General features: G+C 35.6%; 99 protein-coding genes and 2 CRISPR repeat arrays (2 of these 101 running past the window's edge). Of the genes, 69 read left to right on the plus strand and 30 right to left on the minus strand.

Annotation, left to right across the window (positions count from 1 at the left end; translation table 11 throughout):
• Both FcAc13_RS02210 and ppdD read right to left on the minus strand, forming a co-directional pair.
• Positions 1 to 1,103, minus strand: the 5' portion of a protein-coding gene (locus tag FcAc13_RS02210) for a GspE/PulE family protein (protein ID WP_187754562.1). 64 nt of this gene lie to the left of the window's left edge; 1,103 of the gene's 1,167 nt are visible here — the first part of the coding sequence; the start codon lies at positions 1,101 to 1,103; the stop codon falls past the left edge of the window.
• A gap of 2 nt (positions 1,104 to 1,105) precedes the next feature.
• Positions 1,106 to 1,561 (minus strand): prepilin peptidase-dependent pilin, encoded by a 456-nt coding sequence (ppdD, locus tag FcAc13_RS02215; protein ID WP_187754563.1) that lies wholly within the window; start codon positions 1,559 to 1,561, stop codon positions 1,106 to 1,108.
• A 180-nt stretch (positions 1,562 to 1,741) separates the two neighbouring features.
• On the opposite strand from ppdD, the gene ampD reads away from it, so the two are divergent.
• The gene (ampD, locus tag FcAc13_RS02220; RefSeq protein WP_187754564.1) at positions 1,742 to 2,281 is read left to right on the plus strand and encodes a 1,6-anhydro-N-acetylmuramyl-L-alanine amidase AmpD; all 540 of its coding nucleotides are present in this window, start codon (positions 1,742 to 1,744) and stop codon (positions 2,279 to 2,281) included.
• Positions 2,282 to 2,334: 53 nt separating this feature from the next.
• The gene (locus tag FcAc13_RS02225) at positions 2,335 to 2,655 is read left to right on the plus strand and encodes a YqcC family protein (protein WP_187754565.1); all 321 of its coding nucleotides are present in this window, start codon (positions 2,335 to 2,337) and stop codon (positions 2,653 to 2,655) included.
• On the opposite strand, the gene FcAc13_RS02230 is transcribed toward FcAc13_RS02225, so the two are convergent.
• The 4 genes from FcAc13_RS02230 to purM form a co-directional block, all read right to left on the minus strand.
• The gene (locus FcAc13_RS02230; RefSeq protein WP_187754566.1) at positions 2,645 to 4,045 is read right to left on the minus strand and encodes a sodium:proton antiporter; all 1,401 of its coding nucleotides are present in this window, start codon (positions 4,043 to 4,045) and stop codon (positions 2,645 to 2,647) included. The genes FcAc13_RS02225 and FcAc13_RS02230 overlap by 11 nt on opposite strands.
• 426 nt (positions 4,046 to 4,471) lie before the next feature.
• The gene (gene raiA / locus FcAc13_RS02235) at positions 4,472 to 4,795 is read right to left on the minus strand and encodes a ribosome-associated translation inhibitor RaiA (RefSeq protein WP_187754567.1); all 324 of its coding nucleotides are present in this window, start codon (positions 4,793 to 4,795) and stop codon (positions 4,472 to 4,474) included.
• 194 nt (positions 4,796 to 4,989) lie between these two features.
• Positions 4,990 to 5,631, minus strand: a complete 642-nt coding sequence (gene purN / locus FcAc13_RS02240; RefSeq protein WP_187754568.1) for a phosphoribosylglycinamide formyltransferase — start codon at positions 5,629 to 5,631, stop codon at positions 4,990 to 4,992.
• Positions 5,632 to 5,678: 47 nt separating this feature from the next.
• Entirely contained in the window at positions 5,679 to 6,716 is a 1,038-nt protein-coding gene (purM, locus tag FcAc13_RS02245; protein WP_187754569.1) for a phosphoribosylformylglycinamidine cyclo-ligase, read from the minus strand.
• A gap of 341 nt (positions 6,717 to 7,057) precedes the next feature.
• On the opposite strand from purM, the gene rpsO reads away from it, so the two are divergent.
• Entirely contained in the window at positions 7,058 to 7,327 is a 270-nt protein-coding gene (rpsO, locus tag FcAc13_RS02250; protein WP_187754570.1) for a 30S ribosomal protein S15, read from the plus strand.
• A 616-nt stretch (positions 7,328 to 7,943) separates the two neighbouring features.
• On the opposite strand, the gene tkt is transcribed toward rpsO, so the two are convergent.
• The 4 genes from tkt to FcAc13_RS02270 all read right to left on the minus strand — a co-directional run bounded on the left by tkt (position 7,944) and on the right by FcAc13_RS02270 (position 15,140).
• Positions 7,944 to 9,950 carry a transketolase gene (gene tkt, locus FcAc13_RS02255; RefSeq protein WP_187754571.1) on the minus strand — a complete coding sequence of 669 codons (2,007 nt, stop codon included), beginning with the start codon at positions 9,948 to 9,950 and terminating at the stop codon, positions 7,944 to 7,946.
• Positions 9,951 to 10,027: 77 nt separating this feature from the next.
• The gene (gene tal, locus FcAc13_RS02260; RefSeq protein ID WP_187754572.1) at positions 10,028 to 10,978 is read right to left on the minus strand and encodes a transaldolase; all 951 of its coding nucleotides are present in this window, start codon (positions 10,976 to 10,978) and stop codon (positions 10,028 to 10,030) included.
• A gap of 568 nt (positions 10,979 to 11,546) precedes the next feature.
• Positions 11,547 to 12,074 (minus strand): inorganic diphosphatase, encoded by a 528-nt coding sequence (gene ppa, locus FcAc13_RS02265; RefSeq protein ID WP_187754573.1) that lies wholly within the window; start codon positions 12,072 to 12,074, stop codon positions 11,547 to 11,549.
• Positions 12,075 to 13,106: 1,032 nt separating this feature from the next.
• Complete coding sequence (locus FcAc13_RS02270; protein ID WP_187754574.1) at positions 13,107 to 15,140, minus strand: OPT family oligopeptide transporter; 2,034 nt, start codon at positions 15,138 to 15,140, stop codon at positions 13,107 to 13,109.
• A 311-nt stretch (positions 15,141 to 15,451) separates the two neighbouring features.
• Here FcAc13_RS02270 and mazG point away from each other — a divergent pair, with 311 nt between their 5' ends.
• The 5 genes from mazG to eno all read left to right on the plus strand — a co-directional run bounded on the left by mazG (position 15,452) and on the right by eno (position 21,635).
• Positions 15,452 to 16,234, plus strand: coding sequence for a nucleoside triphosphate pyrophosphohydrolase (gene mazG, locus FcAc13_RS02275; RefSeq protein ID WP_187754833.1), 783 nt, complete (start codon positions 15,452 to 15,454; stop codon positions 16,232 to 16,234).
• A gap of 10 nt (positions 16,235 to 16,244) precedes the next feature.
• A complete protein-coding gene (locus FcAc13_RS02280) occupies positions 16,245 to 16,685 on the plus strand; it encodes a hypothetical protein (RefSeq protein WP_187754575.1) in 441 nt (146 codons plus the stop codon).
• A gap of 176 nt (positions 16,686 to 16,861) precedes the next feature.
• On the plus strand, positions 16,862 to 18,484 hold the full coding sequence (locus FcAc13_RS02285) for a DUF2813 domain-containing protein (RefSeq protein WP_187754576.1): 1,623 nt from the start codon (positions 16,862 to 16,864) through the stop codon (positions 18,482 to 18,484).
• Between the two features lie 165 nt (positions 18,485 to 18,649).
• Complete coding sequence (gene pyrG / locus FcAc13_RS02290; RefSeq protein ID WP_187754577.1) at positions 18,650 to 20,278, plus strand: glutamine hydrolyzing CTP synthase; 1,629 nt, start codon at positions 18,650 to 18,652, stop codon at positions 20,276 to 20,278.
• Between the two features lie 49 nt (positions 20,279 to 20,327).
• Positions 20,328 to 21,635, plus strand: coding sequence for a phosphopyruvate hydratase (eno, locus tag FcAc13_RS02295; protein WP_187754578.1), 1,308 nt, complete (start codon positions 20,328 to 20,330; stop codon positions 21,633 to 21,635).
• Positions 21,636 to 21,714: 79 nt separating this feature from the next.
• On the opposite strand, the gene pagP is transcribed toward eno, so the two are convergent.
• Complete coding sequence (pagP, locus tag FcAc13_RS02300) at positions 21,715 to 22,260, minus strand: lipid IV(A) palmitoyltransferase PagP (protein ID WP_187754579.1); 546 nt, start codon at positions 22,258 to 22,260, stop codon at positions 21,715 to 21,717.
• Positions 22,261 to 22,539: 279 nt separating this feature from the next.
• Here pagP and citG point away from each other — a divergent pair, with 279 nt between their 5' ends.
• Positions 22,540 to 23,433, plus strand: a complete 894-nt coding sequence (gene citG, locus FcAc13_RS02305; RefSeq protein ID WP_187754580.1) for a triphosphoribosyl-dephospho-CoA synthase CitG — start codon at positions 22,540 to 22,542, stop codon at positions 23,431 to 23,433.
• Positions 23,434 to 23,446: 13 nt separating this feature from the next.
• On the opposite strand, the gene FcAc13_RS02310 is transcribed toward citG, so the two are convergent.
• Together FcAc13_RS02310 and FcAc13_RS02315 are read right to left on the minus strand one after the other, a co-directional pair.
• Positions 23,447 to 24,148 carry a response regulator gene (locus FcAc13_RS02310; RefSeq protein ID WP_187754581.1) on the minus strand — a complete coding sequence of 234 codons (702 nt, stop codon included), beginning with the start codon at positions 24,146 to 24,148 and terminating at the stop codon, positions 23,447 to 23,449.
• A 9-nt stretch (positions 24,149 to 24,157) separates the two neighbouring features.
• Positions 24,158 to 25,744, minus strand: a complete 1,587-nt coding sequence (locus tag FcAc13_RS02315) for an ATP-binding protein (protein ID WP_187754582.1) — start codon at positions 25,742 to 25,744, stop codon at positions 24,158 to 24,160.
• A 194-nt stretch (positions 25,745 to 25,938) separates the two neighbouring features.
• Between FcAc13_RS02315 and FcAc13_RS02320 the strand changes: the two genes are divergently transcribed.
• The 8 genes from FcAc13_RS02320 to clpB all read left to right on the plus strand — a co-directional run bounded on the left by FcAc13_RS02320 (position 25,939) and on the right by clpB (position 35,487).
• On the plus strand, positions 25,939 to 27,291 hold the full coding sequence (locus FcAc13_RS02320; RefSeq protein WP_187754583.1) for a 2-hydroxycarboxylate transporter family protein: 1,353 nt from the start codon (positions 25,939 to 25,941) through the stop codon (positions 27,289 to 27,291).
• Between the two features lie 92 nt (positions 27,292 to 27,383).
• Positions 27,384 to 28,226, plus strand: a complete 843-nt coding sequence (locus tag FcAc13_RS02325; protein WP_187754584.1) for a fumarylacetoacetate hydrolase family protein — start codon at positions 27,384 to 27,386, stop codon at positions 28,224 to 28,226.
• Positions 28,227 to 28,234: 8 nt separating this feature from the next.
• Positions 28,235 to 29,290 carry a [citrate (pro-3S)-lyase] ligase gene (citC, locus tag FcAc13_RS02330; protein WP_187754585.1) on the plus strand — a complete coding sequence of 352 codons (1,056 nt, stop codon included), beginning with the start codon at positions 28,235 to 28,237 and terminating at the stop codon, positions 29,288 to 29,290.
• A complete protein-coding gene (citD, locus tag FcAc13_RS02335) occupies positions 29,291 to 29,581 on the plus strand; it encodes a citrate lyase acyl carrier protein (protein WP_187754586.1) in 291 nt (96 codons plus the stop codon).
• Positions 29,578 to 30,465: a citrate (pro-3S)-lyase subunit beta gene (gene citE / locus FcAc13_RS02340; RefSeq protein WP_187754587.1), complete on the plus strand. Its 888-nt coding sequence runs from the start codon at positions 29,578 to 29,580 to the stop codon at positions 30,463 to 30,465. The genes citD and citE overlap by 4 nt, the downstream gene beginning before the upstream one ends.
• A gap of 12 nt (positions 30,466 to 30,477) precedes the next feature.
• Positions 30,478 to 32,007 carry a citrate lyase subunit alpha gene (gene citF / locus FcAc13_RS02345; RefSeq protein WP_187754588.1) on the plus strand — a complete coding sequence of 510 codons (1,530 nt, stop codon included), beginning with the start codon at positions 30,478 to 30,480 and terminating at the stop codon, positions 32,005 to 32,007.
• An 80-nt stretch (positions 32,008 to 32,087) separates the two neighbouring features.
• Complete coding sequence (gene citX, locus FcAc13_RS02350) at positions 32,088 to 32,633, plus strand: citrate lyase holo-[acyl-carrier protein] synthase (protein WP_187754589.1); 546 nt, start codon at positions 32,088 to 32,090, stop codon at positions 32,631 to 32,633.
• A gap of 283 nt (positions 32,634 to 32,916) precedes the next feature.
• Positions 32,917 to 35,487, plus strand: a complete 2,571-nt coding sequence (gene clpB, locus FcAc13_RS02355) for an ATP-dependent chaperone ClpB (protein ID WP_187754590.1) — start codon at positions 32,917 to 32,919, stop codon at positions 35,485 to 35,487.
• Between the two features lie 99 nt (positions 35,488 to 35,586).
• Here clpB and FcAc13_RS02360 read toward each other — a convergent pair whose 3' ends face one another.
• Positions 35,587 to 36,189, minus strand: a complete 603-nt coding sequence (locus FcAc13_RS02360; RefSeq protein ID WP_187754591.1) for a hypothetical protein — start codon at positions 36,187 to 36,189, stop codon at positions 35,587 to 35,589.
• A 381-nt stretch (positions 36,190 to 36,570) separates the two neighbouring features.
• On the opposite strand from FcAc13_RS02360, the gene FcAc13_RS02365 reads away from it, so the two are divergent.
• Positions 36,571 to 37,389 (plus strand): Cof-type HAD-IIB family hydrolase, encoded by an 819-nt coding sequence (locus FcAc13_RS02365; protein WP_187754592.1) that lies wholly within the window; start codon positions 36,571 to 36,573, stop codon positions 37,387 to 37,389.
• A gap of 17 nt (positions 37,390 to 37,406) precedes the next feature.
• Here the strand turns inward: FcAc13_RS02365 and FcAc13_RS02370 are convergent, their stop codons facing one another.
• The gene (locus FcAc13_RS02370; protein ID WP_187754593.1) at positions 37,407 to 38,168 is read right to left on the minus strand and encodes a DeoR/GlpR family DNA-binding transcription regulator; all 762 of its coding nucleotides are present in this window, start codon (positions 38,166 to 38,168) and stop codon (positions 37,407 to 37,409) included.
• Positions 38,169 to 38,996: 828 nt separating this feature from the next.
• Positions 38,997 to 40,052, minus strand: coding sequence for a DUF1176 domain-containing protein (locus FcAc13_RS02375; RefSeq protein ID WP_187754594.1), 1,056 nt, complete (start codon positions 40,050 to 40,052; stop codon positions 38,997 to 38,999).
• 385 nt (positions 40,053 to 40,437) lie between these two features.
• Between FcAc13_RS02375 and cas1f the strand changes: the two genes are divergently transcribed.
• From cas1f to FcAc13_RS02460, 17 genes are all read left to right on the plus strand, one after another.
• Positions 40,438 to 41,391: a type I-F CRISPR-associated endonuclease Cas1f gene (gene cas1f / locus FcAc13_RS02380; protein WP_187754595.1), complete on the plus strand. Its 954-nt coding sequence runs from the start codon at positions 40,438 to 40,440 to the stop codon at positions 41,389 to 41,391.
• The gene (gene cas3f / locus FcAc13_RS02385; protein ID WP_187754596.1) at positions 41,388 to 44,744 is read left to right on the plus strand and encodes a type I-F CRISPR-associated helicase Cas3f; all 3,357 of its coding nucleotides are present in this window, start codon (positions 41,388 to 41,390) and stop codon (positions 44,742 to 44,744) included. Before cas1f ends, cas3f begins: the two co-directional genes overlap by 4 nt.
• 363 nt (positions 44,745 to 45,107) lie before the next feature.
• Positions 45,108 to 45,431 carry a hypothetical protein gene (locus tag FcAc13_RS02390; protein ID WP_187754597.1) on the plus strand — a complete coding sequence of 108 codons (324 nt, stop codon included), beginning with the start codon at positions 45,108 to 45,110 and terminating at the stop codon, positions 45,429 to 45,431.
• A 69-nt stretch (positions 45,432 to 45,500) separates the two neighbouring features.
• A complete protein-coding gene (gene csy1 / locus FcAc13_RS02395) occupies positions 45,501 to 46,880 on the plus strand; it encodes a type I-F CRISPR-associated protein Csy1 (protein WP_187754598.1) in 1,380 nt (459 codons plus the stop codon).
• Positions 46,880 to 47,803 carry a type I-F CRISPR-associated protein Csy2 gene (gene csy2 / locus FcAc13_RS02400; protein ID WP_187754599.1) on the plus strand — a complete coding sequence of 308 codons (924 nt, stop codon included), beginning with the start codon at positions 46,880 to 46,882 and terminating at the stop codon, positions 47,801 to 47,803. The genes csy1 and csy2 overlap by 1 nt, the downstream gene beginning before the upstream one ends.
• 33 nt (positions 47,804 to 47,836) lie before the next feature.
• Complete coding sequence (gene csy3, locus FcAc13_RS02405) at positions 47,837 to 48,865, plus strand: type I-F CRISPR-associated protein Csy3 (protein WP_187754600.1); 1,029 nt, start codon at positions 47,837 to 47,839, stop codon at positions 48,863 to 48,865.
• Positions 48,866 to 48,870: 5 nt separating this feature from the next.
• Positions 48,871 to 49,440, plus strand: coding sequence for a type I-F CRISPR-associated endoribonuclease Cas6/Csy4 (gene cas6f / locus FcAc13_RS02410; RefSeq protein ID WP_187754601.1), 570 nt, complete (start codon positions 48,871 to 48,873; stop codon positions 49,438 to 49,440).
• Between the two features lie 140 nt (positions 49,441 to 49,580).
• Positions 49,581 to 50,087: a CRISPR direct-repeat array (repeat unit 27 nt; unit sequence CTCAATACCGTATAGGTAGTTTAGAAA).
• A gap of 332 nt (positions 50,088 to 50,419) precedes the next feature.
• Entirely contained in the window at positions 50,420 to 53,206 is a 2,787-nt protein-coding gene (locus FcAc13_RS12355) for a DNA translocase FtsK 4TM domain-containing protein (RefSeq protein WP_343066764.1), read from the plus strand.
• 156 nt (positions 53,207 to 53,362) lie between these two features.
• On the plus strand, positions 53,363 to 53,962 hold the full coding sequence (gene lolA / locus FcAc13_RS02420; protein ID WP_187754603.1) for an outer membrane lipoprotein periplasmic chaperone LolA: 600 nt from the start codon (positions 53,363 to 53,365) through the stop codon (positions 53,960 to 53,962).
• A gap of 57 nt (positions 53,963 to 54,019) precedes the next feature.
• A complete protein-coding gene (locus FcAc13_RS02425) occupies positions 54,020 to 55,354 on the plus strand; it encodes a replication-associated recombination protein A (protein WP_187754604.1) in 1,335 nt (444 codons plus the stop codon).
• Between the two features lie 849 nt (positions 55,355 to 56,203).
• Positions 56,204 to 57,191: direct repeats of the CRISPR family, unit length 28 nt; unit sequence GTTCACTGCCGTATAGGCAGTTTAGAAA.
• A 219-nt stretch (positions 57,192 to 57,410) separates the two neighbouring features.
• Positions 57,411 to 57,659: a 30S ribosomal protein S16 gene (rpsP, locus tag FcAc13_RS02430; RefSeq protein WP_187754605.1), complete on the plus strand. Its 249-nt coding sequence runs from the start codon at positions 57,411 to 57,413 to the stop codon at positions 57,657 to 57,659.
• A 33-nt stretch (positions 57,660 to 57,692) separates the two neighbouring features.
• Positions 57,693 to 58,220, plus strand: a complete 528-nt coding sequence (rimM, locus tag FcAc13_RS02435; RefSeq protein ID WP_187754606.1) for a ribosome maturation factor RimM — start codon at positions 57,693 to 57,695, stop codon at positions 58,218 to 58,220.
• Positions 58,221 to 58,284: 64 nt separating this feature from the next.
• Complete coding sequence (gene trmD, locus FcAc13_RS02440; RefSeq protein WP_187754607.1) at positions 58,285 to 59,037, plus strand: tRNA (guanosine(37)-N1)-methyltransferase TrmD; 753 nt, start codon at positions 58,285 to 58,287, stop codon at positions 59,035 to 59,037.
• A 31-nt stretch (positions 59,038 to 59,068) separates the two neighbouring features.
• Complete coding sequence (gene rplS, locus FcAc13_RS02445; RefSeq protein WP_039103800.1) at positions 59,069 to 59,419, plus strand: 50S ribosomal protein L19; 351 nt, start codon at positions 59,069 to 59,071, stop codon at positions 59,417 to 59,419.
• A gap of 342 nt (positions 59,420 to 59,761) precedes the next feature.
• Positions 59,762 to 61,168 (plus strand): aspartate aminotransferase family protein, encoded by a 1,407-nt coding sequence (locus FcAc13_RS02450; protein WP_187754608.1) that lies wholly within the window; start codon positions 59,762 to 59,764, stop codon positions 61,166 to 61,168.
• Between the two features lie 52 nt (positions 61,169 to 61,220).
• Positions 61,221 to 62,273, plus strand: coding sequence for a GNAT family N-acetyltransferase (locus FcAc13_RS02455; protein WP_187754609.1), 1,053 nt, complete (start codon positions 61,221 to 61,223; stop codon positions 62,271 to 62,273).
• Positions 62,274 to 62,323: 50 nt separating this feature from the next.
• Entirely contained in the window at positions 62,324 to 63,205 is an 882-nt protein-coding gene (locus FcAc13_RS02460; RefSeq protein ID WP_187754610.1) for an arginase family protein, read from the plus strand.
• 380 nt (positions 63,206 to 63,585) lie between these two features.
• On the opposite strand, the gene FcAc13_RS02465 is transcribed toward FcAc13_RS02460, so the two are convergent.
• The 5 genes from FcAc13_RS02465 to FcAc13_RS02485 are packed head-to-tail and all read right to left on the minus strand — an operon-like array spanning position 63,586 to position 67,207.
• The gene (locus FcAc13_RS02465; RefSeq protein ID WP_223064504.1) at positions 63,586 to 64,770 is read right to left on the minus strand and encodes a DegT/DnrJ/EryC1/StrS family aminotransferase; all 1,185 of its coding nucleotides are present in this window, start codon (positions 64,768 to 64,770) and stop codon (positions 63,586 to 63,588) included.
• Between the two features lie 34 nt (positions 64,771 to 64,804).
• Entirely contained in the window at positions 64,805 to 65,194 is a 390-nt protein-coding gene (locus FcAc13_RS02470) for a DMT family transporter (protein WP_187754611.1), read from the minus strand.
• Complete coding sequence (locus FcAc13_RS02475) at positions 65,194 to 65,556, minus strand: DMT family transporter (protein WP_187754835.1); 363 nt, start codon at positions 65,554 to 65,556, stop codon at positions 65,194 to 65,196. Before FcAc13_RS02475 ends, FcAc13_RS02470 begins: the two co-directional genes overlap by 1 nt.
• Positions 65,557 to 65,586: 30 nt before the next feature.
• Positions 65,587 to 66,426 carry an alpha/beta hydrolase gene (locus FcAc13_RS02480; protein ID WP_187754612.1) on the minus strand — a complete coding sequence of 280 codons (840 nt, stop codon included), beginning with the start codon at positions 66,424 to 66,426 and terminating at the stop codon, positions 65,587 to 65,589.
• A 7-nt stretch (positions 66,427 to 66,433) separates the two neighbouring features.
• Entirely contained in the window at positions 66,434 to 67,207 is a 774-nt protein-coding gene (locus tag FcAc13_RS02485) for an MtnX-like HAD-IB family phosphatase (protein WP_187754613.1), read from the minus strand.
• Positions 67,208 to 67,473: 266 nt separating this feature from the next.
• Here FcAc13_RS02485 and FcAc13_RS02490 point away from each other — a divergent pair, with 266 nt between their 5' ends.
• Complete coding sequence (locus tag FcAc13_RS02490; protein ID WP_187754614.1) at positions 67,474 to 68,211, plus strand: response regulator; 738 nt, start codon at positions 67,474 to 67,476, stop codon at positions 68,209 to 68,211.
• The gene (locus tag FcAc13_RS02495) at positions 68,204 to 69,562 is read left to right on the plus strand and encodes an ATP-binding protein (RefSeq protein WP_187754615.1); all 1,359 of its coding nucleotides are present in this window, start codon (positions 68,204 to 68,206) and stop codon (positions 69,560 to 69,562) included. Before FcAc13_RS02490 ends, FcAc13_RS02495 begins: the two co-directional genes overlap by 8 nt.
• A gap of 89 nt (positions 69,563 to 69,651) precedes the next feature.
• On the opposite strand, the gene FcAc13_RS02500 is transcribed toward FcAc13_RS02495, so the two are convergent.
• The 4 genes from FcAc13_RS02500 to FcAc13_RS02515 all read right to left on the minus strand — a co-directional run bounded on the left by FcAc13_RS02500 (position 69,652) and on the right by FcAc13_RS02515 (position 73,972).
• Entirely contained in the window at positions 69,652 to 70,869 is a 1,218-nt protein-coding gene (locus FcAc13_RS02500; RefSeq protein WP_187754616.1) for a BaiN/RdsA family NAD(P)/FAD-dependent oxidoreductase, read from the minus strand.
• An 11-nt stretch (positions 70,870 to 70,880) separates the two neighbouring features.
• On the minus strand, positions 70,881 to 71,741 hold the full coding sequence (gene pdxY, locus FcAc13_RS02505) for a pyridoxal kinase PdxY (protein WP_187754617.1): 861 nt from the start codon (positions 71,739 to 71,741) through the stop codon (positions 70,881 to 70,883).
• A gap of 12 nt (positions 71,742 to 71,753) precedes the next feature.
• Positions 71,754 to 73,034, minus strand: a complete 1,281-nt coding sequence (locus tag FcAc13_RS02510; RefSeq protein WP_187754618.1) for an MFS transporter — start codon at positions 73,032 to 73,034, stop codon at positions 71,754 to 71,756.
• A 233-nt stretch (positions 73,035 to 73,267) separates the two neighbouring features.
• Positions 73,268 to 73,972, minus strand: a complete 705-nt coding sequence (locus FcAc13_RS02515) for a GntR family transcriptional regulator (protein WP_187754619.1) — start codon at positions 73,970 to 73,972, stop codon at positions 73,268 to 73,270.
• 180 nt (positions 73,973 to 74,152) lie between these two features.
• On the opposite strand from FcAc13_RS02515, the gene FcAc13_RS02520 reads away from it, so the two are divergent.
• The 8 genes from FcAc13_RS02520 to fabR all read left to right on the plus strand — a co-directional run bounded on the left by FcAc13_RS02520 (position 74,153) and on the right by fabR (position 85,166).
• On the plus strand, positions 74,153 to 76,024 hold the full coding sequence (locus FcAc13_RS02520; RefSeq protein WP_187754620.1) for a glucose PTS transporter subunit IIA: 1,872 nt from the start codon (positions 74,153 to 74,155) through the stop codon (positions 76,022 to 76,024).
• 14 nt (positions 76,025 to 76,038) lie between these two features.
• Complete coding sequence (locus tag FcAc13_RS02525) at positions 76,039 to 77,481, plus strand: 6-phospho-beta-glucosidase (protein WP_187754621.1); 1,443 nt, start codon at positions 76,039 to 76,041, stop codon at positions 77,479 to 77,481.
• A gap of 1,048 nt (positions 77,482 to 78,529) precedes the next feature.
• Positions 78,530 to 79,540, plus strand: a complete 1,011-nt coding sequence (gene argC / locus FcAc13_RS02530) for an N-acetyl-gamma-glutamyl-phosphate reductase (RefSeq protein WP_187754622.1) — start codon at positions 78,530 to 78,532, stop codon at positions 79,538 to 79,540.
• Between the two features lie 16 nt (positions 79,541 to 79,556).
• The gene (argB, locus tag FcAc13_RS02535) at positions 79,557 to 80,333 is read left to right on the plus strand and encodes an acetylglutamate kinase (RefSeq protein ID WP_343066768.1); all 777 of its coding nucleotides are present in this window, start codon (positions 79,557 to 79,559) and stop codon (positions 80,331 to 80,333) included.
• 255 nt (positions 80,334 to 80,588) lie between these two features.
• Positions 80,589 to 81,806: an argininosuccinate synthase gene (locus FcAc13_RS02540; RefSeq protein WP_187754624.1), complete on the plus strand. Its 1,218-nt coding sequence runs from the start codon at positions 80,589 to 80,591 to the stop codon at positions 81,804 to 81,806.
• 222 nt (positions 81,807 to 82,028) lie between these two features.
• Positions 82,029 to 83,405 (plus strand): argininosuccinate lyase, encoded by a 1,377-nt coding sequence (gene argH, locus FcAc13_RS02545; RefSeq protein WP_187754625.1) that lies wholly within the window; start codon positions 82,029 to 82,031, stop codon positions 83,403 to 83,405.
• 174 nt (positions 83,406 to 83,579) lie between these two features.
• Positions 83,580 to 84,506 (plus strand): DNA-binding transcriptional regulator OxyR, encoded by a 927-nt coding sequence (oxyR, locus tag FcAc13_RS02550; RefSeq protein WP_187754626.1) that lies wholly within the window; start codon positions 83,580 to 83,582, stop codon positions 84,504 to 84,506.
• Between the two features lie 12 nt (positions 84,507 to 84,518).
• Positions 84,519 to 85,166 (plus strand): HTH-type transcriptional repressor FabR, encoded by a 648-nt coding sequence (gene fabR / locus FcAc13_RS02555; RefSeq protein WP_187754627.1) that lies wholly within the window; start codon positions 84,519 to 84,521, stop codon positions 85,164 to 85,166.
• A gap of 100 nt (positions 85,167 to 85,266) precedes the next feature.
• On the opposite strand, the gene bamD is transcribed toward fabR, so the two are convergent.
• The gene (gene bamD / locus FcAc13_RS02560; protein ID WP_187754628.1) at positions 85,267 to 86,043 is read right to left on the minus strand and encodes an outer membrane protein assembly factor BamD; all 777 of its coding nucleotides are present in this window, start codon (positions 86,041 to 86,043) and stop codon (positions 85,267 to 85,269) included.
• A gap of 160 nt (positions 86,044 to 86,203) precedes the next feature.
• Here bamD and rluD point away from each other — a divergent pair, with 160 nt between their 5' ends.
• Complete coding sequence (gene rluD / locus FcAc13_RS02565) at positions 86,204 to 87,193, plus strand: 23S rRNA pseudouridine(1911/1915/1917) synthase RluD (RefSeq protein WP_187754629.1); 990 nt, start codon at positions 86,204 to 86,206, stop codon at positions 87,191 to 87,193.
• Positions 87,194 to 87,197: 4 nt separating this feature from the next.
• Positions 87,198 to 87,941, plus strand: coding sequence for a peptidoglycan editing factor PgeF (gene pgeF, locus FcAc13_RS02570; RefSeq protein WP_187754630.1), 744 nt, complete (start codon positions 87,198 to 87,200; stop codon positions 87,939 to 87,941).
• Positions 87,942 to 88,558: 617 nt separating this feature from the next.
• Here pgeF and hemW read toward each other — a convergent pair.
• The gene (gene hemW, locus FcAc13_RS02575) at positions 88,559 to 89,686 is read right to left on the minus strand and encodes a radical SAM family heme chaperone HemW (protein WP_187754631.1); all 1,128 of its coding nucleotides are present in this window, start codon (positions 89,684 to 89,686) and stop codon (positions 88,559 to 88,561) included.
• 958 nt (positions 89,687 to 90,644) lie between these two features.
• Here hemW and FcAc13_RS02580 point away from each other — a divergent pair.
• From FcAc13_RS02580 to yfbR, 19 genes are all read left to right on the plus strand, one after another.
• Positions 90,645 to 90,815 (plus strand): hypothetical protein, encoded by a 171-nt coding sequence (locus FcAc13_RS02580; protein ID WP_187754632.1) that lies wholly within the window; start codon positions 90,645 to 90,647, stop codon positions 90,813 to 90,815.
• Between the two features lie 420 nt (positions 90,816 to 91,235).
• Positions 91,236 to 91,937 (plus strand): 16S rRNA pseudouridine(516) synthase RsuA, encoded by a 702-nt coding sequence (gene rsuA / locus FcAc13_RS02585; protein WP_187754633.1) that lies wholly within the window; start codon positions 91,236 to 91,238, stop codon positions 91,935 to 91,937.
• 276 nt (positions 91,938 to 92,213) lie between these two features.
• Positions 92,214 to 92,660, plus strand: coding sequence for a division/cell wall cluster transcriptional repressor MraZ (gene mraZ, locus FcAc13_RS02590; RefSeq protein ID WP_187754836.1), 447 nt, complete (start codon positions 92,214 to 92,216; stop codon positions 92,658 to 92,660).
• 20 nt (positions 92,661 to 92,680) lie between these two features.
• Positions 92,681 to 93,616 (plus strand): 16S rRNA (cytosine(1402)-N(4))-methyltransferase RsmH, encoded by a 936-nt coding sequence (rsmH, locus tag FcAc13_RS02595; RefSeq protein ID WP_370633726.1) that lies wholly within the window; start codon positions 92,681 to 92,683, stop codon positions 93,614 to 93,616.
• Positions 93,613 to 93,945 (plus strand): cell division protein FtsL, encoded by a 333-nt coding sequence (ftsL, locus tag FcAc13_RS02600; RefSeq protein ID WP_187754635.1) that lies wholly within the window; start codon positions 93,613 to 93,615, stop codon positions 93,943 to 93,945. The genes rsmH and ftsL overlap by 4 nt, the downstream gene beginning before the upstream one ends.
• Positions 93,945 to 95,669, plus strand: coding sequence for a peptidoglycan glycosyltransferase FtsI (ftsI, locus tag FcAc13_RS02605; protein WP_187754636.1), 1,725 nt, complete (start codon positions 93,945 to 93,947; stop codon positions 95,667 to 95,669). Before ftsL ends, ftsI begins: the two co-directional genes overlap by 1 nt.
• A 273-nt stretch (positions 95,670 to 95,942) precedes the next feature.
• Positions 95,943 to 97,499: a UDP-N-acetylmuramoyl-L-alanyl-D-glutamate--2,6-diaminopimelate ligase gene (gene murE, locus FcAc13_RS02610; protein WP_187754637.1), complete on the plus strand. Its 1,557-nt coding sequence runs from the start codon at positions 95,943 to 95,945 to the stop codon at positions 97,497 to 97,499.
• A gap of 2 nt (positions 97,500 to 97,501) precedes the next feature.
• The gene (gene murF, locus FcAc13_RS02615) at positions 97,502 to 98,860 is read left to right on the plus strand and encodes a UDP-N-acetylmuramoyl-tripeptide--D-alanyl-D-alanine ligase (RefSeq protein WP_187754638.1); all 1,359 of its coding nucleotides are present in this window, start codon (positions 97,502 to 97,504) and stop codon (positions 98,858 to 98,860) included.
• Positions 98,861 to 98,863: 3 nt separating this feature from the next.
• Positions 98,864 to 99,946, plus strand: coding sequence for a phospho-N-acetylmuramoyl-pentapeptide-transferase (gene mraY, locus FcAc13_RS02620; RefSeq protein WP_187754639.1), 1,083 nt, complete (start codon positions 98,864 to 98,866; stop codon positions 99,944 to 99,946).
• A 101-nt stretch (positions 99,947 to 100,047) separates the two neighbouring features.
• The gene (gene murD, locus FcAc13_RS02625) at positions 100,048 to 101,373 is read left to right on the plus strand and encodes a UDP-N-acetylmuramoyl-L-alanine--D-glutamate ligase (RefSeq protein ID WP_187754640.1); all 1,326 of its coding nucleotides are present in this window, start codon (positions 100,048 to 100,050) and stop codon (positions 101,371 to 101,373) included.
• Positions 101,374 to 102,528, plus strand: a complete 1,155-nt coding sequence (gene ftsW / locus FcAc13_RS02630; RefSeq protein ID WP_187754641.1) for a cell division protein FtsW — start codon at positions 101,374 to 101,376, stop codon at positions 102,526 to 102,528. It begins immediately after the preceding gene.
• The gene (gene murG, locus FcAc13_RS02635) at positions 102,525 to 103,580 is read left to right on the plus strand and encodes an undecaprenyldiphospho-muramoylpentapeptide beta-N-acetylglucosaminyltransferase (RefSeq protein WP_187754642.1); all 1,056 of its coding nucleotides are present in this window, start codon (positions 102,525 to 102,527) and stop codon (positions 103,578 to 103,580) included. Before ftsW ends, murG begins: the two co-directional genes overlap by 4 nt.
• 76 nt (positions 103,581 to 103,656) lie before the next feature.
• On the plus strand, positions 103,657 to 105,120 hold the full coding sequence (gene murC / locus FcAc13_RS02640; RefSeq protein WP_187754837.1) for a UDP-N-acetylmuramate--L-alanine ligase: 1,464 nt from the start codon (positions 103,657 to 103,659) through the stop codon (positions 105,118 to 105,120).
• Positions 105,120 to 106,028 carry a D-alanine--D-alanine ligase gene (locus tag FcAc13_RS02645; protein ID WP_187754643.1) on the plus strand — a complete coding sequence of 303 codons (909 nt, stop codon included), beginning with the start codon at positions 105,120 to 105,122 and terminating at the stop codon, positions 106,026 to 106,028. Before murC ends, FcAc13_RS02645 begins: the two co-directional genes overlap by 1 nt.
• A 223-nt stretch (positions 106,029 to 106,251) precedes the next feature.
• Positions 106,252 to 107,079, plus strand: coding sequence for a cell division protein FtsQ/DivIB (locus FcAc13_RS02650; RefSeq protein ID WP_187754644.1), 828 nt, complete (start codon positions 106,252 to 106,254; stop codon positions 107,077 to 107,079).
• Positions 107,080 to 107,095: 16 nt separating this feature from the next.
• A complete protein-coding gene (gene ftsA, locus FcAc13_RS02655; protein WP_187754645.1) occupies positions 107,096 to 108,349 on the plus strand; it encodes a cell division protein FtsA in 1,254 nt (417 codons plus the stop codon).
• A 117-nt stretch (positions 108,350 to 108,466) separates the two neighbouring features.
• Positions 108,467 to 109,606: a cell division protein FtsZ gene (ftsZ, locus tag FcAc13_RS02660; RefSeq protein ID WP_187754646.1), complete on the plus strand. Its 1,140-nt coding sequence runs from the start codon at positions 108,467 to 108,469 to the stop codon at positions 109,604 to 109,606.
• Positions 109,607 to 109,675: 69 nt separating this feature from the next.
• Positions 109,676 to 110,590, plus strand: coding sequence for a UDP-3-O-acyl-N-acetylglucosamine deacetylase (lpxC, locus tag FcAc13_RS02665; protein ID WP_187754647.1), 915 nt, complete (start codon positions 109,676 to 109,678; stop codon positions 110,588 to 110,590).
• A gap of 81 nt (positions 110,591 to 110,671) precedes the next feature.
• Positions 110,672 to 111,268 (plus strand): 5'-deoxynucleotidase, encoded by a 597-nt coding sequence (gene yfbR / locus FcAc13_RS02670; protein WP_187754648.1) that lies wholly within the window; start codon positions 110,672 to 110,674, stop codon positions 111,266 to 111,268.
• A 135-nt stretch (positions 111,269 to 111,403) separates the two neighbouring features.
• Here yfbR and FcAc13_RS02675 read toward each other — a convergent pair whose 3' ends face one another.
• The 3 genes from FcAc13_RS02675 to yaaA all read right to left on the minus strand — a co-directional run bounded on the left by FcAc13_RS02675 (position 111,404) and on the right by yaaA (position 113,552).
• Complete coding sequence (locus tag FcAc13_RS02675; RefSeq protein WP_187754649.1) at positions 111,404 to 111,598, minus strand: hypothetical protein; 195 nt, start codon at positions 111,596 to 111,598, stop codon at positions 111,404 to 111,406.
• A 206-nt stretch (positions 111,599 to 111,804) separates the two neighbouring features.
• On the minus strand, positions 111,805 to 112,596 hold the full coding sequence (gene map / locus FcAc13_RS02680; protein ID WP_187754650.1) for a type I methionyl aminopeptidase: 792 nt from the start codon (positions 112,594 to 112,596) through the stop codon (positions 111,805 to 111,807).
• Positions 112,597 to 112,766: 170 nt separating this feature from the next.
• Complete coding sequence (yaaA, locus tag FcAc13_RS02685; protein WP_187754651.1) at positions 112,767 to 113,552, minus strand: peroxide stress protein YaaA; 786 nt, start codon at positions 113,550 to 113,552, stop codon at positions 112,767 to 112,769.
• A gap of 151 nt (positions 113,553 to 113,703) precedes the next feature.
• Here yaaA and FcAc13_RS02690 point away from each other — a divergent pair, with 151 nt between their 5' ends.
• The 3 genes from FcAc13_RS02690 to ilvG form a co-directional block, all read left to right on the plus strand.
• Positions 113,704 to 113,931 carry a YccJ family protein gene (locus tag FcAc13_RS02690; RefSeq protein WP_187754652.1) on the plus strand — a complete coding sequence of 76 codons (228 nt, stop codon included), beginning with the start codon at positions 113,704 to 113,706 and terminating at the stop codon, positions 113,929 to 113,931.
• A complete protein-coding gene (gene rnz / locus FcAc13_RS02695; RefSeq protein WP_187754653.1) occupies positions 113,931 to 114,851 on the plus strand; it encodes a ribonuclease Z in 921 nt (306 codons plus the stop codon). Before FcAc13_RS02690 ends, rnz begins: the two co-directional genes overlap by 1 nt.
• Positions 114,852 to 115,224: 373 nt before the next feature.
• Positions 115,225 to 115,343 carry the 5' end (the start) of an acetolactate synthase 2 catalytic subunit gene (gene ilvG, locus FcAc13_RS02700; RefSeq protein WP_187754838.1) on the plus strand. Its footprint extends 1,597 nt past the window's final position, so only the first 119 of its 1,716 coding nucleotides appear in the window; the start codon lies at positions 115,225 to 115,227; the stop codon falls past the right edge of the window.

Here is a 115,343-nt window from a genome sequence, read left to right on the forward strand (position 1 = left end):
TTTAATGCAGATGTAGATAACGTGATAATTTGCTGTTGCTGCATTAGTTGCTGTATTTGGTCTAACGTGAATTGATTGTGCGCCAGGAGTAAGGAACGAATCGCCGGTGTAATCAATAGAAATTCATAAATACCCGTGCGGCCACAATAGCCACCAAGGCAATATTGGCAACCTTTAGCAAGGTAATGAGAATAATGTTTGGGCTGGTCATTTTCTTCTACAATCAAAGTATTTTCGGCTAAAACTTTACAATTAGGGCATAACTTCCTGATTAAGCGTTGTGCTATGATGAGTTTTAAACTCGAAGCGATGAGATATGTTTTAATCCCCATTTGATTAAGCCGGAATAGTGCTTCAGCACTTGAATTAGTGTGGAGTGTTGAAAGTACTAAGTGCCCAGTTTGTGAAGCTTGAATTGCGATTTCGGCAGTAATTGTGTCACGTATTTCCCCAATCATAATAATATCTGGATCTTGTCTTAATAACGCTCTTAAGATCGGAGCAAAATCTAATCCTGCCTTTAGATTGATTTGTGTTTGATTAATCCCTTCTAATGGGATTTCGATTGGATCTTCAACACAACAAACATTACGTTGTGAACTGTCAATATAATTCAATCCACTATATAAGGTGACAGTTTTGCCACTACCGGTAGGTCCGGTGACTAAAATTAATCCCTGAGGATTATCAAGTACAGTTTGATAATCTAATTGTTGTTCAGCGGTTAAACCAATCTGGTTAATTAATAAACTATGTTGAGCACTATCCATAATGCGTAATACAATTTTCTCACCATCAATCACTGGTAACGTCGAAATTCGCATATTTAGTTTTCCTAAACATAATAGCCCATCTTGTGGTAAACGTTGTTCGGCGATATTTAGATTAGCCATAATTTTAATGCGCACTGTAATTTGTTTAGCTAATTGAGTCGGTAAGGTATTAAAGAGCTGTAATATTCCATCAATGCGTATTCGAATACGGTAAACATTCTGATAAGGTTCAAGATGAATATCTGAAGCTCTTTTCATTACTGAATCTTGAATAATTTGGTTAGTCAATTCAATGACTTCATATTCGGCATATTGTTTAGAATTGTTCATTATTAAAACCTAAATACGTCGTTACAAGCTTGAGTCAACCCATTATTCAAAGGATTGGTTTGACAGTTCTTTGACCAACTTATATCACCATTTGTCGTATTAATTGTGGGGGTTAATACCACCGTTAGACCCGATAGAGTATTACGTCCTATTATGGTAATGAGACCGGATGCAACTTTTATGGACGCAACATAATTAGTTGTTTTAGTATCGGCAATACCATTACTTCCACTATGACAAGCCGAGAGTTTCCCTTGTTCAAATGCACAGATTTCAACAGCAGATTTATAATGACTCATGGTCTGTAACATATCGGTCATTGCTGCTTTTTGAACATAGCCTTGATAAGTCGGTAAACCGATGGCGGTTAAAATCGCAATTACTGCTATGGCGATCATTAATTCAATTAATGTAAATCCTGATTGGTGAGCAGTTAAGTGTAAAGAGTGTTTGAACATAAATGTCTCGGTAAATTTTCAAATTAATCTGAGTGATAAAACTATATTCTTTTTTGAATTTGATTTGACTTAGGAAACTAAAATATGGTGGGTAAAAAGCAAATCATTAACCAAGATTCCAACACATGATATAATTTTGCGACATGAAGTACAAAATGCTGATACTAAAATAGGATTAAAATGTTTAGCAAAATACAAAATGGTCGTTTAAGCGGAGCCGAATTTATTGCTTCGCCATTTTTTGATGAGCGACCAGTTGGCGAAATGATTACATTATTGGTAATTCATAATATTAGTTTGCCTCCTCAACAGTATGGTGGGCCATATGTTGAGCAGTTATTTACTGGCCAACTTAGCCCCAATGAGCATGAATATTTTCAATCCATTTATCAATTAAAAGTATCAAGTCATTTATTTATTCGGCGTAATGGCGAAGTTTTGCAATTTGTTTCTTTTGATAAACGAGCTTGGCACGCGGGGGTATCATGTTTTGAAGGCAAAGAAAAGTGTAATGATTATTCAATCGGTATTGAATTAGAAGGAAGTGATTTTGATGCATTTACTGACATTCAATATCAACAATTGACTATGATAACCCAATGTTTAAAAAAGTATTATCCGATTAAAGCCTTAGTTGGACATAGTGATATTGCACCGAATCGTAAAACAGATCCAGGACCTTATTTTGATTGGGAACATTACCATAATTTATTAAAATAATCGTGTAGTTATGATTAATTTAGATAAACGATAACCTTATAGTGTGAACGAACATGGATAATTTTAAACAACAGTTAAATCAGCTACTCAATGACATTGAGTTAGAGATGCAACGCATTGCGTTATGGCAAGCGCTACCTCCCGAGCCAAATGCTTTTTTAAGTGAGCAACCTTTTGCTATTGATACGATGCAATCCAATGAATGGCTTCAATGGGTATTCTTACCCAGAATGCGTGCCATTATCGATGCTAACAGTGATATTCCACGTAATTTTGCTTTACATCCCTATTTTGAAGAAAGTTTGAAAGAAGAGGAGGAGGTTTTAAACCTACTCCAGCTAATCAAAACCCTCGATGAGTTAGTTAAAGAATAAAAAACAGAAGGCTATCAATTAAAAAAATAGGCATTAATAGGCCAATTGACCAACGCATATAACCAAAAAAGCTGGGCATATCAAAACCAGATTGTTCGGCAATACTTTTCACCATAAAATTAGGTGCATTACCAATATAGGTAAGCGCTCCCATAAAAACAGATCCCATTGATATTGCTAATAAAGTTGTTGGTAAACTTTGCATAAGAAAATTCGCCGAACCAGAGGCAAGATTAAAAAAGACTAAATAAGTGGGTGCATTATCCAAAAATCCAGATAGCAAGCCACTCAACCAAAAATACATTAGATTTATTGGCTCACCATAATCGTTAGTTACTAACGATATGATATTGGATAAACTGCCTTCTTTGCCCATTTTTAAAATAGCAATCACAGGTGAAATGGTGATAAATATACCTATAAACAATTTGGCCACTTCAATGATGGGTTGCCAATTAAATTGATTTTGCTCGCGAATGGATTTGCTGGTCATGAGTGATAATAAGGTAAGAATGACTAATATCATATCACGAATTATATTGGGTAATGTGAGCGTTGTTCCTAATATGTTGATTGATATATCTGACTGCCATACACTTGTAGCCAATATGGTAACAATGATGGCAAATAAGATAATAAAATTGGTTTTTCCTTTGATGGTTAATGACAACGTTGGCTTACTTAACAATCGTTGACAGTCTTTTCGGTAATAATAACCATCAATATTATAAAATAAAATAAGTAATAATGCTGTATTGATTAATACTGGTAAACTCATGTGCTTTAATGTCCAAATAAAATCGACACCATTTAGAAAACCGATAAATAACGGAGGATCGCCCAATGGGGTTAATCCTCCTCCAATATTTGCTACCAAAAAAATAAAAAAGATGATGGTATGTACTCGGTATTGACGTTGTTTATTGGCACTTATGATAGGGCGAATCATTAACATTGCCGCGCCAGTAGTTCCCATGACAGATGCTAAAAACGTACCAATGGCGAGTAACAGCATATTATGTTTTGGGCTACCATTAAAATTTCCTTCAATTAAAATTCCCCCAGCTACGGTAAATAATGCGGCTAATAGGATAATAAATGGGATATATTCGATTAGAACAGTATGGCAAATGAGATGAGTTATCGCTAATAGACCAAATTGCCAACCATAAGCTATGATAAATAATAAGCTACAACCGCCAATGATTTTGCCGTAATGTCGATGCCATATAGTGCTAATCAATATAGGTAATAGGGCAATAGCAAATATGATTACGATAAAAGGAATCGTCCAATACAGTGAAAGAGGGGGAATGCTATGATCATTCGCATATGTGAATGGTGAAATAAAACAGAATAAACCAGTGATAATAAGCGATTTTAATGACATTTTTATTCAATATAGTTTCGATTTTGAACCGACTATTCTAACAATCATTTTTGTAAAGAAAAAATAAAACTTTCTCATTTTGTTTTAAAAATGTTCTATGTTAATTGTTTGATATATAGCGTATCTTTTGTTGTATTAGTATTTTAAATCGCGGCTATCTTCTTCTGAAATATTGTTTTATTAATTTACAGGCGATCTTTCAATGAAAAAAGTCTATATAAAACATTGTCATTTCTTTTCAAAAAATAACATTATAAATTTAATGTAGATTATCTTGTTACAGTTTATAAAATAGTTAAATATTGTCGGTAAACAATAGCTTATAAATTGAGTTGTTGAAAATAAAGTTACTAAGTAAACATTTTTATGCTGTTAGATAATATTAAGGCATCTTTTGATGCCTTATAAATATCAATGAGAAATGTTTTATTCAGGAACGTAGTTTTTAATACTTTCGGATGCACGTCGAGATTCTGCTTTATGTTGCAGTTTATTGAGCTGTTTTTCAAGTTTGCTAATTAATTCGTTGACAGCAGTATACATATCATCATGTTTTGCCGAAGCTACAAGTGGAGATCCTTTGGTAGTGATAGTGGCATCAACCATGAAACCATCAGGTTCCTTAGATAATATGAAGTGAGGATTAATCAGTTGCGCTCGCCATTTATTGAGTTTAGACATTTTATCTTCAATATAACTTCTGATCGCTGGTGTAATATCCATTTGTTTACTTGTAATATTTAAAGTCATGATTGACCTCCCTTTTTATTATTTAGGAACAAATAACCCTGATTAGATTTACTTATTACATTGGCAAATAATTGACAAAAGGTCAACTGTTCTTTGCCAAATATTTGAATATGCACCTAACATTAATTTTTATAGTACTAAATTTATACAATAATAAAATTATTTAGTTATCAGAACGAAGCAGTTAGCTTAAATTAATCTTCACCATAACCGGCTGATGAGATAAGTTTACCGTCTAAGTAAGCTTTGCCATCTTGCATATTTAAGCGATTATCACAAAACCATTTGACAACTAATGGATAGATTCGATGTTCCTGAGTTAAAACGCGTTCAGTAACATCTTGTTCTGTATCATTATCAAAAATAGGTACTTTAGCTTGCAAAATTATTGGTCCACCATCTAAGTCTTCGGTAACGAAGTGAACGGTGGTACCATGTTCTTTATCTCCTGCTTCGATGGCTCGGCGGTGAGTATGTAATCCAGGATATTTCGGTAATAATGAAGGATGAATATTTAACATCTTACCAGCATAATGTTGAACAAAATCTGTTGTTAGAATACGCATATAACCAGCGAGAACAATCAAATCGGGCTGATAGCAGTCAATTTGTTGTTGTACTTTATCATCAAATTCTTCACGTGAAATAAATGCCTTATGATTGATGACATGACTAGGAATATTTGCCTGTTTAGCGCGAATTAAGCTATAAACATTGGGTTGATTACTTATTACTGCAACCACTTTACCATTTATTTGATTTGATTGGCACGCATCAATAATCGCTTGGAGATTTGAGCCGTTACCAGACACTAATACCACAATTTTTTTTTTCATTTTTTATCCAAAAATAAAGGGCAGGAATTTGCCCCTTACCCATTTTGTTATTCAATAAGCACGCGTTCTGCAGATTGGGATGCTGTTATGTGACCTAATAACCAGGCGGTTTCGCCACTGTTATTAAGTATTGTCAAAGCTTGTTTTACTGATGATTCGGGTAATACAATGATTAAACCTACGCCACAGTTAAAAGTACGATACATTTCATGTGTATCTACATTACCGGCTTGTTGTAACCATTTAAAAATAGCAGGCCATTGCCAACTCTTAGCGTTAATCACTGCTTGGGTATTATTAGGCAGGATGCGTGGGATATTTTCCCAAAATCCACCGCCTGTAATATGTGCAATGGCATGAACGTCAATTTGTGTGAGTAAATTCAGTACAGATTTGACATAGATTTTGGTTGGCGCTAATAGATGATCGGCAAGTGGTTTATTAGTTAGCTGTTCTGTATTGGGATCAACGCCACTCACTTCAAGAATTTTACGCACTAAAGAATAGCCATTGGAATGTGGTCCACTAGATGCTAATGCAATGATAGCATCACCATCTTGAACCTTAGTGCCATCAATGATGTCAGCTTTTTCGACTACACCGACACAAAAACCGGCAATATCATAATCGTTTTTATGATACATACCAGGCATTTCAGCCGTTTCTCCGCCGACTAAGGCACATCCTGCTTGTTGACATCCTTCGGCGATCCCCGTTACCACAGTGGTAGCAACTTCAACATCTAATTTGCCTGTGGCATAATAATCTAAAAAGAATAGCGGTTCAGCGCCCTGAACAATTAAATCATTTACACACATAGCAACCAGATCGATCCCGATAGAATCATGGCGATTTAAGTCCATAGCCAAGCGTAATTTGGTGCCGACACCATCTGTACCAGAAACTAAAATAGGCTGTTTATACTTTTGTGGAATTGCGCACAACGCCCCAAATCCACCTAAACCTCCCATTACTTCTGGGCGAACAGTTTTTTTTACAACGGGTTTAATACGATTAACTAATTCATTGCCGGCATCAATATCAACACCAGCATCTTTATAACTTAGCGGAGTTTTGTGTGACACGGTGAATTTCCTTTCTGGTTAGAGTAAAAAAATTGCCACTATTCTAGCAATGTTATGAATAATAGGCGATAGGTTATTTAGATAATCAGTAAGCGAGCGATTATTGTTAACTATAAAATGTAAACAAGGTGATATCAATAAATTGAAATTTGACCAGCGTAGTCAGTTTTATTGATTGGCTGATTAAAGTCATGGTCGTTTAACTTGCTATTTCACTAAATCAAAGTATAATTAGCAGCCATTCATGAGCAGGTATTTTTATTTGTTGTGAATTTTGTTGGAGTCACTGAATTAGAGATCGGGGCTTCTGTTTTTTTATTAATCTAATATTGAGGTTTTTTATGTCTCTAACTGCTGCAGATAAAGCAAAAATTGTTGCTGATTTTGGTCGTGGAACTAACGATACTGGTTCTACAGAAGTACAAGTTGCTCTTTTAACCGCTCGTATTAATGACTTACAAGGTCACTTTTCTGAGCATAAAAAAGATCACCATAGTCGTCGTGGTTTATTACGTATGGTGTCTAGCCGTCGTAAATTACTTGACTACTTAAAACGTACTGATGTTGAACGTTATAATCAGTTAATTCAAAAATTAGGTTTACGTCGCTAATTTTAAAAAACGCAAGAAGAAAGCCACTTATGAAAAGTGGCTTTTTTTATCACTGGAAATACGTTTATATATTTCTTAATAGTGCATTCGAATATTAAATATTTAATCACCAGAATAAGTCCTTTTCCTTTTGTTGTCTCGATCATATCATTTCTTTTTGTAGATGGAGTAAACATCTATGACGGTGAGTTAGCTGATAAGCTAATACTCTTAAAATAAGGAGGATCATGATAACAAGCCATCAACATTTTATAGCATAATTTGAACATGATATAACTGTACTGATGGTTATGAGAAGATATACAGAAACAAAATGTTAGTATCAATTTTTTATAAAGCGATCATTTACTCGCTGTCATGTTTAATTTTAGCGTCTTTGTTTACATTTATCAGATAGAATTTGTCACTTTGAGGGAGTAAGATTTATTGGATTGTTGCAAGATTATCACTCTGATATTTACCGCATCATAGCTAATGGCTTTATTGACTCAGTAAATTCATTGATTTGGTTACTGACTTCATTTTTTACAAAATCTAAAAAAATGTTCAGTCTATTGACTGAACATTTTGGATATTTTCTTTTTACAAAGAAGTCAGAAATATCTGTAATTAAAATTTACTTCAACAAAGTTTTAGCTTGTGCTAAAACATTATCAACGGTAAAACCAAATTCCTTGAAGAGTAGATCTGCCGGTGCAGATTCCCCAAATGTGGTCATACCAATCACTTTTCCAGTTAGACCGACATATTTATACCAATAGTCTGCAATGCCCGCTTCTATTGCAATACGCTTGGTGACAGCGCTTGGTAGTACTGTTTCTTTATAAACAGAATCTTGTTTATCAAATACATCCGTTGCCGGCATAGAAACAACGCGTACGTTTTTACCTTGCTCAGTTAACTGTTCATAAGCTTCAACGGCAAGTTCAACTTCTGAACCCGTTGCGATCAAGATTAGCTCTGGTGTACCGTTACAATCTTTCAGAATATAACCGCCACGATAGACATTTGCGAGTTGTTCTGCGCTACGATCTTGTTGTTTTAGATTTTGACGGGAGAAAATCAATGCGGTTGGTCCATCTTGTCGTTCAATAGCATATTGCCATGCGATAGCTGATTCTACCTGATCACAAGGACGCCATGTACTCATATTTGGTGTTAAACGTAAACTTGCTGTTTGTTCAACAGGTTGGTGGGTTGGCCCATCTTCTCCTAAGCCAATTGAGTCATGGGTGTAAACAAAAATTGAACGGATTTTCATTAATGCCGCCATTCTTAAAGCATTACGTGCGTACTCCATGAACATTAAGAATGTTGCACCATAAGGCACAAATCCACCATGTAAAGCAATACCATTCATGATAGCAGACATACCAAATTCACGTACACCATAGTGAATATAATTACCATTAGGGTGGGCTAAAATTTCTTTAGAACCAGACCACATGGTTAAGTTACTTGGAGCAAGGTCGGCACTACCGCCTAAGAAGTCTGGTAAAATTTTGCCAAATGCTTCAATGGCATTTTGCGAAGCTTTACGAGTAGCAATAGTTGCTGGATTAGCCTGTAAATGTTCGACAAATGCTTTAGCTTCTTGTTGCCAATTCTGTGGTAATTGATTAGCTGTACGACGTTTAAATTCTTTGGCTAGTTCAGGATATACTTTTTCATAAGATGCAAAACGAGCATTCCATTCATCTTCTGACTTTTGACCTTTTGATTTTGCATCCCATGCCGCGTAATATTGTTCAGGGATTTCAAATGGTGCATATTGCCAACCTAGATTTTTACGTGTTGCTTCAATTTCCGCGTCACCCAATGGTGAACCATGGCAATCGTGTCCACCCGCTTTATTTGGAGAACCAAAACCAATCACGGTTTTACACATTAATAATGATGGTTTATCAGTGACTGCTTGTGCTTGTTCAATTGCTAATTTAATTGCATTGGCATCATGGCCGTCAATATCTCGGACGACATGCCAACCATAGGCTTCAAAACGCTTAGCTGTATCATCAGCAAACCAACCTTCGATATGACCATCAATAGAAATACCATTTTCATCATACAATGCGATAAGTTTACCTAATTTTAAAGTACCAGCCAGTGAACACGCTTCGTGAGAAATACCTTCCATTAAACAACCATCACCGACAAACGTATAGGTAAAGTGGTCTACGATTTCATGCCCTGGTTGATTAAATTGTGCTGCTAAGGTTTTTTCTGCTATCGCCATACCGACCGCATTAGTAATACCTTGTCCCAGTGGACCAGTTGTTGTTTCGACACCAACAGTATAACCATATTCAGGGTGTCCTGGCGTTTTGGAGTGTAATTGGCGGAAGTTTTTAATATCATCAATTGTTAAATCATAACCGCTTAAATGCAATAAGCTATAGATCAACATTGAACCATGCCCATTGGATAAAACAAAACGGTCACGGTCGACCCAATTAGGATTACCAGGATTATGTTTCAGAAAACCTCGCCACAAAACTTCAGCAATATCTGCCATACCCATAGGGGCGCCGGGATGTCCTGATTTGGCTTTTTGTACGCCATCCATACTCAATGCGCGAATAGCATTAGCTAACTCACGATGAGATAACGTGGTTGTATTCATGTTCTATTATCTCCAACAATATCAATTTTATAAGGGATAGAATTATCTATAAATTAATCAATGTCATATGAGATTGATTACAGTAATTTTGCTAGCATATCTTCCAGTTTTCCTTGATCAACGGCAAAAGCACGAATACCTTCAGCCAATTTTTCAACCGCCATTGCATCAAGGTTATGTTGCCATCTAAATTCTGCTTCAGTCATTGCCGCTGGTCGACTAGCTTGTGGTTGATTTGGATTCAATTTACGCTCAACTGGTGCTGTAGAATTTTGCATTTCCGTTAGTAAATTAGGTGCAATCGTTAAACGGTCACAACCAGCTAATGCTAAAATTTGTTCCACTTTACGGAAACTTGCTCCCATCACAATGGTTTTATAATCATGCTGTTTGTAGTAATCGTAAATGTTACGTACTGAAATGACACCGGGATCTTGATCGGCATTGTAGTTGGCAATAGGTTGTTTGGCTTGATACCAATCATAAATACGTCCTACAAATGGCGAGATTAAAAAGACATTTGCTTCAGCACAAGCGCGTGCTTGGGCAAACGAAAATAATAACGTTAGATTACAATTGATCCCTTCTTTTTCAAGCTCTTCAGCAGCACGAATACCTTCCCAGGTAGAGGCTAATTTAATTAAAATTCGCGATTTATCAATGCCTTTTTGTTGATATAGCTGAATTAATTTACGTGCTTTTTCAATACATTTTTGGCGGTCAAAAGAGAGTCTGGCATCGACTTCCGTGGAAATGCGTCCTGGTACATATTTTAATATTTCGACACCAATATTGACGGCGACTTGATCACTGGCATTAATCAATTGCTCTTCTTTTGAACCTCCAAGTTGTTTTGCTGTTTGTATAGCTGATTCAATTAAATGCTTATATTGTGGTAATTGTGCGGCTTTAAGCACTAATGATGGGTTAGTTGTGGCATCTTCCGGGGAAAATTGCTTGATTGAATCGATATCGCCAGTATCGGCTACAACAACAGTAAACTTTTTGAATTCTTCTAATTGACTCATATGCCTGTCCTCAAAATAAATGTATGTTTTAACATTATAAGCGAGCTTATTATAGTGATGTCGTATTTGAATAATACTATAATAATTGTTAATGATGTTTTATTATTAAACCAATATTTATTGATTTTATTTGTAAAATGAAACGATAATATTTTTCGTTAAGGATTAGATTTTTCATTAGATATTGATTTTATTCTACTAATAAAACTGTCATGCCATTATTATTTCATAATTAAAAATTATAGTGTCAGTAACTCAATCTGAACAGTTTTCATCCCTATTCTATGATGTTTTTACTTTTTATTTACTTATTGCTAATAAAAAAGGTAACAAACATTAATTTCAAAAGAAAATGTTATCGTTATATTTATCTTATATAGTCGTATTCTACTCTTAATTTATATTTAATAACGTTGCATCTATCACATAATTGTTAACTTTTTGTGTAATATTGGGTTGAATTACTAAATGTTTTATTTAATAGCTTAATAAATGTCTAAGAAGAGTTTAAAATAAAAAGCCTTGCTATTTAGCTAAATAGCAAGGTGATAAAATCTAAACAAGTTAATTATTTTTTCGCGCGTTCGAATGATTCTAAAATTTCTTTACGAGCGGCATCGGCATTATCCCAACCATCTACTTTAACCCATTTTCCTGATTCAAGATCCTTGTAATGTTCAAAGAAATGTTTAATCTGTGCTTTTAATAATTCAGGTAAATCATTAACATCTTTGATATGATCATATTCTTTAGAAAGTTTAGTATGTGGAACGGCAATTAATTTTGCATCCTGACCGGCTTCATCCGTCATTTTTAATACGCCAACTGGGCGACAACGAATTACTGAACCTGGTTGTAAAGGATATGGTGTCGGTACAAGTACATCAACTGGATCACCGTCAAGAGATAAAGTATGGTTAATGTAACCATAGTTACAAGGGTAAAACATAGCCGTAGACATAAAGCGATCAACAAAAACCGCACCACTTTCTTTATCAACTTCATATTTGATTGGATCAGCATTAGCTGGAATTTCAATTACTACATAAATATCATCAGGTAGAGATTTACCTGCAGGCACATTTAAAAGACCCATTTTATTATCCTTAGATTTGCTTGGTAAAAGTTGGCATATTATATACTGATTCTGGTTAAGTTTGTACTTTTTGATTGTTAGTGAAGATGAGTTTAAGGGAATGTTTTTGTCATGAATATTATTGGATTATGTGATCATTACTTGGTTAGCTTTTTTTAAAAAAGATGATGTTTATATGGGCATTAATGGCTGAAGTGTAGTACTTAATATCTTACTAGTCGCCGAGTCAAGAATAGGCAAGCTCTCAATGTTCCTTGTTAGCGGCGGGGGCAAATTGGTCTCTAGGTGATTACTTTTCGCTATTGTCTGGTTCAAACGTGCTAACCTTCCGCTGTTGACAATACTTTGTAAGTCGTAGAACCATATCAAAATTTTTATCTTGACGTATTAATATACTTTAATTATATAAAATAATTACTATATATAAAATCAATTAGTTATATAGTGTTAATTAACCTCATATCGACACAGCAGAATGACGTATCCAAAAGGTATTCGTATAAAAAATTACCAATTACATAAGCATCGAAAGCAATATATTGTGCCGTTATAATAAGGACGAAAAAAATAGCAGGTAAAGTTAGAAAGCAATCAGTGCATGTTAGTTAAATTACAAGGTATCCAAAAATTCTATTACTAATGTGTTTATTGAGATAAATTTAAATAATAATATAATCAATAAATTATAACCCTTTCAAAAAAGGGTTTTTAATTCCCAAATTGCAGTTTGCCTCTTTATGCATAAAGTTTATGTTTTGTTCACTGTCGTATAGCAATAACAGTAAAATACATCATAATTTATGATGTGTTTTTTGTTTTTATTTATCTGGTTGAAACATCAGAATCTGAAGTTTTCTTTAAAAACTTGAGCGAAGTAATTGAGGCACTATATTTTAGTGCCTTATTTTGATATAAAAATTAATAAATATACAATTTCCTTAAGTAAATATTACTAATGGTTTGACTAGATTTTATAAGACCATAAAAATACCTTAAGCTAAAATGATCTGAAAAGTTGCTTTATTAATAATCTTATATCACTCGATTTTTTATTGCCGATAAAGCACGACGAATAAATGCGATGCATATCACAATAAAGATCGTTAATCCCAAAAATTGTTCAACCACACTCGTATGATTACCGAAAATAGCCTGCATAAAATGCGTTAAAGCTAATGGTGAACTATCGTTATCACTTGAGCTACTAATAACAATCACAATAGCTAAAATAACGCCAACTAGGGTTTCACCGACAATTAATCCTGAGGCGATGAGCGCACCTTTTTGTTCAACCTTGCGTTCATGTTGTGGATTATGGCTGATTTTGTTGGCTTGACGACGCACAAACCATGAAATTAAGGCGCCTATAAAAATAGGGGTAATAATTAATGGTGGTAAATAAATTCCCATCCCAACGGCAAGTGCTGGTAGGCGAAATTTACTTTTAGTTAATCCAAGGCATAAATCAATAACAATAATCACTGCACCAATTGCAATGCCAATTAAGATCATGGTCCATTCCATTTGATCAGTAAAAATTCCTTTGGCGATGGTAGCAACTAGAGTGGCTTGCGGGGCAGCTAAAATTTGTTTTGGATCCATATTTGCTCGTGGAGTAGCGCCACTGAATCCATAAGCATGGTAGAGAATATCTAACACTGGGGCTATGACAATTGCGCCAATGACGACACCAATTAACAATGCAATTTGTTGGCGCCATGGTGTAGCTTTGACGAGGTATCCAGTTTTTAAATCTTGTAAATTATCATTAGATATGGTGGCAACAGCTAATACTGCACTAGTAGTGAACAGTGCTAAAGCGGTAATAAAGTGTGAACCTTCTACGGTATTTAACATGCCATTGATTTCGCCTAAGCCAAGAAATAATAAAGCTATGACGGTAATCGCAATAATACTAATTCCCGAAATTGGGCTAGCAGAAGAACCAACTAACCCCGCCATATAACCACAAGCTGCGGCAATCAAAAAACCCATAAAAAAAGCAAATAACACTGAGCTGATGACTAATGTCCAGGCAATACCGGCTGATAATCCACTATCAGCAATAAAGGAATAAAAGGTAAAAAACAAAATCACCAACATACTAGCCATAATGATTAAAATCGTTTTTGGCGACAAATCTTGTTCTGTCCGTTCGATTTTTTGATGGTGTTTTTCAGATTTTAGTGAAGTTAACGAACTTTTTAATCCTTGATATACTGGTTTGATTAAGGTTAATAACGTCCAGATCGCAGCAATCGAAATGGTACCAGCACCGATAAATCGCAGATCTTTTGACCATAAATCCATTGCAACATTCATTAATGAGGCATCAGTTGGATAATCTGTTAAGGAACTTAAAATTGGAATGGCAAAACACCATGAAATGATATTACCGATTAAAATAGCAATTCCTGACATAATACCAACTAAATAGCCAGCACTTAATAATGCTAAAGAAAAACCAAGAGGGATTTGAAAAATTGATTTTCCGTAACTAAACCAATAAGCTGTACCATCAGCAATCACTTTAAAACCGTTGGTTAATAAACTAACGCCAGCAGCAATGGTTCCACCAAATATTATATCTTTCAAACCTTCATTATCCGCTTTAGCAACTTGATGATTATCGACATCACTGCCGGCTTTTAAGATTTCTGCGGCAGCCACACCTTCCGGAAAAGGGAGATCACTTTGTACTACCATGACTTGTCGTAACGGGATTGTAAATAAAACGCCAAGCATACCGCCAGAAGCACAAATAGCAAAGGTCAGCCAAAAAGGAAAGCTCTGCCAGTAACCGACCATTAATAATGCCGGTAAAATAAAAATCATGGATGATAGAGTACCTGCCGCAGAAGCTTGCGTTTGTACCATATTATTTTCAAGAATCGAGGAACCAGGGAAAAAGCGTAATACCGCCATTGAAATTACCGCAGCCGGAATAGCAGAAGAGATGGTTAAACCCACCTTCAGCCCCAAATAAATATTTGATGCAGTAAAAATGACTGTAATAAAAGCTCCTAAGATCATGCCTCTTAGGGTAAGTTCTCGTAAATTATGCATAAGTTTATATCAATATCAATAAGTTAAGTTAATTAGTATACTATAATTTTTTCTTCGTGAAAAACAACATGAGTTCGTGTATTTCTGTTGTGAAATTAGATTTAATATAATTATTGATTAATAATCAATATATTACAATTTATTGTTGTTACTGTTGAGGGAGTATTATTTTTATATTTAGTGAGAAATTTGTCTTTTAAACATTAATCATGTTACAAAATAATGATATTTGTTGATCGAGAATTCGGTTAATCTCGAATTTTTAGTCGCTATCAGTATAATAGCTTTTTAACAGCCATTTTTGAGAGGCTATTGTGCAATCCATTGAAAAATTAATTGCAATAATGAAGCAATTGCGTGACCCTGCGACGGGATGTGAATGGGATCGGATTCAGACATTTGATTCGATCAAATCTTGTACTTTGGAGGAAACTTACGAGGTTTTGGATGCGATTGAACATAAAAATTATGCCGAACTTAAAAAAGAGTTAGGGGATTTACTGTTCCAAATAGTCTTTTATTCTGAATTAGCTGATGAACAAAACTTATTTAATTTTAATGATGTATGTCAGGCAATCAGTCACAAATTAATTCAACGTCACCCTCATATTTTTACGGATAATAAACAAAAAATTGCCTGGGAAACATTGAAACAGCAAGAACGTAATCATAAACAACAGTTTTCAATTCTCGATGATATTCCGGCGTCAATGCCAGCATTAATGCGAGCTGAAAAAGTGCAAAAACGCTGTGCTGCGGTGGGTTTCGATTGGGATAACTTAGCACCAGTAATTGAAAAGGTGCAAGAGGAGTTAGATGAAGTTATCACTGAAGTACAACGCACGCCACCAATACAGCAAAATATTGAGGAAGAAGTTGGTGATTTATTATTTGCAACTGTTAATCTAGCTCGTCATTTAGGTTTGCGTTCGGAATTCACATTACAACGAGCAATCGGTAAATTCACGCAGCGCTTTAAACAGGTTGAAGCGCATATACAAAATCGTCATCAATCATTAAGTGATGTTTCACTTGAAGAGATGGAACAGATTTGGCAACAAATTAAGCAACGAGAAAAGCAGAATATAACTTAAGAGGTATTTTATGTCGTTAGAAAATAATGAACTTTATCAGGAAATTCAAGCATGGGCGCAAAATGCCGTATTTAATAGTCCCACCTGGAGTATCAATCAATTAGATTACTCGGAAAAAAGTATCAGTGTCATTGAAGTGATTTTAAGTGAATTAGCAGAAAAAAATTTAATATTATCTGAAGAACAGGTCACAATGATTACGCAAGAGTATGGCTGCTATTTATTGTTAACGGCGTATAAATTATACGGTGGAGAATTTTTTTGGAATAGCGATAATGATCAGCCAATGTTGATTGTTGGTGAACCTGAAGCGACGATTGTATTATTGACATGGCAAAAGGTTCGAGGCCGATTATTGGGAGATAAAGCTGATCATATTGCTTATTTTATGGAACAGTTTGGTAAAGAAGCAACGCATCCTGAGGCAGGTAAGCAATTAATCTTTATGTAATGGCTGAAAATTCATTATGCAGTATTACGTTACGCAGTATTTGATTAAATACATTATTGTTTCGTTTTAATTACATGTAGTTATACACTTAAATACATATTAAAAGGTATTTGTACAATTTCCATTAAGTTAGCTATGATATAGGCTTATATTATATTGAAAATAAGGCAACTTTAATGTATTTATCTGAAGTTTATATAAATGGTTTTAAAGGTATAAAACAGTTGACCTTAGCGTTGAATAAAGATGCGAATGTCATGATTGGTGAAAATCAATGGGGGCGTTCAAGTTTAATTAGTGCTTTAATGTTATTATCATTGGATAATTTATTTTATCAGTTTACCGAAAGTGATTTTTTCGATGATGAGCATTATCAGCCAAATACTGCAACTGTACGTTTTATTTTTACCGAATTGGCTGATCATGAATTAGATACGCCAGCTTATCAAGCATTAAATGCTATTGCCTATCAAACAATGGATAAGCATAAATCTATTACTTATCTTATTGAAGCAACTAAGGTAGAAAATGCCATTGTTACCAAACATGAATTATTAGATCAATATGGTAAGGTAATGACTCATGTTAATCAGCAAGATTTGATTACACAATTAATTAATCTTCATCCAGTGATGCGATTAAAAAATCCAGTTGATGATAGCTGTTTACCTGTTACCAATCAGCCACTTTCTGATTATTATGTTAAGCAATTAGCAATGCAATTATCAGAGCGTGCTCAGCAGTTTTCTGCTGATGATTTAACCAAAAGTTTAGCAGCAGCAAAAGCATTGTTTGAATATTATTTAGCTTATGATCCTTCACGCTTACGTTACAAGAAGCAATTTTGCCAATCACCAGCTAGTAATCAAGCTTGGGATTCTTTAGCTCGGCTAAATAATATACTTGATGATCTCGATGATCATTATACCCGAACAATGTTACTCGGCATTTTTGGATCTTTATTTCTGGCGCAAGAAGGGAAGCAATTAAACCAACAAGCTACACCAATAATGATCCTTGAGGAACCAGAAAGTCAATTACACCCGATTATTTTATCGGTTGGATTTCGGTTACTAAAAAATTTTCCCGCGCAAAAGTTTATTACCACTAATTCAAGTGATTTAGTGTCATTATTTTCATTAAACCATATTTATCATCTTATCCGTAAACCATCAGGTATTATTGCTATGCATACTGGTGAACACGGATTAAGTCGTGATGACAATCGTAAAATTTTATTTCATATTCTATATCGTCGGGCATCAGCAGTGTTTGCGCGTTGTTGGTTACTTGTAGAAGGTGAAACGGAAGTTTGGCTATTAAGAGAACTTGCCGAACTCAGTGGTTATCATCTCAACACTGAAGGTATACAATTGATTGAGTTTGCTCAATGTGGACTAAAACCGTTAATCCGTTATGCGAATAAAATGGGTATTCATTGGTATGTGATCACTGATGGTGATGCGGCAGGCAAAAAATATGCCGATACGGTGCGCACACTATGCCCAGAAGGAAGTGATATTCATCAGTTTTTGACAATATTGCCAGCACGGGATATCGAAAATTTTCTATTTGAACATGGATTTAGTCATGTTTACAAACAGATTGGTTTTAACACTACTGAGCATATTGATATGCCAGTTAATCGTATTGTTCATAAAGCAATACGCAAAAGTTCTAAACCGGATTTAGCGATTGCAATATGCGATGATGTCAGAAAGCGAGGCATGCAAACAATTCCTCATTTACTCACCCATACCTTTGCTAAAGTTATCCGTTCGGCTAAACAATTTTATTAACACGAGCACTTAAAAATAAAATTATTTGATTGTGGCTATAGATCGGTTCTGTTATACTACGCTCCCGTCTTGTTGATAATAATGTCTTGGTTAATTTCGTATGTATATCGTTTAATAAACCGGCACTATTAATTCTTGTTATTAAAAATAAAGGTACTATTTTTTATGGTCACAAATTATATCTTTGTTACGGGCGGTGTAGTTTCTTCCCTTGGTAAAGGCATTGCGGCAGCATCTCTAGCTGCTATTCTTGAAGCGCGTGGTTTAAAAGTGACCATGCTTAAACTTGATCCCTATATTAACGTTGATCCTGGTACAATGAGCCCAATTCAACATGGGGAAGTTTTTGTTACAGACGATGGCGCGGAAACGGATTTAGATTTGGGTCATTACGAACGTTTTATTCGTACTAAAATGACTCGTAAAAATAATTTCACAACAGGTCGTATCTATTCTGATGTATTGCGTAAAGAACGTCGTGGTGATTATTTGGGTGCGACAATTCAGGTGATTCCTCATATTACTAATGCAATAAAAGAAAAAGTTATCGAAGGGGCAAACGGATTTGATGTTGCGATTGTAGAAATCGGCGGGACAGTCGGTGATATTGAATCATTACCTTTCTTGGAAGCGATCCGTCAACTTGCAGTTGATGTAGGGCGTGAACATACTTTATTTATGCACTTAACATTAGTACCTTATTTACCTTCATCAGGTGAAGTAAAAACGAAACCGACGCAACATTCAGTTAAAGAGTTGTTATCTATTGGTATTCAACCCGATATCTTAATTTGCCGTTCTGATAGAGCAGTACCAGCAAATGAAAGAGCGAAAATTGCGCTATTTTGTAATGTGCCGGAAAAAGCCGTTATTTCATTAAAAGATGTTGATTCTATTTATAAAATTCCAGCATTGTTAAAATCCCAAGGGTTAGATAGTTACGTTTGTAATCGATTCCATTTAGATTGTGCGCAAGCCGATTTATCGGAATGGGATCAAGTAATTTTCGAAGAAGCCAATCCTGTTGGTGAAGTTACCATCGGGATGGTGGGAAAATATACTGAGTTACCTGATGCCTATAAATCGGTTAATGAAGCATTAAAACATGGTGGTTTAAAAAATCGCATTTCTGTCCATATTCGTTATATCGATTCTGAAGATTTAGAATCAAAAGGGGTCGACATGCTTAAAGATCTGGATGGTATTCTCATTCCAGGTGGTTTTGGCTATCGTGGTGTGGAAGGTAAAATCCTTGCTGCACGATATGCTCGTGAAAATAAAGTTCCTTATTTAGGCATATGCTTAGGTTTGCAAGTTGCTTTAATCGAATTTGCACGTAATGTTGCTGGTATTAAAGATGCGAATTCGACCGAATTTGTAAAAGACTGTGAAAACCCAGTGGTAGCGCTGATTACTGAATGGAGTGATGAATCCGGCGAAGTGGTGCAACGTAGTGAAAACAGTGATCTTGGTGGCACTATGAGGTTAGGCGCACAAATTTGCCACTTAGAACCTAATTCTTTAATTCACAAAATGTACAATAAAGATTCGATTATAGAACGTCATCGTCATCGTTATGAAGTGAACAATAGTTTATTACCTGAAATTGTTAAAGCAGGTTTAAAAGTTACAGGTTTATCTACTGATAGAAAATTAGTTGAAATTATTGAAAATCCAGATCATCCATGGTTTGTGGCCTGTCAGTTCCACCCGGAATTTACATCTACACCAAGAGATGGCCATCCACTATTTAGTAGTTTCATTCGTGCTGCAAAGGATTATCAACAGCATTAAAGTTTGAGTTAAAATTTTATTATTAATTATGTCATAAGAGGAAAAAAAAATGGCAAAGATCGTTAAAGTTCATGCTCGTGAAGTGATTGATTCGCGTGGGAATCCAACTGTAGAAGCTGAGGTTCACTTAGAAGGTGGATTTGTAGGACTAGCTATTGTTCCATCAGGTGCTTCAACAGGTTCTCGTGAAGCATTAGAACTGCGTGATGGCGATAAATCTCGCTTTTTAGGGAAAGGGGTATTAAAAGCAGTAGCTAACGTTAATGGTCCGATTGCGAGTGCATTAATCGGTAAAGATGCATTAGATCAAGCCGCTGTTGACCAAATCATGCTAGATTTAGACGGTACTGATTTTAAATCTAACTTAGGTGCTAATGCTATTTTATCTGTATCTTTAGCTAATGCTAAAGCTGCTGCAGCAGCTAAAGGTGTACCACTATTTGCACATATCGCTGATTTAAATGGTACTCCAGGTCAATATTCTATGCCACTTCCAATGATGAATATCATCAATGGTGGTGAACATGCTGATAACAATATTGATCTACAAGAGTTTATGATTCAGCCAGTTGGTGCTAAAACAGTACGTGAAGCAATTCGTATCGGTTCTGAAGTTTTCCATAATCTAGCAAAAGTATTACATGCTAAAGGTATGAATACCGCAGTAGGTGATGAAGGTGGTTTTGCTCCTAACTTAGCATCTAATGCTGATGCATTAGCTTGCATTAAAGAAGCGGTAGAAAAAGCAGGTTATGTATTAGGTAAAGATATCACATTAGCGATGGACTGTGCTGCTTCTGAATTCTATAATAAAGAAACCGGTAAATATGTATTAAAAGGTGAAGGAAATAAAGAGTTTACTGCTCAAGAATTCACCCATTATTTAGAAAGTTTAACTGAACAATATCCTATCGTATCAATTGAAGATGGTTTAGATGAAAGCGATTGGGAAGGTTGGGCATATCAAACTAAAGCATTAGGTCACAAAATTCAATTAGTTGGTGATGATCTATTTGTTACAAATACTAAAATTTTTAAACAAGGTATTGAAAAGGGTATCGCTAACTCTATCTTAGTTAAAGTTAACCAAATTGGTACCTTAACTGAATCTATCGCTGCAGTGAAAATGGCGAAAGATGCTGGTTACACTGCGGTAATTTCACATCGTAGTGGTGAATCAGAAGATTCAACCATTGCTGATTTAGCAGTTGGTTTAGCAGCAGGTCAAATCAAAACTGGTTCTATGAGCCGTTCTGACCGTATTGCTAAATATAACCAATTAATCCGTATTGAAGAAGCACTTGGTGAAAAAGCACCATTCAACGGTTTAAAAGAAGTTAAAGGTCAAGGTAAGTAATTATACTTAGTCCTGATTTTAATAAAACCCACTGAAATTTCAGTGGGTTTTTATTTTAGATTGTGATTATTCTTAATATTTATAATTGCCAACGTAACCAAGTAAATAAAATATTACCCGTATTGTGTTTAATTCCAGGTACATAAGTACTTTGTATAGATAATCGATCATATTCTATTGAAGCTAATGGTAGTGGGGCAGGAAAAGGGATCCAGTTATAATCCCGTCGTGCTGTAATACCAATGGTATAGCCAATTCCAAAGCGTAATTTTTGGTTTTCGGTTGGGCGCCAATAGGTTTGATAGCCATAGCCAGCGAATGGTTCAATGACATTATGTGAATCTTGAAATTCCATGATATAAAGTGCATGCCAGTCACCATTTTTATCAAATCGATAAACACCAGCACCAATCCCCCAAGGTCGTTCATTATAACTATCGATTTTATCTTTATCATAAGTGGCACGATTATGCCAAGTATTGGCTGGAATATAGAGTTCATATTGATCACTCTTCCACGTGTCGGTTAATGTTTGCTTGATATTTAGCCATAAATCTGAAATATGGCTAGCATAGGTTGAAAAGGAACAAAATGTTAAAAGAAGTAATACGTAAACGTTTAACATAATAAAATCTTCAATAAAATTAATATCTTATTATTTATTTTAGGATGATTTTGTTGTTTATAAAAGTTAAATCTTAGCATTACTGTTAATTTTATTAATTAAATCAATAGGTTATTTTTAATTTCTTATGGTTGATTATTTTATAATTGATGCTTATATCAAAAAATAATATTGTATTAAATTATGATCACAGTATAGTTAAGCGATTATAATTTTTATAAGCATTTTTTGATTTACGTCATCCGCTTTGGTTAGACGGGCAGTTTAAATAGGTTTTAAATGAATTATTCTACCAAACAGGTTGCATTACTAGCTAATGAGCTAAACCTTAGCAATTTTCAACATTATCCTAGCCAATTAGCCTTACAGGCCTTATTAAAGGAAGTCTGTTTATCACCCAAACCGGGATTAGTAGACATGATGAATAATGGTTCGCATCGCGACATGAACTTCAATACCTTTATTGCTAGTATTAAAGCAATATCTCAATGGTTTGATGATTTTTACCTTTATGGTTACCGATTAAAGCCACAACATCAATCTAATTTTCTGACGGGGATTCGACCAATAGGGTTAGCTTGCGAGCAGGCTATGTATCAAGCGACTAACGGTGTCAATACCCATAAAGGTGGGATCTTTGCCTTTGGATTATTACTTGGGGTCATCGGTTATTTACAACAGCAACAAAAACATTTAAATGTCGAGGTCATTTGCAATACTTTGGCCACTTTTTGTCATGGTATTGTTGATAATGAGTTAGCGCGATCTAATTCAGCTCAAACCATGGGAGAACAACTTTTTATTCGACATCGTTTATCGGGAGCTCGTGGTGAAGCAGAATCTGGCTATGCCACAGTAAGACAAATATCATTACCTATTTATCATCAGATGCAACTAGCTGGTTTCGATGAGGAAACCAGCCTATTACAAGCAATGTTACATTTGTTAGCCTTTAACCAAGACACTAATTTAGTATCAAGAGGCGGGCTTGAAGGACTTCATTTTGTGCAAAATACTGCACAAAAGTTAGTTAAACTAGGCGGAATAACTCATCAAAATGGCGATAATCATTTAATTGAATTTGATCAACAGTTAATTGCACGCAATTTAAGCCCTGGAGGCTCGGCAGATCTAATTGCCATAACTTGGTTTCTTGCCCAATACCAATATTAATCAGAAACCACTTTTACTTATTAAGTTGCTTATATAATCTTTCTGGACGACCAATTTTGCCGTGATTTATCTCGACAATTAACAATTTTGTTTGTACACAGTATTCTAAATATCTACGGGCAGTGGTTTTACTAATTCCCGTTTTTCTAACCACATCCTCAACTGTTTGTGGTTCATCGCTTTGAGTAAATACATCTTTGACTTTTTGTAAGGTAATTTCTTCAATACCTTTAGAATGACGATTCATATCGACAAAGTCTTTAGTTTGTAAATTGAATAATTCATCAATTCGACGCTGGTTAAGGTGTTGTTGAATGCTTTGTCGGTATAAAAACAATTGAAAACGTTCGAGCGAATGCTTTAATCGTTGATACGATACCGGTTTAATGAGATAGTCAAAAGCCCCGTAGCGTATCGCCTTGCTACAGGTTTCAATGTCACTCGCCGCAGTGATAAAAATGACATAGCAATTTAGTTGATTATTAATAATATATTCAAATAATTCGATACCTTGACCATCTGGTAAAAAATTATCCAGTATAACCAGATTAGGTTTCAGTTTTTCAACCATCATTTTTGCATCCGTTAAGTTAGATGCAATGGCTAATGCTTTAACTTTCGGATCGCGTTGAATAAATTCAGCCGTTAATTCAGCTAATATTGGCTCATCTTCTACGATAAGTGCTTGTATAATATTATCATTTGCTTTATTCATGTTGTACTCTCAATATTTTGGTATAAAAACAGAGAAAATGGTGCCATATGGTTCATTATTATCAAAAGTAATATACCCATTTGCTTTTTGGGTGAAAGTTGCTACAAGATGTAGCCCAATACCATGTTCTTTGGGGTTTTGTGAGGTAACTCCAGGTTGAAACATCGAATCACGAAGTTTGTCATCAATGCCACATCCTTGATCACTGACTTCTAATACGATTTCATCGGTTGCATCACTTAAATATAACAGCACTGATTTATCACCTTGTTGATTTTTTAGGCAAGCATTAAAAGCGTTATCTAATAAGTTCCCTAAAATCGACATAAATTCTATTTCAGAGATTGTTGATGGTAACCTAGATAATTGACATGCAGGATCAAAGATTAGTTTTAATCCTAATTCATGGGATTTAGAAAATTTTCCGATTAATAAACCGCAGATGGCTGGAATTTTGAAATGTTGAGTAATAAAATCTAAACATTTTTGATTATCTATCGAATGTATCGTAATAAAATCTTGCGCTTCTTGGTAGCGTTTCATGTAAATTAAACCAGACAACGTTGCCATCCAGTTCAAATGTTCATGACGTAAAGCGCGTAAATTATCTACATATTGAGTAATTTGGGTTAATTGCGAACTTAATAAATTCACTTCATCGAATTTACGAAATGTAATCACCCACCCTTGAATTTTATCATCAACAATGACTCTCACGCGATTAGCGATCACTAAACAATCATTAAAATGGCAGATATGATCATGCAAATCTTCCATCTGATTATTACTGTTATAAATAAAATCAGTTGCTTTTATAATATCAGATATATTATGATTAACTAACTCTTTGTTATTATTAGTTATATTTAACATTTTACGGGCTGACTGATTGATATTTGTGATGTTATAATGGGTATCAATTGCAATGATGCCTTCAAAAATCGCTTCCATAATCGATTTTTGGCTCTTTACTAATAAGGCTATACTTTTAGGTTCAAGATTAAACATTTGTTTTTTAATTAACTTAGTGAAACATAATGAGAAAATAAATAAAGCTAAAAATAATAACCCGCAAAAGATAATAAAAGGAATTAACCTTTCTCTATGTAATTGAGAAATGTTATCAACTAAGTACCCAACGGAAACAATACCAATGACTTGATTATCATCATTGATTATTGGAGCTTTCCCTCGCAATGACGCCCCTAGTGAACCTTCTCGAATGGTGATAATACTATTGCCACTCAATACTTCTTGATTATCTCCTCCTAACATCGGTACATATAATGGACTATTGGCTGTATGAAAAAGACGACGAGCTTGATTATCGCCAATTACAATAAAACTCGCATCACTCTGTTTATAGATATCAGTGACCAATTGAGCAATCTTATCAGTATCTTTATTTTGAACATATTGGATAAGGCTTGGAATAACCGCTAATTCTTTAGCTTGAACTTGCGCTTTTTGACCTAAATTACGATAAAGATCAGTTTCTGTTAAGCTCCAGATATAACTTTGTAAAAGTGTTAATGAAATGATCATTAATAGTAATAAAGATAAAAAAAGCTTTGTGGTGAATGAAAAACATTTCATTTTCATCGTACAATAAAAACAATTGGTTATTGAATAAACATGCAGAAAGTCTAACATAGGATTGAAATTTATAAATCATTTAAGACCATAAAAACCACAAATTTTCTTTGATATAAGTCACAGAATTTGTTAATTTTTTTTGCCACTATACGCGCCAATTAATCCTTAATCTTAAATCTTGGAGAATTTGACGTATGATTGATAGTGGTTTGAAAAACAACACTAGTGAAAAGCAAAATTTTTGGCCATATGGCTGGTGGAAATTAATGGACAATTACAAAATTGGTGTAATACCACTGCCATTATTTATCATTGCAGGGCTAATGATTTTTGCTGAAGTATTAGTAACAGGGAAATTACCGAGTGAAATTGTTGTTATGGTTGTAACCTGTGCTTTTTTTGGTTTCTTATGTGGTGAAATCGGTAAACGTTTACCAATCGTTGGGAAAATGGGGGCAGCAGCAATTTGTGCAACCTTTATTCCTTCTGCATTAGTTTATTATGGTATCCTTCCTCAACCTATCGTTGAAGCAACAACTAAGTTCTATAAAGATACCCATATTCTTTATTTATATATCTGTTGTATTATCGTGGGAAGTATTATGAACATGGATAAGCGCACGCTTATTCAAGGTTTTTTAAGAATCTTTGCTCCGATGCTTTGTGGTGAGATTGTTGGTATGGTTGTCGGTGTAACAGTCGGCTATATTCTTGGTTTAACACCTTTTGAAACATTCTTCTTCTTAGTATTACCTATTATGGCAGGTGGTGTTGGTGAAGGAGCTATTCCACTTTCTATTGGTTACGCTTCAATTTTAGGTATGGAGCAAGGTGATGCACTTGGTCGGGTTCTACCTATCGTTATGTTAGGTGGTTTAACTGGAATTATTTGTGGTGGTGTACTTAACCGTATTGGTAAAGTGTATCCGCATTTAACTGGTAATGGTCGTTTACTACCGGCTGCAAAAGACGACGAAATGATGAACCAAAAAGGGGCTAAAACAGAAATGGCAATGGATGTTACCACTTTTGCCTCAGGAGTATTATTAGCGGCTATTCTTTATATGGTTGGTATGATTGGTCATAAATTAGTTGGTCTTCCTGCACCAGTGGGGATGTTATTTGCAGCTGTATTTGTTAAATTAATATCAGGTGTTTCACCAAAAGTATTGAGTGGTTCACAAGTTGTTTATAAGTTTTTCCAGACATCTGTGACGTATCCTATTCTATTTGCAGTAGGTGTGGCAATTACGCCATGGGAAAGAATTGTTGATGCTTTCACAATTACTAATTTAATTGTTATTGTTTGTACAGTAGTGAGCTTAGTTTCCACAGGTTTCTTTGTTTCCAAATTACTTGGTATGTACCCAGTAGATGCAGCAGTCATTTCATGTTGTCAAAGTGGTCAAGGTGGTACCGGTGATGTGGCAATTTTAACTGCAGCTGAACGTATGGAATTAATGCCATTTGCTCAAATTGCAACTCGTATCGGTGGTGCAATCAATGTTTCTGTGTCATTACTTATTCTCGGCAATTTCTTAGTATAGATTTTACAATTCAAAATGCAACCTTAGTTTATACTAAGGTTGTCTATTTTGAATTAGTTATATTTAGTATAAATAGCTTTTAAGGAGTTTTCATGAAGCTTGTTAGTTATCTTGTCTCAGGGAGAGCAAGTTTTGGTCTTCTCACTAATAATGGTATTGTTGATTTAAAACAAAGATTCGGTGATAAATATGTCGACCTAAAATCATTAATTAGTGATAGTGAAGGTTTAGCGCTTGCTAAAAACTATATAAATGAAGCGAGTGATATCAATGAGCAAGATATTACTTATTTACCTGTCATTCCAAATCCAAATAAGATTTTATGCGTTGGTATGAATTACGCCGAAAAACGTGCTGAATTTAATGAAACAAGTTCGGCTCCAACGTTGTTTGTTCGTTTTCCGGATTCACAAACTGGTCATAAAACCGATATTATTAAACCGGCCATTACTGAAGAACTCGATTACGAAGGTGAATTAGCGATTGTCATTGGTAAAACCGCTTTTCGTATTCAACCAGAAGAAGCTTTATCATATGTAGCGGGTTATAGTTGTTACATGGATGGTTCAATTCGCGATTGGCAGTATTCTTGGTTTACTGCTGGTAAAAACTGGCCAAGTACAGGTGCATTTGGTCCATGTTTAACTACTACTGATGAAATTCCTGATCCTAAAGTATTAACCTTAGCGACCTATTTAAATGGTCAAGAAATGCAACGTGATTCAGTCAAGAACTTAGTTCATACCGTACCAGAATTGATTTCATATATCAGTACTTTCACCCGTTTATCACCGGGCGATGTAATTCTTACTGGGTCACCAGGTGGTGTAGGTAAAAAACGTAACCCACCTGTATTTATGAAAGATGGCGATAAAATTGAAGTTGAAATTACGGGGATTGGTCGTTTGACTAATTATGTGGTAGCAGAAAAGTAGGTGGTATTATGTATAGTTTAGTCGATTTTTCAGTTGTTGATATCTCTAAATCATTATCTGAGCGTGAACAAATCATACAATTGTTAACATTATCGGATCTAAACTTAGACCCTCAAGTTAACATTTTTATTGTCGCTAACATGGACGGTAAAATGGTGGCTTGTGCAGGTATTGATAATAATATCATTAAATGTGTTGCAATTGACCCAAATTATCGTGGTAATCAACTTAATCTAACATTGTTAGATCATGTGATTAAATATGCCAATGAACAGGGTCATTTTCATCTGTTTTTATATACTAAACCTGAAAATATTGACTTTTTTAAAGGATGTGGATTTTATCCTATCGTTGAAATTAATAATCTGGTTGTGTTAATGGAAAACACTCCAGTTGGGATTAAGCAGTACTGCAAACAGCTAAGCGAACAACGCCAAAACGGTGCTAAAATTGGTAGTGTGGTAATGAATGCTAATCCGTTTACTAAAGGCCACCAACATCTTTTAGAATATGCAGCCAGCCAATGTGACTGGTTACATGTTTTTGTGGTTAATGAGAATGTGTCATTATTTCCGTTTGATGTACGTCTACAATTAGTAAAAGAAGGTGCTAAGCATTTAAAAAATATTACAGTGCATGCAAGTTCTTCATATATCATATCAAGAGCGACATTTCCCACTTATTTTTTGAAAGATAATATTAAAATTGATTACGCCTACATGGGGATCGATTTATTAATTTTCCGTAATTATATTGCACCAGCGCTGAATATCACCTACCGTTTTGTTGGTACCGAACCCTATAGCCAAGTGACAAATGCTTATAATACTTCTATGCGCTATTGGTTACAGGATAAAGACGTCAGTTCATATCCGGTCATTACATTAATTGAAATTCAGCGCATCCTTGAAGGAGAAGATATTATATCGGCTTCTTTAGTTAGAAAACTGCTCGCCGCTGAGCAATATGAGCAGGTTAAGCGATTAGTTCCGGATACAACTTGGAATTATCTAGAGGCAAATTTAGATTCAGTCAAAAAATTAATTCGTTCAAAAGGTAACTAAATGAAAATTAAAAAAGATGCGATGGCTGGCACTCTCGAATCAAGTGATTTGTTAGTGAAAGTTAGTCCTAATACAGGAATCGAAATTGTTATTAATAGCGATGTTAATAAACAATTCGGCGATCAAATACGTACTGTAGTTGATCAAACTTTAAATGATCTCAACGTCACTGATGGTTTAATTATTATTGATGATAAAGGAGCACTTGATTGCGCTATTAAAGCAAGAGTTCAGTGTGCCGTATTGCGTGGTGCAGAAGAAGAAAATTTAGATTGGAGTAAGTTACTATGAAAAAAATACGTCGCAGTATGTTATTTCTGCCGGGTGCCAATGCCGCAATGTTATCAACTTCTTTTGTTTACAAACCTGATTCAATCATGTTTGACCTTGAAGATGCCGTTTCAATCAAAGAAAAAGATTCTGCTCGCTTGTTAGTTGCTCAAACACTACTATTACCGGTTTATCGAGAACATGGTATAGAAACAGTCGTTCGTATCAATGCCCTTAACACGCCATTTGGTTTAAAAGACCTTGAAGCTGTAGTTAGAGCTGGTGTAGATGTAGTTCGTTTACCAATGACAAATAGCGCAGAAGATATCCATGAGTTAGAAGCACATGTTGAACGAATTGAAAAAGAGTGTGGTCGTGAAGTAGGTAGTACTAAATTAATGGCGGCTATCGAATCAGCTCTAGGTGTGGTCAATGCTGTTTCCATTGCTAAAGCTTCACCACGTTTAATTGGTATAGCGTTAGCGGCGTTCGACTATTTAGTTGATATGCAAACTGAGCGTGGGGACGGCACGGAATTATTTTATGCACGCTGTGCTGTTTTACATGCAGCGCGAGTGGCGGGTATTGATGCATTTGACGTCGTTTACTCAAATGTTAATGATGATGAAGGCTTCTTAAAAGAAGTTAGCTTAATCAAAAAATTAGGTTATAACGGTAAATCACTGATTAATCCAAGACAAATTGAGTTACTACATAATGCTTATGCGCCAACAGCGGCAGAAGTTGAAAATGCACAAAAAGTGGTTGAAGCAGCAGAAGAAGGAGAGAGAAAAGGCCTAGGCGTTATTTCTCTAAATGGCAAAATGATTGATGCGCCGATTATTGCTCGTGCCAGAAAGGTTATTGAATTAGCTAAATATTCTGGTGTACGTAAAGAATTTTGATAGGATTGAAAAATGACGACTTCTCTAAACAAAAAAATTGATGATTTGCTAAGACAGCATCCAGATCTCAAAAATATTACGCCATTTGTTGACGCTAATGCAACAACACCTTATTTAAAAGATGAATCTAAATATACTCGTAAATTATGTGATTCTATTGAGCAAGCTATAAAAAAATGTGAATTACGCGATGGTATGACGATCTCTTTCCATCACGCATTCCGTGAAGGGGATAAGGTTATTAATAAAGTTGTGGAAACTATCAGCAACTTAGGTATTAAAAATTTAACCTTAGCATCTAGTTCATTATTAAGTTGTAACTCTGCCTTGATTCCTCATATTGAAGCAGGGGTTATCACAAAAATTTATACGTCTGGTTTACGAGGCAAATTAGCTGATGCGATTTCTCACGGTTTAATGGAAAATCCAGTACATATCCATTCTCATGGTGGACGAGTAAAACTTATTCAAAGTGGGGAAATTAATATTGATATCGCATTTTTAGCTGTTTCAACTGCCGATGAACAAGGTAATGCAAATGGTGTATCGGGTAAATCACAATGTGGTGCTTTGGGTTATGCTATGGTTGATGCGCAGTTTGCGAAAAAAGTAGTCTTGTTGACTGAAGATATCGTTGGTTATCCAAATCATCCAGCAAGTATTCGCCAAGATCAAGTCGATTATATTGTCAAAGTGGATGAAGTTGGAGACCCAACTAAAATCAGTGTTGGTGCAGCACGTATCACGAGTAATCCGCGCGAATTGATGATCGCACGTTATGCTGCCGATGTTATCGAATATTCTGGTTATTTCAAAGATGGTTTTTCAATTCAGACCGGTTCCGGTGCGTCTTCAACAGCGGCAACCCGATTCTTAGAAAATCGTATGCGAGCTAAAAATATCACTGCATCATTTGCATTAGGCGGTATTACAGCAAGTATTGTGGATTTACATGAAAAAGGGTTAGTTAAACGTTTATTAGATACGCAAAGCTTTGACGGCACAGCAGGACAATCTTTAGGTAAAAACCGAGATCATATCGAAGTCTCAACCAATGTCTATGCAAATCCTGCATCGAAAGGGGCGAGTGTGGATGAGTTGGATATTGTTATCCTTAGTGCATTAGAAATCGATCTTGATTACAATGTTAACGTATTAACAGGTTCTGACGGTGTTATGCGCGGTGCATCTGGTGGTCACTGTGATACTGCAGCTGGCGCAAACTTAACCATTATTGTTGCTCCATTGATTCGTAGCCGTATACCAACTGTGATTAAGAAAGTAACGACACTTGTCACACCAGGTGAAAGCGTTGATGTGCTGGTTACCGATCATGGTATTGCTGTTAACCCTAACCGTCCAGAAATTGCTGAACGTTTAAAAGCAGCAAATTTACCAATTATGACCATTGAAGAGCTTTATCAACGCGCAGTTTCTTTAACTGGTGAGCCTAAACCAATCGAATTTGAAGATAAAATCGTTGGGGTTGTCCACTTCCGAGATGGATCGGTTATTGATGTAGTTCGTCAAGTTAAAGATTAATTTTTTCAACAGGATAACATCGAATTTTTATATGTGGTATAGTATATATTCGGTGTTATTTTTTATTTGAGAAAAAAAATATGTTGATTAATTTTCATGATGGATTACCTGTTAGTTTAGAGCAGGTTTTGCTAGCCAAAGAACAACGTGTTCAAAATCAGCAAACAGTTATCGCGCAATACCAAGCGCCAATCATTTCATTAACATTAGTCATTCCCGGACCTGTCAAAAAAAGTCCAGCGGCCAAATTTCTTTTTGATCAAGCATTAAATGCCATTCATCAAACATTATTAGCTAATGATTTACCGATAGTTTATGAGCAACATGAAGAAGCCATTACGGGTTTTGAGGCCATTATTGCCGTCACTTGTATTGCAACTAAATTAAAACAATTGTGTATCGAAATCGAACACAATCATCCGTTAGGTCGTTTGTGGGATATCGATATTATTGATCCAGTCACCCAAATGAGTATTCCGCGCACTGGTTTTGAACTAAAACCAAGGAAATGTCTAATTTGTGGCGATAATGCCAAAGCATGTGGACGAGGTAGACGCCACTCAGTTGTAGAAATTTTCGAAGAAATGAAAAAAATCATCAACAACTATAATGCAAAGCAAATATAACAGAATAATCTCATAAGATTATTGTTGCTACTTTATGGTTTAATCTATGACAAAGTGCAATATTCTCTGTATTTCATTTTAATATTTAACATTTAGCCAGTTAAATGGTGGTATTTTTATTGTTTGATAATAACTTATTGAATAATCTAAATATAATGTTAAAAATAATAATTTGTTGAACAATACTTGAAAATAATTTAACAGCACATATTTTAACATCAAGCAAGGGTTTAAATATTATTCACTATATTTAAACCAAAATATTGCAAGGGAGATAAATAATATGAGGTTAGATAAACTTACTAACAAGTTTCAACAAGCTTTAGCTGATGCACAATCATTAGCATTAGGTAAAGACAATCAATATATAGAACCTATTCATGTCCTTTCGGCGATGCTTAATCAAGATGGTAGCAGTGTAAAGCCTTTATTAGCGGCGGCAGGTGCTAATGTTACATCTTTACAACAAGAGTTAGCTCAAGCGATAGACCGATTACCACAAGTTCAAGGGGTAGGTGGTGAAATCATACCATCACAAGATTTTGTGCGCGTGTTAAATCTTTGTGACAAATTAGCGCAAAAAAGTGGTGATAGTTATATCTCGTCAGAACTCTTTATCCTGGCAGTTTTGGAAGACAAGGGGAGTCTTGGTGATATTCTTAAAAAATCAGGTGTCACTAAAGAAAGATTTAATCAGGCAGTAAGCCAAGTGAGAGGAAGTGATAACGTGAATGATCCAAATGCGGAAGAACAACGAGGCGCATTGAAAAAATACACTATCGATTTAACCGAACGTGCCGAACAAGGCAAACTCGATCCGGTTATTGGTCGGGATGAAGAGATTCGCCGTACTATTCAAGTATTACAACGTCGTACCAAAAATAACCCAGTGTTAATTGGTGAACCTGGTGTTGGTAAAACAGCGATTGTTGAAGGACTGGCGCAACGAATTGTTAATCGCGAAGTGCCAGAAGGATTACGTAATAAACGTGTTTTATCTTTAGATATGGGCGCTTTAATTGCCGGGGCAAAATACCGAGGTGAATTTGAAGAACGCTTAAAAGCGGTTTTAAAAGATTTAGCCAAAGAAGAAGGACGAATCATACTATTTATTGACGAAATCCACACCATGGTCGGTGCCGGTAAAAGTGATGGTGCCATGGATGCTGGCAACATGTTAAAACCTGCTTTAGCCCGTGGTGAATTACATTGTGTTGGTGCGACTACCTTAGATGAATATCGTCAATATATTGAAAAAGATCCAGCATTAGAACGTCGTTTTCAAAAAGTGTATGTAGCGGAGCCTACCGTTGAAGATACTATTGCGATTTTGCGTGGTTTAAAAGAACGTTATGAGCTGCATCATCATGTGCAGATCACCGATCCGGCAATTGTCGCAGCGGCAACATTATCGCATCGTTATATTTCGGATCGTATGTTACCGGATAAAGCAATCGATTTAATCGATGAAGCGGCTTCAAGTATCCGTATGCAAATGGATTCGAAACCGGAGTCGTTAGATCGACTTGAACGACGTATTATTCAGCTTAAACTTGAGCAACAAGCGCTTAAGAAAGAGTCTGATGATGCTAGTAAAAAACGACTTGAGATGCTAAATGATGAACTTGCTGAGAAAGAAAAAGAGTATGCGTCGCTTGAGGAAGAGTGGAAGTCAGAGAAGGCTGCAGTTTCGGGCACTCAGACTATTAAAGCCGAATTGGAAAAAGCTCGTACTGAAATAGAACAGGCACGCCGAGCTGGTGATTTGAACAAAATGTCCGAATTACAATATGGCAAAATTCCAGAACTTGAGAAAAAATTAGCTTCGGCAACACAGCTCGAAGGTAAAACTATGAAGTTATTGCGTAACAAAGTGACCGATAACGAAATTGCCGAAGTGTTATCTAAAGCAACCGGTATTCCGGTTTCCAGAATGTTGGAAAGCGAAAAAGATAAATTGCTGCACATGGAAGATGCGTTACATAAACGTGTGATTGGTCAAGAAGAAGCAGTAGTAGCAGTAGCTAATGCGATTCGTCGTAGTCGTGCCGGACTTTCTGATCCGAACAAACCAATAGGATCTTTCTTATTCTTAGGTCCAACAGGTGTTGGTAAAACTGAGCTTTGTAAAGCACTGGCAAACTTTATGTTTGATAGTGAAGATGCCATGGTGCGAATTGATATGTCTGAGTTTATGGAAAAACATTCAGTCGCTCGATTAATTGGTGCGCCTCCGGGCTATGTTGGTTATGAAGAGGGTGGCTATTTAACCGAAGCGGTAAGACGCCGACCTTATTCCGTCATTTTACTTGATGAAGTGGAAAAAGCGCATCCGGATGTCTTTAATATTTTATTACAAGTATTAGATGACGGTCGCTTAACCGATGGGCAGGGTCGCACGGTTGATTTTCGTAATACCGTTATTATCATGACCTCTAACTTAGGTTCTGATTTAATTCAAGGTCAGGTTGAATTAAGCTATGATGAAATGAAAGCGTTAGTTATGACCGTTGTCACTAAACACTTTAGACCGGAATTTATCAATCGTATTGACGAAACTGTGGTCTTCCACCCACTTGGTCAAGAAAACATTAAAGCGATTGCTAAAATTCAATTGGCACATGTTGAAAAACGCTTAGAGGAACGAGGCTATCAATTGGAAATCTCTGATGCTGCATTAGAACAGCTTGCTAAAGTTGGCTTTGATCCAATTTATGGTGCAAGACCGTTAAAACGTGCAATTCAACAAGAGATTGAAAATCCGTTAGCTCAACAAATTTTAGCCGGGAAATTAGTACCGGGTAAAACTATTCATCTGGATTTAGTCGGTGATAACATTGAAGCTAAGCAGTAATTTGTGTGTTGAATAATGAAAATAAAAACCGGAAAACATCATGTTTTCCGGTTTTTTTATTGGTAATGATTACCCGACAAAAAATCTTAACCAGCCAACTTATAGAGGACTGACTTTAGTAAATTTAAAGATAAATTCAGGCTCTTTGACTTTACTGTCTAAAGTTAAACTTGATTCATAAATACAGATATTTCTATCTTTAAAGAAATTACCGGAAAATTTAACTTTTTGACCTTTCTTTAAGTTGGCAACAGCATCAAACAGTGGTGTAGCGGGTTGAATTAATGTTTTATGGTCACTATCCGAAAGCCAATTATTCCAGGTTTTTAGATAAACATTTTTAGCTATTTCAATCTTCAAAATGCCCAGACCGTCTGAACTAGAACCAATTTCGCTTACCTTTCCAATCCAATCTTCGACCGCTAATGGTCCCATATTGGCACAAATGGTTTTGCTTCTTTCCCTTAATGCACTACCTATTTGCATATCATTATCAGCTTTTTTGGCTTTATCAATAGCAAGTAACGATGCATTGATTAAAACGGTTTGATTAGCGGGGTATTGAATTTCCGGCTCAGACTCCTTTTTGCTCTCACTGTTATTACCGGCAAAAATGGCTAAGGCTAATAAAACTACTAAAACTACTGCGGCAATAACTATTTTTTGGGTCAAAGATATCTTCTTTTTAGTTGCGTCATTCATAAACATTCCTTTTTAGTTTCATAAACTATAAAACAAAAGCTGATACAGTTTAGATGAATGAAATTTTTTCTACAATAAATTTTAGTAATCATGGTTAAGCATTTCATTTGTTTCACCATGCTCGATGTTGATGCTTTGTTATTGTTGGCGGTCAAACTTAGCTAGTTTGTTAACTTGTCGTGTAACTGAAATGCGAAATCAATGCTAAGTTTTTAGGTGATAAAACCATAATCTAAAGAGCGTGTTGAAATTACTGCGTCAATAAAGGTTACAATCATTAACCAAAATAGATCAAGCATCAATCTTGCAAAATATTGCATAAAATTGCATAATCAATCACGGTAATGATCTATCTCGTAAAATAAGTGAAAGGAAAAATGTATGATTAAGTTAATTATCAGTGATTTAGATGGTACTTTTTTAAATAATCAAGGTGATTATGATCGCCAGCTATTCACTAAAGTGTATCAACAAATAGCAAAACAGGATGTCCATTTTGTCGCTTGTACCGGTAAGCAGTGTGAACGGGTAGAAGAGCTGTTTGGTGATTATCGTGATAAAATTTGGATTGTTGGTGATAGTGCGACGGCAATTAAATTTAATGGTGAGTTTATCTACCGCTCATTTTTAGCCAATCAATTAGGCCAACAAATTATTTCCACGCTCGAACAAGTTAATAAAAATCATGTCATTATTGCCTGTACTGCAAATGGTGCGGTCATTAAAGCCAATTTGCCGGAGCGGTTAAAACAAAAAGTACGACAATCTTATGCGGCAATGATTGAAGTTGATGATTTTAAAACTATTACTGATGATTTTATTAAAATTACCGTTTACGATGAAAACCAACAATGCCTGCAAACTCGCACCCATTTAACCCCTTATGATAACCAAGCCTACATTGTGGTATCTGAAGCAGCATGGATTGATATTACAGAACATAACGTGCATAAAGGTAATACCATTAAAAAATTACAACAACTATTAAATGTTGATTATGGACAAACCATGGCATTTGGTGACGGTTATAACGATATTGAATTGCTCCAGCAGGCTCAATACAGCTTCGCTATGCGTAATGCTTTTGATGAAACCAAAGCGGTTGCTAGATTTATTACCGGTTATAATGATGAAAGTGCAGTATTAAAAACCATTCAACTTATGTTGGATTTGCAGGCTCAGCCAAAAGCAGAATCTTAAGCTAAAAACGCAAGAACTTAAACCAGCTCAATTTGTAAATTGACTTGTTCAAAGCCGTCAATTTTTGATTCACGGCTGGCAATAACAATATCAATATCTTCACAAGTTGCCACTTTATAGCGTGCAACTTGCAACATTTTATCGGCAATTACCGCAGCGATTACCTCGTTACTTTGCGCAATCAGCTCTTTTTTAAAGCAAGCATCTTCATAATAAACCGCACTTAGCCCAGCTTGCGGATCGAGTCCACAAACGCCAATAAAAGTTTGATCAAAAATCATATTACGAATTTGATTGACGGTATCGGCACCCATGGTGCTGCCGGTTTGTGGATTAACTTTGCCACCGACTAAAATCAGTTCACCTTTGTTACGGCTACTTAACACGGTGGCAATTTGCGGGGAATTGGTGATAATGGTTAAATCCATATCTTGAGGAATGTAACTTGCCATAGCAAGATAAGTCGAGCCGGCATCGATAAAAATACAGGAATGGTTTTTAATCAACATAGCGCATCGTTTTGCGACTTTGGACTTTTCATCGACACTTTGTGTCATTCTGGTTTCGAAGCTTGCTGACTGTTTTAACTGACTGACCGCACCACCATACACACGCTTACAGATTCCGTTGCGAGCAAGTTTTTGCAAATCTCGCCGGATAGTGTGCTCTGACACACCAAGTTGCGTAATTAAATCAGCACTCACCACCCGGCCTTTTTCAGCTAATAACTGCTGAATGTATGCTTGTCGTTGTTCCGGAAAGGCATTAAAGTCAACCATTTATTTTTCCTTAACATTTATGATAATACTAATATCTGAAGAAATTTCCACTATGTTGTTACTATGACAAATGATTTTAATTAGCTGAATCATCATCAACGATTTCATTCTAAATCCTTTATATTGTTCTCTGATTAACACGATGAAATCAGAAATCTCCACATAATGTATTATATGTTTTATGCAAATTATTCAATAATGATTTTTACTTATCAAATAAAATATTAATATTTTTTATATAAAAGAAAAAAGACTAGCTATAGCGTTCGCCATCTTGGGTATCGATAAAAATAATTATCATGAATAATATTAATTTTGAGATTATGTTATTTCTGGCAATAGCGGTTTTTATTATGGTTGGTTAGTATTATATGCATTTTCGTAATGATATTTTTATAGCAAATCCAAATAATTTTTATATTTCATTTATTGGTATTTTTAGGTTGTTATTTAAAAAAACAACAATTTGCTTAGCGCATATTTGCTGTTAATAAACAAGTTAATAGTTTCAACTAACATCATAAATTGAATTGAATGTTTACTGTAACAAAAAAATCTTGTTCAATTTCTATAAGTTATTCAGTAATGTGATAACCGATGCTAATAAAAATTTGTTTTAAAGATATTGAAGGTCACTTAACTAAATTAGATTTTTACCTAATGTAAAAGTTAATATCATCGTTATAAAATAGAAAATTTCCATAATTTCTTAATAACTTTTACTTGAATATAATTATAAATCAATTTTAATCATGAACATGAAGAGCCATAAATGTTAGGATTCGCATTCGAATCACACGACTTGGTTTGACTATCGCTAAGTGGTGATCATTCTATTTCGCTAACGAAATAAGGTAGATCCCATGTACCACCGGCAAAACCACGACAAGATCCAGTAGTAAGATCTGATGAAAGCAAAAATTGCTGTCCATTCCATGTCCAATCTGTGCGACTCCAGCAATCCCCGACTCCTCGTGATTTATGTATTTCTGAGATTTCACCATTACTATAGTCGGTACCATTCCGCGTAACAAATTTAATCTCATTCTTATTGGCGGGCGTACCTTTTGGGATAACCCAATACACTCCACCAGAATTGTAAGCTCCAAACCAACAAGAGGCAGCAAGTAAATCATTATCTTTGTTTAATGCAAATAGCTGGAATGAAGGTATGTCGCTATCTTCAGCAGATTTGGATAAATCAAAATCACAATCCGCTTCATTTTTATAATGTGTTTCAAAATCGGGGAAACGCCTTATCACTTCATCGAGCGTCAGTTTTTGACTTTGTTCAGGGCTGATCACCGCAGCTCTTTTAATTATAGGGGCAGGAATAGATGGATAAACTTGGGACTCGTCTCTATTGCCCGTTTTTATAATTGCACCTATCGTACCAATGCGACCTTGCACTTCATCCATCTTTAACATAACGGCGTTAAATCCCGCATTCGATAATCGCCATGTTTTATTATTTTGCTGAAAACTTACCGTTTTATCATTGCTTTTTAAGGCTGAAATAATTGATGAAATTTGCTTTGGTCGTAATTCATAGGGGTCGTCATCCATTTTTACGGTACCTATTGCTTGATTATTGACTGCAACAGTTATAGGGGTATCACTTAGCTGCTCGATTTCGTCATCATTTGTTCTGACGTAGCCACTCATTGATTGATTAGCACCCGCTTTACGTACTAATAAGATTGAAATACTTGAATTATCTCCACTGGCTGGGTCTTGATAACCAAAGCCAACAGCACGACAAGTCAATGTGTTATCGCACACAATATGCCAATCTTTATGTTCAAAAAAGTTAACTTGATTTGCCTGAGCATTAACCAAATTGATGAATAAAAACAATGATAAATAACTATAAAAACGCAGCACATCAGTTTCCTATAAAATTCATCTTTCAGCTATCATAACAGATAAAAATTAAGGTTTATAATTATATTTGGTATAAATTGAAGCTAAATCAAATTTTATCATTAACATACCCTTATTAGCTTGTATTTGATAAATATCATTGCTAGTGAATCACCTTTTCTATTGAATGATCTTAGAAATAGAGGTTACTACCATCATCCTGATCATATAGTTTGATTTGACAGAGAATAGCCAATTTTCATGCTAAACAAACATAACAAATACAGCACCAAGCAATTTTTTTAAAGTGCAATCTCCGATTATCAACGCTAAAAAACACTCGTCTTTTACCCACAACAATGTTAATTTGTTATCAGAATTAGAATAAGGATTATGAGTTATTTTTATGGAAATGATCCATGCTACCGATCTCAAAACCATCTTTCATTCAAAACGTGCCAACATTTATTACCTAGAGCATTGCCGTGTATTGGTTAATGGTGGGCGCGTTGAGTATGTTACCGATCAGGGGCAACAATCGCTTTATTGGAATATTCCCATTGCTAATACTACTTGTATTTTGTTAGGAACCGGTACCTCTTTGACGCAAGCGGCAGTAAGAGAGCTTTCCCGCGCTGGCGTGATGATTGGGTTTTGTGGTGGTGGTGGAACGCCACTTTTTTCCTCTACCGAAGTTGAGTTTGCGTGTCAGTTTTTCTCTCCTCAAAGTGAATATCGTGCAACGGAATACCTACAACGTTGGTGTCAATTTTGGTTTGACGATGAACGTAGATTGCAAGCGGCTAAAATGTTGCAACAAAGTCGCCTTGAAATCATTCGCGAGTGTTGGTCAAAGTTTGATTGGGCGATTGATCAAAGTCAATTAGACAGTATTATAAATGATGCAATAACGCAATTTGATAATATAAATAACAGTCAAGCATTGCTCGCAGCAGAAGGGCGTTTAAGTAAAACATTGTATGGTATGGCGAATCAATTAACGTTAAGCGATAATAAATTTAAACGTGAACAAGGTACCCGTGGTAAAAGCTATGATCCGGCTAACCAATTTTTAGATCATGGCAACTACTTAGCTTATGGGCTTGGCGCAACCGCTTGTTGGGTGTTAGGATTACCGCATGGATTGGCGATTTTGCATGGTAAAACTCGGCGTGGTGGCTTGGTGTTTGATGCCGCTGATATTATTAAAGATGGCATAGTCTTACCGCAAGCTTTTTTGTCTGCAAAGCAAGGCGACAGTGAAAAAGCGTTTCGGCAAGCATGCATTTCACAATTTGCTCAGCTAGGCGCGTTAGATCGAATAATTGATACATTAAAACAGATAGCAGAAAAAGCATGAATATTTTATTAGTAAGCCAATGTAAAAAACGGGCATTAACCGAAACCAGACGAATTATTGATCAGTTTGCTGAGCGTTGTGGTGAACGGACATGGCAAACAGCAATGACCGAAGATGGATTACAAACCTTATATAAATTGTTGCGCAAAACGGCTCGCAAAAATACAGCCGTTGCTTGTTATTGGACTCATGGTAAAAATTTGACCGATCTTCTATGGATTGTTGGCGATCGTAGTCAATTTAATCAGCAAGGTCGAGTACCGACTAATCGTACTAAACGCAATATATTACAAAGTGGTAATGAAAGTAGTTGGCATTATGCAACAACGATTCAATTAATCACAACGATTGCCGGTTTATTACATGATCTTGGTAAAGCGACTATTGGTTTTCAATCTAAATTACGCGCAACAGAGAAAGTGGCTGGCGATCCATACCGTCATGAATGGATTTCGTTACAATTATTTTTATTAATGATTCAAGACTGCTCAACAGATCAAGCTGTTTTTGAACGTTTGGCAAATTTTTCTCAATATCAGCAGCAATACCCCAATTGGTATCAAAAACTTAACAAAACTGAAAAAACCGATCTGATGCAGTGGCCTTTATTAACACAGTGGATAGCTTGGTTGATTGTATCGCATCACCGAATGCCATTTTTAATTGATTCATTAAATGGTGATAAAAATAAGAAACAAACCAGAGATTTATATATTTCAGGTTTAAAAACAACCAGTTTTTATAAAACCCTTACCGCTGTTGAAAAATGGGTAAAAAATAGTTTTAGCCAACATCCTTCGCCTAATCAGTTTTGGCAACTTAAAAGCGATATAACGTTAAGTCAAGCATGGTTAAAAAAACTCAGCCGTTATGCTAATAAGGCGCTAACTCATCCACCTTTAATGCAATTAACGAATATTGATGCCTTTTTATTGCATATGTCGCGTTTAAGCCTAATGGTGGCAGATCACAATTATTCAAGTTTATCTTTATCGAATGAAGAAGCAGATGAAAATCATGAAATTCTGATTGCTAACACTAATTATCTTAAAAAGGCGAAACAGTGTTTAGATGATCACCTTATTGGTGTTGCCAATCTTTCTGCGCGTTTTGCGCGTTTACTACCGAAAATGGTTGATGAATTGCCAGCCATTAATCAACATAAACCTTTTACCAAACGGACGACTATCGATCGATTTCAATGGCAAAATCATGCTTATGATATCGCTAAGCATTATCAATCATTAAGCGATGAACAAGGCTTTTTTGGTGTAAATATGGCATCCACTGGTTGCGGTAAAACGCTTGCCAATGGTCGAATTATGTATGCACTGGCGAATCCTAAACGTGGCGTTAGATTTACCATTGCCTTAGGTTTACGTGTTTTAACCTTGCAAACTGGTAAAGCGCTGCGAGAAAAACTACAGCTTGGCGATGAACATTTAGCGATCTTAGTTGGCGGGCGAGCAACGCAAACGTTATTTGAGTTAGAGAATGAAGAAAAGTTACAAAAATCAAATTTAGAACAGCAGAGTATCTCAAAAGATAATTTAGAGCAAGAGGGTAGCGAATCGATAGAATCATTGGTCGATGACTATGTTGATGTGGCAGAAAGTGGTATTGCGGATAGTGAATTAGGCACAATTGTTGAAAATAGCAAAGCTCGTCAACTAATTTATGCGCCGATTGTTACATGTACTATTGATCATATTATTCAAGCCAGCGAATGCATACGAGGTGGCAAATATATTGCGCCGACCTTAAGGTTACTTACCTCAGATTTGATTTTAGATGAGCCTGATGATTTTGACCAAAATGACTTGCCAGCTTTGGCGCGGCTCGTTCATTTAGCCGGACTTTATGGGAGTAAAGTGTTATTGTCATCGGCAACTTTAACGCCTGATTTAATTGCGGGTTTATTTGCGGCTTATCAAGCGGGACGAAAAATATGGAATCAAAACCATCAACGTAATAATGATTCGATCGTCTGTGGTTGGTTTGATGAGTATCAGCAATCAATTACGCAAATTTCAGATAATGCGGCATTTAGCCAACAACATCAGCTATTTGTTACTGAGCGCATTAATGAACTTGCTAAGGGCGAAGTGCGTCGTCAAGGACATATTTTAGAATTATTGGATTACCAGTATAAGAAACCAGAAAATGAAAAATTAAATTATGACTTACTAGCTAGTCAATTATTGAAACAAGCTTATCAATTTCATAAAAATTTTCATCAGACAAATATAAATTTCCAGAAAAAAATTAGTATAGGTTTAATACGCTTTGCTCATACTGAAGATTTAATTGCCTTAACTAAACAGATTTATCAGCAAACTAAAATTCCTAAAAATACAGTATTTCATATTGTCGATTATCATGCTAGACAGTTATTATTATTGCGTAACCAATTAGAGCAAAAGTTAGATAGAATTTTAAATCGTACTGATCCAAAAGCAATTTTTAAGCAACCAGAAATTATTGATGCGATCAAAGATAGTGAGCAAAAAAATCATATTTTTATTGTGATAGGTACGCCAGTAACCGAAGTCGGGCGAGACCATGATTACGATTGGGCCATTATTGAACCGTCATCAATGCGTTCAATTATACAGTTAGTTGGTCGAGTATGGCGCCATCGCCCCAATAAAGTTGCTAAAAGCCCTAATGTTGCTATTTTAGGCAGTAATATTGAATCAATTAAGCAGGGTGTGAACTATGGTGTCGGTTCAGCGTGTTTTTGTAAGCCTGGTTTTGAACAAAAACCTTTTTTACTTACGACACATCAAACCAATAAATTAATACCGCAACAACAATTAGCAAATATTGATGCTACACCACGCATAACTAATTCAACACAAGATGAGTTTACCCTTGCCGAATTGGAGCATAAAGTGATGGCACATCTATTTGCGCTTAATGCACGAAATAGTAATTATGTTACGAGTTATTGGCAACCCGATTTAGCGCATCATCATTGTTCGCATTTACAATTAATTTCACCTTTTAGAATGCAAAATCATCAAGAAGATGAATTTATTTGCCAGCTTGATGAAGAGGGTGATTATTCGTTTAGCTATGCAGAGATTGCTTGGCAAACACCCAATGAACTTTGCCTAGATACGCAAAACAATCTAATTTCATATGATGACAGTTGGATATTCGATCATCCGTATATTCAACCTTGGTTAACTAATACGGTGCAACAAGCGCTAGAAAAATTGGCAGACCATTTTCCCAATAAAAATCAATATCGATTAGCTAATGAATTTTGTAGCGTTACCTTAAACAGTCAACATCGCTGGTATTTCCACCCATATTTTGGGTTTTATCAGATTAAAAATAGTGGTTAGTAAAATTTATATCCAAAAAATAAGTGTTGTACGCAAAATATCTAAACAAACTGGTTATAGCTAGATATAAATAGATAATTAAACTATACTTGCATTGACTGCCGAACAGGTAGCTTAGAAATATGATTGTTTGTTCAAATTTATTAGAAGTAAGATAGTTTACCGCCGTGTAGGCGGTTTTTATTTCTTTATTTATTTCCCCTATGACTGTATATTCAGATTTATTTTTTTCTATTTTTTTTGATAAAAAATGATGACAAACTTGTAATTTTTATTTTTTTGGTTAAAATATAAAAAAACCCCAAATGCGCCAACATCTGAGGTTTGAATTTTAACCCCACTACCAAAAAGGAGTATAAAATTATGAATAATGATAAATTATACATAATGAAAAATCAAATTCCGACTGATAAGTTAGTGTTAAATAAATTGCAAAATTTTGCAATAAGCACTTTGGCTGCTAATGATGAGTCTGTAATTTTTTTGCCGGAATCGGTTGAATACTTTTCAATTACAGAACTAATGAAAATATTAAATATTTCGACAACCAAAGAAATCGAATATTTAATTAAAAAATTAGAACTTAATCAACCTAAGTACCGATATCTTAATGCTACTAATAAGTGGCTGTATAGCAATAAAGCACTTAATTTATTAGCGTTATATATAAGATTTAAAGCATCATAATTATGATTATTAAGGTCCATAATTTTTATGGACTTTTTTCGTTTAATAAAAGGAAATTAAGGAGGGCCAATGGAAGATATTTCTTGGCAAGATATAAGAAAGGTTATTGTCGACTTTCTTCAGCAGCGGCTTACTAATAATGCTAATTATAAAAGTGAAGTGACAAAACTGGATAAAGCTAAGCAAGCAAATGATGTATCGGCAATTAATGAATCTCAACAAAAAATTAATGATTTAGTTAAACGATTCGATTTTGAAACTTGGATGGAAGATGCCGCAACCAGAAGAATTTCATGGATTACTATTGGAAGCCATATTAGCCGGGGTATTCACCCATCTAGCCCAGCTGATGATGTTAATTATTTTGCACAAAATCAACCGGTTACGTCAAATTATGTGTCGTCAGCGACACCATCAACTTTAAGTATTAATTGTTCTGGAAATGCTGCGGCACTTGATATCTTTTCTTTACTTAATCAGTTTGTAAAAGATGATTTAACATTATTGCAATTAATTATACAAAATCATCCTGCTATTTTGCCGGCGTTATCGGATGATGAGCAAAAGGCAGCGGTTTATTTAGCTAATTTAAAAAAAGCGATTTTTAATAATTTTGATAATCCAAAAGCATCAGAACTTAATAAACAATTATATTGGCCAAATAGTCAAGATACTTATCTTTCAGGGGTTGATAATCATTACCGTCTGTTAATTCCGTTGTATCCATCATCATTATGTCACTTGGTTTATCAAAAAGTACAAACAAGATTTTCTGACGAGAATAAAAAGGCTCGAGAACAAAGAAGAATCAAAGGGATTGAACATCAATCTTATTTTTCGTTTCATCACTTAGCCGTGGTTAAGTTGGGGGGCAGCAATCCACAAGGTGTTAGTCAATTAACCTGTAATCAAGGTGGACGCAATTTTTTATTACCGTCAATGCCGCCTAAATTTGAAAAATCCCCTTTTCCAACAATTACTAAGGCGCAAGAAACCATTTTCACAAATTCAATGCAATATTTTTGTCGCTTTGGCTTTAGATTGTTGTTTGATATGGTTCAAGCGCCCAAAAACAATGTTGAAGAGCGTGATAATCGCAAAGATGCTTTTGCCGTTATTTTATCGTTATTACTTAAATATGCCAGACACATTCAAAAAACCATGCCGGCGGGCTGGAGTCGTGATTACTCGCTCAAATTTAATCAAAAATTATGGTTAGATCCAAAGCGGTCTAATTTAGGCGGTGAGCAAGATTTTAAACAAAAGTATGATAAAGGTGAATGGATAGTTGAACTAGAAAAAGACTTTGCTTTTTGGATCCAAAATGCTTTAGTAAAAAAATTTGAAAATATTCAACAGCAATTTAGTGATCCGGAATTTATGGAGTGGCGTAAAGAATTAAGCGCCGCTGTCAAAGCAAGTCAGCGTAAAAAGGAGGGGATCTTTTAATGGAAACATTAAATTACTATCTGTTTTTTGATCATGTCAAAATTCATAATGCTAATGCGATATCCAGCCCATTAACCTACGGATTTCCCGCTATTTCGGGTTTTGTTGGTGCTATTCATGCATTAAACCGTAAAATTGAATCGACTGATCCTATTTATTTAGATGGAGTATTGATTGCTTGCCATGAGTGTGATGTACAAGTTTATCGACCTAATGATTATAGTGATTATACTTTTCGATTAACCCGCAATCCAGTGGCTAAAAATGGTGATACCCGCGCAATTATCGAAGAGGGACGAGTGCATCTTGATGTTTCATTGCTGATTGAAGTAAAAATAGAAAATTTTGAAGCACTTTATGATGACGATCAAAAGAATGAATTTATTAATCAGATGAAACAAAAACTGTACCAACAGCGCATTGCTGGCGGTCATGTGTTAGAAATTGGTGATGCAAAATTAATTCCCTCTGATGCATCAGACGAAACATTAGCAAATTTGTTATTACCTGCTTTTGTATTAGTTGAAGCACAGCAAGATCTGCAAGAGATCACAGCTGAGTTACAACAACAAGATCCTAATGCAACCGCGCTTGATGCTTTAATCGAAACAGCGATGTTGCATCATCATCCACAAGAGAAAGAACACTGGCAAACCACATCAGTCAAACAGGGGCGAGGTTGGTTAGTCCCGATACCATTAGGGTATCAAGCAATATCACCGTTATTTGCTGCTGGTAAGTTGCAAGAAGCTCGGAGTAATGACCATCAATCACAATTTGTTGAATGTATTTATGGACTGGGTAAATGGGTATTTCCATTGCGCTTAAAGGAAAACTTATCACAAGCGTTTTGGCGCTATCAATGCAGTACATTGCAATCAAATGGTGCAGAGATTTACATCATTAATCAAAAAAATAATTAAATAATTTTAAAGTTATACAATAAGGAATTTATTATGAGTAAAAGTAAAATCACTACCGCATCCGTTTTAGCTTTTGAACGTAGTTTTGATATTTCTGATGCTGTTTTTTCACAGCCAAGTTCTGCGAATCCTAAAATATTATCTCCAATTCGATTAACCGAAAAATCAGTACGCGGAACCATTTCGAATCGCCTTAAAAATGCCATTGCTAGCGATCCCGCTAAATTAGATGCCGAAATTCAAAAAGCCAATTTACAAACCGTCGATGTTGCGGCCTTAGATGCCGATAAAGATACTTTAGTGGTAACATGGAGCTGTAAAGTGTTACCTTTTACCGGTAAACCATCAGTATGTAATGATGTTGAATATCAAGAACAGTTAACAACGACAACTCAAGAATATATTAAAGATGTTGGCTTAAAAGCGTTAGCAAAACGATATGCCATTAATATTTTAAATGGTCGTTGGTTGTGGCGAAACCGTATGGCAGCCGAGCAAATTAATATTATCGTGAGTTATCAAGCGCACAATGATAAAGATGAGGCTAAGATAATTGACGTTGCTAACGTTGATGCCAAAAATTATCAGCTTAACAGTTTTGATTATGATAATAAATCTGTTCAAGCATTGACTGATCTTATTGAAGCAGGATTAGCCAATAAAAAATTTGTGATCTTTGATGTTACCGCAACACTAAAAATGGGCTTAGGACAAGAAGTTTACCCATCACAAGAATTAATTTTAGATACTGGTAAAGAAAAAAGCAAAGTGCTTTATGGCAAAAATGGTCAAGCAGCGATGCATTCTCAAAAAGTCAGTAATGCAATTCGTACTATCGATACCTGGTATGATGAAAAAGCGGAATTTCCAATTGCGATTGAACCTTATGGTTCGGTAACCACTATGGGGCATGCTTTCCGCCAACCTAAACAAAAAATAGATTTTTATACTTTGTTTGATAACTGGGTTTTAAAAGGTGAGCAGCCAAGTTTGGAACAACAACATTATGTGATTGCCGTATTAATTCGTGGTGGTGTCTTTGGGGCGAGTGGTAAGGAGTAAGCAATATGCATACACACTATTTTGAACTGCGCGCCATACCACAAATTGAGATAACTGAAGTGCAGGTGATTAATCAAGTGATGCAAAAACTGCATCAAGTCTTGGTTAATTTTCAAGGTAATATTGGTATTAGTTTTCCTTGTTATAATGTGCGCCGAACACTAGGTGGAATTATTCGCATTTTTGGTACTGAAGCCGAGTTACAGGAATTTAAAAGTGCGCTACAGCAACAGGCTGCCATTGCTGACTATGTATTGATTCTACCAATCACAGCCATACCAACTGAAGTTAAGGGCTATTTACGTTTAATTCGGGTTAATCCTAAAGGACAAAGTGCATTAAGACGTGCTGAAAAACGCTTAACCGCTCAGGGTAAATGGTCTAGCGATGTACAACAAAAAATGATAGAAAAATGGGGAAGCATTAATTTAACCTATCCTCATCTACATATAGATAGTCAAAGCACAGGTCAGCGCTTTATTATGTGGTTAAAGCAAGAAAGCGTTGCCGAGCCTGTAAAAGGTACATTTAATAGCTATGGACTCAGTAAAATAGCAACAGTTCCTTATTTTTAAATTACCAGACCCTTTTTTTGAGGTTGTTTTTAACCTATTGATATTTATTAAAATATCTAATATAGCGCAAAAAAGGGTCAAAATAAAAAAAAGTACTATAAGCTCTTTTACAATAAGGAAAACTAGCAAAAAAATTCTAGCTCAATGCCGTATAGGTAGTTTAGAAATTTGATTGCCATCAGCATTGAACTTTGCTTATGCTCAATACCGTATAGGTAGTTTAGAAAAGTCACTTTCTCTGAATTCTTTTGTCATTGCTGCTCAATACCGTATAGGTAGTTTATAAATATATCATGATTATTATTAATTGCCGTTTGAGGCTCAATACCGTATAGGTAGTTTAGAAATATGTTACCAAACAATTAAATAGTCTATTAAAGCTCAATACCGTATAGGTAGTTTAGAAACGTAGTATGGTGGAGATGTAACACAACAATTAGCTCAATAGCGTATAGGTAGTTTAGAAAGCTATCATGTAGCCAGCCGTTGTTTCGCACCTGCTCAATACCGTATAGGTAGTTTAGAAAAGCAGTTTTAATAAATCTTCATTTGATGCATTACTCAATACCGTATAGGTAGTTTAGAAAAAAGAGGAGAAGATTAAACTATGAAACCAGGAGCTCAATACCGTATAGGTAGTTTAGAAACTAAAAAAATAAACATAGTGATGAGAATTGCTTAATACTGTATAAATAGTTAAATAAAATCATATTATCCTGCGTAAAACACATTTCAGTTTTACTGTTTCATTTAGATTTAAAAGATCATTACTACAACAGAATTTAATGATATATTAAATCATACTAAGCAATGTTTTATTAGCTATATCATTATGATTAATTTGAAAAAATAAGTAATTCGTTAAATTTATAATGTTAAGATTTAGTTGATGATTATTTTTAACTTTTAGCCGTATATGATAAAATTAATAAAAATTGGTTCGCCAATGGTCGTTTGTCATTAAACTATTAGGTACATTTTGAAAACATCAGATACTCCAGTTCAGCCATCAATGAAAAGAAATTTAACGTTTAAACTATTTGCTATCGACGTGTTATTATTTTTCACGATTCTTGGTGCGATTTATTTAATATTGTCATTAATTTCGTTTTCGTCTGCTGATCCTGGCTGGTCTCAAACGGCTTGGTATGAGCCTATTCATAATTTAGGCGGCGAAGTCGGTGCTTATTTATCCGATGTTTTGCTACAATTTTTGGGATTTGTATCTTATACAATTCCGTTATTAATCATCATATTTGTATTACAAATCAGAAAAAATCTCTATACACATTTTGAACAACACATAAACTATTTTAGTCTATCCTTTAGAATAATTGGTGTACTAGCCTTTCTTTTTTGTGCTGCTGGTTATCTATCTTTGAATATACAGGATTTAGATCAATTGCAATCAGGTGGTATTATTGGCGATATTGTAGCCGAAGAGATGTTATCATTAACTGATCATTTTTCTGCTACGTTGATATTACTCACCATTAGTTTTGCAAGCATTACTTTATTAACGGGGCTTTCTTGGTTATCTATTGCCGATATAATTGGGGCTTTAATTGTGTATTTGACTACCCCCCTATTTGTGCTCATTTTGCAGAAGTTTAAACCATCTAAAGCGAAAAACTCAGTCACGACAAATTATCATAACCAATCAGATTTTGCGATTGAATTAGATGACAATACGAGATGTGAAAGAAAATCAATTATTGACGATGAACCAATACCTTTTGCAGCCGATGCGCAGAAAAATGAATTTAATTCAATGGATATGGATTACGATGATTTAGTTACTCATAGTGAAGAATTGACGAATTTTATTAATAAAAATGAACATGAGGCGATGATAGCACAGCAAACAACGATTCCATCTTTAAATCATGATGAACGTTATATGGCTTTAATTGATGAGAATAACCCACCGCCCCATTTTTCTCTTTCAGAAGATCATAATCATTCGAGTGAATTTTCAATTAATCCCGATTATTATTCACCACTTGTTACAATTGATTCCGCTGAAAATACGAATACTCAGCCCATATCTTCAGCAACTAAGTCAACATTACCGATTGATCTTGAGCGTTTTGTTATGCCTAAAGAGCCTTCTAATGAAGCTTATTCAATCAAACCTCATGCTGAATCAAAAGAAATCGTTATTGATATGCCAACTGAAGAACACGAAAGAATAGCGACGAATCCGAGCAAAACGAATCTACACGATAGTTTAATTCATCCTTTATTACAGAAAGATACTAAACCATTAGTGAAACCAACAACGCCGTTACCTTCACTTGATTTATTAACCGCACCACCAGTTAAGCAAATCGAAGTTGATCATAATGCGTTAAAAATGACAGCAGCATTATTGGAAAAAAGTTTGGCTGATTTTAGAGTTAAAGCTCGGGTTGTCGGTTATTTACCCGGTCCGGTGATCACTCGTTTTGAGATTGAATTAGCGCCGGGGGTTAAGGCTGCACGGATTTCAACGCTTGATCGTGATTTAGCTCGTTCGCTATCAATGCCGTCAGTACGTGTAGTTGAGGTAATCCCTGGTAAACCTTATGTCGGTATTGAATTACCCAACAAACATCGTCAGACAGTATATTTTAGAGAAGTGTTGGATAGTCCACAGTTCAAAGATGCGCAATCACCATTAACAGTTGTATTAGGTAAAGATATTGCAGGTCAATCAGTCGTGGCAGATTTAACTAAAATGCCACATCTATTAGTAGCTGGAACGACCGGTTCAGGTAAGTCGGTTGGTGTTAATGCCATGATTCTTAGTATTTTATATAAATCGCAACCTGCAGATGCAAAATTTATTATGATTGACCCGAAAATGTTAGAACTCTCCGTCTATCAAGGTATACCTCATCTGTTAACTGACGTCGTTACTGATATGAAAGATGCAGCTAATGCACTTAACTGGTGTGTTAATGAGATGGAAAAACGTTATCGGCTCATGTCAGCTTTAGGCGTGCGTAATATTACCGGCTATAACGATAAAATTAAGCAAGCTGAAGAAATGGGTAGACCAATTCCTGATCCACTGTGGAAACCAACCGATAGTATGGATATCGAGATGCCAACACTAGAAAAATTACCTTATATTGTTGTTATGGTCGATGAATTTGCTGATTTAATTATGGCGGTCGGAAAAAAAGTAGAAGAGTTAATTGCCCGTTTAGCACAAAAAGCACGAGCGGCAGGTATTCATCTGGTGTTAGCGACACAGCGTCCATCAGTAGATGTTATTACAGGATTGATTAAGGCGAATATTCCAACGCGTATTGCCTTTACCGTATCAAGTAAGATTGATTCACGTACGATCCTTGATCAAATGGGGGCTGAATCCTTATTAGGGATGGGGGATATGCTTTATCTCGCGCCAAACAGTTCAATTCCCATTCGGGTGCATGGCGCATTTGTTCGTGATGAAGAAGTACATAGTGTGGTACAAGACTGGAAAGCGCGTGGTATTCCGGCAAAATATATTGAAAATATTACTGCCGGGGGCGATGATGGTGACGGTAATAGTTTTGATAATAATGATGAGGAGCTTGACCCGTTATTTGATCAAGTGGTTGATTTTGTGGTTGAGAAACGTCGCGCTTCAATATCAAGTGTTCAGCGTCAATTTCGAATAGGTTATAACCGAGCAGCCAGAATTGTAGAACAAATGGAAGTACAAGGTATAGTCAGTGCGCCTAGTCACAATGGTAATCGGGAAGTATTGGCGCAACCAACGAATTTTGATTGAATGATTATCGGGTAAATGTAAGTAAAAATAGATATCATCAATTAATTTTAGCAATATTGGTTTGTTAAAGTATTCTTTTATTTTAGCTGTATTTTACTTTTAATTTTAGCATTTTGATTTATGATACTAACTATATTTATAAATTAGGTAGCGAATATGAAAAGAATTTTGGTTTTATTATGTGTATTTATCTCATGCTCGGTGTGGGCTGATGCTAAAGATCTTTTAAAAGAGCGATTAGCTAAGGTTGACAGTTTTTACGCTCAATTCAAACAAACAGTTACCACAGCGGATCAACAATTAATACAAGAAGGTCAAGGCGAATTATGGGTTAAACGCCCAAATTTGTTTAATTGGCAGATTAATGAACCCGATGAAACGTCAATTATTTCTGACGGTTTAGATTTTTGGATGTATACTCCAGCCGTTGAACAATTAACGATCATGTCATTTAAGCAAGCCACAGACAATCGTTTACTTATGTTGATCACTGATTCAAATAGCCCGGTTTGGCAAGATTATCGTGTTGAACGTAAACAGAACCAATTCACCTTGCTACCTACTGACAATAGTCAAAAATCTTATATGATTAGTGTATTACCGACTGGAATGATAGCTGATTTTGCTATTATTGAAGAAGATGGTCAAAAAAGTGTTTATGAATTATCACATCAAACTTTAGGTCCGATTGATAATCAACGTTTTAGATTTATTGCGCCGCCAGGTACTACAATTGATGATCAACGTAATAATTAGGGCATTTATGGTAACTAAGTTAACCAAAATCATTGCTGGCTAAAGGTTATAATTTATATGACAAGTTTTTCACTTGATTTTGCCGATGATTCATATAAACCTTTAGCAGCGCGAATGCGTCCGCGTAATTTGTCGGAATACATTGGTCAATCGCACCTAATGGCAACAGGTAAACCCCTACCAAAAGCGATTGCCGCAGGGCATCTGCACTCAATGATTTTATGGGGACCACCTGGAACAGGTAAAACTACGTTAGCAGAAATTATTGCTCATCATGCTAATGCTAAAGTTGAACGGCTTTCTGCCGTGACATCAGGTATAAAAGATATTCGAGAAGCAGTCGAGCGGGCTAAAAATAATCAACAAATGGGTTTTCGAACCATTTTATTTGTTGATGAAGTACATCGTTTTAATAAGAGTCAACAAGATGCATTTTTACCCTTTGTTGAAGATGGTACGGTAACTTTTGTTGGTGCGACCACTGAAAACCCTTCCTTTGAATTGAATTCCGCGTTGCTGTCTCGAGCTCGTGTCTATCTACTCAAATCGTTGACAATTGATGAAATTGAGAAAATTTTGCAACAAGCCATGACGGATAAAGAGCGAGGTTATGGAGGGCAAGATTTTATTCTACCTAATGAGACCCGACGGCAAATTGCTGAGTTTGTCGGTGGTGACGCCAGACGCGCATTAAATACGTTAGAAATTTTGGTCGATATGTCAGGTGATAAAAAAACTTTAACACCGGAATTATTAAAAGAGGTTGTTGGTGAGCGCAGTGCTCGATTTGATAATCAGGGTGATCGTTATTATGACCTTATTTCAGCTGTTCATAAGTCAATTCGTGGATCGGCTGCTGATGCTGCTTTGTATTGGTATGCTAGGATCATTAGTGCCGGCGGCGATCCGTTATATGTTGCCCGTCGGTTATTGGCAATCGCTTCTGAAGATATTGGAAATGCTGACCCTAGAGCTATGCAAGTGGCTTTGGCTGCATGGGACTGTTTTACCCGAGTTGGCCCAGCAGAAGGCGAACGGGCGATTGCACAAGCCATTGTTTATTTGGCTTGCGCACCTAAAAGTAATGCAGTTTATTTAGCATTTAATCAAGCAATGAAAGATGCACAAAGTTTACCTGATTACGATGTACCGGAACATCTGCGCAATGCGCCGACTAAATTAATGAAAAAGTTGGGGTATGGTGAAGAGTATCGCTATGCCCATGATGAGGTTAATGCCTATGCTGCTGGTGAAAATTATTTCCCACCAGAAATGGCTGATCATCTTTATTATCAACCAACCGACCGTGGTGCAGAACGGCAGTATCGAGAAAAATTATCATGGTTGGCTGATTTAGATGCTAAGAGTACTCGGAAACGTTATAAGAAGTAAAGGGCTATATTAATTAGTTGTTCTAGGCATTAATCATGGAAAGGCAGTAGTTACGAATTCAAGGTCGGCAAGCCTCGGAATAATCCTTGCTTACCCCACAACAAAATGGTCACAGAGTTTATATGACGACCTTCTTTGAAATAATTGAGATTGTTGCGAATATTAATAATAACGATATATTTTAATTGAACATTTAACTAACGTCCGAGTTAGGGGATTTTGTGTCAAATCCACCCGACAACCGCGCCAGAAGTCTTGGTTGCTGGATGATTCCGCTCGTTTTGCGATTTTCACTGATGAATCACCATTTATTGTCTATCCTATACGCTCAAGGTTTATTCAACTTCCATGCCTGAATATTTTATAAAAATTGCTTTACTCAGCAGTCGATAAGCGGGAAAGCTAAACAGCATTACGTCAATAACGGATTAATAATTAAAAAAACGCCACAAAGCTATCCCAACCTGCAGCCAGAGGGTTTTCGTTCAAAAACCTTCAGGTTGCCTGAGCATCAGTAGCTATATATTACACTCTGCTTGAAACACCAAATGAATAGCATGATAAGTAAGAAAGTAATCTGTATATAATTCTAACAATAGCAGTAAATTAAAAAGATAAGAAACGGGTTTTTTAAACTATGGTGCGGTTTTGATATTACAAAATACAGAATCCGATCTCTTCTCTTATTAAAATAAAACATTTAAATACGCTATTGCCAGACCCTTTTTTTTAGCTAAATTTAAAAATAAATATAATCAATAAGTTAAAACGTCTCTAAAAAAAGGGTTTTTGATTACTAAATTTAAGTTTGCCCTTTTGCTAATAAGGTTTATAGTATGCTACGTTCTAGTTCACTGCCGTATAGGCAGTTTAGAAATACCCCCCTTCAACAAAGCAATGGCATGAAAAGTTCACTGCCGTATAGGCAGTTTAGAAAATTTGCGGCCAGTACACATCATTTGCCATTGTGTTCACTGCCGTATAGGCAGTTTAGAAATAATGATGAAGAATCTGTGTTGAATAATTTATGTTCACTGCCGTATAGGCAGTTTAGAAATTGCCGGGACTGCAACTGGCGAATGGTCGGTAGTTCACTGCCGTATAGGCAGTTTAGAAAGTTAACTTCAGCGCTTGGGAATTGATAACGGAGTTCACTGCCGTATAGGCAGTTTAGAAAGCAAGGTGGGTTAAGTAAATACGCCATGATTAGTTCACTGCCGTATAGGCAGTTTAGAAAATTAGCCAAGCAGTAATCTTTAAACTTAATAAGTTCACTGCCGTATAGGCAGTTTAGAAATCCCAAATCCAAGCGTATGATGCATAATCCAAGTTCACTGCCGTATAGGCAGTTTAGAAAAGTAACCTTTAAAATTATCAAATGTTCCATTGGTTCACTGCCGTATAGGCAGTTTAGAAAAATCTACCTTTTTAGTAACATAACGAGCAACAGTTCACTGCCGTATAGGCAGTTTAGAAAATCCAAAAACAGTGCTGGGTCAATCCATTTTGGTTCACTGCCGTATAGGCAGTTTAGAAATAGCGCAGGAAAAGGTGATTTTTTCAAGCACCGTTCACTGCCGTATAGGCAGTTTAGAAAGCAGACGCGGGCGAGATGAGGGTAAACATTTAGTTCACTGCCGTATAGGCAGTTTAGAAAATATCCCTACGTATTTTTAACATACTGCGGGAGTTCACTGCCGTATAGGCAGTTTAGAAATCTAATTAACATTTCTAAAGAACGGTTATAATGTTCACTGCCGTATAGGCAGTTTAGAAATCAAGATAAACTAGAAGATCATATCAATTTTAGTTCACTGCCGTATAGGCAGCTATAAAAACCCAATATATATTGGTGATTGTGTTGTTAATCAGTTACAACTGCTTAACATTCTTAATATCACTCTAACAATGGTTATCCTTCACTTTATTGGGATAATCGTTGCACTTCCGTGAAAAAAGAGTATAATTCTGGGGCTTTTATTTCTGTTTTGTCAGTAATTTCATTGGCAAACGGCGATAAATTAAGCAAGAAACAATTTAATTTTAAGAGGAAGTTATGGTAACTATTCGTTTAGCTCGTGGCGGTTCTAAGAAACGTCCATTTTATCAAGTCGTTGTGACTGATAGCCGTAACCCACGTGATGGTCGTTTTATTGAGCGCGTAGGTTTCTTCAATCCAGTTGCTCAAGGTAACGCAGAAAAAGTACGTTTAGATCTTGATCGCGTAAATCACTGGGTAGGTTTAGGTGCTACTATGTCTGATCGTGTTCGTTCACTTGTCAAACAAGCGCAAAAAGCGGCTTAATCATTTGTGAATAGCTGTTTAGGTAATCCGTAGATGAATACTGAAAATTTAATCATTGTTGGCAAACTTGGTTCAAGTTATGGCATTCGTGGTTGGCTAAGAGTATTTTCATTTACTGAAGAGCCAGATAGTCTTTTTGATTATAAACCATGGTATATTCAACGTGCCGGTAAGTGGCAAGAAGTGGAAGTTGAAAGCTTCAAACCACATAATCAGGATACCATTGTCAAGCTGAAAGGTATTGACGACCGTGATGACGCTAACCTGTTAACAAATTTTGAAATTTATGTTAACGCGCAAGATCTCCCAAGTTTAGATGAGGGTGATTTTTATTGGAAAGATCTTATCGGTTGTAAAGTGGTGACCATTAATGGTTATGATTTAGGTCAGGTAAGTGATCTAATGGAAACAGGTTCAAATGATGTATTAGTGGTTAAAGCAAATTTAAAAGATGCGTTTGGTGCAAAAGAACGGTTGATCCCGTTTGTTGAAGAGCAATTTATTAAACAAGTTGACTTATCAACTAAACAGATCACAGTAGATTGGGATCCTGCTTTTTAATTTTTAGTTACAGGTTAGCTGTAATATAAAAATTAAGCATTATGATGGAATTGGGGAGCACAATATGAAAATTGGTATTATTAGCCTGTTTCCTGAAATGTTCCAAGCAATTACAGAATATGGTGTTACGAGCAGAGCTGTCAAAAACAATCTATTAGAAGTTAAATATTGGAATCCGCGTGATTTTGCTTATGATAAGCATAAAACGGTTGATGATCGGCCGTACGGAGGTGGTCCAGGCATGTTAATGATGGTACAACCGTTACGTGATGCGATTCGTGCTGCAAAAGCTCAGTTGGGTGAAGATAGCAAAGTTATTTATCTGTCTCCACAAGGGCGTAAACTCGAACAAAATGGAGTTTATGAGTTATCTAAACAAACTAAGATGATTCTTATTTGTGGTCGATACGAAGGCATAGATGAACGGATAATCCAATCTGAGATTGATGAAGAATGGTCAATCGGGGATTATGTGTTAAGTGGTGGCGAGTTGCCAGCAATGGTCATGATTGATTCGATCGCTAGGTTTATTCCTGGGGTATTAAATCATGAATCCTCAGCAGAGGAAGATTCATTTGCTAACGGTTTACTTGATTGTCCACACTATACCCGTCCGGAAGTGTTAGATGGTATGGCGGTGCCTGACGTATTAATGTCTGGTCACCATGAAGAAATTCGTCGTTGGCGATTAAAGCAATCACTAGGGCGAACTTGGCTTAGAAGAGAAGATCTTCTATTAAATCTAGCTCTGACTGATGAAGAGCAATGTTTATTAGCTGAATTCAAAACTGAATTTAATCATAAACAGTGCGACTAAAATTTCAGTGAACCTAGGGAAGAGAATTGATATGAAAAATGCAATTATTCAGCAATTAGAACAAGAACAAATGAAAAAGGACATTCCTGCTTTTCGTCCAGGTGATACTGTTGAAGTAAAAGTATGGGTTGTCGAAGGTAACAAAAAACGTTTACAGGCTTACGAAGGGGTTGTTATTGCTATTCGTAACCGTGGATTACACTCTGCATTTACTGTACGTAAAATTTCGAACAACGAAGGCGTAGAACGTGTATTCCAAACTCATTCACCAATTGTTGACTCAATTACAGTGAAACGTCGTGGTCAAGTGCGTCAAGCTAAACTTTACTACTTACGTGAACTTCGTGGTAAAGCAGCACGTATCAAAGAACGTCTTGCTTAATTACTTCGGTAAGTTGACAATGTTTAATCAGCCACATTTGTGGCTGGTTGTAGCATGATTTCCATCCTCTTTTTTAGCTGTTTGATCACTTAATCCGCCAATCGCATTCAACAACAAAGCTGTTATTTTAAAATATTCAATGTTGCTCAGTCGCTTCTTAATAGATTTAATTGATATAAAAACTTAATCTATTTGGAATCTTAGACAAAAGATCGTTCTGTCACGGCGCCGTACAAAGTTGTTACAAAAACCAAACATTAAACCCATAGTAAAAATTTCTAATTGGATAATAATAATCATCACTATTAAATGCATCTGATATAAAAATTTATGGAGTTTGTCATGAGTAAAACAAGCGAACAAACAAATAACCAATTACCAAGTGATGAACAATTATTAGCTGATGAAGCAAAATATTGTTCTTATGGTGATACCGTCCATTATGCCACCCCTGCTAAAATCTTCACTGGTTGCGATGGTAGCTATATGTATGATCGTCACGGTACCGCATATCTTGATTTACAAATGTGGTATTCTGCATGTAATTTTGGTTATGCTAATAAACGTTTAGATGATGTATTAAAAAAACAAGTTGATACATTACCACAATGTGCTAGTCAGTACCTTCATCCAACAAAAATTGAATTAGCAAAAACGATCGCGCAAGACATGGAACGTAAATTTGGTGAAAAAGGTCGCGTTCATTTTAATGTTGGTGGTTCACAATGTATTGAAGATTCATTAAAACTGGTACGTAATGCAAGTAACGGTAAAAGCTTAATGTTTGCTTTCGAAGGGGGTTACCATGGTCGTACATTAGGTGCGTCATCTATTACCTCTAGCTACCGTTATCGTCGTCGTTATGGTCACTTTGGTGAACGTGCAATGTTTATTCCTTTCCCTTATCCGTTCCGCCGTCCAAAAGGTATGACAGCCGAAGAGTATGGTGAACACTGTGTTGCACAATTTGCCCGTTTATTTGAAACTGAATATAACGGTGTATGGGATCCGAAAGCTAACCAATCTGAATATGCGGCATTCTATGTTGAACCATTACAAGGTACAGGTGGTTATGTTGTTCCACCACGTAACTTCTTCAAAGGTTTGAAGAAAGTTCTAGATCAATACGGTATCTTAATGGTTGTTGATGAAATTCAAATGGGCTTCTACCGTACAGGTAAACTTTGGTCGATTGAACACTTTGGTGTGACCCCAGATGTACTAGTGTTTGCTAAAGCATTAACAAATGGTCTTAACCCACTAGGTGGTATGTGGGCACGTGAGGAATTAATTAATCCACAGGTATTCCCAGTGGGTTCAACACACTCAACTTTTGCATCTAATCCACTTGGTACTGCATTAGGTCTTGAAGTTCTGAAAATGACACAAGAAACTGACTATGAAAGTATGGTCATGGAAAAAGGTGCGTACTTCTTAGAAGGCTTACGTGAGTTAGAGAAAAAACATAAAGAGATCGGTGAAGTCGATGGTTTAGGTTTAGCACTGCGCGCTGAAATTTGTACCGAAGATGGTTTCACACCAAATAAACCATTGTTAGATAAAATGTTTGATATTGGGTTATTAGGTGATTTGGATTATAAAGGTCAAAAAATGGGTCTTATTCTTGATGTGGGAGGGTATTACAAAAACGTGATTACGTTTGCACCATCACTTCATATCAGTAAAGCTGAAATTGACCAAGGGATTGAGTTGTTAGATCAACTTATCACGCGCGCTAAAAAAGCGTAATTAGTTATTTCTTGAGTTGGGCGCAGTTTGCGCCCATTGACAGTAACGTAATATGAAATATCTTAATCAATTAGAACCAAACAGTTTAATTGCCCATTTTTTACAATATCCACCTCGTGATTTTAAGGCTTGGTTAACCGGTGAACAAGTACCAGTTTTTGAGGCAAATTTTGATTTGCTTACCACCGCCGAAGAGGATTTTAAAACGAAAGTTAATAAAATTCCATTCAAAAGATGGTGGCATAAACTGATTACCCCCAAAACATTATTCGTTGGTACAACGGTATCGGAATATGCACTGTTTAATGATCAAGTAACGGCTTCGCTATTTGCTCAGTCTTTGAAGCAACAGTATGCTAAACATTACCCTCTGGTAATCGTCAAAGATATTCCTGATCTTTCGCCATTACAATCCGATGCGGCTAATCTATATAATCAACAGGTGATTACGGCATTAAAGCAGCACGATTTTATCGAAGTTGAAGGACAAGCATTAGCTTGGGTGCCGATTGATTTTACCGATATTGATGATTATATGTCGCGTCTTTCTTATCAGCGGCGTAAAAATTTCCGCCGGAAATTAAAAGCCAGACAACATTTAACCATTGATATCTTACATTGTGGTGACGATTGTTTTTTTGATGAACAGGTATTAAAACAATATTATCAACTGTATTTAAATGTCTTTGCCCAGAGTGAAATTCATTTTGATCAGCTAACGGCTGCATTTTTTAAGGCAATGTTACAAGATAACAGCGCTAACAGCCTAATTGTGACTTATTCTCACAATGGTCAATTAATTGGTTATAATATCTGTTTTATTGAAAATGGTGCATTGGTTGACAAATATATTGGTTTTGACTATCCAGCTGCGAGAAAATTTAACTTATATTATATTAGCTGGTTTTACAATTTAGAATATGCTTTACAGCATGGTTTGAAACGTTATATTGCAGGTTGGACAGACCCAAAAGTCAAAAAAGAACTAGGGGCGAAATTTACATTCACCAAACAACTTGTTTATATTCGTAATCCGTTATTTAGAGCAATTTTAAAACGTTTATCTTCTCATTTTGAGGGCGATCGACATAATCTTACAAATTAATAATAAAAAATAATCATATTGTAAGATTGAATTTGAATGGAGTTTACAGTATGCGTCACCCTGTTATTTTAAATTTTGATGATAGTATTGGTGAAATTGAGCAAAGTATAAAAATAGATTTAACCGAATGGCAAGAATCAATCCGTTTTGGTTGCTCTTTTGCAAAATACAAAAAACTAGCCGCTAATATCTATGCCCAATTACCGGCGCAGATTGGCACTGTATTGATGGGCAGTGGTGATTATCATCATATTAGTTTGATGCTAATTGAACGGTTAAAACAGCAATTAAAACCGAAACAACAGATTCAAGTGGTTATTTTTGATAATCATCCTGATAATATGCGATACCCATTTGGAATCCATTGTGGTTCATGGGTTAGTCATGCAGCTAAGCTGCCTTTTATTAGCCATGTTCATGTAATAGGTATTACTTCCCCCGATATTGGGATATTCCATGCTTGGGAAAACCGTTTAACTCCCTTACTTAAAAATAAACTTACGTATTGGTGCATGGATGTGAATGTTAATTGGGCAAAAAAATTAGGTATGAAAAATGCCTTTTTGAAATTTAATAGTCCTAATGAACTGATTACGGCTTTTATTGCTGAACAATATCATGATACATCACCGGTTTATTTATCGATCGATAAAGATGTGTTAAGTGAAGAGGTGGTAAAAACTAATTGGGACCAAGGAAAGCTAAAACCTTATCACCTGTATGATGTTATTGCTGCTTTAAACGACCGTATAATTGGTAGTGATATATGTGGAGAAATTTCTACATTTAAATATGCTAGTCGTTTTAAACAGTTTCTTAGTCAATTAGATCAACAACCGATGATTTCAGAATCGGATCTAAAAGCATATCAATCACAACAACAGGCATTAAATCTGGAGTTGCTGTCTTGCATATCACAACCAAACCGATAATATGCATAAGGTTTATCAGGTTGTGATGATTTAATGAGCAGATTGTCGGTTTAATACCTTCCGTTGTTTAATGTATTTTATAACATATGCTGAATTTTCTGGTTAGATTTGAAGTGGTTGAAATAACATGTTGCGACTTGTCTAAAATAATATAGTAATAAGCACGATTTAGTAAACAACTGAACAAGAAAAAATTAATGTATACCTTACCTGACAAAAGACCGAGATGATAGTGATTTGCTGATAGCTAAGTTGAATAAGCTAACTGGATTAAGATTTTAGTAAATCCACATCTTTCAGTCATAAGTTAACTGATGATGAAATCAGTATTATCCAGTTAGGCTGACTATTAGCTCTGGATTTTTAGTCTGATTTCATTATTAATTAACGTGTTTTTGGATCACCCGTAAAATTTGCTGAAATTGCAATTCGGTTAGCCATAAACTATTGGTTATGGTTAACATGGTTTGGGCAAAATTGGCTGCATTAGGCATAGAATGTGGTGGGATGATAGCATTCAAATATGTATAATTTGGTAAATCATAAATAAACAATCGACTTACCCCGAATGGGGATGCCCAGAGCTCATTTAATATATTGTCACGCTGTTGTTGAGTTGGCAGTTTTAACATAATAAACGGCCAAACAGCGGTGATGTTATCGCTGTTACTGCTTACGATATGCAGATTAGGTAAGTCCTGTAATTGTTTGATGCGTGTTAGTGCCTGTTGGCGAGTTTGTTGTAAAAACTCAGGTAAACGATCCACAGCATGAGTTGCCACATTTTGCCTAAAACGACTAACATGATGTAGTGGAATTGAAAAATCAAAATCATCACCAACAGCTTCTATTAATTGACCACGGTTTACTAATCGTCGTCTTACTTGACCGTAAACAAAATGTAAACCGAAGGGATTATAAAGTGCGGTATAGCCGAGTAGTTCAATAATTCTTTTTGCTTCAAAAAAAGGTCGTTGAGGGATAATTTGTTGTGCGGTCTCTTGTAATTGTATAGCCAAGTTTTGATTTGATGCGCCTAATAAACCGCCCTCAAATAGCGTTAAGCCTTTACCTGCCGCTAAACTATAAAATACAATGTCGCCAGATTGACCAACATCGGCACCTAAGGCCTGTGCAGCGTCTTCAATCACTGTAATACCATAGGGTGTAGCTAATGCTTTAACTCGTTTAACATCGGCAACTTGCCCACCTAAATGGGTTGGGAGGATTGCTAATACCTGTTCATCTAGTATTTGTGTTAAGTGTTCGAAATCAAAATCAAACGTATTATGGCCTAAATCACAGAGTTTTATTTTTAAACCACAGTGATGAATAGCCAAAGCGACTAACGGGCAAGTATAAGCAGGAATAATCACATAAGGTTTATGAGGATAGCGTTGTTTCAGCGTGGTTAAAGCAATCACCAAAGCTGCGGTACCCGAACATGTTAATTGCATCGGTGGTAAATGCAACATTTGACTGATTTTAGCTGTTAATGTTGATTGCGTGGGTAACCAATCATGCCAACGAACCGGTAAACCAGCAGTAGGGGGATTCTCATACAACAATACGTTAACCTCGTTTATTAAATACTATTGATTATGCTTGATCATTAGGTTGTAGCTTGTGTTCAGCAAGTGCTAAAAAGATAATGCCGATAATAATACATGCTGCACCCACTAATCTTAACCATTGCACTTCTTCATTAAATAACCAGATTGAAGCGAACATAACGGTTACCACTTCAAGATGAGATGCGGCAAATGCAGGACCAATCGGTGCTTTTTTTAACAGCAACATCCAAGTAAAAAAAGCACCGATATAACCTAATACAGCGGTATAAACCCAAGGATTGGTAAAAACACGTATAATCCAGTCAATACTCATTTCTAACGGTTTAGCATGTTCGGCAGTAAATTTAAAACTACATTGTCCTAATGTATCAAACAATAATAGAAAGAAAAAACCAATTAAATAAAATTTACGCATTACGAAACCCCCACTAGAATGACACCTATTGTAATAAATAACATGCCGAGCACGCGATGTAACGTGAGCATTTCTTTAAACAAAATACGTCCAACTATCATGACTGCTATGATATTAATTGAACCTAACAGAATTCCCTGTGATAAAGGAACTAACGTTAGAAATGCTAACCATAATAAAAATTCAGCAATATAAGAACCGATCCCTATCCATAACCAATAGTTACGAAATAGATCAACCCAATAATACCAACCATTACGGTTTTGCGGTGCGGTAGCAGAAAATTTGAATGCAATTTGCCCTAAGGTATCCAAGGTAATATTAGCTACCCATAAACATAAAACTATAATCAAAGGGTTGATCACAATGAATTACTCCTGTTACTTTTATTGTCATTTAGGGGATGCTGCATATTGTTGCACTATTTTGTCAAAGAATGCCACTGCAGTATTAATAACATCGCGACGTTGACGATCAATCGTAATCATATGATAACTTTCTTTTAGGCTAACAAACTTGGTTGGTGCATTAACCGTTTTTTCAATCATACGAGCATTAGTATTGATATTGGCAATGTCATCATGCTCGGCGTGCATAATTAAACAAGGTGAAGTGACTTGTGGCAGTTGCCGTTTAACCGTTTTAGCTAACAATTGCATTTCTGCTAATGCTGGGAAAGGGTTACCCGCTAATCCAGCTGCTGCGCTGTCACCACTGAACATGCTTTCAACAATGGTTGCGCGAATGCGTTCATCTTTTAGCCCATAAGGTGGTTGTTCAATAAATGAACGTTTTTGAAATAAATGCAGTTTTTTCAATAGTGGTAGAATCGGGAAGAAAGTTTTCGAAAACCATGGCATACTCCAGCCATCATAGTAAAATGTAGCACCAAATACACCCACGCCTTTAATTTGATCAGGATGATCAGCGGCTAATTTGAGTGATAATAGTGCTCCCATCGATAATCCACCGACAAATAAGCAACCACTCAGTTTGCTAGCTAAAAATTGCAAGGCATCTTCAACACTTTGATACCAATCTTGCCAAGTTGTACGGCATAAATCCGCCTCGTCACCACAGTGACCGGCTAATTGCATGCAAAATACACTATAACCTGCTTTATTGAGTCCTTTAGCCAAAATCCGCATTTCTGTTGGAGTACCGGTTAAACCATGGATCAGTAATACACCATTTTCGTTACCTGGTAGAAAGAAAGAGTTATCAGTAATCATAAAGCAATTAGTCCGTTAATGTAATAGCGATTTTGGAAAAAGAATGAGTTTGAGTAAAACGAGGTAAAAGTCTAAGCACGTCATTAAAGTCCTGCATAGGATGATAAGCTATATGGTTTTCCTGACAATAGTTGATCAATTTACTTTTTGCAAATACCACATCGACTTTATTCGAAACACAAAAATCTGAAGCGCCGTCTCCCACATAAATGATTGAATTAGTTAGCGGTTGATGTTGTTTGACTAAAGCACATTTACAATTACCGCTCCCTTTAACACATGCATTATTGGCATATGGAAACGCTAACCGCCAACCATGATCAAAATCATGTAATAAATGATTGGCATAGATGGGTAAATCGTTTATACCATATTTTTTCAGAATATATTCAATGGCATAGTCCAGTCCATCACTAACGACTTTAACCGCAATCTGGTGCTGTTTGGCAAAGTTTAATACATCAATAAAATAGGGATCGATTTGGATACTATCCAACACTTCGTTGATTTCAGGTAGTGTTGCTTTCATTAAAGCAATTTGTTTGCCCATACACTCTTTTGAACTGATTTTGTCAGCTAACCAAAGTTCCTCAAGTTCTTGACAACCCGCCATGCCAAATTGTTCAAGTAAGGTGTCAGTAACATCTTTGTCGCTAATAGTTCCGTCAAAATCTGATAATATGATTGGTTGCGAGTTAGATCCTGCGCCATACAAAAGCCCTGAATGCAATGGTTCAGAAAAATGGTGTGCGTTTTTGGTAATTGTTAAGAATGTATTCATTGTTGTACCACAATTCATTGTAAATAACTGATATCGTAATAACTCATTAAGTCGTTGTAGAAGTGAAGATAAGGTGAGTTGGAAAACCATTTCACATCACGCTGTGAATTCTAAACGAATAGCGCATATTAATATGTTGTTTTTTTGTATTGTTTTTGTAACAACGTTTAAAAACGCACTAAAATCCCAATAATGGCTTAGAAAAATAGGTTGAGTCCGTTATAATAGATTTTATTTTTAAGTAAATCAAATAAATATGAGGTACTATGAACGGTAATATCTTGATTATTGAAGATGACGAACGCCTCGCTAATCTCATTGTTACTTATCTATCCAAGCACCAATATCAAGTAACTTGGTATGCCCGAGGGGATAGTGCTGAAGCAGAAATTGCTCGTTTAAATCCAGATATTGTTATCTTAGATGTGATGTTACCAGGGAAATCAGGATTTGATATTTGCCGGGATATCCAGTCATGGTATGAAGGATATGTACTTATAATGACAGCCAGTGAAGATAATCTTGATGAGATCATTGGCTTGGAACTCGGTGCTGATGACTATTTAGCCAAACCGGTGGAACCTCGTTTATTATTGGCACGTGTTCGGGCTTTATTACGTCGTCGACAAGCAGACAGTGGTGCCATGCATAAATCGCCGTCGGAAACCGTAGCGCCTAAAAATATTCTACGATATGGTCAATTACTAATTAATTTGGATCGTCATTTTGTTAGTTTAAATCAAAAAGAGATTAATCTGACGACGGCTGAATTTGAATTATTATGTTTATTAGTGCGTAATGCAGGAACGATCTTATCACGTGATGATATTTATAGTCAGGTGCGTGGTATTGAATTTGACGGACTCGATCGTTCGATGGATGCCCGTATATCTCGTTTACGACGTAAATTATCAAATGATGATGAAAGTAATAGTCAACAATTTATTAAAACTATTCGAGGCAAAGGTTACTTATTTAGTTATGAGGGAGAGACAGTTGTTTAAATCACTCCAAAATAAAGAAAGTATTTATCCATTTTTTTTTAAACGTTCGTTAGTTTATTTAATTATTTTATTGTTCATTCAATCTTTTATTGCTTATGGATCGATTTTGTTGTTTGATATGCTACCCGAATCGTTAACCGGTGTGCCAAAAGAGCACGTTATTCAACGACAATTTCAAACCGGTTCAGCTAACTTAATTCGTTTGCAAATTAAAGAACATCCTGAACGTTCCGCGCAGCAAACACTTAAACAATTACAGCCTTTATTTAATTATCAGTTGATGCTGATACCAAGCACTACCCAATTAAGTGATACGGTAAAAGAATCTTTACAGCATCACGGTATTGGTTTTGATGATGATGACAATTATATTTATGCTACTTTGGATGAGCATCAATTGTTAAAATTTGGACCGATGGCGTCAACGGATATTTTAGATGCGAATGTCATGTCTTTTTGGTTATATTTGATTTTATGGTCAATATTGAGTTCAGTGGTATTTTTTATTATTTTTTATTTTGCATTTGCTCATTATTGGCGTGATACCGTGAATATTCGCCATACTGCTGAAGCCTTAACAGAAGGCAATTTAAAAGCACGGGTAAGACCGGCACAAACATGGTTATTTAAACCTTTATCAATAGTTCTTAATCGTATGGCGGCACAAATTGAACAATTGGTTAATACTAATAAAACCATGAGTCATGCGATGGCTCATGAATTGCGTACGCCTTTAAGTCGAATTCGTTTTGAATTAAGTATGATGGAAGATGCACAACATATTGAAGAAGTTGTACCTTATGTTGATGGAATTAAGCAGGATGTTGAAGAACTTGAGGATTTAATCAACATTAGTCTTAACTTTTTTAAGCTACAACAAAATAAAATTATTCCTAATGTTATAAATGTGAATTTATCCACTTGGATCAGTAAATTATGTGATTCGTTAATCATGTTAAAACCGGAAAATTTTACTTTTACTTATCAATGTGAGGCTATTGAATATCCTATTGATACTCGCTTAACCGATATTATTGTAAAAAATTTGGTTATGAATGCGTTTAAATATGCTAACAGTAAAGCAGAATTAGCCATTTACCATAAAGATAATAAACTTTACATTGAAGTAGATGATGATGGAGCGGGGATTAGTCCAACTGAGCGACATAAAGTATTTATTCCCTTTTCGCGCTTAGATACTAGTCGAACTCGTTCTACTGGCGGTTATGGTTTAGGTTTAGCTTATGTAAAATTAATTGCTGAAGCTCACAATGGCAGTGTATTTATTACCACCAGTGAATTAGGTGGGGCAAAATTTGTGGTGATTTTAAACCATGAACTAGAAGAATAAGGGGTATATTTTTCATTTTGGCAAAATATCTCAATTTAAACGCGTCACGTAAAATGGCATCATATTTTTACGTGACATTGCTTATGTGGTTACTTTTTCTTAGAGCGATAACTAGTGACTAGTTCGCTGGCACAAGCAAACGCACTACTCCATGCCCATTGAAAATTATAGCCACCCAACCAACCGGTTACATCGACGACTTCGCCAATAAAATAGAGATTAGGTTCATTTTTGACCGCCATGGTTTTTGAAGACAAATAATTGGTATCGACTCCCCCTAATGTGACCTCAGCGGTACGATATCCTTCGGTACCATTTGGGGTAATTTGCCAATCCGTTAATGCGGTTATCAGGCTTTGTTGTTGTTTGATATTGAGTTGCTTTAATGGTAAATCAACAATCATTTGCAATTGGATTAAACAATCAATTAAACGCTTAGGTAAGAGTTTGGCTAATACCGTTTTTAATTGTTGATTGGCTGCTTGGTCACGTTGTTCGATAAAAAACGTTGGTAAATCAATATTTGGAAGTAAATTGATATGTATCGTTTCACCCATTTGCCAGTAGTTAGATAATTGTAATATCGCTGGGCCTGAGATACCTCGATGTGTAAACAGTATATTACCTTTAAAACATTGCTGCTTTACCGCAACTTCTGCTTCAATGGCAATTCCTGTTAGCTTAGCTAAGTGATCTCGTAATGTTGGTTGTAAGGTAAAAGGGACCAGTCCTGCTCGCACCGGAACAATCGGTACAGAAAATGATTCAGCAATTTTATAACCGATAGGCGTCGTTCCTAATTTAGGCATTGACAAACCACCGGTTGCGATTATGAGTTTGTCGGTATATATCATGCCTTTAGTGGTTGTTAGCTTAAACCCTGATGAGGTGGCAAAAACATCTAATAATTCGGTTTGCATACTAAAGTTAACCTGCCCAGATTGACATTCAGCTAATAACATGGCGACGATACTTTGTGCACCCTCATTACAAAATAGTTGACCTAGTTCTTTTTCATGATAAGCGATATCATGGCGCTGAACTAATTCGATAAAATCCCATTGGCTAAAACGTTTTAATGCAGATTTACAAAAATGCGGATTTTGAGATAAATAATGTTGTGAGTCAATGTTAAGATTAGTGAAATTACAATAGCCTCCACCCGACATTAAAATTTTTCGCCCAGGTTTTTTACCATTATCGATCACAGTAACATCAAAGCCTTGTTGTCCAAGTAAACTGGCACAGAATAAACCGGAAGCACCGGCACCAATAATGGTAATTTTAGGTAAGTGAGTATTTGACATAAGAAAATTCTTTAAATAGGGAAAGCGCGAAAATGCATTTTGGGGTGTTTGATGTAATGCTGTGCTTTAATCATTTCAAGTTCCAAGCTATTGTGTTGTTTAGTTATATCTAACACATCATTGGCAATATTGGCGGCTAATTCAAACGCCTCAAGTTCTGATTTGCCATTAACCAAATGGGCAGTAAAAGTGGCGCAGATTAAATCACCTACTCCTAATGGTCGCCGAGTGAAATCATACAACGGTCGGGTAAGGTGATACATTTTTTGCTCAGTGGCTAAAATCATTTCAAATTCTTTGCTATTTTTTCCAGCATATTGTAAATTTTTCACAATAATTTTCGCTCGATTTTGCGCTTTTAATTGCTCAATTGCGTTAATGACATCGGTAAAGTTGTGCAGTGTCTGTTGCGCTAAAATCTGTAATTCAAGTAAATTAGGGGTAATATAATCAGCTAGTTTAATGGCGTGATTGCTGAAAAAATCGATGATATTTTGGGGTAAAGAACTGCCTTTACTAATATCCCCCCCCATAACTGGATCACACACATATATTGCCTGTGGGTTATATTGTTTGATTTTTTTGACAGCGTGGTAAATTTCTTTACCTTGTTCGGCACAGCCAATGTAGCCAGAAATGATCGCATCAATCGAGCCCAAGATTCCAATACTCTCTAGACTATTTATGATGCGTGAGATCTGTTTGTCACCTAATACAATACCGTCATAATGTTGATAAACGGTATTGCTTGATAGTTGAACCGTATGGATTGGCATAACCTCTATACCAAGTAGTTGCATTGGGAAAGTGGCAACTTTATTACCTGCATAACCGTAAACTACATTAGATTGAATAGATAAAATTCGTTTCATGATTAAGCTTTGTTACTCTTCAAAATGATTAACACGATTTAATAAATAAATACAGATGATCGAAACAATGCCTAAAGTGCTGTAAAAAAGCGCTAAAGGATACCACACAGTTTGATAGGTATATATCAAATAGCCACCAATCATTGGTATTAAGCTACCAAAAATTGCAGCACAACCTTGATAACTAATCGAAAGAGCTGTGTACCTAATTCTTACTGGGAATACATGACTTAAATAGCCGGCAATGACACCATAAAAGCCACTATAACAGATGACCAAAATAGAAATACCAATAATAAAACTGTTTTGAGTACCATTATTAATAATTGGGAATAGTACAAACATCGACAACATAGCCAATATAGCTGACAGAATTAAAAAATGGGCTGCTTTCATACGTTCTGAAAAATAAGCCATAAAAGGTTGGGTAATAAAATGTACAATGGCGACCCAAAATAAGGCATCTAAAATAACGTGCTTTTCAACGTGCAGTACCAATGTTGTATAACCAATCATCAAGGTGTTGGAAAAAATACCACTAAACGATAAGATATTTGCACCGATCGCTAAAATTAATAACGGTAAAGCTTGCTTTATTACTTGAATCAATGGAGCAGATTCTCGCAGTTTAACGGCTGACAGTTGTTTTTCTGATTCAATAAAAACCGGTGATTCAGTTAAAGTTATGCGAGCAATAAAACCGATGATTAATAACACAAAACTGATTAAAAATGGGATGCGCCAATATTGTGCATCAAACAGTAAATCTTGTGGTAATCGCATAATGTAAGAAAAAACTAATAATGCTAGTACATTGCCCGCTGGACTACCCCATTGCGCAAAGGAGGAAAAGAAATTTTTAAATCCCTTTGGTGCATGTTCTGTAGCCATTAATACTGCACCTCCCCATTCACCGCCAACCGCAATACCCTGTAATATGCGTAGCAGCACTAATAAAATGGGTGCAACAATACCTGCAGTTGCAAAAGTAGGTAATAAACCAACAGAGGTGGTGGCGATCCCCATTAACATTAAGGTTATAATCAACGATTTTTTGCGCCCCAAGCGGTCTCCTATGTGGCCAAAAATAATCGCACCTAACGGGCGGGCTAAAAAACCAATGGCAAAGGTAGCAAACGATCCTAAAATACCAATAAATTCATTATCGGCTGGGAAGAATAATTGGCTAAAGATTAGCACTGAAGCAAGGGCATAAATATAAAAATCGTACCATTCGATGGTGGTGCCGATAAAAGCAGCAAAAGCGACTTTTTTTGCGGAAGAGTGAGCCATAAATTCCTCGATATAATTTGTGGATTGTATCTATCACTATTACAATGATAATTAAGGGAATTATCAATTATTTATGCTTATCCAGTAAGATAAGATAGAGTGTATTGTATAACATGATAATGCGAATAATTGATTTCGGCGAGAGCTTTATTACAAAATAGCAACATCTTCTATAAATTAGTAATGATTACGCCATTTTTTATTTAGCAATGTTATCAAAAGAATGTAACTAACTATTTAGCATGACTTTGAACACAAAATTTGGCGTTATCTTTATGATAAATGATCGTGGAAAAATCAAATGGTTCACCTGCACTGGTGTAAAAAATCTCATGCATGAATAGAGCTGTTGAGTCAACAGGTAATTTAAGATAGCTGGCGGTTGATTCATCGATGGTTAATAATTCGATATATTTATCAGAAAAACCAATATTAATTTGCCCAGTTTGGGTGATATACTCAAATATGGATCCTTTAGCAATTTCTTTATTTAAATAAGGAATTAATTTTTTGCGGTAATAAGAATGTTCTAATCCATAGATCTTACCGTCTGCATAACGTAAACGTTTGATGTAGTAAATTTCCTCGTCGCTATTGCAGTTTAAATTGGCTTGGATTTCTGTATTTGGACGAATAACATCGAATGCCAATACTTGAGTAAAACCTGGTAAATCACCTAAGTCATCGGTAAAACCATGGCTGGTCGCTAGATTCAGATAACCTGACTTTTTACGCTGACGAACAAAGATGCCGCTCCCTTGAACTTGGTAAATCACACCTTGTCGCTCTAAACGTGCAAGCGCTTTAACAATCGTAGTACGACTGACTTGATATTGGTTAATTAACTCTTCGATATTAGCTAACTGACTACCCTTAGGTAATTGTTGCTGATAAATTGAATCATAGATTTTTTGCGCAATATTCTGATATTTTAGCATGGATATTCTCGCTAACTGCGATTAATTATCGTAACAATACCACATTTTAATGGGCTCTTTAATAGATTAAAATTTTATTGCTTAAAAAGGATGATCGTGATCACAAACAATAAAATTGTGAATTCACAATTATTTTGTTTGCGTTTAATATTTAGCCTTTCAGATTGAAAGGGCTAATGTATGACAGGAAAAATCAGAGATTATACTAAACTCGCTGCTGATTTACTGCAGGAGTTAGGTGGTGAACAAAACATTGTTAAGGTTGCACGTTGTGCAACACGCTTGCGGCTAGTTGTTAAAGAAAGTCCAGCCGGTGCGAAAGAAAAGATAAGTCAATTACCTGGGGTAATAACAGTCGTTGAAAAGGGTGGTCAAATTCAGATTGTCATAGGAACCAATGTGGGTAAAGTTTATGATGCTTTCCTGAAACTGGTCAATCCACAAAATATCGCCACTACAGAAGATAATAATAATATTATAAATAAAATTATTGCCACTATGTCAGCGGTATTTGCTCCCTTCGTTTATATTCTTGCTGCTGCGGGTATTTTACAAGGTTGTTTGATTGTCATTAATCTATTTTGGCCAGAATTCGAAAAAACTGGTGTTTGTCAGGTATTCAGTTTCATTTCTTGGGCTCCTTTCATTTTCTTACCTATTTTTATTGCGATTACCGCGTCTCAACATTTTCGTTGCAATATTTATATCGCCGTTGCCTGTTGTGCTGCATTGGTATCACCGCAGTTGGGTCAAATGGTAGAACAAATCAAAGAAGGAAAATTAATTGTTGACTTCTTTGGTTTTCATTTATCGGAAACGACTTATACTTCATCTGTGTTACCACCGCTATTTTTAGTTTGGTTGTTATCTTATCTCGAACATGGGTTAGATAAGTTTTTGAATAATGTAATAAAACCGATATTCATGCCATTCATCTGTTTAGTGGTAATGGTACCTTTAACCTTATTATTGGTTGGTCCATTAACTGCTAATGCGGCACACTATATTGCTGATGGTTATAATTGGTTAGTCAATTTATCGCCGTCTGTGGCGGGTGGTGTGATCGGTGGAGCATGGCAAGGATTAGTGATCTTTGGGGTTCACTGGGGAATAATTCCGGTTATTTTAACTAATTTTAAACTTTATGGGCATGATTCATTCCAAGTCTATCAAATGATTGCGGTGATTGGTCAGGTCGGTGCTGCTATCGGCTTCTATATCAAAACTAAAAATCAAGAGATGAAAGGTGTTTCTCTTTCAGCATTTATTACCGGTATTTTTGGTATTACAGAACCAGCAATTTATGGTGTTAACTTACGATTCAAAAAACCATTTATTTTTGGTTCTTTAAGCGCGGCTTCAGGCTGTGTTATTGCAGGCTTATTCAATCCTTACTATTTCGCCTATGCCGGATTACCAGGTATATTAACCATTGTTAATGCCATCAGTTCAGAAATGCCATATTCATTTAAGGGTGCCGTTATTGGTAGTGCTATTGCATTTATTGGTCCGATTATTTTGATTCAACTATTTGGTACCGGTGAACCTAAAACTGAAACATCTTTGGAAGATGATACGCCAAATCTAAAACTTGATAGTGTCAAGCTGGCAAGTCCAATGACCGGTAAAGTCATTCCATTAGAACATGTACCAGACCAAGTATTTTCAAGTAAAGCGATGGGAGATGGTATTGCCATTGACCCGACTGATAATCATGTTTATGCACCTTGTGATGGGGAAATTAAAGCGTTATTCGAATCTTCTAAACATGCGTTAGGACTCTTGTCAGATGATGGTATTGAGCTATTAATTCATGTTGGTATTGATACTGTTAATCTTACTGACAATCAGTTTAGTTACCATGTTACGATGGGGCAAAAAGTTAAGCAGGGCGATTTGTTAATCAGTTTTGATCCTGAAGCGGTCAAACAAGCTGGCTATCCATTAATTACACCAATTATTATCACTAATTCGGCTGAATATCAGCAGATTATTCCAACAACGAAAACTGATATTACGCCACAAGATATACTATTTACTGTTAAGCAATAATGAGGGTAAGACACATGACAACAAAAACATTTTTATGGGGTGGTGCATTAGCCGCCCATCAATTCGAAGGTGGTTGGAACGAAGGTGGCAAAGGCCCTAGTGTCGTCGATGTAATGACAGCCGGTGCACATGGTGTGGCTCGTCAAATCACTCAAGATATTGAACCCAATAAGTTTTATCCTAATCATACTGCAATCGATTTTTATCATCATTACAAAGCAGATATTAAATTATTTGCTGAATTGGGGCTAAAATGCTTACGTACTTCAATCGCTTGGACGCGCATCTATCCTAAAGGGGATGAATTAGAACCAAATGAAGCGGGATTACAGTTTTATGATGATGTATTCGATGAATTGATTGCTAATGGTATTGAGCCAGTTATTACGTTATCGCACTTTGAAATTCCGCTACATTTAGCCCGTGAATATGGTGGTTTCCGTAATCGTAAAGTGGTCGATTTCTTCGAGCGTTTCGCGACGACTTGTTTTGAACGTTATAAAAATAAAGTCAAATATTGGATGACGTTTAATGAAATCAACAATCAAATGGATACAAATAACCCAATTTTCTTTTGGACCAATTCAGGTGTACAAGTTCAACCGGGCGAAAATCCAAAAGAAGTACTTTATCAGGTAGCGCATTATGAGTTACTGGCGAGTGCGAAAGCGGTAATTGCTGGTAAAAAAATCAATCCAGATTTCCAAATCGGTTGTATGGTATCGCATGTGCCGATTTATCCTTATTCATGTAACCCTGAAGATATGATGGCGTCAGAAATTGCTATGCATCAACGGTTCTTCTTCCCGGATGTTCATGTTCGTGGCTATTACCCAAGTTATGCGTTAAAAGAGTTTGAACGTGAAGGATATAAGTTAGATATTACATCAGAAGATTTATCTATCTTAAAACAAGGTACAGTTGATTACATTGGTTTTAGCTACTATATGTCAACCGTGGTCAAAGCAGAAACCAATGTTAATCATGAACTAGGCAATATTGTTAATGGCGCATTACCAAATGCAGTTGATAACCCATATATCAAGAGTAGTGATTGGGGGTGGCCTATTGATCCAGAAGGATTACGTTATACATTAAATCGTTTATATGAACGTTATCAAATTCCATTGTTCATTGTTGAAAATGGTTTTGGTGCAATCGATCAACTTGAACATGATAACCAAATACATGATCAACCACGTATTGAATATTTAGCCGCTCATATTAAAGCTATGCTAAAAGCAATCGATTATGATGGTGTTGATGTAATGGGATACACTGCTTGGGGTATTATCGATGTTGTTTCATTTACGACTGGCGAAATGAAAAAACGTTATGGCGTGATTTACGTTGACCGTGATAATGAAGGCAACGGAACAATGCAACGTTATAAGAAAGATTCTTTTAAATGGTATCAAAAGGTTATTGAAACCAATGGTCAATGTTTAAAAAAATAGAATTGTACTTCCATTATTTTTTACCTCACTTTTTGAGCACTGAAGCATATTTAGTGCTCTTTTTTTATTGCTTGGTTTATAGCGGGCTGTTTATTGACAACAAAAGTCGTGGTTTGAAGATTAAAGTTTAACGTGCAATATGTAACACTTTATTAAAGCCTGATCTGGCAAATCTTTGCTGCCCATCATTGGCGTTGTGAGCTAAGTTGCCAATCGATGATTTATTTTTTTTCAAATAACCATGATTGTTTCGAACTTTGAAAATACTATTATTTATATTCAATATCTTGCTAACGTCCAAGTCGAGGGATTTTATGGAAAAATTGCTCTAATAATTTTTTTACCTGCAGAAAGTATCGGTCACTACCTGACTTTCTTTGTTCATCTATTTTTTACTGACAAAACGCCAAATATCGTTATCCTATAAGCCACGATTTATCGGCACTATGCCTAATATTCTCTGCAAATGGATTCCTTCAGCAATAATTAAGCAAGAAAATAAATACCATTATTTAAATAACTCTTATAATCACAAAGAAAATGAAGGTGTTTTCATAATAAAATCAGTTGGTTACAATATTTCCATGAAACTAAAACATATATTGAAACAATCATATATACCATTGTTGTCCTTGTTTTTTAGCTTTGCGCAGCGGAAGGTGAGAGCCCGAGGATTTTTGTTTAAATACATCGGATCACTTGAGCTTTGAATGTTTGATACTTGGTTAGTTGTCATAAAGACTAATCAGATAGTACGATAATTTAGATCGTAATTTGCTTAAAAAAGCCAAAAAATAACGACTATGTTGGCATCAATGGGGAAAATATCCTATTTAAACTCTTAACTATCCCTGAGCTGTGTGCTAGCAATCTCTACGGCTTCCACCACATGCATCATAGACAATTTAATATTATATAAAATAACATCTAAATTCACCGCTAAATAAAAATTCACAATTAATGCATAAAAATTCATTTTAATATTGAATTGCTGAATAAAATCGATTATTCTATTGTTCAATAAAAGCTAAGAATAATAAGGATAATGATGTTAAAGGCATTAATTGTAGGTGCGAGTGGGTATGCTGGAGCACAACTGGCATATTATTTAAATAAACATCCTCAGGTAGAAATTGTTGGTTTGACAGTTTCCGAAAATAGCTTAGATGCTGGTAAACTTATTTCTGACTATGATTTACATCCACAGCTTAAAGGGGTGGTAGATCTGCCTTTATGGGCTATTGCTGATTATTCTTCACTAATTGATAATGTTGATATTGTTTTCTTAGCTACTGAACATGCCGTTAGTCATGATATCGCCCCGTATTTTTTGGAGCATGGATGTGTGGTTTTTGATTTATCGGGTGCTTTTCGTGTGAATTCTGAGCAGTTTTATACCCAATATTATGGTTTCACCCATCAACATCAACAGTGGTTAGAGCGTGCTGTGTATGGTTTAGCAGAGTGGAATGCTCACAAAATCAAAGATGCGCAATTAATTGCGGTTCCCGGTTGTTATCCTACAGCAGCACAATTGCCATTAAAACCTATTATTGAGGATGGATTATTAGATTCTACCCAATGGCCAGTAATCAACGCCGTTAGTGGGGTTAGTGGTGCAGGGCGTAAGGCATCATTAAAAAATCACTTTTGTGAAGTGAGTCTTCATGCATATGGGTTATTCACTCATCGCCATCAACCTGAAATAGCGACACATTTAGCGCAACAAGTTATTTTTATTCCTCATTTAGGTAATTTTAAACGAGGTATTCACGCGACCATTACTGGTCGAGTAAAAGAGGGCGTTATGGCGGAAGATGTCTTAAACGCTTTGAATAAATATTATTCCCAGAAACCTTTGATTCGCATTTATCAGAAGGATTGGCCAGCATTAAAATCGGTAGTAGGTTTACCTTATTGTGATATTGGTTTTGTACTTAATGATCGTCATTTAATTATGATTTCAGTTGAAGATAATCTTTTAAAAGGTGCAGCCGCTCAAGCGGTACAATGTATGAATATTCGTTTTGGCTTTGATGAAACGATGTCGCTAATTTAACAGAAGGTATGTGATGATGAATCCATTAGTCATTAAAGTCGGTGGGATTATACTCGATAATAAACAGGCAGTTGCTAATTTATTTGCTGTCATTAGCCAGTTTAAAGCTCAACAGCAACGCTCTTTGATTATGGTTCATGGTGGTGGTTGTTTAGTCGATGATTTAATGAATCGCTTAGCTTTGCCTGTTGTGCGTCGTAATGGTTTACGGGTAACACCAGATGATCAAATTGATATTATTGTTGGAACATTAGCGGGTAGTGCGAATAAAGTACTATTAGCTGAGGCGTATAAACATCATTTATTGGCGATAGGTTTGTCTTTAGCTGATGGCAATAGTGTTAATGTCACCCAATTATCACCTGAATTAGGTTGCGTCGGCGTGCCGACAACTGGCGATCCAACATTACTCAATCTATTGCTCACTCAACATTATCTACCGATTATTAGTTCAATTGGTATCACGCCGGACGGAGAATTAATGAATGTTAATGCTGATCATGCCGCGGTGGCGATAGCAAAAAATCTTAATGCCGATTTGGTGTTACTATCAGATGTATCAGGCGTATTAGATCAGAATAAACAGTGCATTCCTATGTTAACTATGGAGCACGCAGAGCAGTTAATTGCTCAAGGAGTGATTCGAGATGGTATGGTTGTCAAAGTGAGATCAGCTTTTGATGCTGCTAAGATGTTAGCAAAACCGGTTCATATTGCCAGTTGGCAAGAGAATGAAAATTTAATTGATTTATTTAATGGTAAAGCAGTTGGAACGACATTGCTAGCTCAATGATCTACAAAAACTTTTTGATAAAATTTATGTTGAATATTTATCCGTTAAAATAATTTAATTACGAAAAAATAATTAAATGGTTAAGCTAGTGGTTTACTTTGACTCCTGCGGTTAATTGGTAGAATTTGGGAAATTTATTACGGTGTAGTCATCAATAAGTTGCTTGATATTACATCAAAATCAATAACAGTTTAACGCGGTTTTACATAAGACAATAAGATCGCCATGTGCATATAAATTCATAAAGGGTATAACATGAAACAAAGTGGAATAAAAAAAGTTGTTTTAGCTTATTCAGGTGGTTTAGATACATCAGCAATCATTCCTTGGCTAAAAGAAAACTACGCAGGTTGTGAGGTATATGCTTTTGTTGCAAACGTAGGTCAGGACCCTAAAGAACTTATTGATGTTGAGAAAAAAGCTAAAGCATCTGGTGCGGTGGCTTGTCGGGTGGTAGATTTACGAGAAGAGTTTGTCAAAGATTATGTTTATCCAGTTCTTAAAACCGGTGCACTTTATGAAGGAACCTATTATTTAGGTACCTCAATGGCTCGTCCGATTATTGCTAAAGCTCAAGTTGAGTATGCTTTAGAAGTTGGTGCTGACGCCTTATGTCATGGGGCAACAGGTAAAGGTAATGATCAGGTGCGTTTTGAAACCACTTATACGGCTTTAGCGCCACAATTAAAAGTGATTGCACCTTGGCGTGAATGGAATTTACGTTCTCGTGAAGCGTTGATTGATTATTTAAAACAACGCAATATTCCTACTACAGCAACGATCGAAAAAATTTATAGTCGTGATGAAAATGCATGGCATATTTCTACTGAAGGTGGTGTTTTAGAAAGTACCTGGAATCAAGCGAATGCCGATTGTTGGGCTTGGACAGTTGCCCCGGAAGATGCGCCTGATCAAGCAGAACTTGTCACCATAGGAATTGAACAGGGTGAGGTTGTTTCTGTTAATGGTCAAAAATTAACACCATATCATTGTGTTGCTGAACTTAATAAAATTGGTGCTAAACATGGTGTTGGGCGAGTCGATATTATCGAAAACCGTTTAGTTGGCATTAAATCACGTGGTTGCTATGAAACACCTGGTGGCACAATTATGATGACAGCATTACGAGGACTAGAACAATTAGTATTAGATCGCGATAGTTTTAAATGGCGTGAGCAACTTGGCTTAGAAATGGCTTATGTGGTATATGATGGTCGTTGGTTTGCGCCTTATCGTCGTTCATTACAAGCAGCAGCTGAAGTATTGGCTGAAGATATGACCGGTGAAGTGATTGTAAAACTCTATAAAGGAAATGCAACTGCAATTCAGAAGAAATCACCAAATAGTTTATATAATGAAGAGTTTGCTACGTTCGGTGAAGATGAAGTTTATGATCACAGTCATGCCGGTGGATTCATTCGCTTATTTTCCCTTTCTTCGCGTATTCGCGCCTTGAACGAGAAGAAAAAATAACAATTTAAGATTATTAATCAATAATCTTACTATGAAGTATTATTCAATTTCAAAAGGCGATGTTTAACATCGCCTTTAATGTTAATGAGTCATTTAAAATAATTTTTATGATTTTGTTACATTATATGATTAATGTGATATAGACAGAGATGACAGGTCAAACAGCAAACAATTGTTTGAATAATTAATAATAATCAGCCAGTCGGCTTAAATGAGGTAAATATGGCATTATGGGGTGGGCGTTTTAGTCAGGCTGCAGATAATCGTTTTAAACACTTTAATGATTCATTATGTGTTGATTATCGTTTAGCTAAACACGATATTATCGGCTCAATTGCTTGGTCAAAAGCATTATTAACAGTTAATGTACTAACTGTAGTTGAACAGCAAAAAATTGAGAATGGATTACAAGAATTATTGAGTACGGTTGAAGCTGATCCAGAGCAAATTCTTAATAGTGATGCAGAAGATATACATAGTTGGGTAGAACAGCATTTGATCGAAAAAGTGGGTGATTTAGGTAAAAAATTGCATACGGGTCGTAGCCGTAATGATCAAGTTGCTACTGATTTAAAGCTTTGGTGCGTTGATGAAGTTCATTTATTAATACACAATATTAACCAATTACGTCAACAATTGATTATTACAGCAGAAAAATATCAAACCGCGGTAATGCCTGGTTATACGCATTTACAACGTGCCCAACCAATTACGTTTGCTCACTGGTGTATGGCTTATTTTGAGATGTTAACACGAGATATAAGTCGTTTAAATGATACGTTAAAACGTATGGATAGTAGTCCATTAGGCTCTGGAGCATTAGCCGGTACCGCTTATCCTATCGATCGGGATATGTTAGCTAATAACTTAGGATTTGCTATTGCAACGAATAACAGTTTGGATTCTGTTTCTGATCGTGATCACGTTATGGAATTATTAACCAATGCTACAATAGGAATGAATCATTTATCTCGGTTTGCCGAAGATCTGATTATTTTCAATAGTGGTGAAGCAAATTTTGTCGAATTATCAGATCGTGTTACATCGGGTTCTTCATTAATGCCACAAAAGAAAAATCCTGATGCATTGGAATTGATTCGTGGCAAATCTGGGCGAGTATTTGGTGCTTTAACTGGTGTGATGATGACATTTAAAGGGCTTCCTTTAGCATATAATAAAGATATGCAGGAAGATAAAGCACAATTATTTGACGCGCTAGATACTTGGCAAGAATGTTTAAGTATGGCTAAATTAGTTTTAGAAGATATCAAAATCAATGAAAAAACTTGTTTAGCTGCTGCGAAACAAGGTTATGCTAATGCCACCGAACTTGCCGATTATTTGGTTGCCAAAGGAGTGCCATTTAGAGAGGCACACCATATTGTGGGAGAAGCTGTCGTTGGTGCAATTGCCAAGCAGAAAGCACTTGAGGAATTGACTTTGACAGAGTTGCAACAATATAGTTCGGTAATTGCTGAAGATGTATATCAAATTTTATCAATCGAGTCATGTCTAGAAAAACGCTGTGCAAAAGGTGGTGTTTCGCCAGCTCAAGTTGCTTTGGCGATTAAAAGGGCAAAAAATAGCTTTATGGATTGAATGGATTAATAATAGAGAATAATATAAATTCAATAAAATCAATAAGTAATGCTTAATTTTTTATGCGAAATCAGTTAATATTATAACAATTATAATGATGAAGTTATAAAAAAACGCTATACTTTATAACTTGTTTTGTCTATTTATTTTACCAACCTATCATTGGGAGTATTCATGAATATTCGTGATTTAGAATATTTTGTGGCATTAGCTGAGTTTCGCCATTTCCGTAAAGCCGCGGACGCATGTAACGTAAGCCAACCGACTTTAAGTGGTCAAATTAGAAAACTCGAAGATGAGCTTGGTGTGATGTTGCTTGAGCGAACAAGTCGAAAAGTATTGTTTACACAAACGGGGTTAATGTTAGTCGATCAAGCGCGAGAAGTGTTACGGAATGTCCAAATATTTAAGGAAATGGCAAGTAAACAGGGAGAAGAAATGTCAGGACCAATGCATATAGGCTTAATTCCGACATTGGCTCCTTATCTACTACCCCATATCATTACTTTATTACATGATTCATATCCATCTTTAGAGTTATATCTTCATGAAGCACAAACCCATGTACTGGTTTCTCAGCTTGAACAAGGTAAGCTCGATTGTGCAATTTTAGCACAAGTAAAAGAGACATCCCCTTTTATTGAATTACCATTATTTGATGAACCGATGTTGTTAGCCGTACCTTCTGATAATCCATTGACTAAACAAAAAGAAATTAAACTATCATCGCTACGTGGTGAAAAATTCTTAATGTTAGAAGATGGTCACTGTCTACGTGAACATACGATGGGATATTGTTTTCAAGCTGGAATTGATGAAGACAAACGTTTTAAAGCAACAAGCTTAGAAACATTACGTAGTATGATTTCAGCTGGACGCGGAATCACGTTATTCCCAGAATTAGCGGCGCCAAATGAAAGGGTTCGCGATAATATTTGTTACATTCCATGTATTGATCCTGTTCCTTCTCGTGCAATTGAATTGATTTATCGACCAGGTTCTCCATTACGTAGTCGTTATGAACAAATTGCTAAAAAGATTCGTACACATATGCCAGAAGTATTAAAGGCAAAAGAAGAATTGTTGAATCTTAGTGTTTAAGTCCACAATTTTATGAAAAATAATAAAAATATTGCTTGTTCAGGAGTGCGAGCACAGCAAAAAGAACGTACTCGTCGCTCTTTAATTGATGCAGCATTTAATCAATTAAATGCTGAGCAAGGTTTTGCGAGTCTGAGTTTGCGTGAAGTAGCAAGAGAAGCAGGTATTGCCCCAACCTCTTTCTACCGCCATTTCCGTGATATGGATGAATTAGGTTTAGCGATGGTTGATGAAAGTGGTGTTACGCTACGTCAGCTAATGCGTCAGGCTCGTAAACGTATCGAAAAAGGGGGGAGCGTGCTACAAACCTCGGTCACTACGTTCATCGAATTTATTGATGATAATCCAAAAGTATTTTTATTGTTATTGCGTGAGCGAGCAGGTACTTCAGCCGCTTTCCGCTCGGCGATAGCACGAGAAATTCAACATTTCATCATAGAGTTAACCGATTATTTAAATAACGCCAATACGATGCCTCATCGCTTTAATGAAGCACAAGCACGGGCGATGGTAACTATCGTATTTAATTCAGGTGCTGATGCAATTGATTTTGAACCTGAACAGAAACAGCAATTGATTAATAGTTTAATTTTTCAGTTGCGGATGGTTTCACGAGGTGCCTATTATTTATACCATCGTGAAGAATTGAAAAATCTATAATTATCGTTGTGTAAAGGATAGCAGATTTTATATGCATGATCCTAAAAGATGTTAAGAATAAGAGCGATGATATTTGCTCTTATTCTTTTGGGCTATGTCATTAGAAGATCCATAAAAAATCTTTATCTTCATTGACTAATGGTGTTTCGCTAATATTAGCTTGCAACAATTGCTCTGCTTTGCTGGCTTCTTCAAATAAACCAAGCTGTAAGTAAGCATTTTTCATCAAATCAAGACCATGTCTGGTGGCATTGGTATCGGGATAATTTTCTAACATTCTAGCTACACGGTTAACAACCGCAACATACGCCCCACGTTCAGTGTAATATTGAGCAATTTTTAATTGATAATTAGCCAAACGGTTTTTTAAAAAAACTAAACGTTTTTCTGCATCATAACTATAAGGGCTATTTGGATAACTGGCAATCAAATAATTGAAGTCTTTAAAAGCCGCTGTGGCATATGCATAATCGCGGTCGGAACGATTAACGTTAAACCAACCTTGAATTTGATTATCATCTTGTGCCATATTTGATAAACCACGTAAATATAAAACCCAATCAATATTAGAGTTGGTTGGATTAAGTTTGATAAAACGGTCGATCGATGCGATGGCAAGTGGATAATCATTAGATTTATAATATGCATAAATTAAATTAAGTTGCACTTGTTGTGAATAAGGTCCAAAGGGATAAGATTTATCCATTTCTTCCAGAATAGCAATGCTTGAGCGAAGATTACCTTTCTGTAGTTCTTGATCCGCTTTAGTGAATAACTCCTTTTCTGGAACATTTTCAAAATTAGGTTTAGATGATGTACAACTAAACAACAGACCAGTGATCGAAACAGCTAAAAGATATTTAAGGTATAATTTCATTCAATATTTAATCCGTTTTATCCATTTATTCGTTTTTATGCTATGAAAAGCAAAATAAACATTAACCCATTTAAGTCTATATGATACTCTAATTTATCTTAGCTTTAAACACCTCGTTAAGAGGAAACTCTGATTTAGAGAGATTATAGTATATAAAATTATGTTAGAAAACTCATTAAAAAAACTTGTATTAGTGGAAGAAATCAAATCGCATCAATTAGGTATGCGATTAGATCAAGCCTTAGCGGAGATTTTTCCTCAATACTCACGATCTCGCATTAAAGACTGGATTTTAAATGGTCATGTTCAAGTCAATGGTTTGGTATTAACTAAGCCCAAAGAGCGAGTTTTAGGTGGTGAACAAATTAAAATTGATACTATTCTTGAAGAAGAAACTCATCATCAGGCAGAAAATATTCCGTTAAATATTGTGTATGAAGATGACGCAATTTTAATTATTAATAAACCACGTGATTTGGTTGTACATCCAGGGGCTGGCAATCCTGATGGCACGATTTTAAATGCTTTACTTTATCATTACCCTGATATTGTTAATGTACCCAGAGCAGGAATCGTTCACCGATTAGATAAAGATACAACGGGATTAATGGTGGTGGCGAAAACGATTGAAGCTCAGACACGTTTAGTTGAATCATTGCAATTGCGAGAAATCACCCGTGAATATGAAGCAGTTGTGATGGGAATTATCACTGCGGGTGGAACAGTAGATGAACCTATAACACGTCACCCAACGAAACGAACACATATGGCTGTATTTCCAACGGGTAAACCAGCTATTACTCACTACCGTGTTATGGAAAAGTATCGTTTGCATACACGGTTAAGATTACGTTTAGAAACAGGGCGGACCCATCAAATTCGGGTTCATATGGCACATCTCGCTCATCCTTTAATTGGTGATCCATTGTATGGTGGTCGTCCTCGCCCACCGAAAGGTGCAAATCAGGAATTTATGGACACTTTGCGTCATTTTGATCGACAAGCCTTACATGCCACAATGCTGCGTCTTTTTCATCCGACCACGGGTGAGCAAATGCAATGGCATGCACCAATTCCAGAGGATATGCAACAATTAATTAAAGTATTGCAAGATGATACAAAACAGCATCAAGATGAATTAGATTGGTGAGTTCATGGAAAATATCTATCCTTATTGGCCTGCACCTAAAAATATTCGTGCTTTAACTACTATTCGCCAGGGTGGGGTGAGTCTACAACCTTACCAATCAATGAATCTGGCAAATCATGTTGGTGATGATGAGCTTGCTGTTATAACCAATCGGCAACAAATTATTTTACAGGAAAAGGTACCATCCTCCTTAGCATGGTTGATCCAAACACATAGTACTGAGGTGATAGATATTTCTTCTCTAACAGCTTTTAACACGCCATTACATGCGGATGCCAGTTATAGCTGTTCGGCAAATATTGTTAGTGTAGTATTAACGGCAGATTGTTTACCGGTTTTGTTCTGTTCATCTTCGGGTGATCAAGTAGCGGCTGCCCATGCAGGCTGGCGTGGTCTTTGTGGAGGTATTTTAGAAAATACTGTTAAACATTTTGATTGTCCGACATCGAAAATCATGGCTTGGCTAGGGCCAGCAATTGGTCCCCAAGCGTTTGAAGTGGGTATTGAGGTTAAACAAGCTTTTACCCAACATGATGCCAAAGCTAATGTTGCATTTCAATTAAGTAAGCCAATTGAACAAAAATATTTAGCGAATCTTTATTTATTAGCTAAGCAACGTTTATTGCAATTAGGAATTACTCAAATTTATGGAGGTGAATATTGTACTTATCGGCAAAGTGAACGCTTTTTCTCTTATCGACGTGACAAACAGACTGGTAGGATGGCTTCAATGATTTGGTTTACCTAATAACGTTGAGTTTATATTTTAGATGTAATAAAATTCAACGTCATTGTGCTGACCATTTTATAGACACTTATTTCATTAATATGGTGTTACTGATAATTGTACAAATGAAAGTAGCAGCGATATTAAATAATATCACGATAAACGATATCGTTAAGATAGCTGAACTGGAGAAAATTGGATCTAACCAACACAGGATGAATAAATAGATTGAATATAGTGCACATCCTATACATGGAATTTGCCACAGTAATGTTCGCTTGTGACATTTTAAATGTCTTATAGCATACAGTAATCCAGTTAAAGCCGATGGAACAGCTAGCATTAAATATGCGAAATAGATCACTGTAGTTAAATTACCAAATGTAAATTGCCGCATATCATCATAATCAATAATCATAAACAGGTAAAAAAATATTCCATTTAACAATGGTTCTATAATGATAAAAATTAAAAAAGACAAAAAAAATAGAGTGGATTTATGCAAAATAAACACCTGATCGAATATTGATAACTGAATATATATTAAACTATTTTTTATTAATTTGTTGAATTATTTAATTAAATTGCATATTTTTGTTAGGTTAATACCACTGTCAGGCTATTAAGATATTATTTTATTATAAAAATAATTCAAGTAATGAATTGAGAAAGAGCTTCCCTTTGTTGGTTAAAAACCAATATTGTGTATCCTCTGTTAAATAGCCATTTTTTATTGCAAGCTTAATTGGTTTGTCAATTTCAAGCAGAGATAAATTCGTCCGTTTGATAAATAATAACTTTTTAGCTGGTTCCAGCAAGCGGAATTGATTCATAAAGAACTCAAAAGGTAATTCTTCTTTTGGCACTGTATAAGATTTATCTAAATAGCGTCCTTGCATATAACCTCTGGGATGGCGCGTTTTGATGGTGCGAATGATGCGGCCATCAGCTTGCGTTAATTTACCATGTGCGCCACAACCGATTCCTAAATAATCACCAAAATGCCAATAATTCAAATTATGTTGACATTGATAACCTGGTTTAGCATAGGCCGATGTTTCATATTGTTGATAACCGTTAGCAATTAAACAAGCATGTCCCTGCTGATAAATATCCCATAGACAATCTTCATTTGGTAAAATGGGGGGTTTAGAATCAAATAACGTATTTGGCTCAATTGTCAGTTGATACCATGATAAATGGGGAGGATCAAGGCTAATCGCTTGATTGAGATCATACATCGCATCTTGCAACGATTGATTTGGTAATCCATGCATTAAATCCAAATTATAACTTCTCAAATTCAATGTTTTTGCTAATTGGGCTGCTTTGATAGCCTCATGAGGATTATGTACTCGCCCTAATTGTGACAGTTTATCAGTTTGAAAGCTTTGAACACCAATTGAGATACGATTGATGCCAGCCTGGGTATAACCTACAAAATGTTTAGCATCTACTGAGTTAGGATTTGCTTCTATCGTAATCTCAATATTTGGCTCAAAAGCGATTACTTTTCGTATCTCGGTTAGTAAATTGTGAATTAAATCAGCAGAAAATAAACTTGGTGTACCACCACCAATAAAGATTGAATGGATTGATCGCTGATGGGTAAGTGGTAAATCTTGTTTCAGATCAGCCAATAAATGTTGTATGTATTGCTGATAATCAGATGTCTGCTTAATATTGTGAGAGTTGAAATCACAATACGGACATTTTTGTACGCACCAAGGAGTATGGATATAGAGGCTTAAAGGAATAACCGACATTGATTAATATAATAAATCCGATGACTAAAATAAGTTTATTAGCATAACAAATAATGACTTTTTTTTATAGAGATTGCTATCGTATATTGATATCAAATTTTTATAGCAAAATGTGATCTAAACCAAGATTTACGTTGCCTGTGAGCGTTATTGAGGCTATCAATACTTTGAAGCGAAACGAAAGCATTTAAACCAGCCATAGTACGACTCCAATAATAATTAACAGTATAATTTTCATTGTTTAAAAAAAACAATGCTATGTTTCGGCTAACTGGGTTACTACTAAAATAGCCTTAAGTTAACTGATACTTAACCGATTAATTTACCTTCAGCATATCATCATTAAGTTTTGAATTTGCTTAGTGGTGATATTACATTTCAATAACACATATTATCGGTAATTTGGCGATTATAGAGAAAATTAAGATAAGTCTTAGAAAAATATCTAGAAGAATTAGAATACATTTTCTTAAATTGAATTTGATTTTTAAACCATTAAGAAATAATTAACATCAATATTTGATCCACTCTTTAAATGATTGTAAAGTAAATGGTACTTTATACAATTACTGTCATCTTGTTATTAACAAAAAAACTCTTAATTTCATTCATAAAAATCAATATAAATATAAGGAATTCGAATTATGATAATCTCGCTAAAAACAAATCGACCTAGTTTAATAAAAATAATGGATGTACCAATTATAGGCGGTTTTATTATGTTAATTTTTTCGTTAATTCCAATGTTTATTCTAATGATAACAGATGGATTTTTAGAATACAGTTATGAAGGTATTCAAACAGGAATAATACAGATTATATGCGGTATTTATAACTTCATTTTATCTTTCTTTTTTAACATCAAAATATCGATTTTTTTTATACCTTGTTGGATCTTTTTTACCCTTATCGGTATATTAATTGTTGGTTCAACTTTTGTACTCAGCTATTTACTTATATGTTAATTATTGGCATGCCGATTTTAGTTTTAGAATGGCTAATCGATCGTCGAGGGCAAAAACAACCAATCCATACTATGGAAGATGTTGCAGTTTCTGAAGGTTACTTAAAATCTTGGTGTTATCGGTTTTTTTTAATCTTAATATTCTACAGTGTTATTGGTGGATGACTGACTGAATTATCTTAGTGGTAAAAGATGTTTTTGAAGAATTTATGGTAATATTATTGCCCAACTATTTTGCGACTTTCTAGTTAATGTAAGCAGCCTTTTAACTTGGCATAAGGTGTTTATGTTTGCTACTGACTTAATCGTCGCCTTTGGTGTGGATTTAGGGCGAGATGATGCCTAACTAGGGTAGGTTATTTGCTATTAGTGCTCGTTTGTTATGCCGTTTATGCCATTAGTCCTTCTTTCTTTAAAGCTAATAAATTTCTTTTTTACCTAACTGGTCGGCTTTAAACGGCATGGTTATTTAGTAGCTCCAAGACATGTATTTTATGCTTATTTCCTGTGATAACAGGATAAAATGGCTTTAGAGATTGACAATTTTTATTTACAATAGCGGTTTTGTAATTAAAGATACCTATTATGCGATTAGATAAATTTTTAGCTCATCATTTAGGGATCAGTCGTAATTTGGTTACTAAAGTGCTACGAGCTGGTCAGGTCACGATTAATGATGAACTGATAAAGTCAGGTGCGACAAAAATCAATGTGACTGATGTTGTTAAATATCAAGATACTGTGTTGGAACATATAACCAGTAAACGTTATTTTATGTTACATAAGCCACAAGGTTATGTTTGTTCGACCGAAGATCCCGATCATCCAACTATTCTTTATTTTATTGATGAACCGATGCCAGAAAGACTGCATTCGGCTGGGCGTTTAGATCTCGATACGACAGGTTTAGTGTTGTTAACTGATGATGGACAATGGTCACACCGTATTACATCCCCCAAACATCATTGCCAGAAAGTGTATTTAGTTGAAGTTGCGCGTCCGTTAACTGAAGATTTGATAGCTACTTTTAATCAGGGTATTAAACTTAATAACGAAAAAGCGTTGACTAAATCTGCAAAATTAGAAATTTTAGATAAATTTCATGCACGTTTAACCATTAATGAAGGAAAATATCATCAAGTAAAACGTATGTTTGCTGCGGTAAATAATCATGTTATCGCTTTACATCGTGAACAGATTGGTAATTTAAAATTAGATGTATTAGAAGGTGAATATCGTCCTTTAACAGCAGAAGAAGTCAATTCGATCGGATCAGCGATTAAATAATTTAATGACCATACGGTTGGCAGAATATACCAGCTGTATGCTATTGGTTATGTCTATTATTGTTATTATAATTAATAACTTATCTACTAATTTACCCTTGTCAACCATTGATATCCCAGCCTCTTATAAATGTGAATCAGCGAAAGTAAAAAGTAAAATAACTATCATTTTTTGTTTTTTTGTGGTAAAAAGTGGGAAAAAGTGGCATAAAATAACAAAATATTAACTGTTTGATTTTATTAAGATAAAATTTATTCTTTTTGGTAAAGAGAGATGATGTTTAGTGGAGCAATCACCGTCAGCTTAGATAGTAAAGGTCGTTTAGCGATTCCTACACGCTATCGAGAAGTTATGCTAGAGGGCATGGTTTGTACTATTGGTTTGCATGATCCTTGTCTTATGCTTTACCCAATTGAAGAATGGCTTTTGATAGAGCAAAAACTTGCTAAATTATCGACCATGAATGAAATTGAACGACGTATTGTCAGATTGTTATTAGGACATGCATCGGAATGCTCAATGGATAATGCTGGAAGAATTTTAATCTCAAATACATTACGACAATATGCCCAATTAGATAAAAATATTATGTTTGTGGGACAGTCGAATAAATTTGAAATTTGGGATGAAGCAAAATGGCATCAGCAAATTAATCAAGATATCTCTATGATTGCACAAGATTTCGCTAATTTATCTGAAAATCTTAAACACTTAACGCTTTAGTAGGTACAATGAATATTGAGCTGCAAAATTATCATCATACAACAGTGCTATTAAATGAATCGATTGAGGCATTAGCGATCAAGCCTGACGGAATCTATGTTGATGGTACATTTGGACGCGGGGGGCACTCACGACTTATTCTAGAAAAATTAGGAGCTAATGGGCGGTTAATTGCGATCGATCGTGATCAACAGGCAATTATAGAATCACGTCATATTTGTGATCCACGGTTTAGCATTATTCATGGCGAATTTTCTAAAGTAGGGCATTATATTGACGAATTGGGTTTAATGGGCAAAGTTGACGGTTTTTTAATGGATTTAGGTGTCTCTTCACCACAATTAGATGATCCTGACCGCGGATTTTCATTTATGCGTGATGGTCCATTAGATATGCGAATGGATATAACTAAAGGCATTTCTGCCAGTGAATGGTTAATGCAATCTAATGCAGAAGATATAGCCTGGGTATTAAGGACATTTGGTGAAGAACGCTTTGCTAAACGGATTGCACAAGCTATCGTGATGCGAAATAAGCAAGCTCCGTTATCCCGTACTAAAGAATTGGCCACATTAATTGAACAAGTTAGTCCGATAAAGGAACGTCATAAACATCCTGCAACACGCAGTTTTCAGGCGATCCGTATCTTTATAAATAGTGAACTTGAAGAGGTAGAGATTGCTTTAAATAGTAGTCTGGAAATATTGGCTAAACATGGGCGCTTGGCTGTGATTAGTTTTCATTCTTTGGAAGATAGAATTGTTAAACAGTTTATTGCTAAGCAAAATAAAGGTCCAGATTTACCGCAAGGTTTACCGCTAACAGAAGAACAAATTAAGCAATATGGTAGTCGTTCATTAAAATCACTAGGTAAAATAAAACCCACACAGGAAGAGATTAATCACAATAATCGATCCCGAAGTGCGATATTGCGAGTTGCTGAGCGACTAAGATGATTAATACCACAGTTAAAAATCGTTTTAGTTTAGTTAAATTAATTATTGATGACATTGCCGAGTATCAAAAAATACCTCTGTTACTCTTAGTACTAGTAGTAGTATCAGCATTTACGGTATTGTTAACCACTCAGCAAAATAGGAAGCAATTATTTCAACAAGAGCAGTTAATGTTAGAACGCGATGTGTTAGAAAGTGAATGGCGGAATTTAATTATTGAAGAAAATGTGTTAGCTGATCCTAAGCGAATAGAATCTAAAGCTTATCAATTAGGAATGCAATATGTCGTACCAAGAAATGAAACGGTTATTGTGATTAAGAAAGAATAATGAAAGTTTTCAGATTAAAATCTGTTGCTAACAAGCCTTTTGAGAAATGGCGTTTTTACGTTGTATATGGCGTAATATTTTTAGCTTTGTTGGCGTTGATAATACAGTTAGCTTGGTTGCAATTAGTTGATGCAGATAAATTGATTGCTGAAGGTAATAAACGTTCTTTAAGATACCAAAACGTTTATGTACCCAGAGCTATGATACTTGATCGTAACGAACGGGCATTAGCTGTGAGTGTGCCAATGTATGATGTATGGGCTGATCCCAAAATTGTAAAACAATCCGGGGGAGTGGATCCAACCAACATTAAGTGGCAAGAATTAGCGAAAAGTGTCATAGTTCCTATATCGGAATTACAACAAAAATTAGACCAAGAAAAAGTGCGTTTTGTGCCATTAATTAAACAGATTACACCAACACAAGCTGATTATTTAAAACAACTTAAATTGAAAGGAATTAATTTTAATAAAACGTCAAAACGATTCTATCCTTTGGGTAGCAGTATCGCGCAATTAATTGGTTTAACGAATGTCGAAAATGGTATTGAAAGTGGCGCCGAAGGTATTGAAAAAAGTTACAACGATTTACTAATTGGTGAAACGGGACAGCGCGTTATTCGTCGCGATCGTTTTGGTCGAGTAATTGAAAAACTACAACATATTGATGGTGAAGTTGCTAACGATTTAGTCTTGAGTATTGATGAACGTTTACAATCACTGGTTTTTAGTGAATTAGAAAATGCAGTTAAGTTTAATAAAGCGGATAGTGGGACGGCAGTATTAATTGATATTAATACTGGTGAAGTGTTGGCAATGGCAACAAATCCTTCCTATAACCCAAATAATCGTTCACAGATTAATGCCAGTTTACTAAGAAATCGTGCTGTGACCGATGCGTTCGAACCAGGATCAACGGTTAAACCATTAATTGTAATGGCAGCATTAGAAAAAAAAATAGTTGATTTAAATACAATTATTGATACGCGACCTTTTTATGTTAATCGCTTTGAAGTAAAAGATGTATCTTATCAAAGATCGTTGAATTTGGCGGGAATTTTAGAAAAATCGAGTAATGTTGGGGTGAGTAAATTGGCATTGAAAATGAACCCGCATGAAGTGGTAGGTTTTTATTCCCGTTTTGGGTTAGGTCAACCAACTGGATTGGGTATTGGTGGTGAAACAAATGGTATGATAGCGGCAAATCGGGCAAAATGGTCTGATATTGAAAGAGCTACCTATGCATTTGGCTATGGATTAATGGTAACCCCATTACAATTAGCCAGAGCTTATGCAACGATTGGTAGTTATGGTGTCTATAAACCCGTATCCATTTTAAAAGTCACTGAACCGGTTGAAGGACAAAGAGTCGTATCCGAATCAATAGCGAAAACAGTTGTTAAATTGATGGAATCGGTAGCGATTACGGGAGGTGGTGTTAGAGCGGCAGTTCCTGATTATAGCGTGGCGGTAAAAACCGGAACAGCTAAAAAATTAGGTTCATCGGGTAAATATGTGAATGAATATATTGCCTATACTGCAGGCATTGCACCCGCATCTAAACCAAGGTATTCATTAGTTGTTATTATTGATAATCCCAAAGCGGGACAATACTATGGTGGTACAGTTTCGGCTCCAGTATTTAGCCGTATTATGAGTGGGGTTTTAAGAACGATGAATGTTGCCCCCGATCGTAAACAAGATAATAAAAACATTCGGTACTAATTTTTGATTAGATATACTAAAGTTTTTGTCATAATTTACTAACTAGATTAAATTTGGCGGAGTGGTAAATATTATTTCTGTAATTAATGACACCTTAAGGTATATTAAGTTAGTTAAGTTACTAATGTAAACGATAGCTAATTTTGAGGTATTTAACCGTTTGATTGATGTATTAACGATATAATATGAGAATTTGGTTAACTTTAAACCAAACATAGCGTGATTTATCATTTAAAGAAAATATTTAATTTAACAATGGATGATGGCTTAAGTATGGCGCATTATGATTTACAAAGATTAATTCATTATTTCAATATTGAACTACCGGTTGAGCAGGTAGGCATGATGTCATTTTATATGGCAGAGAAAATTAATCAACTTAAAATGGATAGTCGCCTGATTAAACCTAACGATATCTTCATTGCTTTACCAGGTTACACGGTTGATGGTAAGGAATTTATACCACAAGCGATAGCTGCTGGCGCCATTGCCGTACTCATTGAAACAGATGATAAACAGCAGGATAAAAAAATCGGTTTTTATACTCAACAAAATAAATACACACCATTGATTTATATTTATCAATTATCAAAATATTTGTCAGCGCTTGCCGATGATTTTTATGATCATCCTTCGGAGAAATTACGAGTTGTTGGTGTTACCGGCACAAATGGTAAAACTACTATTAGCCAATTAATAGCACAATGGGTTGAGTTATTAGGTGAAAAAACAGCTGTTTTAGGAACCCTAGGTAATGGTGTATATAATCATTTAACCCCATCAGCAAATACAACTCCATCTCCAGTGGAGATACAAGCATATTTGGCTGATTTTTATCAAAATGATGTGAAATTGGTTGCGATGGAAATTTCATCACATGGTTTAGTGCTTGATCGCGTAAAAGCGATCACTTTTGCTGCTACGGTGTTTACTAATATAAGTCGTGATCATCTCGATTTTCATCAAACCATGAAAAATTATCAACAAGCGAAGTGGTCACTTTTTTCTCCGAATGCAGAAGAAAGTGCTGTAAAAAGCCCCGGTAAACGAATTATTAATTATGATGATGTGGTTGGACAACAATGGATTTCTGTTTTAAATGATGTTGTGGTGGTTTCATCTAAACCGGAAAACTTATCGATTATTAAAACATTCGGCAAAGCTTATATTGGTGTTTCGAAAGTATCTTATCATGATAAAGGTATCACTATTGAACTTGAATCAAGTTATGGTAAAGCTCAATTATCTAGTGCATTGTTTGGAGCGTTTAATGTTTCTAATTTATTGTTGGCGTTTGCTACATTGTTAACACTTAACTATCCATTTGTAGAATTAGTCGATACTGCAGCACGTTTAGTTCCAGTTAGTGGGCGTATGGAAATTTTTACTGCCGTACATAAACCAACCGTTATTGTTGATTACGCTCATACACCCGACGCATTAGATAAAGCACTATCAGCAACCAAAGAACATTGTCATGGTAAACTATGGGTGATTTTTGGTTGTGGTGGTGATCGCGATAAAGGTAAACGTGCTTTGATGGCTCAAGTTGCTGAGCAGTATACTAATAATATTATTGTCACTAACGATAACCCACGCACTGAAGATCAAGATGAGATTGTAGCGGATATTCTAAAAGGATTTACAAAATTAATGACATGGCAAATTATTAAAGACCGAACACAAGCTATTGCTTATGCAATTACACAATCACAAGAAAAAGATATTATTTTGGTTGCAGGAAAAGGTCATGAAGATTATCAAATCATTGGTAAGCAAAAGTATCATTACTCTGACAGAGAAACTGTATGTCGGCTTTTGGGAATATGACTATGATGAAATTAACGGTAACCCAATTGCAACAAGTCGTTAATGGACAATCCATTGCCATTAGCAATGATCAAGCGTTCATCAATTCAATAACCATTGATTCGCGAAAAATATCATCTGGTGCTTTGTTCATTGCGCTAAAAGGTGAAAAATTTGATGGTCATCATTTTGTAAAACAGAGTATAGCTGCAGGAGCCTTATTAGCGCTGACTGAATATGTCATCGATGAAAACATACCACAAATCGTAGTTGAAAATACCCATCAGGCACTTGGACAAGTTGCCGCTTGGATAAGATTACAATCAAAAGCAAAAGTGATTGCATTAACAGGGTCATCTGGTAAAACGTCTGTAAAGGAGATGACAGCGACTATTTTAGCGCAATGTGGTCAGACCTTATTTACACAAGGAAATCTTAATAACGACATCGGAGTACCGTTAACCTTATGTCGTTTAACCGAAAATGATAAATTTGCCGTAATTGAACTGGGCGCAAATCATATCGGTGAAATTGCTTATACTACCCAAATCGTTAAACCTCAAGCTGCCTTAATTAATAATATTGCAGCAGCACACTTAGAAGGATTTGGTTCAATAGAAGGGGTAGCGCAAGCTAAAGGGGAAATTTTTAAAGGATTAACCGAGGATGGTACGGCCATAATAAATTTAGATAGTTATTCACCAAAATGGCTTGATGCTGTAAGAAATTATGTCATCTATACTTTTTCATTGCAGAATGAAAATGCTGATTTTTATGCTAAATCAATAGTTCAGCTAGATGGTTCTACATTTGTACTTCATACGCCAAATGGCGAGATGACAATCCGTTTACCGTTAATAGGTTTGCATAATGTTTCTAATGCTGTCGCTGCTGCTGCATTGGCGATGTCTGTTGGTGCTAATTTAACACAAATTAAAGCAGGTTTAGAGCAAGTAACCGCCGTTAAAGGGCGACTTTATCCTATCGCTTTAAATGCTAAACAACTTATCCTTGATGATTCATATAATGCTAATGTGGGTTCGATGACCGCTGCTATCCATGTTTTAGCTCAACAATCGGGTTATCGTGTATTGGTCGTCGGTGATATGGCTGAATTAGGTAAAGATGCTGAAAAATGTCATCAACAGGTAGGCGAAGAAGCTAAACATGCGCAAATAGATTGTGTGGTAAGTGTCGGTAGCAATAGTGAACTTATTAGTCGGTTTAGCGGTGTTGGTCATCATTTTAAAAGTAAATCCGAAGTATGTTCATTTTTATTGAAATTATTAAAGGAAAAGCAATATGTGACTTTATTAGTTAAAGGTTCACGTAGTGCCAAAATGGAAGAAATCATAGAAATTATTGTGAATAATCAGGAATAGATTATGTTAACGTGGGTATTTAATTATTTAGTCAAATATATCTCCTTTTTTCATGTATTCTCTTATTTAACGGTAAGAGCAATCTTTGCATTATTAACCGCTTTGATCATATCATTGTTGATGGGACAGAGAGTGATTGATTGGTTACAAAAATTACAAATTGGGCAAGTTGTGCGCAATGATGGACCAGAAAGTCATCTAAGCAAAAAAGGTACACCGACAATGGGTGGAACATTAATTGTCTCATCAATCACTATTTCGGTTTTATTATGGTCAGAATTGTCTAACCCTTACGTTTGGGTTACGTTATTTGTCTTAATTGGTTTTGCATTAGTTGGATTTGCCGATGATTATCTAAAAGTGGTACGTAAAGATCCTCGCGGATTGATAGCTCGTTGGAAATATTTCTGGCAATCTGTCATAGCGTTACTCGTCGCTTTTGGTATGTATGTATATGGTAAAGATACTGCGGTTACAGCCTTAGTTCTACCATTTTTCAAAGATGTGATGCCACAATTAGGAATGTTTTATATAGTATTTACCTATTTTGTAATTGTTGGCGCGGGTAATGCTGTCAATCTAACCGATGGTCTGGATGGTCTTGCCATTATGCCAACTGTATTTGTTGCTGGTGGTTTTGCATTAGTTTCATGGACGACCGGTAATGTAAATTTTGCTGAATATTTGCATATTCCCTATATCCGTCATAGTGGTGAGTTAATGATTGTTTGCATGGCAATTGTTGGTGCTGGATTAGGATTTCTGTGGTTCAATACGTATCCTGCTATGGTTTTCATGGGCGATGTTGGCTCGCTTGCGCTAGGCGGGGTATTAGGTATTATCGCAGTCTTATTAAGACAAGAATTTTTATTAGTTATTATGGGCGGTATTTTTGTCATTGAAACCTTATCCGTCATTTTACAAGTAGGTTCTTTTAAATTGCGAGGGAAGCGCATTTTTCGCATGGCACCAATCCACCATCATTATGAATTGAAAGGTTGGCCAGAACCACGTGTTATTGTACGGTTTTGGATAATATCATTAATGTTAGTTTTAATTGGATTAGTCACTTTAAAATTGCGGTAATGAGTAAAATAAATCCAGTTAGGTATAAAAAGTAACACGATAGTCACAATTAGTTATTGAAAAAAATAAAAATATAACGATAACGAAGTAAAGGCAATAAAATGAGTAAATATCACGGTAAAAATGTAGTAATAATTGGACTCGGTGTCACCGGTTTGTCTTGTGTTAATTATTTTATTGCTCAAAATGTGATACCAAAAGTTATAGATACCCGGCAAAACCCAAATGGTTTAGCTGAGCTTGATCCTCGAGTTGAATATCATTTAGGTAGTTTGAATTCCAATTGGTTACTTAACGCTAATTTAATTGTTGTAAGCCCAGGAATTGCATTATCAACTCCGGAATTAGTACGAGCGCAAGCTAAAGGCATTGAAATCGTTGGTGATATTGAATTGTTTTGCCGTGAAGTTAATCAACTAAAAAATAGAAAAATTGCTGCAATAACCGGTGCAAATGGTAAAACAACGGTAACTAGTTTGGTCGGAGCAATTGTTGAAGCAGCCGGTATAAATGTTGGTGTTGGTGGGAATATTGGTCAACCAGCTTTATCATTATTGAATGAGAATTATGCTGTTTTTGTTCTAGAATTATCAAGCTTTCAGTTAGAAACAACCTCCAGCTTACAAGCCACTGTAGCAACGATTTTAAATATTTCTGAAGACCATATGGATCGCTATCCAGAAGGAATCATGCAATATACCGCAGCTAAACAACGCATCTATCGGCTTGCGGACAATTGTATAGTTAATCATGACGATAAATTAACTTACCCAACTAATGAGCCAAAGGATGCGAACTGTATTGAATTTGGTTTGCATAATGGTAGATATCATTTAGATCCTACATTGCGGTATTTAATGGTTGATAATCAAAAAGTACTTGATACGATGAATATGCAATTAATTGGTGTTCATAATTACCTTAATGCATTAGCCGCACTTGCCATCGCTGATTGTTTGGATATCGATAGAGCAAATAGTCTACCTGCGATTGCTAACTTTAAAGGTCTGGCGCATCGTTTTGAATTGGTATTTAAAAACCGCGGTGTAATATGGATAAATGATTCAAAAGCGACCAATGTTGGTAGTACAGTAGCAGCATTAACGAGTGTGGTATGTAGCGGTACATTATATTTGTTACTGGGTGGTGATGGTAAAGCAGCAGATTTTACCCCACTTTTACCCCATTTAATTAGACCCCAAATCAGGATTTTTTGCTTTGGTCGTGATAAAGTTTTATTGGCAAAATTGAGACCTGAAGTGACAACCGTTGTAGATACGATGGCTGACGCAATCATTGAGATAGCAAAGCTTGTTAAAGCTAATGATGTAGTGCTACTTTCGCCAGCTTGTGCTAGTTTGGATCAATTTAAGAATTATATTGAGCGTGGTCAAGTATTTACTAGTTTAGCCCAGGAGCATGGTTAAATGCGATTATTTCATGTTCGGCAATATGTTGATGCACAAAATATTCTTTATGATCGTTCATTGTTATGGACAATCATCGGTTTAATCATATTTGGTGTCATTATGGTAACGTCAGCTTCAATGTCAATCAGTGAGGCAAACCCGTTATTTTATACGCAGCGTGAGTTTATTCAGTTGGGTATTGCATTAAGTATTATGCTCTTAGTGCTATATATTCCTATTTTACGCTGGCAACAAGCAAGTATTGCGCTACTATTAATTACTATTGGAATGTTAGTTGTTGTTCTGTTTGTTGGGTCTTCAATAAAAGGTGCGTCGCGATGGATACCATTAGGTATATTTAATTTTCAACCTGCTGAACTGTCTAAATTAGCATTATTTTGTTATTTGGCTAGCTATCTGTCACGCAAAACCAGTGAAGTTCAAAGTAGTTTTTGGGGATTTTTTAAACCGATGACCGTCATGTCAGTTTTGTCGGTTCTTTTATTAAAACAACCAGATTTGGGGACGGTAATCGTATTGTTTTTTGTTACATTAGGTATTTTATTTATCGCTGGAGCTCGAGTTTGGCAGTTTATTGCTATACTGGCTAATGGAATTTTTTCAATGATATTATTGATTCTATTTGAGCCATATCGAATGAAACGTTTTACTACCTTTCTTGATCCATGGAAAGATTCATCAGGTTCAGGTTATCAATTAACTAATTCCTTAATGTCAATGGGGTATGGTGGATTTTGGGGCAAGGGCTTAGGTAATTCGGTACAGAAATTGGGTTATTTACCTGAAGCTCATACTGATTTCATTTTTGCAATTTTAGCCGAAGAGTTAGGTTTTATTGGTGTGGTGTGTATTTTAGCTTTGTTATTTTTCTTAACCTTTAAATCACTCTCTATAGGTTATCGGGCTTTAAGCGTTAATTCACTTTTTTCTGGTTATTTAGCATGCCAAATTGGCATTTGGTTTGGTTTTCAAACTTTTGTGAATGTTGGGGTTACTTCAGGGATGTTGCCAACCAAAGGTTTAACATTACCGTTTATTAGTTACGGTGGTTCGAGTTTAATTATTATGTGTTTGGCAGTAGCAATATTATTACGCATTGATTTTGAGTTTCGTCAAGAAGGCATCCAAGCACGAGTTAGGGCGGTAAAATGACAAAAAAATTATTAGTAATGGCTGGTGGAACAGGGGGCCATGTATTTCCTGGATTAGCTGTCGCACAACAACTCATTAAAGAGGGTTGGCAAGTAAGATGGTTAGGCACAGCTGATCGCATGGAAGCACAGTTAGTACCACAATATGGTATCGAAATTGATTTTATTAAAATAACAGGTATTCGAGGTAAAGGAATTTTAGCAAAATTATTGGCACCAGTCCGGATATTGAAAGCTGTAATGCAAGCACGACGAATTATTAAATCTTATCAACCTGACGTCGTGTTAGGTATGGGAGGGTATGTATCAGGTCCCGGTGGATTAGCCGCTAAGATATGTGGTGTTCCCATTGTATTGCATGAACAAAATGGTGTTGCTGGTTTAACAAACAAATGGTTAGCAAAGTTTGCTACTACGGTTTTGCAAGCTTTCCCTTCAGCGTTCAAAGATGCCAAAGTAGTAGGGAATCCAGTGCGTGAAGATGTGTTAGCATTAGCTGAACCAAATCTACGTTTAGCTGAACATACCGGACCGATTAGAATATTGGTTATGGGGGGAAGTCAAGGGGCAAAAATATTAAATGATATCGTGCCAAAAGCATTTAAACAGCTAGCAAAAAATTATATTATTTGCCATCAAACTGGAAAAGGAGCTAAAGATGCAGTGTTATCTGCTTATGATGGTATAAACTTGACAGAAAATCGTGTTATTGAATTCATCAATGATGTTGCTGAAGCTTATAATTGGGCTGATATTGTTATTTGTCGCAGTGGGGCTTTAACAGTAAGCGAAATCGAAGCAGTTGGTTTGGGAGCGATCTTTGTGCCATTTATGCATAAAGATCGTCAGCAGTATTGGAATGCAAAACCATTACAAGATGTCGGCGCAGCAGTGATAATTGAACAAAGGGATTTTTCCGTTGAAAATTTGCTTGAAGTATTAACAACACTTGATCATAAAAAATTATTGGAAATGGCAACAAAAGCACGTTCTTTAGCAATAACTGATTCTTCAGAACAAGTGGCTCAAGCAATTAAAGCGTGTGTTGCGTAAAGCAAATTACGTAACATATAGGGAAATGATATTACATTATTGATAACTTTATTAAATGAACGAATTAAACATGAATATTAATGCAACACAATTAGCTCAATTGAGAATGATGATCCCTGAAATGAAACGTGTCAAACATATTCATTTTGTTGGTATTGGTGGGGCCGGTATGGGGGGAATTGCTGAAGTATTAGCTAATGAAGGTTATTACATCAGCGGTTCAGATATCGCAGAAAATCAAGTGACACAACATTTAGCCAGCTTAGGCGCGCAAATTATTATTGGTCATGATGCGAAAAATATTTTGGGAGCCAGCGTGGTGGTGATCTCTTCAGCTATTTCTTCGGATAATGTTGAAGTTATTGCTGCGATTGAAGCAAGAATTCCTGTTATTCAACGCGCACAAATGTTAGCGGAATTGATGCGTTTCCGTTATGGTATTGCAATTGCCGGAACTCATGGCAAAACTACAACTACTGCGATGGTAACAGCAATATATGCAGAAGCAAAATTGGATCCAACTTTCGTTAATGGTGGCTTAGTTAAAGCGGCAGGTACTCATGCACGCTTAGGTAATAGTCGCTATTTTATTGCTGAAGCAGATGAAAGTGATGCGTCTTTTTTACATTTACAACCTATGGTCTCGATTGTTACTAATATTGAAGCGGATCATATGGATACTTATAAAGGAAATATCGATAATTTAAAAAATACATTTATTTCTTTTTTACGTAATTTGCCCTTTTATGGTTTAGCGATTATGTGTTATGACGATCCAATCAATCGTGAACTGTTACCGATTGTTGGTCGAAAAATTATTACTTATGGCTTTGATAATAATGCAGATGTTGTTATTAAAGATTATCGACAAGAATTAAATCGTAGTTTTTTTACGGTATGTCGTCGAGGATTACCAGAATTAATTGTAGATCTTAATGCGCCAGGAAAACATAATGCGCTTAATGCAACAGCTGCAATTATTGCTGCTACTGAGGATAGCATTGATGATCAGGCAATATTAACGGCATTAGCGAATTTTGGTGGTACAAACCGTCGTTTTGATTTCTTGGGTAACTTTGCGCATCCAGCTGGTGGAGAAGTGATGATGGTGGATGATTATGGTCATCATCCAAGTGAAGTTAATGCCACCATTCAGGCTGCAAGAAATGGTTGGAGTGATAAACGATTAGTGATGCTATTTCAACCGCACCGCTATACACGAACTCGTGATCTCTTCGATGATTTCGCCAATGTTTTATCACAAGTGGATATATTGATTATGTTGGATGTCTATCCAGCCGGTGAAAAACCGATAGCGGGTGCAGATAGTCGGGCGCTATGTCGAACGATTCGTAATCGAGGTAAAATTGATCCAATTTATGTTTCCGATTTACAAATGTTACCAGAAGTAATGGCATCGATTTTAAAAGGTGGCGATCTATTATTAACTCAAGGTGCAGGAAGTGTTGGTAAAATTGCACGCAATTTATCAGCTACTGGTTTATTTTCAGAACAATCTTATTTAGAGGGTAACAAATAATGGCGGAGAAAGTCGCAGTATTATTTGGTGGAACTTCTGCTGAACGTGAAGTTTCTTTAAAATCTGGCCAAGCTGTTTTAAAAGCGCTATTAGCAAAAGGTGTTAATGCTTATGGTATTGACACTCAAGATTATTCAATTATGCAATTAAAGGACGATGGTTTTACCAAAGCTTTTATTGCGCTACATGGACGTGGTGGAGAAGATGGTATAACACAGGCTATTTTGACATATCAAAATATTCCTTATACAGGTAGTGATGTTTTATCTTCTGCTTTAACGATGGATAAGTTAAAAACTAAACAGGTATGGCAATCATCAAATCTTCCTATAGCTGATTATGTGATGATTGAGAAAGATCAACCTTATGATGTTCAAAAAATTGTTGATCAATTAGGTTTACCATTATTTGTAAAGCCAAGTCATGAAGGCTCAAGCGTGGGCATGAGCCGAGTGAATGCCCCACAAGAATTGAAGCAAGCACTAAACCAAGCCTTTCAATATGATAATGCAGTGATGGTAGAATCATTTTTATCCGGTGCTGAATATACTGTTGCTATTGTTGGTGAGGAAGTTCTGCCATCAATCCGAATCAAACCAAGCGCAACATTTTATGACTATAATGCAAAATATTTATCGGATGAAACACAGTATTTTTGCCCAAGTGGGCTTGATTTTGAACAGGAACAAGCGCTACGGTCATTAGCTTTGCGAGCCTATCAAGCGGTTGGATGTCGCGGTTGGGGACGTGTTGATGTGATGTTTAATGACGAAGGTAAACCACATTTACTTGAAGTGAATACGGCACCAGGTATGACTAATCATAGTTTAGTGCCGATGGCAGCTAAACAATATGGTTGGTCATTTGATGATTTAGTTTATCAAATTTTATTATTAGCAAAAATTTAACTCAATTTTTTTGCTTAAACTTTTTTAAAATACATATTCAAGATATTATAAGTATATAAAAATATTGAATTTTTTATGAATTATCGTCATATTAAGACGATGACTGTAATGACTTAGTGATGAATACGATTTTGACAGATTTGTTAGTTATAAATGGCATTATTTTTGTTATTACAAACATACTAAAGAACCTTTGATACATTACATATAAAGATATTTTGATATGAAGAAACCACAGCAAGCAGCACAAAGAAAAGATATCAGGAAAAAAAAGGTGTTTATGTTTGCTGATTTTGAGCAATTTTTAGGTTTTATTTTCTTTGTTATAGTGATCGTAACTTGTAGTTGGAGTGTAATAACTGTCAAGAGTTGGATTGATGATCCTGAACGAGTTATTTTATCTCAGTTGATCTTAACGGGTGATAAACGATTTACTACGGAACAAGATGTACGTAAGGCTATCATGGATTTAGGATTACCTAATACCTATATTGGTCAAGATGTTGATAGTATCCAACAAGAAATTTTACGTTTACCATGGATAAAACAAGTAAGTGTTCGTAAGCAGTGGCCAGATCGTTTAATTGTGAATATTGTTGAGTTTAAACCTAAATTCTATTGGAACGAGGTCTTTTTATTAGATGATGATGGCAATTTATTTAATGTACCTGACGAACAAATACAAGAAAATTTACCGAGATTGTTTGGACCGATCGGTAAAGAAAAGATAATTTTAGATAATTATAGACAATTAGAAGCAATCGCTAATCAATTATCTAAAAGAGATTATCAAATTTATATTGATATAGCTTTAGCAGATGAGCGTAATGCATGGCAATTATTGTTAAAACCATGTTTTAAGGGTGTTTGTGCAAATAATAAAGATATTAAAGTAACATTAGGAAGAGAGTATATTGGGGATAGATTTAAACGATTTGTCCGTTTTTTCAAAAATATTCAAGCTGATCTTCCTAGAAATGAACGAATCAGTGAAGTCGATTTACGCTATGACAATGGCATTGCTGTTAAAAGACAGAAAATTGAATCATAATTAGGATATGCTAAGTATGAAAGCAACAGATAAAAAGTTAGTAGTTGGACTGGAAGTTGGGACATCGAAAGTGCTTGCCCTTGTTGGTGAAGTCTTACCGGATGGTATTGTTAATATTATCGGCGTAGGTCATTGTCCTTCAAAAGGGGTAGACAAAGGTGGCGTTAATGATCTTGAATCAGTTGTCAAATCAATACAAAGAGCGGTTGATCAAGCAGAACTAATGGCTGATTGTCAAATTTCTTCCGTTTATCTTGCATTATCAGGTAAGCATATCCGTTGTCAAAATGAAATTGGCATGGTGCCAATAGCTGAAGGTGAAGTCAGTAGCGATGACGTGGAAAATGTGGTTCATACGGCAAAGTCAGTACGCATTTTAGATGAGCATCGAATTTTGCATGTGATTGCACAGGAATATTCTATTGATTTACAAGAAGGTATTAAAAATCCGATCGGTTTATCTGGGGTAAGAATCAAATCTAAAGTTCATTTAATTACTTGTCATAATGACATGGCAAAGAACATTGTTAAAGCAGTTGAACGCTGTGGACTGAAAGTAGATCAGTTGATTTTTTCTGGTTTAGCTTCGAGTGATGCGGTTTTAACAGATGATGAAAAAGAGTTAGGGGCATGTGTGATTGATATGGGAAGTGGTACCATGGACATTACCGTATATACTGGTGGAGCATTAAGACATTCGGTTGTAATACCGTATGCCGGTAATGTGGTAACCAGCGATATTGCTTACGCATTTGGTACACCACCAATGGATGCAGAAAATATTAAAATTAAATATGGTTGTGCAATAGGTGCATTAGTCGGTAAAGATGAGGTCATTGATGTGCCAAGTGTAGGTGGTAGACCTTCCCGAACATTACAGCGTAAAACCTTAGCAGATGTTATCGAACCCCGTTATATCGAATTATTATCATTAGTGCAAAAAGAGTTAACAGTATTACAAGAAAATTTAAAACAACAAAATGTTAAACATCAGTTAGCCGCAGGTATAATATTAACCGGTGGGGCTGCACAAATTAAAGGAATTGTTGAATGTGCAGAGAAAGTATTTCAAAACCAAGTGAGAATTGGGTATCCGTTAAATATTTCTGGTTTAACGGATTATGTGCAAAAACCTTATTGTTCAACGACTGTTGGGCTTTTACACTATGGAAAACAAAGTTTATTAAATGATGATAGCGATATTAGAAATCGGTCATCACTTAAAGTACTAGCTAAACGTTTAACGGGTTGGTTTAAGAAGGAATTTTAGCTAGGTTTTTTTTTATCATATTAATTCATTCTTTGCGTGACTTTACTTACGCTTAACTGTAATATATCCGCAGAGCGATTTTTATACGCGCAGAGTACGTAAATTTGGAGAGTAATTATGTTTGAACCTATGGTTGCATCAAATGAGCCAGTTATTAAAGTTATCGGTGTTGGCGGTGGCGGTGGTAATGCCGTTGAACACATGGTTACGGAACATATTGAAGGTGTAGAGTTTTTTGCAGCTAACACGGACGCACAAGCTTTGAGAAGAATCAAAGTGGGTCAAACAATTCAAATTGGTAGCAATATCACTAAAGGTTTGGGCGCAGGTGCAAATCCCGAAGTTGGCAGAACTTCAGCTGAAGAAGATCGCGATGTCATCCGCAGTGCATTAGAAGGTGCAGATATGGTTTTTATCGCTGCAGGTATGGGTGGCGGAACAGGAACAGGGGCAGCACCTGTAGTGGCTGAAATCGCTAAAGAATTAGGTATTTTGACGGTTGCTGTTGTAACAAAACCATTCGGTTTTGAAGGTAAAAAACGTATGGCTTTTGCTGAGCAAGGTATTGCTGAGCTTGCTAAACATGTTGACTCTCTAATTACAATTCCTAATGATAAATTATTAAAAGTGTTAGGTCGTGGTGTTACACTTTTAAATGCGTTTTCTGCGGCTAATGGTGTATTAATGGGGGCAGTGCAAGGCATTGCTGAGTTAATCACTAAACCAGGTATTATTAATGTTGACTTTGCTGATGTTAGAACGGTTATGTCAGAGATGGGCTATGCCATGATGGGGTCGGGTAAAGCATCGGGTGACAATCGCGCTGAAGAAGCAGCGGAAATGGCCATATCTAGCCCATTATTAGAAGATATTGATTTATCAGGTGCCCGAGGCGTATTAGTCAATGTTACCGCCGGTTTTGATTTAAGTTTGGAAGAGTTTGATACGGTAGGACGTACTGTTCAAGCATTTGCTTCAGATAATGCTACCGTTGTAGTCGGTTCAACAATTGACCCTGAAATGAGTGAAGAAATTCGTGTTACAGTGGTTGCGACTGGTATCGGTATGGACAAACGTCCAGAAGTCAAAATAGTGCAGACAATTCCACAAAGACCGATTTATCATCAGGCTGCGCCGGCGACTCCGCTTCCACAAGAAGCAAAACAAGCACAAGTTGTAAATGATCAAACTAATGCCGCGGTAAGTAAAGAAGATTATCTAGATATTCCGGCATTTTTGCGTAAGCAAGCGGATTAATGGGAACTTTTGAATAAAGTTATTGTCGAATAGTTAAGAGCGTTATTATAGCGAAACAATAGGTGCAAAGTGAAACAAAGAACATTAAAAAGCAAAATTCAAACGACCGGTGTTGGCTTACATACAGGTAAGAAAGTGACACTGACGTTACGCCCTGCGCCGGATAATACAGGAATTATTTATCGTCGAACTGATTTAAATCCAGCCGTTGATTTTCCGGTAGATGCCAAATCAGTGCGTGATACAATGTTGTGTACATGTCTCGTTAATGAAAATAATGTTCGTATTTCGACTGTAGAGCACATTAATGCTGCTTTAGCTGGTCTTGGTATTGATAATTTAATTATAGAAGTTGATGCACCCGAGATTCCAATTATGGATGGCAGTGCTAGCCCATTTATCTACTTATTATTGGATGCTGGTATTGAAGAGCAATCTGCGCCTAAGAAGTTTTTACGTGTTAAAGAGATGGTTCGTGTTGAAAATGGTGATAAATGGGCAGAAATTAGACCATATAGTGGTTTTAAATTAGATTTCACTATTGATTTTAATCATCCGGCAATTGATAGTAGTTCTCAGCGTTATCAGATTGATTTTTCTTCAGAATCATTTATCCGCCAGATTAGTCGTGCCAGAACATTTGGTTTTATGCGTGACATTGAGATGTTACAATCGAAAGGTCTTTGCTTGGGCGGTAGCCTTGATTGTGCGATAGTGGTAGACGATTATCGCGTACTAAATGAAGATGGTTTACGATTTGAAGATGAATTTGTAAGACATAAAATGCTTGATACCATTGGTGATTTATATATGTGTGGTCATAATATGTTGGCTCAAGTGATATGTTATAAATCGGGTCATGCATTAAATAATCAGTTATTACAAGCTTTATTAGCTAAGCAAGAAGCATGGGAAATGGTGACATTTGATGATGTTCAATCTGTACCAGTTGCATTAACAACACAATCGTTAGTGTTAGCTTAATTTTGCTTCTTTTTTCTGATAAAACGCTTTCATGTAATAAAATGGAAGCGTTTTTTTATTTATTAAATAAAAGTGAAAACCATGACAGTAAATCAAAGCCACTTTTTTGCACATCTTTCGCGATTAAAACTGATTAATCGTTGGCCATTAATGCGGAACGTTCGAACAGAAAACGTATCTGAACATAGTCTACAAGTCGCATTTGTTGCACACGCACTAGCAATTATTAAAAATCGTAAATTTAACGGTAACGTCAATCCAGAACGTATTGCATTAATAGCAATGTATCATGATAGTTCAGAAGTATTGACTGGCGATATGCCTACACCTACTAAGTATTATAATCCACAAATAACGGTTGAATATAAAAAGATTGAAAAAATTGCTCAAAATAAATTAATTGCTATGTTACCTGAAGAATTACAAGATGATTTTCGCCCATTAATTAATGATGATTATTATTCAGAGCAAGAAAAGCATATCGTTAAACAAGCTGATGCATTGTGCGCTTATCTAAAAACAATAGAAGAATTAAGTGCTGGCAATAATGAATTCAAATTAGCGGAACAACGGTTAAAGAAGACATTATCTGAGCGAAGTAGTCCCGAAATGGAATATTTTATGCAAATATTTGTCCCAAGTTTCAATTTATCACTTGATGAAATTACCTCAGAGTAATCAATTTCGATGATTTAGTTTTATGATAAAATTGATTTTTAATTAAAAAAATTAAAATATATCAAATAGTTGTTGAATTTTTGCTTTCTTAGATGTATAAAGTTAATGAATATTAAATAATATTCAACCACTTAATTAAATCTTAACTAAGGATTTTAAAATGGCTAAAACTCCAGCAACTAAAGATGCAGCAAAAGCACCAGCAAAAGCTCCAGCAAAAGCACCAGCTAAAAAGAAATAATTTTTAGTATGATTAATAATTAAAAGGGCAGTATGCCCTTTTTTTATATTTTTAATATTTATTGAAGATTTTTTGTTGTCGGTAATCACGAGCTAAAAATACTAAGCATAACCAAGTAAATCAAAATCGCAATCAAATTTTCGAAAAAGGGCATGCGCTCTTTTTTTCATTTTATGTTTAAGAAATTGCCAACTTTACTAATCTAACAACTCATATAAACCTAATAATTAATTTGAGATCTAAACTGAAATATTTTAAATCGCAGAGCATTATCATATATAAATATCAAACTGAATTATTTATGGGTTATGATTCTGGGAAATTGTTCGTTTGAACGCAAAGTTAAGATTTCAGCACCATCATCGGTAACCAGAATGGTATGTTCATATTGTGCTGATAATCCATGATCTTTAGTTTTGACAGTCCAACCATCTTTCATCGTTCGTGTACGCCAGTCGCCAGTATTTACCATTGGCTCAATGGTGAATGTCATCCCTGATTGTAAAATTACACCTCCATCGTCAGCATTGTAATGAAGTACTTGCGGTTCATCATGATAAATTTCTCCAATACCGTGACCACAGTATTCACGTACACTTGAAAAACCAAAAGATTCAACATATTGTTGAATGGTTTTACCAATTTCACGTAATCGAACCCCTGGTCTTATAATTTTGATCGCTTCATAAAGACTATTTTGTGTCACTTCACACAATTTCTTCCCCGTTATGGTAGGTTTCCCTGCAATATACATTCTTGATGTATCACCATGGTAACCATCTTTAATAACAGTAACATCAATATTTAAGATATCGCCGTCTTTGATTTTTTTTTCAAAGCTCGGAATTCCATGACATACAACATCATTAATTGAAATACAGCTGGTATGTTGATAACCACTGTAACCAATATTTGCTGGAATTGCTTTTTGCACGTTAACGATATGTTCATAACATATTTGATCGAGTTCACCAGTTGAAATACCGGGTTTGACATAGGGTTCAATCATTTCGAGAACTTCGGCAGCTAATTTACCGGCAACTCGCATTTTCTCGATTTCTTCAGGAGTTTTTAATCTAATAGCCATAAGAATATCCTTATTTATAAATTGCCTACTATAGTAGCATAATTATTTCTCATCTTATAATAAACCGATTAAGCATCGTTTTCTTAAAAGTATAAGTCATTTTTTATCGGTATTATCGAGATAATAACCAATTTATCAAATTAATAGCATTATCTTCATCAAATCAATGACTAAGACAAAGCTTGAGCTTGTTGTTGACTGCGTCGAAATATCCATCGGTTTTCATCGGATAATTGTTTAACAAATTGATAACCACCAAGATTAAATGATTGTATATCCTGAATTTGCGATAGTTGATGCTTTATAATATAACGACTCATTAATCCACGAGCTTTTTTAGCATAAAAACTGATGATTTTATAATTTCCTTTACTTTCATCGAGAAAAATAGGTTCAATAATACGACAATGTAACTGCTTTGATTTAATTACTTTGAAATATTCATTGGAAGCAAGATTGATCATGCATTCAGTTGCCTCTAATTGTTGATTGAGAAGATCTGTAATGACATTATTCCAAAATTGATAAAGATTCTCATTGTGACCATTTTTCAGTTTAATTCCCATTTCTAAGCGATAAGCTTGAATTAAATCTAATGGTTTTAATAATCCATATAAACCAGATAATATTCGTAAATGTTTTTGGGCAAATGTCAAATCGTATGACGAAAAATCCTCTACGTTTAACCCTTCGTAAACATCCCCCTTAAAAGCTAATATTGCCTGCCTTGCATTTTTGAGTGTGGAATTAGCTTGCCAATTTTGAAAGCGCTGATAATTAAGTTCAGCTAATTTGGGGCTAATCTTCATCAATTTCGCTATTTCGCTTATAGTCAATTGTTGACAATATGCGATTAATTGTTGGGTATAATGCAATAATTCTGGTTGCGTATATTTTGACGTGATTAAGGGCGAATCATAATCAAGGGTTTTCGATGGTGAAAGTAAAATTAGCATAATTCTCAAATCGGTTGAATAAATTTATCAATATTATGCTATGTAATCACCAAAAATTTAACTAATTTTAGGAATAGATATTTTTTTATTCGTAATGCATAAAATTTGATAGTATTATGGATAAAAGTTAATATTTTTAAGGAGATGAATTATGAATCCGCGTAAAAAAGAAGCACATGAAATTAAATCTTGGGCAACAACACGTCAAACATCTATTGAAATAGCTGAAGCAATTTTTGAATTGGCCAACTATGATGAAACACTAGCTGAAAAAATTTGGGAAGAAGGTAGTGATGAAGTATTACCGCTGGCTTTTTCAAAAACAGATCAAGATCAATTGTTTTGGGGAGAACAAACCATTGAACGGAAAAATATTTAGTGATATTGACATTTCTCGGCACTAGTGCCGGTACAATAACAACAGAAAGGAATGTTTCAGCCTCACTATTGCAGCTTACTGCTCGATCAAATCGTTTATGGTTATTTGATTGTGGTGAAGGCACTCAGCATCAAATGCTGAAAGCTAAAATCAGTTTATCCAAGCTGGAGAAGATTTTCATAACCCATTTACATGGTGATCATATATTCGGTTTGCCCGGTTTATTGGCCAGCCGTTCTTTGAATCAGCATGCAATGCCTTTAACTATTTATGGTCCAAAAGGAATAAGACAATTTATTGAGATGACGCTTAATATTTCTTGTTCGATGATGACCTATCCCTTGCAAATTGTAGAGATTGAGCAAGCTACAACACTCTATAAAGATGAACAGGTAACGATTTATTGTGATGAATTAGCGCATCGAGTTCAGTGTTTTGGTTATCGTATTGAGGAAGCTGAACGGGCTCCCAAATTAGATATTGTTAAATTACAAACCGAAAATATACCAGTCGGATCTTTGTATGGTGAGCTAAAGAAAGGGAAAATCATCACTATGCCAGATGGTAAAATACTTGATGGTAAAAATTATTGGTTGGGGAAAAAACCTGGTTTTAAAATTGCTATTTTGGGCGATACGACGCCTTGTGATGCATCAATAAGATTAGCCAGTGAAGTTGATTTATTAGTGCATGAAGCAACTTTTAAGCACGAGTTACAAGAAAGGGCCCAATTAGTCGGTCATTCAACGACGGTTGATGCTGCTAATATTGCGAAAATATGTCAAGTGAAAAGACTGATCATTACGCATATTAGTACAAGGTATGGATTATCGGATAATGAGTCACTATTAGCCGAATGTCGACAAATCTTTCCTCATACGGATATAGCGTATGATTTATTTCAAGTGAATCTAGCTTGAAATTTAAAGATTACCCGTTGTTAGATTTTGGGTAAATTGTTATAAAAGAAGATAATTAAACAAAATTGCTAAAAAAAAGTTGCACTTTTATGAAAAGCGAGTATTTTTAAATAGGTACTTATTTTAGTTATCAATAGTGTTGTATTAATAAATTAAACAATATATAAAAACATAAATAACCAGTTAACAGACATCAAATTTTCATGAATTTATTTAGCTTTCTTATCGTCCTCATTAGCATTATTAGCGTGGTCATTGTACCGACGCGGGGGCGCTATTAAGTTAAAATGTCAGAACGACAATTTAAAACCCCCGCAAAGTTGCAGGGGTTTTTTTTATTAAGCAGATAATAAAAAAGGGGATTGGAATAATGATGACAGGCGCACAATGGATCGTTCGATCATTAAAACAGCATAGTGTTAAAACCGTTTTTGGCTATCCTGGTGGTCAAATAATGCCTTTATATGATGCACTATATGATGGTGGTTTGGA

Source organism: Frischella japonica (genome assembly GCF_014489845.1).
Taxonomy (GTDB): Bacteria; Pseudomonadota; Gammaproteobacteria; order Enterobacterales; family Orbaceae; genus Frischella; species Frischella japonica.

Coding starts and splice junctions, on each gene's coding strand:
- ppdD (WP_187754563.1), bottom strand. CDS start 1,561: ATGTTCAAACACTCTTTACACTTAACTGCTCACCAATCAGGATTTACA.
- ampD (WP_187754564.1), top strand. CDS start 1,742: ATGTTTAGCAAAATACAAAATGGTCGTTTAAGCGGAGCCGAATTTATT.
- FcAc13_RS02225 (WP_187754565.1), top strand. CDS start 2,335: ATGGATAATTTTAAACAACAGTTAAATCAGCTACTCAATGACATTGAG.
- FcAc13_RS02230 (WP_187754566.1), bottom strand. CDS start 4,045: ATGTCATTAAAATCGCTTATTATCACTGGTTTATTCTGTTTTATTTCA.
- raiA (WP_187754567.1), bottom strand. CDS start 4,795: ATGACTTTAAATATTACAAGTAAACAAATGGATATTACACCAGCGATC.
- purN (WP_187754568.1), bottom strand. CDS start 5,631: ATGAAAAAAAAAATTGTGGTATTAGTGTCTGGTAACGGCTCAAATCTC.
- rpsO (WP_187754570.1), top strand. CDS start 7,058: ATGTCTCTAACTGCTGCAGATAAAGCAAAAATTGTTGCTGATTTTGGT.
- tkt (WP_187754571.1), bottom strand. CDS start 9,950: ATGAATACAACCACGTTATCTCATCGTGAGTTAGCTAATGCTATTCGC.
- tal (WP_187754572.1), bottom strand. CDS start 10,978: ATGAGTCAATTAGAAGAATTCAAAAAGTTTACTGTTGTTGTAGCCGAT.
- ppa (WP_187754573.1), bottom strand. CDS start 12,074: ATGGGTCTTTTAAATGTGCCTGCAGGTAAATCTCTACCTGATGATATT.
- FcAc13_RS02270 (WP_187754574.1), bottom strand. CDS start 15,140: ATGCATAATTTACGAGAACTTACCCTAAGAGGCATGATCTTAGGAGCT.
- FcAc13_RS02280 (WP_187754575.1), top strand. CDS start 16,245: ATGTCGTTAGAAAATAATGAACTTTATCAGGAAATTCAAGCATGGGCG.
- FcAc13_RS02285 (WP_187754576.1), top strand. CDS start 16,862: ATGTATTTATCTGAAGTTTATATAAATGGTTTTAAAGGTATAAAACAG.
- pyrG (WP_187754577.1), top strand. CDS start 18,650: ATGGTCACAAATTATATCTTTGTTACGGGCGGTGTAGTTTCTTCCCTT.
- eno (WP_187754578.1), top strand. CDS start 20,328: ATGGCAAAGATCGTTAAAGTTCATGCTCGTGAAGTGATTGATTCGCGT.
- pagP (WP_187754579.1), bottom strand. CDS start 22,260: ATGTTAAACGTTTACGTATTACTTCTTTTAACATTTTGTTCCTTTTCA.
- citG (WP_187754580.1), top strand. CDS start 22,540: ATGAATTATTCTACCAAACAGGTTGCATTACTAGCTAATGAGCTAAAC.
- FcAc13_RS02310 (WP_187754581.1), bottom strand. CDS start 24,148: ATGAATAAAGCAAATGATAATATTATACAAGCACTTATCGTAGAAGAT.
- FcAc13_RS02315 (WP_187754582.1), bottom strand. CDS start 25,744: ATGAAATGTTTTTCATTCACCACAAAGCTTTTTTTATCTTTATTACTA.
- FcAc13_RS02320 (WP_187754583.1), top strand. CDS start 25,939: ATGATTGATAGTGGTTTGAAAAACAACACTAGTGAAAAGCAAAATTTT.
- FcAc13_RS02325 (WP_187754584.1), top strand. CDS start 27,384: ATGAAGCTTGTTAGTTATCTTGTCTCAGGGAGAGCAAGTTTTGGTCTT.
- citC (WP_187754585.1), top strand. CDS start 28,235: ATGTATAGTTTAGTCGATTTTTCAGTTGTTGATATCTCTAAATCATTA.
- citD (WP_187754586.1), top strand. CDS start 29,291: ATGAAAATTAAAAAAGATGCGATGGCTGGCACTCTCGAATCAAGTGAT.
- citE (WP_187754587.1), top strand. CDS start 29,578: ATGAAAAAAATACGTCGCAGTATGTTATTTCTGCCGGGTGCCAATGCC.
- citF (WP_187754588.1), top strand. CDS start 30,478: ATGACGACTTCTCTAAACAAAAAAATTGATGATTTGCTAAGACAGCAT.
- citX (WP_187754589.1), top strand. CDS start 32,088: ATGTTGATTAATTTTCATGATGGATTACCTGTTAGTTTAGAGCAGGTT.
- clpB (WP_187754590.1), top strand. CDS start 32,917: ATGAGGTTAGATAAACTTACTAACAAGTTTCAACAAGCTTTAGCTGAT.
- FcAc13_RS02360 (WP_187754591.1), bottom strand. CDS start 36,189: ATGAATGACGCAACTAAAAAGAAGATATCTTTGACCCAAAAAATAGTT.
- FcAc13_RS02365 (WP_187754592.1), top strand. CDS start 36,571: ATGATTAAGTTAATTATCAGTGATTTAGATGGTACTTTTTTAAATAAT.
- FcAc13_RS02370 (WP_187754593.1), bottom strand. CDS start 38,168: ATGGTTGACTTTAATGCCTTTCCGGAACAACGACAAGCATACATTCAG.
- cas1f (WP_187754595.1), top strand. CDS start 40,438: ATGGAAATGATCCATGCTACCGATCTCAAAACCATCTTTCATTCAAAA.
- cas3f (WP_187754596.1), top strand. CDS start 41,388: ATGAATATTTTATTAGTAAGCCAATGTAAAAAACGGGCATTAACCGAA.
- FcAc13_RS02390 (WP_187754597.1), top strand. CDS start 45,108: ATGAATAATGATAAATTATACATAATGAAAAATCAAATTCCGACTGAT.
- csy1 (WP_187754598.1), top strand. CDS start 45,501: ATGGAAGATATTTCTTGGCAAGATATAAGAAAGGTTATTGTCGACTTT.
- csy2 (WP_187754599.1), top strand. CDS start 46,880: ATGGAAACATTAAATTACTATCTGTTTTTTGATCATGTCAAAATTCAT.
- csy3 (WP_187754600.1), top strand. CDS start 47,837: ATGAGTAAAAGTAAAATCACTACCGCATCCGTTTTAGCTTTTGAACGT.
- cas6f (WP_187754601.1), top strand. CDS start 48,871: ATGCATACACACTATTTTGAACTGCGCGCCATACCACAAATTGAGATA.
- lolA (WP_187754603.1), top strand. CDS start 53,363: ATGAAAAGAATTTTGGTTTTATTATGTGTATTTATCTCATGCTCGGTG.
- FcAc13_RS02425 (WP_187754604.1), top strand. CDS start 54,020: ATGACAAGTTTTTCACTTGATTTTGCCGATGATTCATATAAACCTTTA.
- rpsP (WP_187754605.1), top strand. CDS start 57,411: ATGGTAACTATTCGTTTAGCTCGTGGCGGTTCTAAGAAACGTCCATTT.
- rimM (WP_187754606.1), top strand. CDS start 57,693: ATGAATACTGAAAATTTAATCATTGTTGGCAAACTTGGTTCAAGTTAT.
- trmD (WP_187754607.1), top strand. CDS start 58,285: ATGAAAATTGGTATTATTAGCCTGTTTCCTGAAATGTTCCAAGCAATT.
- rplS (WP_039103800.1), top strand. CDS start 59,069: ATGAAAAATGCAATTATTCAGCAATTAGAACAAGAACAAATGAAAAAG.
- FcAc13_RS02450 (WP_187754608.1), top strand. CDS start 59,762: ATGAGTAAAACAAGCGAACAAACAAATAACCAATTACCAAGTGATGAA.
- FcAc13_RS02455 (WP_187754609.1), top strand. CDS start 61,221: ATGAAATATCTTAATCAATTAGAACCAAACAGTTTAATTGCCCATTTT.
- FcAc13_RS02460 (WP_187754610.1), top strand. CDS start 62,324: ATGCGTCACCCTGTTATTTTAAATTTTGATGATAGTATTGGTGAAATT.
- FcAc13_RS02470 (WP_187754611.1), bottom strand. CDS start 65,194: ATGCGTAAATTTTATTTAATTGGTTTTTTCTTTCTATTATTGTTTGAT.
- FcAc13_RS02480 (WP_187754612.1), bottom strand. CDS start 66,426: ATGATTACTGATAACTCTTTCTTTCTACCAGGTAACGAAAATGGTGTA.
- FcAc13_RS02485 (WP_187754613.1), bottom strand. CDS start 67,207: ATGAATACATTCTTAACAATTACCAAAAACGCACACCATTTTTCTGAA.
- FcAc13_RS02490 (WP_187754614.1), top strand. CDS start 67,474: ATGAACGGTAATATCTTGATTATTGAAGATGACGAACGCCTCGCTAAT.
- FcAc13_RS02500 (WP_187754616.1), bottom strand. CDS start 70,869: ATGTCAAATACTCACTTACCTAAAATTACCATTATTGGTGCCGGTGCT.
- pdxY (WP_187754617.1), bottom strand. CDS start 71,741: ATGAAACGAATTTTATCTATTCAATCTAATGTAGTTTACGGTTATGCA.
- FcAc13_RS02510 (WP_187754618.1), bottom strand. CDS start 73,034: ATGGCTCACTCTTCCGCAAAAAAAGTCGCTTTTGCTGCTTTTATCGGC.
- FcAc13_RS02515 (WP_187754619.1), bottom strand. CDS start 73,972: ATGCTAAAATATCAGAATATTGCGCAAAAAATCTATGATTCAATTTAT.
- FcAc13_RS02520 (WP_187754620.1), top strand. CDS start 74,153: ATGACAGGAAAAATCAGAGATTATACTAAACTCGCTGCTGATTTACTG.
- FcAc13_RS02525 (WP_187754621.1), top strand. CDS start 76,039: ATGACAACAAAAACATTTTTATGGGGTGGTGCATTAGCCGCCCATCAA.
- argC (WP_187754622.1), top strand. CDS start 78,530: ATGTTAAAGGCATTAATTGTAGGTGCGAGTGGGTATGCTGGAGCACAA.
- argB (WP_343066768.1), top strand. CDS start 79,557: ATGAATCCATTAGTCATTAAAGTCGGTGGGATTATACTCGATAATAAA.
- FcAc13_RS02540 (WP_187754624.1), top strand. CDS start 80,589: ATGAAACAAAGTGGAATAAAAAAAGTTGTTTTAGCTTATTCAGGTGGT.
- argH (WP_187754625.1), top strand. CDS start 82,029: ATGGCATTATGGGGTGGGCGTTTTAGTCAGGCTGCAGATAATCGTTTT.
- oxyR (WP_187754626.1), top strand. CDS start 83,580: ATGAATATTCGTGATTTAGAATATTTTGTGGCATTAGCTGAGTTTCGC.
- fabR (WP_187754627.1), top strand. CDS start 84,519: ATGAAAAATAATAAAAATATTGCTTGTTCAGGAGTGCGAGCACAGCAA.
- bamD (WP_187754628.1), bottom strand. CDS start 86,043: ATGAAATTATACCTTAAATATCTTTTAGCTGTTTCGATCACTGGTCTG.
- rluD (WP_187754629.1), top strand. CDS start 86,204: ATGTTAGAAAACTCATTAAAAAAACTTGTATTAGTGGAAGAAATCAAA.
- pgeF (WP_187754630.1), top strand. CDS start 87,198: ATGGAAAATATCTATCCTTATTGGCCTGCACCTAAAAATATTCGTGCT.
- hemW (WP_187754631.1), bottom strand. CDS start 89,686: ATGTCGGTTATTCCTTTAAGCCTCTATATCCATACTCCTTGGTGCGTA.
- FcAc13_RS02580 (WP_187754632.1), top strand. CDS start 90,645: ATGTTAATTATTGGCATGCCGATTTTAGTTTTAGAATGGCTAATCGAT.
- rsuA (WP_187754633.1), top strand. CDS start 91,236: ATGCGATTAGATAAATTTTTAGCTCATCATTTAGGGATCAGTCGTAAT.
- mraZ (WP_187754836.1), top strand. CDS start 92,214: ATGTTTAGTGGAGCAATCACCGTCAGCTTAGATAGTAAAGGTCGTTTA.
- ftsL (WP_187754635.1), top strand. CDS start 93,613: ATGATTAATACCACAGTTAAAAATCGTTTTAGTTTAGTTAAATTAATT.
- ftsI (WP_187754636.1), top strand. CDS start 93,945: ATGAAAGTTTTCAGATTAAAATCTGTTGCTAACAAGCCTTTTGAGAAA.
- murE (WP_187754637.1), top strand. CDS start 95,943: ATGGCGCATTATGATTTACAAAGATTAATTCATTATTTCAATATTGAA.
- murF (WP_187754638.1), top strand. CDS start 97,502: ATGATGAAATTAACGGTAACCCAATTGCAACAAGTCGTTAATGGACAA.
- mraY (WP_187754639.1), top strand. CDS start 98,864: ATGTTAACGTGGGTATTTAATTATTTAGTCAAATATATCTCCTTTTTT.
- murD (WP_187754640.1), top strand. CDS start 100,048: ATGAGTAAATATCACGGTAAAAATGTAGTAATAATTGGACTCGGTGTC.
- ftsW (WP_187754641.1), top strand. CDS start 101,374: ATGCGATTATTTCATGTTCGGCAATATGTTGATGCACAAAATATTCTT.
- murG (WP_187754642.1), top strand. CDS start 102,525: ATGACAAAAAAATTATTAGTAATGGCTGGTGGAACAGGGGGCCATGTA.
- FcAc13_RS02645 (WP_187754643.1), top strand. CDS start 105,120: ATGGCGGAGAAAGTCGCAGTATTATTTGGTGGAACTTCTGCTGAACGT.
- FcAc13_RS02650 (WP_187754644.1), top strand. CDS start 106,252: ATGAAGAAACCACAGCAAGCAGCACAAAGAAAAGATATCAGGAAAAAA.
- ftsA (WP_187754645.1), top strand. CDS start 107,096: ATGAAAGCAACAGATAAAAAGTTAGTAGTTGGACTGGAAGTTGGGACA.
- ftsZ (WP_187754646.1), top strand. CDS start 108,467: ATGTTTGAACCTATGGTTGCATCAAATGAGCCAGTTATTAAAGTTATC.
- yfbR (WP_187754648.1), top strand. CDS start 110,672: ATGACAGTAAATCAAAGCCACTTTTTTGCACATCTTTCGCGATTAAAA.
- map (WP_187754650.1), bottom strand. CDS start 112,596: ATGGCTATTAGATTAAAAACTCCTGAAGAAATCGAGAAAATGCGAGTT.
- yaaA (WP_187754651.1), bottom strand. CDS start 113,552: ATGCTAATTTTACTTTCACCATCGAAAACCCTTGATTATGATTCGCCC.
- FcAc13_RS02690 (WP_187754652.1), top strand. CDS start 113,704: ATGAATCCGCGTAAAAAAGAAGCACATGAAATTAAATCTTGGGCAACA.